At 73.3% G+C, this 115,343-nt stretch carries 102 protein-coding genes, 1 tRNA gene and 1 pseudogene (1 of these 104 running past the window's edge); 62 read left to right on the forward strand and 42 right to left on the reverse strand.

Translation table 11 applies throughout. The features are described from left to right. Positions 1–122: 122 nt before the first annotated feature. Both KBX06_RS15130 and KBX06_RS15135 read right to left on the reverse strand, forming a co-directional pair. Positions 123–1,847, reverse strand: coding sequence for a phospho-sugar mutase (locus KBX06_RS15130; protein ID WP_210835211.1), 1,725 nt, complete (start codon positions 1,845–1,847; stop codon positions 123–125). Between the two features lie 47 nt (positions 1,848–1,894). Beyond that, positions 1,895–4,108 carry a serine/threonine-protein kinase gene (locus KBX06_RS15135; RefSeq protein WP_210835213.1) on the reverse strand — a complete coding sequence of 738 codons (2,214 nt, stop codon included), beginning with the start codon at positions 4,106–4,108 and terminating at the stop codon, positions 1,895–1,897. A 213-nt stretch (positions 4,109–4,321) separates the two neighbouring features. On the opposite strand from KBX06_RS15135, the gene KBX06_RS15140 reads away from it, so the two are divergent. Together KBX06_RS15140 and KBX06_RS15145 are read left to right on the forward strand one after the other, a co-directional pair. After that, entirely contained in the window at positions 4,322–5,905 is a 1,584-nt protein-coding gene (locus tag KBX06_RS15140) for a methylmalonyl-CoA mutase (protein WP_210835215.1), read from the forward strand. Between the two features lie 722 nt (positions 5,906–6,627). Continuing rightward, positions 6,628–7,887, forward strand: coding sequence for an amidohydrolase (locus KBX06_RS15145; protein WP_210835217.1), 1,260 nt, complete (start codon positions 6,628–6,630; stop codon positions 7,885–7,887). Here KBX06_RS15145 and KBX06_RS15150 read toward each other — a convergent pair. Next, on the reverse strand, positions 7,844–8,833 hold the full coding sequence (locus KBX06_RS15150) for a DUF4349 domain-containing protein (protein ID WP_210835219.1): 990 nt from the start codon (positions 8,831–8,833) through the stop codon (positions 7,844–7,846). The genes KBX06_RS15145 and KBX06_RS15150 overlap by 44 nt on opposite strands. A gap of 116 nt (positions 8,834–8,949) precedes the next feature. Here KBX06_RS15150 and KBX06_RS15155 point away from each other — a divergent pair, with 116 nt between their 5' ends. The 4 genes from KBX06_RS15155 (at position 8,950) to KBX06_RS15170 (ending at position 12,360) form a co-directional block, all read left to right on the forward strand. Then, positions 8,950–9,579, forward strand: coding sequence for an MBL fold metallo-hydrolase (locus KBX06_RS15155; protein ID WP_210835222.1), 630 nt, complete (start codon positions 8,950–8,952; stop codon positions 9,577–9,579). A 5-nt stretch (positions 9,580–9,584) separates the two neighbouring features. Next, positions 9,585–10,535, forward strand: a complete 951-nt coding sequence (locus KBX06_RS15160) for a hypothetical protein (RefSeq protein WP_210835223.1) — start codon at positions 9,585–9,587, stop codon at positions 10,533–10,535. A gap of 37 nt (positions 10,536–10,572) precedes the next feature. After that, on the forward strand, positions 10,573–11,316 hold the full coding sequence (locus KBX06_RS15165; protein WP_210835225.1) for a hypothetical protein: 744 nt from the start codon (positions 10,573–10,575) through the stop codon (positions 11,314–11,316). A gap of 81 nt (positions 11,317–11,397) precedes the next feature. Further along, positions 11,398–12,360 (forward strand): GNAT family N-acetyltransferase, encoded by a 963-nt coding sequence (locus KBX06_RS15170; RefSeq protein ID WP_210835227.1) that lies wholly within the window; start codon positions 11,398–11,400, stop codon positions 12,358–12,360. A 91-nt stretch (positions 12,361–12,451) separates the two neighbouring features. Here the strand turns inward: KBX06_RS15170 and KBX06_RS15175 are convergent, their stop codons facing one another. Then, entirely contained in the window at positions 12,452–12,907 is a 456-nt protein-coding gene (locus tag KBX06_RS15175; protein WP_121396633.1) for a gamma-glutamylcyclotransferase, read from the reverse strand. Between the two features lie 164 nt (positions 12,908–13,071). Between KBX06_RS15175 and KBX06_RS15180 the strand changes: the two genes are divergently transcribed. Beyond that, positions 13,072–14,475 carry an NAD(P)H-quinone dehydrogenase gene (locus tag KBX06_RS15180; RefSeq protein WP_210835229.1) on the forward strand — a complete coding sequence of 468 codons (1,404 nt, stop codon included), beginning with the start codon at positions 13,072–13,074 and terminating at the stop codon, positions 14,473–14,475. A 48-nt stretch (positions 14,476–14,523) separates the two neighbouring features. On the opposite strand, the gene KBX06_RS15185 is transcribed toward KBX06_RS15180, so the two are convergent. Further along, complete coding sequence (locus KBX06_RS15185; protein ID WP_210835231.1) at positions 14,524–15,174, reverse strand: DedA family protein; 651 nt, start codon at positions 15,172–15,174, stop codon at positions 14,524–14,526. Positions 15,175–15,709: 535 nt separating this feature from the next. On the opposite strand from KBX06_RS15185, the gene thrS reads away from it, so the two are divergent. Further along, positions 15,710–16,927 carry a threonine--tRNA ligase gene (gene thrS / locus KBX06_RS15190; RefSeq protein WP_210835232.1) on the forward strand — a complete coding sequence of 406 codons (1,218 nt, stop codon included), beginning with the start codon at positions 15,710–15,712 and terminating at the stop codon, positions 16,925–16,927. Positions 16,928–16,971: 44 nt separating this feature from the next. Here the strand turns inward: thrS and KBX06_RS15195 are convergent, their stop codons facing one another. From KBX06_RS15195 to KBX06_RS15205, 3 genes are all read right to left on the reverse strand, one after another. Further along, a complete protein-coding gene (locus tag KBX06_RS15195; RefSeq protein ID WP_210835234.1) occupies positions 16,972–19,029 on the reverse strand; it encodes an ABC transporter ATP-binding protein in 2,058 nt (685 codons plus the stop codon). 67 nt (positions 19,030–19,096) lie between these two features. Next, entirely contained in the window at positions 19,097–20,830 is a 1,734-nt protein-coding gene (locus KBX06_RS15200; RefSeq protein WP_210835236.1) for an ABC transporter ATP-binding protein, read from the reverse strand. Beyond that, entirely contained in the window at positions 20,824–21,288 is a 465-nt protein-coding gene (locus KBX06_RS15205; protein ID WP_210835237.1) for a MarR family winged helix-turn-helix transcriptional regulator, read from the reverse strand. The genes KBX06_RS15200 and KBX06_RS15205 overlap by 7 nt, the downstream gene beginning before the upstream one ends. A gap of 257 nt (positions 21,289–21,545) precedes the next feature. On the opposite strand from KBX06_RS15205, the gene KBX06_RS15210 reads away from it, so the two are divergent. Next, complete coding sequence (locus KBX06_RS15210; RefSeq protein ID WP_210835238.1) at positions 21,546–22,115, forward strand: TetR/AcrR family transcriptional regulator; 570 nt, start codon at positions 21,546–21,548, stop codon at positions 22,113–22,115. Between the two features lie 212 nt (positions 22,116–22,327). On the opposite strand, the gene KBX06_RS15215 is transcribed toward KBX06_RS15210, so the two are convergent. Together KBX06_RS15215 and KBX06_RS15220 are read right to left on the reverse strand one after the other, a co-directional pair. Continuing rightward, positions 22,328–23,767, reverse strand: coding sequence for a GuaB1 family IMP dehydrogenase-related protein (locus KBX06_RS15215; RefSeq protein ID WP_210835240.1), 1,440 nt, complete (start codon positions 23,765–23,767; stop codon positions 22,328–22,330). An 83-nt stretch (positions 23,768–23,850) separates the two neighbouring features. Further along, positions 23,851–24,447: a LysE family transporter gene (locus KBX06_RS15220; RefSeq protein ID WP_210835612.1), complete on the reverse strand. Its 597-nt coding sequence runs from the start codon at positions 24,445–24,447 to the stop codon at positions 23,851–23,853. Between the two features lie 96 nt (positions 24,448–24,543). On the opposite strand from KBX06_RS15220, the gene KBX06_RS15225 reads away from it, so the two are divergent. Continuing rightward, positions 24,544–25,431 (forward strand): LysR family transcriptional regulator ArgP, encoded by an 888-nt coding sequence (locus tag KBX06_RS15225; protein WP_210835614.1) that lies wholly within the window; start codon positions 24,544–24,546, stop codon positions 25,429–25,431. Between the two features lie 101 nt (positions 25,432–25,532). Here the strand turns inward: KBX06_RS15225 and KBX06_RS15230 are convergent, their stop codons facing one another. Then, entirely contained in the window at positions 25,533–27,284 is a 1,752-nt protein-coding gene (locus KBX06_RS15230; RefSeq protein WP_210835242.1) for a biotin carboxylase N-terminal domain-containing protein, read from the reverse strand. Between the two features lie 236 nt (positions 27,285–27,520). Here KBX06_RS15230 and KBX06_RS15235 point away from each other — a divergent pair, with 236 nt between their 5' ends. The 3 genes from KBX06_RS15235 to KBX06_RS15245 all read left to right on the forward strand — a co-directional run bounded on the left by KBX06_RS15235 (position 27,521) and on the right by KBX06_RS15245 (position 30,764). Further along, positions 27,521–28,480, forward strand: coding sequence for an ATP-binding cassette domain-containing protein (locus KBX06_RS15235; protein WP_210835244.1), 960 nt, complete (start codon positions 27,521–27,523; stop codon positions 28,478–28,480). A 21-nt stretch (positions 28,481–28,501) separates the two neighbouring features. Then, entirely contained in the window at positions 28,502–29,257 is a 756-nt protein-coding gene (locus tag KBX06_RS15240) for an ABC transporter permease (RefSeq protein ID WP_210835246.1), read from the forward strand. A gap of 121 nt (positions 29,258–29,378) precedes the next feature. Further along, positions 29,379–30,764, forward strand: a complete 1,386-nt coding sequence (locus KBX06_RS15245) for a sugar MFS transporter (protein WP_210835248.1) — start codon at positions 29,379–29,381, stop codon at positions 30,762–30,764. A gap of 90 nt (positions 30,765–30,854) precedes the next feature. On the opposite strand, the gene KBX06_RS15250 is transcribed toward KBX06_RS15245, so the two are convergent. From KBX06_RS15250 to KBX06_RS15270, 5 genes are all read right to left on the reverse strand, one after another. Further along, on the reverse strand, positions 30,855–31,508 hold the full coding sequence (locus tag KBX06_RS15250; protein ID WP_210835250.1) for an O-methyltransferase: 654 nt from the start codon (positions 31,506–31,508) through the stop codon (positions 30,855–30,857). Between the two features lie 9 nt (positions 31,509–31,517). Then, the gene (locus tag KBX06_RS15255) at positions 31,518–32,174 is read right to left on the reverse strand and encodes a nucleoside triphosphate pyrophosphatase (protein ID WP_210835253.1); all 657 of its coding nucleotides are present in this window, start codon (positions 32,172–32,174) and stop codon (positions 31,518–31,520) included. Between the two features lie 110 nt (positions 32,175–32,284). Then, complete coding sequence (locus tag KBX06_RS15260) at positions 32,285–33,382, reverse strand: S8 family serine peptidase (protein WP_210835255.1); 1,098 nt, start codon at positions 33,380–33,382, stop codon at positions 32,285–32,287. Between the two features lie 1,450 nt (positions 33,383–34,832). Beyond that, on the reverse strand, positions 34,833–35,309 hold the full coding sequence (locus tag KBX06_RS15265) for a hypothetical protein (RefSeq protein WP_247685990.1): 477 nt from the start codon (positions 35,307–35,309) through the stop codon (positions 34,833–34,835). 148 nt (positions 35,310–35,457) lie between these two features. Further along, on the reverse strand, positions 35,458–35,667 hold the full coding sequence (locus KBX06_RS15270; RefSeq protein WP_210835259.1) for an acyl-CoA carboxylase subunit epsilon: 210 nt from the start codon (positions 35,665–35,667) through the stop codon (positions 35,458–35,460). A gap of 92 nt (positions 35,668–35,759) precedes the next feature. Between KBX06_RS15270 and KBX06_RS15275 the strand changes: the two genes are divergently transcribed. Together KBX06_RS15275 and KBX06_RS15280 are read left to right on the forward strand one after the other, a co-directional pair. Further along, positions 35,760–37,676: a serine/threonine-protein kinase gene (locus KBX06_RS15275; RefSeq protein ID WP_210835261.1), complete on the forward strand. Its 1,917-nt coding sequence runs from the start codon at positions 35,760–35,762 to the stop codon at positions 37,674–37,676. A 104-nt stretch (positions 37,677–37,780) separates the two neighbouring features. Beyond that, a complete protein-coding gene (locus KBX06_RS15280) occupies positions 37,781–38,011 on the forward strand; it encodes a hypothetical protein (protein ID WP_210835263.1) in 231 nt (76 codons plus the stop codon). A gap of 120 nt (positions 38,012–38,131) precedes the next feature. On the opposite strand, the gene KBX06_RS15285 is transcribed toward KBX06_RS15280, so the two are convergent. Together KBX06_RS15285 and KBX06_RS15290 are read right to left on the reverse strand one after the other, a co-directional pair. Further along, positions 38,132–38,884, reverse strand: coding sequence for a GH25 family lysozyme (locus tag KBX06_RS15285; protein ID WP_210835265.1), 753 nt, complete (start codon positions 38,882–38,884; stop codon positions 38,132–38,134). A 129-nt stretch (positions 38,885–39,013) separates the two neighbouring features. After that, positions 39,014–39,565: a Uma2 family endonuclease gene (locus KBX06_RS15290; RefSeq protein WP_307854641.1), complete on the reverse strand. Its 552-nt coding sequence runs from the start codon at positions 39,563–39,565 to the stop codon at positions 39,014–39,016. A gap of 101 nt (positions 39,566–39,666) precedes the next feature. Between KBX06_RS15290 and KBX06_RS15295 the strand changes: the two genes are divergently transcribed. From KBX06_RS15295 to KBX06_RS15305, 3 genes are all read left to right on the forward strand, one after another. Then, a complete protein-coding gene (locus tag KBX06_RS15295) occupies positions 39,667–40,410 on the forward strand; it encodes a M50 family metallopeptidase (RefSeq protein ID WP_210835267.1) in 744 nt (247 codons plus the stop codon). Positions 40,411–40,485: 75 nt separating this feature from the next. Further along, entirely contained in the window at positions 40,486–40,986 is a 501-nt protein-coding gene (locus KBX06_RS15300) for a SigE family RNA polymerase sigma factor (protein WP_210835270.1), read from the forward strand. Further along, entirely contained in the window at positions 40,979–41,878 is a 900-nt protein-coding gene (locus tag KBX06_RS15305) for a hypothetical protein (protein ID WP_210835271.1), read from the forward strand. The genes KBX06_RS15300 and KBX06_RS15305 overlap by 8 nt, the downstream gene beginning before the upstream one ends. A 16-nt stretch (positions 41,879–41,894) precedes the next feature. Here KBX06_RS15305 and KBX06_RS15310 read toward each other — a convergent pair whose 3' ends face one another. Beyond that, a complete protein-coding gene (locus KBX06_RS15310) occupies positions 41,895–43,478 on the reverse strand; it encodes an acyl-CoA carboxylase subunit beta (protein WP_210835274.1) in 1,584 nt (527 codons plus the stop codon). 93 nt (positions 43,479–43,571) lie between these two features. Here KBX06_RS15310 and KBX06_RS15315 point away from each other — a divergent pair, with 93 nt between their 5' ends. Together KBX06_RS15315 and KBX06_RS15320 are read left to right on the forward strand one after the other, a co-directional pair. Then, entirely contained in the window at positions 43,572–44,447 is an 876-nt protein-coding gene (locus tag KBX06_RS15315) for a biotin--[acetyl-CoA-carboxylase] ligase (protein WP_210835276.1), read from the forward strand. Positions 44,448–44,536: 89 nt separating this feature from the next. Continuing rightward, complete coding sequence (locus KBX06_RS15320) at positions 44,537–45,109, forward strand: PH domain-containing protein (protein ID WP_210835278.1); 573 nt, start codon at positions 44,537–44,539, stop codon at positions 45,107–45,109. A gap of 31 nt (positions 45,110–45,140) precedes the next feature. On the opposite strand, the gene KBX06_RS15325 is transcribed toward KBX06_RS15320, so the two are convergent. Next, on the reverse strand, positions 45,141–45,890 hold the full coding sequence (locus tag KBX06_RS15325) for a GtrA family protein (RefSeq protein WP_210835280.1): 750 nt from the start codon (positions 45,888–45,890) through the stop codon (positions 45,141–45,143). 65 nt (positions 45,891–45,955) lie between these two features. Continuing rightward, positions 45,956–46,501 (reverse strand): GtrA family protein, encoded by a 546-nt coding sequence (locus tag KBX06_RS15330; RefSeq protein ID WP_210835281.1) that lies wholly within the window; start codon positions 46,499–46,501, stop codon positions 45,956–45,958. Positions 46,502–46,886: 385 nt separating this feature from the next. Between KBX06_RS15330 and KBX06_RS15335 the strand changes: the two genes are divergently transcribed. From KBX06_RS15335 to KBX06_RS15350, 4 genes are all read left to right on the forward strand, one after another. Then, entirely contained in the window at positions 46,887–48,728 is a 1,842-nt protein-coding gene (locus tag KBX06_RS15335; protein WP_210835283.1) for a phosphoenolpyruvate carboxykinase (GTP), read from the forward strand. 43 nt (positions 48,729–48,771) lie between these two features. Then, the gene (locus KBX06_RS15340; protein WP_210835285.1) at positions 48,772–49,668 is read left to right on the forward strand and encodes a hypothetical protein; all 897 of its coding nucleotides are present in this window, start codon (positions 48,772–48,774) and stop codon (positions 49,666–49,668) included. A 679-nt stretch (positions 49,669–50,347) separates the two neighbouring features. Continuing rightward, a complete protein-coding gene (locus tag KBX06_RS15345; protein WP_210835287.1) occupies positions 50,348–51,532 on the forward strand; it encodes a geranylgeranyl reductase family protein in 1,185 nt (394 codons plus the stop codon). Between the two features lie 31 nt (positions 51,533–51,563). Then, positions 51,564–52,334, forward strand: coding sequence for an isoprenyl transferase (locus KBX06_RS15350; protein WP_210835289.1), 771 nt, complete (start codon positions 51,564–51,566; stop codon positions 52,332–52,334). 98 nt (positions 52,335–52,432) lie between these two features. Here KBX06_RS15350 and otsB read toward each other — a convergent pair whose 3' ends face one another. From otsB to KBX06_RS15365, 3 genes are all read right to left on the reverse strand, one after another. Continuing rightward, positions 52,433–53,257 carry a trehalose-phosphatase gene (otsB, locus tag KBX06_RS15355; RefSeq protein ID WP_210835293.1) on the reverse strand — a complete coding sequence of 275 codons (825 nt, stop codon included), beginning with the start codon at positions 53,255–53,257 and terminating at the stop codon, positions 52,433–52,435. Between the two features lie 103 nt (positions 53,258–53,360). After that, positions 53,361–53,714 carry a hypothetical protein gene (locus tag KBX06_RS15360; protein WP_210835294.1) on the reverse strand — a complete coding sequence of 118 codons (354 nt, stop codon included), beginning with the start codon at positions 53,712–53,714 and terminating at the stop codon, positions 53,361–53,363. Positions 53,715–53,876: 162 nt separating this feature from the next. Continuing rightward, positions 53,877–54,317: a helix-turn-helix transcriptional regulator gene (locus KBX06_RS15365; RefSeq protein ID WP_210835296.1), complete on the reverse strand. Its 441-nt coding sequence runs from the start codon at positions 54,315–54,317 to the stop codon at positions 53,877–53,879. 264 nt (positions 54,318–54,581) lie between these two features. On the opposite strand from KBX06_RS15365, the gene KBX06_RS15370 reads away from it, so the two are divergent. From KBX06_RS15370 to KBX06_RS15395, 6 genes are all read left to right on the forward strand, one after another. Continuing rightward, entirely contained in the window at positions 54,582–54,926 is a 345-nt protein-coding gene (locus KBX06_RS15370; protein WP_210835298.1) for a hypothetical protein, read from the forward strand. A 31-nt stretch (positions 54,927–54,957) separates the two neighbouring features. Then, positions 54,958–55,296, forward strand: coding sequence for a hypothetical protein (locus tag KBX06_RS15375; RefSeq protein ID WP_210835300.1), 339 nt, complete (start codon positions 54,958–54,960; stop codon positions 55,294–55,296). 380 nt (positions 55,297–55,676) lie between these two features. After that, a complete protein-coding gene (locus KBX06_RS15380; protein ID WP_210835301.1) occupies positions 55,677–57,092 on the forward strand; it encodes a PhoH family protein in 1,416 nt (471 codons plus the stop codon). Positions 57,093–57,368: 276 nt separating this feature from the next. Continuing rightward, positions 57,369–58,067 carry a lytic transglycosylase domain-containing protein gene (locus tag KBX06_RS15385; protein ID WP_210835304.1) on the forward strand — a complete coding sequence of 233 codons (699 nt, stop codon included), beginning with the start codon at positions 57,369–57,371 and terminating at the stop codon, positions 58,065–58,067. Between the two features lie 113 nt (positions 58,068–58,180). Next, complete coding sequence (locus tag KBX06_RS15390; protein ID WP_210835305.1) at positions 58,181–58,834, forward strand: rhomboid family intramembrane serine protease; 654 nt, start codon at positions 58,181–58,183, stop codon at positions 58,832–58,834. A 114-nt stretch (positions 58,835–58,948) separates the two neighbouring features. After that, on the forward strand, positions 58,949–59,917 hold the full coding sequence (locus tag KBX06_RS15395; RefSeq protein WP_210835306.1) for an NAD(P)/FAD-dependent oxidoreductase: 969 nt from the start codon (positions 58,949–58,951) through the stop codon (positions 59,915–59,917). A gap of 25 nt (positions 59,918–59,942) precedes the next feature. Here KBX06_RS15395 and KBX06_RS15400 read toward each other — a convergent pair whose 3' ends face one another. Continuing rightward, positions 59,943–60,923: a DMT family transporter gene (locus KBX06_RS15400; RefSeq protein WP_210835307.1), complete on the reverse strand. Its 981-nt coding sequence runs from the start codon at positions 60,921–60,923 to the stop codon at positions 59,943–59,945. Beyond that, entirely contained in the window at positions 60,920–61,951 is a 1,032-nt protein-coding gene (glpX, locus tag KBX06_RS15405; protein WP_210835308.1) for a class II fructose-bisphosphatase, read from the reverse strand. The genes KBX06_RS15400 and glpX overlap by 4 nt, the downstream gene beginning before the upstream one ends. Before the next feature lie 152 nt (positions 61,952–62,103). Between glpX and KBX06_RS15410 the strand changes: the two genes are divergently transcribed. From KBX06_RS15410 to KBX06_RS15420, 3 genes are all read left to right on the forward strand, one after another. Next, entirely contained in the window at positions 62,104–62,817 is a 714-nt protein-coding gene (locus KBX06_RS15410; RefSeq protein ID WP_210835309.1) for a DUF4245 family protein, read from the forward strand. Positions 62,818–62,931: 114 nt separating this feature from the next. Further along, entirely contained in the window at positions 62,932–63,738 is an 807-nt protein-coding gene (locus KBX06_RS15415; RefSeq protein WP_307854642.1) for a hypothetical protein, read from the forward strand. Between the two features lie 241 nt (positions 63,739–63,979). After that, a complete protein-coding gene (locus KBX06_RS15420; RefSeq protein ID WP_210835316.1) occupies positions 63,980–64,834 on the forward strand; it encodes a hypothetical protein in 855 nt (284 codons plus the stop codon). 103 nt (positions 64,835–64,937) lie between these two features. On the opposite strand, the gene KBX06_RS15425 is transcribed toward KBX06_RS15420, so the two are convergent. Continuing rightward, positions 64,938–65,150: an exodeoxyribonuclease VII small subunit gene (locus KBX06_RS15425; RefSeq protein ID WP_210835623.1), complete on the reverse strand. Its 213-nt coding sequence runs from the start codon at positions 65,148–65,150 to the stop codon at positions 64,938–64,940. 36 nt (positions 65,151–65,186) lie between these two features. Then, on the reverse strand, positions 65,187–66,353 hold the full coding sequence (gene xseA, locus KBX06_RS15430; protein WP_307854650.1) for an exodeoxyribonuclease VII large subunit: 1,167 nt from the start codon (positions 66,351–66,353) through the stop codon (positions 65,187–65,189). 377 nt (positions 66,354–66,730) lie between these two features. Between xseA and KBX06_RS15435 the strand changes: the two genes are divergently transcribed. Both KBX06_RS15435 and KBX06_RS15440 read left to right on the forward strand, forming a co-directional pair. After that, positions 66,731–67,720: a 4-hydroxy-3-methylbut-2-enyl diphosphate reductase gene (locus KBX06_RS15435; protein WP_210835320.1), complete on the forward strand. Its 990-nt coding sequence runs from the start codon at positions 66,731–66,733 to the stop codon at positions 67,718–67,720. Between the two features lie 42 nt (positions 67,721–67,762). Continuing rightward, on the forward strand, positions 67,763–68,215 hold the full coding sequence (locus KBX06_RS15440) for a hypothetical protein (RefSeq protein ID WP_210835322.1): 453 nt from the start codon (positions 67,763–67,765) through the stop codon (positions 68,213–68,215). Positions 68,216–68,430: 215 nt separating this feature from the next. Here the strand turns inward: KBX06_RS15440 and KBX06_RS15445 are convergent, their stop codons facing one another. Both KBX06_RS15445 and KBX06_RS15450 read right to left on the reverse strand, forming a co-directional pair. After that, complete coding sequence (locus KBX06_RS15445; RefSeq protein WP_210835324.1) at positions 68,431–71,694, reverse strand: S8 family serine peptidase; 3,264 nt, start codon at positions 71,692–71,694, stop codon at positions 68,431–68,433. 160 nt (positions 71,695–71,854) lie between these two features. Beyond that, a complete protein-coding gene (locus KBX06_RS15450; RefSeq protein ID WP_210835326.1) occupies positions 71,855–73,033 on the reverse strand; it encodes a DNA recombination protein RmuC in 1,179 nt (392 codons plus the stop codon). 228 nt (positions 73,034–73,261) lie between these two features. Between KBX06_RS15450 and KBX06_RS15455 the strand changes: the two genes are divergently transcribed. Beyond that, positions 73,262–74,002: a hypothetical protein gene (locus tag KBX06_RS15455; RefSeq protein WP_210835328.1), complete on the forward strand. Its 741-nt coding sequence runs from the start codon at positions 73,262–73,264 to the stop codon at positions 74,000–74,002. Positions 74,003–74,083: 81 nt separating this feature from the next. On the opposite strand, the gene ppc is transcribed toward KBX06_RS15455, so the two are convergent. Both ppc and KBX06_RS15465 read right to left on the reverse strand, forming a co-directional pair. Continuing rightward, a complete protein-coding gene (gene ppc, locus KBX06_RS15460) occupies positions 74,084–76,870 on the reverse strand; it encodes a phosphoenolpyruvate carboxylase (protein WP_210835330.1) in 2,787 nt (928 codons plus the stop codon). A gap of 478 nt (positions 76,871–77,348) precedes the next feature. Then, positions 77,349–78,008: a hypothetical protein gene (locus KBX06_RS15465; RefSeq protein WP_210835332.1), complete on the reverse strand. Its 660-nt coding sequence runs from the start codon at positions 78,006–78,008 to the stop codon at positions 77,349–77,351. A 116-nt stretch (positions 78,009–78,124) separates the two neighbouring features. Between KBX06_RS15465 and KBX06_RS15470 the strand changes: the two genes are divergently transcribed. Then, positions 78,125–79,165, forward strand: coding sequence for a S66 peptidase family protein (locus KBX06_RS15470; protein WP_210835334.1), 1,041 nt, complete (start codon positions 78,125–78,127; stop codon positions 79,163–79,165). A gap of 104 nt (positions 79,166–79,269) precedes the next feature. Here the strand turns inward: KBX06_RS15470 and KBX06_RS15475 are convergent, their stop codons facing one another. Together KBX06_RS15475 and KBX06_RS15480 are read right to left on the reverse strand one after the other, a co-directional pair. Beyond that, positions 79,270–80,190 carry an endonuclease domain-containing protein gene (locus tag KBX06_RS15475; protein WP_210835336.1) on the reverse strand — a complete coding sequence of 307 codons (921 nt, stop codon included), beginning with the start codon at positions 80,188–80,190 and terminating at the stop codon, positions 79,270–79,272. Positions 80,191–80,329: 139 nt separating this feature from the next. Then, positions 80,330–81,256 (reverse strand): cyclase family protein, encoded by a 927-nt coding sequence (locus KBX06_RS15480; protein WP_210835337.1) that lies wholly within the window; start codon positions 81,254–81,256, stop codon positions 80,330–80,332. Positions 81,257–81,550: 294 nt separating this feature from the next. Here KBX06_RS15480 and mfd point away from each other — a divergent pair, with 294 nt between their 5' ends. The 4 genes from mfd to KBX06_RS15500 all read left to right on the forward strand — a co-directional run bounded on the left by mfd (position 81,551) and on the right by KBX06_RS15500 (position 88,754). Further along, entirely contained in the window at positions 81,551–85,201 is a 3,651-nt protein-coding gene (mfd, locus tag KBX06_RS15485) for a transcription-repair coupling factor (protein ID WP_210835338.1), read from the forward strand. A gap of 176 nt (positions 85,202–85,377) precedes the next feature. Then, entirely contained in the window at positions 85,378–86,151 is a 774-nt protein-coding gene (locus tag KBX06_RS15490; protein WP_210835341.1) for a hypothetical protein, read from the forward strand. A 2-nt stretch (positions 86,152–86,153) separates the two neighbouring features. Then, positions 86,154–87,125 carry a nucleoside triphosphate pyrophosphohydrolase gene (locus KBX06_RS15495; RefSeq protein ID WP_210835343.1) on the forward strand — a complete coding sequence of 324 codons (972 nt, stop codon included), beginning with the start codon at positions 86,154–86,156 and terminating at the stop codon, positions 87,123–87,125. A 9-nt stretch (positions 87,126–87,134) separates the two neighbouring features. After that, positions 87,135–88,754 (forward strand): DUF885 domain-containing protein, encoded by a 1,620-nt coding sequence (locus KBX06_RS15500; protein WP_210835345.1) that lies wholly within the window; start codon positions 87,135–87,137, stop codon positions 88,752–88,754. A 46-nt stretch (positions 88,755–88,800) separates the two neighbouring features. Here the strand turns inward: KBX06_RS15500 and KBX06_RS15505 are convergent, their stop codons facing one another. After that, positions 88,801–89,496: a hypothetical protein gene (locus KBX06_RS15505; RefSeq protein ID WP_210835347.1), complete on the reverse strand. Its 696-nt coding sequence runs from the start codon at positions 89,494–89,496 to the stop codon at positions 88,801–88,803. 233 nt (positions 89,497–89,729) lie between these two features. Between KBX06_RS15505 and eno the strand changes: the two genes are divergently transcribed. The 16 genes from eno (at position 89,730) to KBX06_RS15585 (ending at position 103,830) form a co-directional block, all read left to right on the forward strand. Further along, positions 89,730–91,013: a phosphopyruvate hydratase gene (gene eno / locus KBX06_RS15510; protein ID WP_210835349.1), complete on the forward strand. Its 1,284-nt coding sequence runs from the start codon at positions 89,730–89,732 to the stop codon at positions 91,011–91,013. Between the two features lie 32 nt (positions 91,014–91,045). Continuing rightward, on the forward strand, positions 91,046–91,681 hold the full coding sequence (locus KBX06_RS15515; protein WP_210835351.1) for a septum formation initiator family protein: 636 nt from the start codon (positions 91,046–91,048) through the stop codon (positions 91,679–91,681). Positions 91,682–91,715: 34 nt separating this feature from the next. Next, a complete protein-coding gene (locus KBX06_RS15520; protein ID WP_210835352.1) occupies positions 91,716–92,273 on the forward strand; it encodes a DUF501 domain-containing protein in 558 nt (185 codons plus the stop codon). A 2-nt stretch (positions 92,274–92,275) separates the two neighbouring features. After that, positions 92,276–92,812, forward strand: a complete 537-nt coding sequence (locus KBX06_RS15525) for an amino-acid N-acetyltransferase (protein WP_210835353.1) — start codon at positions 92,276–92,278, stop codon at positions 92,810–92,812. A 67-nt stretch (positions 92,813–92,879) separates the two neighbouring features. Beyond that, a complete protein-coding gene (locus tag KBX06_RS15530; protein WP_210835626.1) occupies positions 92,880–93,809 on the forward strand; it encodes a Ppx/GppA phosphatase family protein in 930 nt (309 codons plus the stop codon). Positions 93,810–94,310: 501 nt separating this feature from the next. Next, a complete protein-coding gene (locus KBX06_RS15535) occupies positions 94,311–94,643 on the forward strand; it encodes a PadR family transcriptional regulator (RefSeq protein ID WP_210835357.1) in 333 nt (110 codons plus the stop codon). Further along, complete coding sequence (locus tag KBX06_RS15540; protein WP_210835360.1) at positions 94,640–95,674, forward strand: hypothetical protein; 1,035 nt, start codon at positions 94,640–94,642, stop codon at positions 95,672–95,674. Before KBX06_RS15535 ends, KBX06_RS15540 begins: the two co-directional genes overlap by 4 nt. Positions 95,675–95,790: 116 nt before the next feature. Next, entirely contained in the window at positions 95,791–96,273 is a 483-nt protein-coding gene (locus tag KBX06_RS15545) for a hypothetical protein (protein WP_307854643.1), read from the forward strand. 201 nt (positions 96,274–96,474) lie between these two features. Next, positions 96,475–97,161 carry a dienelactone hydrolase family protein gene (locus KBX06_RS15550; protein ID WP_210835362.1) on the forward strand — a complete coding sequence of 229 codons (687 nt, stop codon included), beginning with the start codon at positions 96,475–96,477 and terminating at the stop codon, positions 97,159–97,161. Then, positions 97,154–97,894, forward strand: coding sequence for a uracil-DNA glycosylase (locus KBX06_RS15555; RefSeq protein WP_210835364.1), 741 nt, complete (start codon positions 97,154–97,156; stop codon positions 97,892–97,894). Before KBX06_RS15550 ends, KBX06_RS15555 begins: the two co-directional genes overlap by 8 nt. Positions 97,895–97,972: 78 nt before the next feature. After that, the gene (locus KBX06_RS15560) at positions 97,973–98,719 is read left to right on the forward strand and encodes a DUF4129 domain-containing protein (RefSeq protein ID WP_210835378.1); all 747 of its coding nucleotides are present in this window, start codon (positions 97,973–97,975) and stop codon (positions 98,717–98,719) included. 64 nt (positions 98,720–98,783) lie between these two features. Beyond that, entirely contained in the window at positions 98,784–99,368 is a 585-nt protein-coding gene (locus KBX06_RS15565; RefSeq protein ID WP_210835381.1) for a hypothetical protein, read from the forward strand. After that, positions 99,368–100,372, forward strand: coding sequence for a MoxR family ATPase (locus tag KBX06_RS15570; protein WP_210835383.1), 1,005 nt, complete (start codon positions 99,368–99,370; stop codon positions 100,370–100,372). Before KBX06_RS15565 ends, KBX06_RS15570 begins: the two co-directional genes overlap by 1 nt. Beyond that, positions 100,372–101,778 (forward strand): DUF58 domain-containing protein, encoded by a 1,407-nt coding sequence (locus KBX06_RS15575; protein WP_210835385.1) that lies wholly within the window; start codon positions 100,372–100,374, stop codon positions 101,776–101,778. Before KBX06_RS15570 ends, KBX06_RS15575 begins: the two co-directional genes overlap by 1 nt. A gap of 55 nt (positions 101,779–101,833) precedes the next feature. Next, complete coding sequence (locus KBX06_RS15580; RefSeq protein WP_210835387.1) at positions 101,834–102,394, forward strand: hypothetical protein; 561 nt, start codon at positions 101,834–101,836, stop codon at positions 102,392–102,394. Between the two features lie 104 nt (positions 102,395–102,498). Further along, the gene (locus KBX06_RS15585) at positions 102,499–103,830 is read left to right on the forward strand and encodes an NAD(P)/FAD-dependent oxidoreductase (protein ID WP_210835390.1); all 1,332 of its coding nucleotides are present in this window, start codon (positions 102,499–102,501) and stop codon (positions 103,828–103,830) included. A 180-nt stretch (positions 103,831–104,010) separates the two neighbouring features. Here the strand turns inward: KBX06_RS15585 and KBX06_RS15590 are convergent, their stop codons facing one another. After that, a complete protein-coding gene (locus KBX06_RS15590) occupies positions 104,011–105,840 on the reverse strand; it encodes a hypothetical protein (RefSeq protein ID WP_210835393.1) in 1,830 nt (609 codons plus the stop codon). 102 nt (positions 105,841–105,942) lie between these two features. Between KBX06_RS15590 and KBX06_RS15595 the strand changes: the two genes are divergently transcribed. The 3 genes from KBX06_RS15595 (at position 105,943) to KBX06_RS15605 (ending at position 107,545) form a co-directional block, all read left to right on the forward strand. Beyond that, positions 105,943–106,023: transfer RNA gene (locus tag KBX06_RS15595), tRNA-Leu, on the forward strand. 110 nt (positions 106,024–106,133) lie between these two features. Further along, positions 106,134–106,949, forward strand: a complete 816-nt coding sequence (locus KBX06_RS15600; protein ID WP_210835396.1) for a Bax inhibitor-1/YccA family protein — start codon at positions 106,134–106,136, stop codon at positions 106,947–106,949. Between the two features lie 275 nt (positions 106,950–107,224). Then, positions 107,225–107,545, forward strand: a complete 321-nt coding sequence (locus KBX06_RS15605; RefSeq protein ID WP_210835630.1) for a hypothetical protein — start codon at positions 107,225–107,227, stop codon at positions 107,543–107,545. A gap of 67 nt (positions 107,546–107,612) precedes the next feature. Here the strand turns inward: KBX06_RS15605 and KBX06_RS15610 are convergent, their stop codons facing one another. From KBX06_RS15610 to KBX06_RS15620, 3 genes and pseudogenes are all read right to left on the reverse strand, one after another. Then, positions 107,613–108,875 carry an acetyl-CoA C-acetyltransferase gene (locus KBX06_RS15610; RefSeq protein WP_210835398.1) on the reverse strand — a complete coding sequence of 421 codons (1,263 nt, stop codon included), beginning with the start codon at positions 108,873–108,875 and terminating at the stop codon, positions 107,613–107,615. Between the two features lie 194 nt (positions 108,876–109,069). Beyond that, complete coding sequence (locus KBX06_RS15615) at positions 109,070–109,873, reverse strand: SGNH/GDSL hydrolase family protein (RefSeq protein WP_210835400.1); 804 nt, start codon at positions 109,871–109,873, stop codon at positions 109,070–109,072. Then, a pseudogene (locus tag KBX06_RS15620) lies at positions 109,847–110,922 on the reverse strand (SGNH/GDSL hydrolase family protein); the annotation flags it as partial. The pseudogene KBX06_RS15620 and the gene KBX06_RS15615, both read right to left, overlap by 27 nt. Before the next feature lie 150 nt (positions 110,923–111,072). Between KBX06_RS15620 and KBX06_RS15625 the strand changes: the two are divergent. Next, positions 111,073–111,429, forward strand: a complete 357-nt coding sequence (locus KBX06_RS15625; protein WP_210835405.1) for a YkvA family protein — start codon at positions 111,073–111,075, stop codon at positions 111,427–111,429. 77 nt (positions 111,430–111,506) lie between these two features. Continuing rightward, positions 111,507–112,877, forward strand: coding sequence for a cystathionine beta-synthase (locus KBX06_RS15630; protein WP_210835406.1), 1,371 nt, complete (start codon positions 111,507–111,509; stop codon positions 112,875–112,877). Between the two features lie 34 nt (positions 112,878–112,911). On the opposite strand, the gene KBX06_RS15635 is transcribed toward KBX06_RS15630, so the two are convergent. From KBX06_RS15635 to KBX06_RS15645, 3 genes are all read right to left on the reverse strand, one after another. Further along, positions 112,912–113,439 carry a GNAT family N-acetyltransferase gene (locus tag KBX06_RS15635; protein ID WP_210835407.1) on the reverse strand — a complete coding sequence of 176 codons (528 nt, stop codon included), beginning with the start codon at positions 113,437–113,439 and terminating at the stop codon, positions 112,912–112,914. After that, positions 113,436–114,365, reverse strand: coding sequence for a ribonuclease Z (locus KBX06_RS15640; RefSeq protein ID WP_210835632.1), 930 nt, complete (start codon positions 114,363–114,365; stop codon positions 113,436–113,438). The genes KBX06_RS15635 and KBX06_RS15640 overlap by 4 nt, the downstream gene beginning before the upstream one ends. Positions 114,366–114,711: 346 nt before the next feature. Beyond that, positions 114,712–115,343 carry the 3' portion of an osmoprotectant NAGGN system M42 family peptidase gene (locus tag KBX06_RS15645; protein ID WP_210835408.1) on the reverse strand. The gene runs 562 nt beyond the window's last position, so 632 of the gene's 1,194 nt are visible here — the last part of the coding sequence; its start codon lies off the right edge, out of view; the stop codon is at positions 114,712–114,714.

A 115,343-nucleotide genomic window follows, 5' to 3' on the forward strand; every position in this document is an offset into this window, starting at 1 on the left:
ACCCACCCCACCCACCCCACCGCTCCGTTGATCATGAAGTTATTGGCGCCGGAAAGCGCTTCCCAGCTCAATAACTTCATGATCAACGCGGGGGTGAGGGTGGGAGGGGGCGGGGTTCAGGTTCAGAGGTTCAGGGTCTTGGTCATTTCCGTGCGGAGGGTGGCTACCGCGTCGCGGGCGCGGGCGCGGGCTCCGGCGACGTCGCCGGCCGCCACCGGCTCCACCACCTCCAGGTACGCCTTGAGCTTCGGCTCGGTGCCCGAAGGGCGGATCACCACCCGGGCGGCTCCGGTACGCAGGATCACCACGTCCGCCTCGGGGAGCAGGTCCTGTGCCTCGGTGACCGGCTGCCCGAGCAGCGCCGTGGGGGTGGCGGCCCGGATCCGGGCCATCGCGTCGGCGATCAGCCGCAGGTCGTCCACCCGCACCGAGAGCTGGTCGGTGTGGTGCACGCCGAACTCGGCGGCCAGCTCGTCCAGCCGGTCGGTCAGGGTGCGGCCCCGCGCCTTGAGCCCGGCGGCCAGCTCGGCCACGGTCAGCGCGGCGGTGATGCCGTCCTTGTCGCGTACGTGCTCCGGGGCGACGCAGTAGCCGAGCGCCTCCTCGTAGCCGAAGACCAGCGGCTCGGCCCCGCCGCCGGCCCGTACGATCCACTTGAACCCGGTCAGCGTCTCGTCGTACGGCAGGCCCCGGGCGGCGCACATCGCCCGCAGCAGGGACGACGACACGATCGTGGTGGCGTACAGGCCGGTCACGCCGCGCCGCATGAGGTGGTCGGCCAGCAGCACGCCCACCTCGTCGCCGCGCAGCATCCGCCAGCCGGGCGGGGCCGCGTCCGGTTGGGCCGGGCCGGCGACCCCGCCGCCCGCGCTCGCCGCCCGGGCGGTGTCCCGGACGGCCACCGCGCAGCGGTCCGCGTCGGGATCGTTGGCGATGGCGATGTCCGCGCCGGTCGCCTCGGCGAGCGCGACCAGCCGGTCCACCGCCCCCGGTTCCTCCGGGTTGGGGAAGGAGACGGTCGGGAAGGCCGGGTCGGGCTCGGCCTGCTCGGGCACCACCCCGGGCACGGGGAAGCCCGCCCGGGCGAACGCCGCGGTGAGCACCGCCGCGCCCACCCCGTGCAGCGGCGTGTAGGCCACCGCCAGGTCGCGCGACCCGGCCGGGTCGATGACGGCGGTGGCCCGCTCCACGTAGGAGGCCGCCAGGTCGTCGCCGAGCACCTGCCCGGCCGGCCCGAGGGGTACCTCGGCCAGCGACCCGACCGACCGGATCGCGGCCTCGATGCCGGCGTCCGCCGGCGGCACGATCTGCGCGCCCGCGCCGAGCGTCCCGCCCAGTTCCGCGCCGAGGTAGACCTTGTAGCCATTGTCCTGGGGCGGGTTGTGGCTGGCGGTGACCATCACCCCGGCGACCGCCCCGAGGTGGCGCACCGCGTAGGCGAGCACGGGGGTGGGCAGGGGGCGGGGCAGCAGCAGCGCCGGGCGTCCCGCGCCGGTGGCGACCTGGGCGGTTCGCTCGGCGAACTCGCGGGAACCGTGCCGGGCGTCGTACCCGATCACCAGCGGGCCGGTGCCGCCCTGGGCGGCGAGCCAGCCGACCAGCCCGGCGGCGGCCTGGGTGACCACCGCGAGGTTCATCCCGTTGGGGCCGGCGCGCAGCGGGCCGCGCAGCCCGGCGGTGCCGAAGGTCAGCGGGCCGGCGAACCGGTCGGCCAGCTCCGGGGCGCTCGCCGGCAGGCGGTCGAGCACCGCCCGCAGCTCCGCCCGGCTGGCCGGGTCGGGATCGTCGTCGAGCCAGCGTCGCGCTTGCTCGCGAATGTCGTCGATGTCAGTCGTTTCCGCCGGCATGTCTCTTGATAGCACGCCGGCGGATCACCACCGCGCGTCCCCCGGACTCAGCCGGCCTCGGTGAGCTGGAACGACTTCACCATCTCGTCGAAGATCGGCTTGCTCTCGGCGAACTTCGCGTCGGTCGAGGTCAGGTAGAACGAGTAGACCTTTCCCTCGTGGACCACGCCGCGCCACACGCCGTGCCGCTTGGCGTCGCCCTCGCCGCAGGTGTACTCGAACTCGGCCGCCGCCTTGCCGACCCACTGCACCTCGCCCATGGCGAGCTGGGCGTACGGCTTGGCGCAGGACTTGGAACGGTTCTTCAGGGTGTCCTCGGCGACCTCCGCCCAGCGCATGGAGGTGGTGCGGAAGTCCTCCACCAGGATCCGGACCTTGCGGCCCTCGTCCTCCGGGTCGACGTAGTCCACCCACACGCCGGCGCTCTTGACCTCCCAGCCCTGCGGCACCAGGACCCGTACGCCCTTGCCGGTGTGCTCCTTCATCTCGGGCACGCCGGCGGCCGGGGCCTGCGACGTCGGGGCGGCCTGCGGGACGGTGGGCGCCGGGTCGTCGCCGCCGCCGAACAGGACGACCGCCCCGATCAGCAGCAGCGTGGCCAGGCCGCCGGCGGCGGCGAGCTGCACCTTGCGCGGCCAGCCCCTGACCGTGCCGACGAGCTGGTTGCCGACGGTGCCGACCCGGCCGGCGAAGCCGCCGCCGGAGCCGCCCGCGGCCGGCGCGGTGGCGGGGGTCGCCCACGCCTGGCCGGTGCCGGGCACCGACCACTGGCCGCCGCCGTACGTCCCGCCGAGCTGCTGGGTCGCCTCGGGTGCGCCGAAGACGGGCGTTCCGGCGCTCACCCGTTGGGTGGTCTCCGGCGGAGGGCCGAAGACGGGCGTTCCAGCGCTCATCCGCTGGGTGGCCTCCGGCGGGGGCCCGAAGTCGGGCGTGCCCGCCTTCACCCGCTGGGTCGCCTCCGTCGGGCCGCTGAAGCCGACCAGGCCGGCGGCGTTGGTGCGTAGCTGTTGGGTCGCGTCCGAACCGCCGGACCCCATCCGCTGGGTCGCCTCGGCGCCGCCGTAGGTGCGGCCGGCCGGGGTGGACCCGCCCGGCGCCGGCATCGCGCCGGTGGGGGTGTGCAGCGGCCCGGCCAGGGCGTCGGCGCTGGTGTCGTCCATCGCGGCGGGGCTCGCGGCGAGGGCGGCCTGCGCGGGGCGCTCACCCCGGCGCAGCGCCGCCAGCCGGTCGGTGAGCGACTCGCCGGGGTCGAGCATCGCCCGGCCGCCGATCTGCCCACTCGGCTTCGGCTGCTCGGGCCGGGCGGCCGGCGGGGCCGGCACGGGCCGCTGCACCGGTACCACCGAGTAGGGGTCGGTCACCGAGTTCACCGCAGCGGCGTTGCTGGTCAGCGGGCCGGTGAGCAGCTCGCGCAGCATGGCCCGGGCGGTGTGCACGTCGAGGCGGCGGGCGGGGTCCTTCTCGAGCAGCCCCATCAGCACCCGGGCCAGCGGCCCGCTGCGCTGCGGCGGGGCGGGCGGGTCCTCGACCACGGCGTGCATGGTCTCGATCGGGTCGCCCTTGTCGAACGGCGGCCGCCCCTCCACCGCCGTGTAGAGCGTGACGCCCAGCGAGAAGAGGTCGCTCGGCGGGCCGAACTCCTGGCCCATCGCCCGCTCGGGGGAGATGAAGTGCGGCGAGCCGAGCACCATCCCGGGGGTGGTGAGCTGCACGTCGGTGGGCATCCGGGCCACGCCGAAGTCGGTCAGCACGCAGCGTCCGTCGGCGCAGATCAGCACGTTGGCCGGCTTGACGTCGCGGTGCAGCACGCCGATCGCGTGCGCCACCTCCAGCGCGCCGAGCAGCGCGATGCCGATCTTGGCGACCACGCGCTGCGCGACCGGCCCGTCCTCGATCACCATGTCGGCGAGGCTGCGGGCGTCGAGCAACTCCATCACGATCCACGGCCGGCCGCCCTCGGTGACCACGTCGTAGACCTGGACGACGGCCGGGTGCTGGATCGCCGCCGCGGCGCGGGCCTCGCGCAGGGTGCGCTCGTACATGGAGTCGCGGTCGCTGGGGGCCAGCCCCGGGGGCAGGACGACCTCCTTGACGGCCACGTCCCGCCGCAGGAGTGTGTCCGTGGCACGCCAGACTGTGCCCATGCCGCCGTTGCCCACCGCCGAACGCAGCGAGTAACGGTCACCGATGGTCGTGCCGGGCGTCGCGCGTCCGTTGGGGGGACTGACTGGTCCGCCGCTCCACGTCGGGATCTGAGTCACAGAAAAGCCACCGGGGGAATTCGAGGGGGGCTGGGACACAACCCCCCTATCTTGCTGGTTCCGACGCCCGATGCGAAACCCGACGCGGCGGACGTTTACCGAACTGGACAGTACGTACCCGAACGCTCACCTCTCGCGATGCCCGTCGACCCGGCGAGCGGGTGTGCGGTATCCCTCACGCGCCGACGCCGTCGCGCGTCCTACCATCCGCTAATGAGCGAACCGCGGTCAAGCGAGTCCGGTTTTCCGATCAAGGGCGTCTACACGGCGGCGGACCTTCCGGAGGAACTGGACTCCCGGCTCGGTGGCCCGGGCGAGTTCCCGTACGCGCGCGGGGTCTACCCCACCATGTACACCTCCCGGCCGTGGACCATGCGCCAGTACGCCGGCTTCGGCACCGCCACCGAGTCCAACGCGCGGTACCACCAGTTGTTGCGGGCCGGCACGATGGGTCTCTCCGTCGCCTTCGACCTGCCGACCCAGATGGGCTACGACTCCGACGACCCGATCGCGCACGGCGAGGTGGGCAAGGTCGGGGTGGCCATCGACTCGATCGACGACATGCGGCTGCTCTTCGACGGCATCCCGCTGGACAAGGTCTCCACGTCGATGACCATCAACGCGCCCGGGTCGGTCCTGCTCCTGCTCTACCAGCTCGTGGCGGAGGAGAACGGCGTCGCCGGCGCCGCCCTCAACGGCACGATCCAGAACGACATCCTCAAGGAGTACATCGCCCGGGGGACGTACATCTTCCCGCCGAAGCCCTCGCTGCGGCTGGTGGCCGACACCTTCGGCTACTGCCGCAAGGAGGTGCCGAAGTGGAACACCATCTCCATCTCCGGCTACCACATGGCCGAGGCCGGCGCGTCGCCCGCGCAGGAGATCGCGTTCACGCTGGCCAACGGCGTCGAGTACGTCCGGGCCGCGCTGGCGGCCGGCCTGGCCGTGGACGACTTCGCGCCCCGGCTGTCGTTCTTCTTCGTCGCCCGCACCACTTTGCTGGAGGAGGTGGCCAAGTTCCGGGCCGCCCGCCGGATCTGGGCCCGGCTGATGCGCGACGAGTTCGGCGCCAGGAACCCGAAGTCGATGATGCTGCGCTTCCACACCCAGACCGCGGGCGTGCAGCTCACCGCCCAGCAGCCCGAGGTCAACCTGGTCCGGGTGGCGGTGCAGGGCCTGGGCGCGGTGCTCGGCGGCACCCAGTCGCTGCACACCAACAGCTTCGACGAGGCGATCGCGCTGCCCACCGAGAAGGCGGCCCGGCTGGCGCTGCGTACCCAGCAGGTGCTGGCGTACGAGACGGACCTGACCGCCACCGTCGACCCGTTCGCCGGCTCGTACGTGGTGGAGGCGATGACCGCCGAGATCGAGGCGGCGACGAACGAGCTGATGGACCGCGTCTTCGACCACGGTTCGGCGGTCGACGCGATCGAGGCGGGCTTCCAGAAGCGTGAGATCGAGCAGTCGGCGTACCGGATCGCGCAGGAGATCGACTCCGGCGAGCGGGTGGTGGTGGGCCTCAACCGCTTCACGGTCGACGAGGAGGAGCCGTACGAGCCGCTGCGGGTCGATCCGACGATCGAGGCGGCACAGGCCGATCGGCTGGCCCGGCTGCGTGCCGAGCGCGACGCCGGGGCGGTCGAGCGGGGGCTGGCTGAGCTGCGGGCCGCCGCCGAGGGCACGGAGAACGTGCTCTACCCGATGAAGGAGGCGCTGCGGGCCCGCGCCACCGTGGGCGAGGTCTGCGGCACCCTGCGCCAGGTGTGGGGGCTCTACCGCCCGACCGACCGGTTCTGATCACCCGGCCGACGGCCGTCCGTGCTCCCGCGGCGCGGAGGGCGGGCGGCCGTCGGCGTCGGTGTGGCACCGCCTCGCCCCTGCGCCGTAACCGACCGGTCCACCTGCGGGTAACGACCCGCCCACGGCGCGTTCCTGCTGGTCGCGGGCCTGCGGGGAGGGGCGCTACAGTCGAGGGGACCCTGGCCGCCCATCGGCGGCGCGGGCGCGGGCGCGTGCCGCGGCAGTCGGCGACGCCGCCGGAGGGCTCGTGCGCGCGGTGCGGCGGTGCGGGGCGACGTGGCCCACCGGCTGCGGCGTGTGCCGGACGGGTTCGGGGGTAGTCCGACCGGGTGGGCGTGGACGCACACGGTGTGCGGTTGGTCGGTGACGGTATGTGTGACCGTCTCGGGTGCCCTCGCTCGGGCGATGGTCGGGTAATTGTCGGAGTGTCGGTCGACGCGATCGACTAATGCGACAATTCGGAAAAGCGGCCTCTGCGATCGGTATCGATTCCGAGCTGGCCGGGCCGATTACGCGTTGTAGGAGGTGTGGGGCAGATGACGGCGTTCGACCGCGATCTACCTGCTGTCCCGCAGATCTACGAGCGCTCCGAGCAGGGCATACGTGACGCTGTGCGTTCCGACGGCTACCGGAACGAGGTTGCGCAGCGTCACCGTCGGAGGTCTAGGCTGTCTGCTGTTCCTGATGATCCATCCATCTCTAGCGAACGAGAATTCGACGTGACGAGTGCGTTGACGCTGCCCACCGGCAACCAGCTGGCGTCGTCCTGGCCGGAAACGCCGCCCGGGTCCCAGCCCCTGCCGTTCGAGCTGGACCACCTGCTCGCCCTCCGGGTGCCCGGGCTGATCGCCACCCGTCGCCACATCCACTCGCACCCGGAGCTCTCCGGCGAGGAGTTCGAGACGGCCGCCCTGATCGCCCGGGAACTCACCCTGGCCGGGCTGCGACCGCGGCTGCTGCCGAAGGGCAACGGGGTCATCTGCGACATCGACGGGCGGCCCGACGGCCCGGTGGTCGCCCTGCGCGCCGACATCGACGCCCTGCCGCTGACCGACTCGAAGGACGTGCCGTACCGCTCCACCGTGGACGGCGTCTGCCACGCCTGCGGCCACGACGTGCACACCACCGTCATGCTCGGCGTCGGCATGCTGCTCGCCCAGCTCGCCGACCTGGGCGAGCTGCCCGGCCGGGTCCGGCTGATCTTCCAGCCCGCCGAGGAGATCCTGCCCTGCGGCTCGCTGGAGGTCATCGAGGCCGGCGGCCTGGACGACGTGGTGCAGATCTTCGCGCTGCACTGCGACCCCAACCTGCCGGTGGGGCAGATCGGCCTGCGGGTCGGCCCGATCACCGCCGCCGCCGACAACGTCACCGTCCGGCTCACCGGCCCCGGCGGACACACCGCCCGCCCGCACCTGACCGTCGACCTGGTCGACGCGCTGGGCCGCCTGATCACCGAGGTGCCGGCGCTGGTCAGCCGCCGGGTGCCGGCCAACAGCGGGCTGCTGCTGGTGTTCGGCCACGCTTCGGCCGGCACCCGTTACAACGTCATCCCCTCCGAGGCGTGCGCGTCCGGCACCCTGCGGGTCATGGACCGCGACACCTGGGAGCTGGCCCCCAAGATCGTGAGTCAGGTCGTCCGCGACGTCGTCGCCCCGACCGGGGCCACCGTCGATCTCGAATACCTGCGCGGCCGCCCGCCGGTGTGCAACGACTCCCGGGCCATCCAGGTCCTCACCGGCGCCACCGCCGCCACGCTCGGGCCGGAAGGGGTGGCCGAGACCCCGCAGAGCATGGGCGGCGAGGACTTCTCGTGGTACCTGGAGTACGTCCCCGGCGCGCTCGCCCGGCTGGGCGTCGGCCGTTCCGGCCCGAACGTGGACCTGCACCGGGCCTCGTTCGACGTGGACGAGCGGGCCATCCCGGTCGGCGTACGGCTCATGGTCCAGACCGCGCTGCGGGCACTGGCGGCGGCGCGCTAGCCGGCAGGGGCGCGGCCGGTCCGGCCGGCGTCATCGGCCGCGGGGCCGTGCGCCGCCGCCGGCGCAGCACCACCAGCACCACCGCCAGCGGTACGCCGAACGCCAGCAGCCACGGCAGCACCGCCCCGAGCACCGTCAGCAGGACGGTCATGGAGGTCAGGAAGACCTTCCAGCCACCCGCGAGCCCCACCATGAAGCCGACCTCGGCCTCCTCGTCGGCGGTGCTCGCGTCCGGGCCGACCAGCGACACGGTGATCGTCGACAGGCTGGCCAGGTCCGCCAGCCGCTCCTTCTTCGCCTGCAGGGAGGCGAGGTCGGCCTCCCGGCGGGACAGCTCGTTCTCCAGCGACACCAGGTCGCTGATCGAGGTGGCCCGGGCCAACAGCCGGCGGGCGCTCTCCACCCTGGCCCGCTGGCTGGTGATCCGCGCGTCCAGGTCGACCACCTGCTCGGTGACGTCCTCGGTGCGGATCTCGCGCCGCTGCTGCCGGCCCAGCTTCGCCAACTCGTCGACGACCCCGTGGAACTTCGCGGCCGGCACCCGCAGCTCCAGCTCGGCCCGCGCGTCCGCGTCGACGCTGCGCCGCTGGTCGCCGCCGATGAAACCGCCGGCCGCCGTGACCGCGGCGATCGCGCTGCGTGCCGCCGCGTCCACATCGTCCACCTGCACGCGCATGGTGCCGGTGTAGATGATGGAGCGCTGGTCGACCCGCAGGTCCGGTGCGCCGGCACCACTGCCCCGCTCGGCCTGGCCGCCACCCTGCTCGGCCTGGCCGCCCGCCTCGTCCGCGGCGCCGCCGGCCCGGTCCTGATCCGCCGGGGCCGCCGCCGGCGCCCCACCGGCGTCGTCGCTCGCGTCGCTGCCGCAGCCCGCCAGCGCGAGCAGCGCGACCAGCGCGGCAGCCGTCAGCCGTACGCCTCGACGTCGTCGATCCCGTCCGTCCATTCCGCCTCCATCGTCCTCGCCCCCGTGCGGGGCGATACCTCAGACGTGACGCGTCACCACGTCGGTTCCGGCAGACTGCGCTCAGGACGTCACGATTCGATATTCTTGGAGTCACGATGCAGCTCACCAAGTACGCCCACTCCTGCCTGCGGGTGGAGCACGACGGGGGAGTGCTGGTCATCGACCCGGGCGTGTTCAGCGAGGCGGCGGCGCTCGACGGGGCGGACGCGGTGCTGATCACCCACGAGCACCCCGACCACGTCGACGTCGAGGCGGTCACCCGGCAGCTCGACCGGCGTCGGTTCGTCATCCACGGCCCGGCGTCGCTGACCGGCGTCCTGGGCGACGCCGCCGAGGCGCTCGAGGTGGTCCGACCCGGACAGTCGTTCACGGCGGCGGGCGTGCCCGTCCGCGCCCACGGCGGCCGGCACGCCGTGATCCACCCCGACATCCCGGTGGTGGAGAACCTGGCGTACCTGCTGGACGACGTCGTCTACCACCCCGGGGACAGCCTGGTCGTCCCCGAGGACACGCAGGTCGACACGCTCTTCCTGCCGATCCACGCCCCGTGGACGAAGTTCTCCGAGTCGCTGGACTTCCTCCGGGCGGTCGCCCCGCGCCGGGCGTACGCGCTGCACGACGGGCTGCTCAACGACAACGGGCTCAACGTGCTCAACGGCAACTTCGCCCGGCTGTCCGAGGTGGACTACCGCCGGCTCGAACCGGGCACCCGGATCGACGCCTGACGGCGATGTCCGGCCCGTCCCGAGAGCTGGTGCACCGGCTCTACACCACCCCGCCGGACCGGTTCGTCGCGATCCGCGACGAGGCCGTCGCCGAGGCCCGCCGCACCGGCGACCCGAAGACCGCCCGGGAGATCGCCCGGCTGCGCCGACCCACCGTGGCCGCCTGGCTGGTCAACCTGCTCGCCATCCGCCGTCCCGAACTGGTCGCCGACCTGGCCCAGCTCGCCGAGGCGCTCCGCACCGCCCAACGCGAGCTGCGCGGGCCCCGGCTGCGGGAACTGGCCACCCAGCGGCGGGCCGTCCTCGGCGCGCTCGTCGCCGAGGTGCGCGAGCTGGCGGCCGCGTCCGAGGGGGCCCCGTCGGCCGGGAAGCTGCCGCTGGCCGAGGTGGAGGCCACCCTCAACGCGGCGCTCGCCGACACCGACGTCGCCGAACAGCTCCGCTCCGGCCGGCTGCTGAAGGCCGCCACGTACGCCGGCTTCGGCGAGGTGCCCCGCCCGCAGCTCCGGCTGGTGACCGGTGGGGAGGAGCCGGAACCGGCGCCCCGCCCGGAGCCGGCCGGGAAACAGCGGCGCGACGCCGACCGGACCGCGCTCCGCGCCGAGCAGGCGGAACGGGCCGCCCGGGCGGAGCGGACGCGCCGACGGCGGGCGCTGGAGAAGGAGCTGGCCAGGGCGCGTACCGATCAGGAGCGGGCCGAGGCGGAGCTGGCCGGCGCGACGACGGCCGAGCGGGACGGCATCGCGGCCCTGGACGCGGTAGAGGCGGAACTGGCCGAGTTGGAGCGGCGCCGGGCCGTCGCCGAGCAGGACCTGAGCCGGGCGAGGCTGGCGCGGCGCGGGGCGGAACGGACGGTGACGGCCGCACGCCGCCGCGCCGGGGAGGTCGAGGCGGCGGTGGAGGCGCTCGACGCCGAAGAGGGGGATGCCGAGTCGGACGCCGGCGCGGCACACTGACCCCTGTGGACGGACAGGTCGCCCGGGGAGCGGGCGGATGACACCGGAACAGGTGGCGGCGGGCAGCAAGCCGGTCGTGCTGGAACTCGGCGACCTCTTCACCCGCTGCCCGACCACCCTGCGCCGGGCACGGCTGCTCGGCATCTCCGGCTGGGCGTTCTACGTCACCGGGCGGGCCGGCGCGCTCGGGGACGTGCGCGCGGAGACGGTCGCCGCGGCCCTCGGCTTCCTGGCCCCCGAAGCGGTCGCCGACGGCTGGGACGCGGCCCGTCGGGTCGTCCCGCCGGTCGAGGTGGCCGCCGCCACCCTGGCCGAGTGCTGCCGGTGGGGCGAGGAGCGGCTCGACCCCCTTTCCGGGGTGAGCCGGCTCGCCGCCCTGCTCGGCCGCGCCGTCGATGCCGCGGACGCCAGCGGCATGCCGCTCTTCGCCGCCTGGCGGGCCATGCCGGTGCCGGTGCGGACGGCCGGCGCCCGGGCGGCCGTCGGCCTGCGCCTGCTGCGGGAGCACTTCGCCGGAGCGCACCTCATCGCGGCCCGGGCCAGCGGGATGACGCCGCTGGAGGCCGTGCTCGCCGGCCCGGAGGGGGAGGCGGGCGCGGTGGCGTGCGGCTGGCCGCCGCCGTACCCGCCGGTCGGGCCGCTGGTCCGGCGGCGGCTCTGGGCCGAGGCGGTGACCGACCGGCTGGCCGCACCGGCCTTCGCCACACTCGGCCCGGCGGACGGCGCCGAGCTGGTGGAACTGCTCACCGCGACCCGGATCCACCTGACCGACCCGGGCTGAGCCGCCGCGCCGGGCACCCGGCCGCCGGGGTGGCCGAAAAATCGGCGGCGGCCCGCCGGTCCGCCTGTCAGGATCGCCTCCGTGACTCTTCCCGCCGGCTGGCACGCCCGCCGCCCCACCCTGGACGACGTACCGGCGATCCTGACGGTGGTGCACGCCGCCGACACCTTCGCCATCGGCTACCCCGACTTCGCCGCCGACGACGTGCGCGACGCGCTGACCGCGCCGTACGTCGATCCGGAGCGGGACTCCTGGGTGGTGACCGATCCGGACGGCGTGCTGGTGGCCTGGGCGATCCTGCAGAACGAGACCGGAACGGGGCGGGAGTACGTCGACGTGTTCGTCGACCCGGACCGGGGCGCCGAGCTGCGGGCGCCGCTGCTGGCCCGGCAGCTGGAGCGGGTGGCCGAACGGGCCGCCGAGCGCGGCCTGCCGGCCCTGACCGTGCGCTCCCCCGCATGCCCGCCGGAGCGCCGATGGGCTGCCGAGTTGACCGACGCGGGGTTCAAGGTCGTCAAGCGGTACCAGCTCATGCGCCGGTCGCTGGCCGGGCTGCCCGGCGAGCCGCCGCCACCGCCGCCGGGGGTGACGGTCCGGCCGCTGCGTCCGGGCGACGAGTCGGAGCTGCGCGACTTCCACCGGGTCTACGACACCGCCTTCCGCGACACCCCCGACTACGAGCCGCTGTCCTACGACCGGTGGCGGGCCCGTATCGGGGCCGACCCGGCCTGGGACGAGTGGTTCGTCGCCGAGGTGGACGGCCGGCCGGCGGGCGTGCTCCGCTCGTCCGACCAGGCGCTCGACCGGAACGAGGGGTGGGTCAAGGGCCTCGCCGTGCTGCCCGGCCACCGGCGCCGGGGGGTGGGCGCGGCGCTGCTGAGCCACGCGTTCGCCCGGTATGTGGAGAAGGGCCGGGAATCCGTCGGCCTCGGGGTCGACCTGGCCAACCCCACCGCCCCGGTGACGCTCTACCGGTCGGTGGGGCTGCGCGAGGTGCGCTGGGCCGACATGTACGAGCGGGTCGTGCCCGCCGCCGGTGTGTGATTGACGACGCCGGGCGGGGCCGGCTGGAAGCTCCGCCCCGTGCCGGAGCAGACTGGGGGTCGTGGGATACGCGCTGGGCCGACGGTACGGGCTAGGCCGACGCGGTGCCGGTGGGGCGGGACCGCAGCTCGGTGACGTAGTCGTCCGGTGCGCCCGCCTTCTCGGCGGCGTTCGCGATCTCCGAGAGGTACCACGCCGTGGGCAGCCCGCCCTCGTACCCGTCGAAGACGTAGATCCACGCGGTCACGTCGCCGTCGAGGGTGGAGACGCGCACGTGCAGCTTGCGGTAGGTGCCGGCGGTCACCCCCTCGAGCTCGTCGAGCTGGGCGGCGTCGTAGGGGTGGATGTCGTAGATCGCCACGAACACCCGGTCGCCGGGGGACTCGACGACCGTGCTGACCGCGCCCTCCCAGCCGATCACGTTCTCGCCGGCGAAGGTGAGCCGCCAGCCTTCCAGCCAGCCGGTGCCCACCATCGGCGAATGCGGGCAGTAGGCGCGCATGCGGGCGGGGTCGAGGTTTGAGCCGTAGGCGGCGTGATGACGCACGGCGATGACGATAGCCCGCCCGCCGGGTGGGGGAGAATACGACAGTGCGTGTCGGACGCGTTCGGGAGAAGAAATTCCTGTGAGTACTGACGAAGGGCGAGCGCGGTGAGCGCGAGGAGTGCAGCGGAGCGGAGCCCCGCAGTCGCGAACGAAAGGACGACCCTGTGAGCCGGATCGTGATCATCGGCGGTGGACCGGCCGGCTACGAGGCGGCCCTGGTCGCCGCGCAGCTGGACGCTGATGTCACCGTCGTGGAGGCCGAGGGCGCCGGCGGGGCCTGCGTGCTGTCCGACTGCGTACCGTCGAAGACGTTCATCGCCAGCTCGGAGGTGGTCACCGGCTACCGGGACACCGAGGAGTTCGGGGTGCACTCCGACGGGCTGGAGGCGGTCACCGTCGACGCCAGCGCCGTGCACGAGCGGGTCAAGCGCCTCGCGCTCGCCCAGTCCGCCGACATCCACGCCAAGCTGGTCAAGGCCGGGGTGACGTTCGTCTCGGGCACCGCCCGCCTCGGCGAGGACACGCTCGGCCACACCCACCGGGTGCTCGTCACCCCGACCGACGGCGGCGAGGAGCAGTCGATCGCCGCGTCGACGGTGCTGGTCGCCACCGGCGCCACCCCGCGCCAGCTGCCCACCGCCGTCCCGGACGGCGAGCGCATCCTGACCTGGCGTCAGGTGTACGACCTGCCGAACCTGCCCGAGCACCTGATCGTCGTCGGCTCCGGCGTCACCGGCGCGGAGTTCGCCAGCGCCTACCTGGCGATGGGCGTGCAGGTGACCCTGGTCTCCAGCCGTGACCGGGTGATGCCGCACGAGGACGCCGACGCCGCCATGGCCATCGAGCGGGTCTTCCGCAACCGGGGCATGAGCATCCTGAACAACTCGCGCGCCGACGCCGTCCGGCGTACCGCCGACGGGGTGGAGGTCGAGCTCTCCGACGGGCGCAGGGTGGCCGGCTCCCACGCCCTGATCGCCGTCGGCTCCGTGCCCAACACCGCCGACCTGGGCCTGGCCGAGTACGGCGTCGCGCTGGCCCGGGGCGGCTACGTCACCGTCGACCGGGTCTCCCGGACGAACGTGCCCGGCATCTACGCCGCCGGCGACTGCACGGGAGTGCTGCCGCTGGCCAGCGTGGCCGCCATGCAGGGCCGGATCGCGATGTGGCACGCGCTCGGCGAGGCGGTCCGGCCGCTGCGGCTGCGTACGGTCGCGGCGAACGTGTTCACCGACCCGGAGCTGGCCACCGTGGGCGTCTCACAGGACGAGGTCGACGCGGGCAAGGTGCCGGCCCGGCAGGTGATGCTGCCGCTGGACGGCAACGCCCGCGCGAAGATGGACGACCTCGCCGACGGCTTCGTCAAGCTCTTCTGCCGTCCGGCCAGCGGCCAGGTGGTCGGCGGCGTGGTGGTGGCGCCGAAGGCGAGCGAGCTGATCCTGCCGATCACCATGGCGGTGGAGAACAACCTCACGGTCAACGAGCTGGCCCAGACGATCACGATCTACCCGAGCCTCTCCGGCTCCATCACCGAGGCCGCCCGTCAGCTCATGCTGCACGAGCTGGAGTGACCCACCGGTCGCGCCGGCCGGCGCCCGGGGCGGTGCCGGCGCCACCGGTCACTCCGCCCCCGGCGCGTCCGTCCTCGACGTGACGACGACCGGCCCCAGCGTGACCGACTCGGCCGCGCGCCGGGCGCCGACGGCGGTCATGGCCCAGCCCGCCGCCGCGAAGCCGGCCGCCGCGACCCCCGCGATCAGCGCCAGCCGCCACGCCGACTCGGTGAGCGCCGTCCCGCCGAGGTGCCCGACCAGCCCTCCGTAGGTGGCCCAGCCCAGCGCCGCCAGGCCCTCGTAGAGCACGAAGAGCCGGTACGGGTACCGGCTGCGGCCGGCCGAGAAGCAGGCCGCCATCCGGCCGCCCGGCACGAAGCGGCAGAGCAGGATCACGAGCGGTCCGGGGCGGCGCAGCCCCTGGGTGACGCGGCTGGCGACCCGTCGGGCCCGGCCCCGTCGCACGTCCCCCGGTGCCCGGCGGTCCGGCGCGCTCCGCCCGAGCAGGTAGCAGGCGAGGTCCCCGACGAAGACGCCGAGCGCGCCGACGGCGATGGTCACCGGCAGGTTCAGCCCCCCGTAGACGGTGAGGGCGCCGCCGGTGATCATGACGATCTGGGTGGGGATCACGGGGACGAAGGCGTCCGCGACCAGCAGCGCCAGCAGTACGACGTACGCCCAGGCCGGCGACGCGATCTCAGTGAGTAGTTCGGGCACGACTGCCACCTCGCCGGACGGGGCCGATTGCGGGTACCGAGCCTGACTGGTCGTCCGACGTCCCGGGGCGCGACCCTGGCTCCTGGTGACCACCGACACGGCAGGGCCACCGGAGACAACGAGCGGACACCACCCGAGGTGACGGATCCGCGTACCGTCGGGGGTCGGCGGATCGCAGCGGCCCGGCGTACCGTTGTCGGCGCGCGGCCCCACGACCGTCGGGTCCCCCGTTCCTGACGGTGCGGCCGCCGTGGGCCGCCGGCAGGTCCCGTGCCGGCGGCCCGCCCCTGTCCCGCCCGGCCTGCCGGCCCGCGCCGTCCGGGTGCCGGACCGCCCGGGAAAACCGGCTGCGACCGCCTCGGGCGGGGGCGTACCGTCGTCGCATGCGCAGCGCGGTATCCACCACGACGCCGGGAGACCCCGGCGCGCCGCACTGACCTGACCGTCGACGAGGCCCCGGGGCGATCCGCCCCGGGGCCTCGTGGCGTCCGGTGACCGGGTCGCCTCCGGGCCGTACCCGATCAAGGAGCGCGACATGATCGACCACCGCAGGCTCGGCCGGGAGCTGGAGCTGTTCGGTTCCGACCCGCTGGCCGGCGCCGGGCTGCCGCTCTGGCTGCCGGCCGGCGCCGCCGCCCGGCACGCCGTCGAGGAGTACGTCCGCGAGCTGGAACGCCGGGCCGGCTACCGGCACGTGCACACCCCGCCGCTGGGCCGGCGGGAACTCTTCGAGCTCTCCGGGCACCTCGGCCACTTCGCCGACGACATGTTCCCGCCGATGGCGCTGGGCGCCGACGACGAGTTCGTGCTGCGGCCCTCGCTCTGCCCGCACCACGCCCTGGTGTTCCGGGCCCGGGGCCGCTCCTACCGGGAGCTGCCGCTGCGGATCGCCGAGCTGGGCGGCATGTACCGGGCCGAGCGCTCGGGGGTGCTCGGCGGGCTGTCCCGGGTGCGGGCCATCTCCCTCAACGACGCGCACAACTTCTGCGCCCTGGAGCAGGTGGGCGAGGAGGTCGTCGAGATCCTGCGGCTGATCCGCGAGGCGCACGCCGCGCTCGGCGTACGACCGGCGGGGTTCCGGCTGTCGCTGCGCGGGCCGGGACAGCGGTACGTCGGCGACGACGCCGGGTGGGCGCGGGCCGAGGCGCTGCTCCGCGCCGCGCTCGACGGGGTGCAGTTCACCGAGGCCCCGGGGGAGGCCGCGTTCTACGGCCCGAAGATCGACATCCAGGTGCGCGACGCCGCCGGGCGGGAGTTCACCCTCTCCACCGTCCAGCTCGACTTCGACAAGCCGGAGCGGTTCGACCTGTCGTACACCGACGCGTCCGGGGCGCGGCGTCGACCGGTGATGGTGCACCGCAGCCTCGTCGGCAGCATGGAACGGCTCTTCGCGTACCTGATCGAGGTGCACGAGGGTGCCTTCCCCGCCTGGTACGCCCCGGTGCAGCTCGTGGTGCTGCCCGTCGGGGACGGCCAGGCCGAGGCGGCGGCCCGGCTCGCCCGCGACGCGTCGGCCGCGGGGCTGCGCGTCGAGATCGACGGGGCCGGTTCGCTCGGCTCCCGCATCCGCGACGCGGCCCGCGCCCGGGTTCCGTACGCCGCCGTCCTCGGCCCCCGCGAGGTGGCCGAGGGGGCGGTGTCGCTGCGGTTGCGCGGCGGCCGGGCCCTGGACCCGATGCCCGCCGCCGACGCCCTCGAACTGATCGGGGCGGTGGTGGCCGACCGTGGCCACGCCCTGCTGCCGCCCCGCTGAGCCCCCGCCCGGCCCCGACCCCGTCGCCACCGGCGGCCTGCCCGTCACCGGGTGGAGCCTTCGAGCGGCGCGGGCTCGGGGTCGGGCTCGAGGGCGTGGTCGGGCTGGGGCTCGGGGTCGGGCTGGACGGCGGCGGTGAACTGCGACCGGTACAGGCGGTGGTACGCGCCCCGCGCGGCGAGCAGATCGTCGTGCGTGCCCTGCTCGACGATCCGGCCGTCCTCCATCATCAGGATCAGGTCGGCGTCGCGGATGGTGGAGAGCCGGTGCGCGATGACGAAACTCGTCCGGTCCGACCGCAGCGCGGCCATGGCCCGCTGGAGCAGCACCTCGGTGCGGGTGTCCACCGAGCTGGTGGCCTCGTCCAGGATCAGCAGCGACGGCTCGGCGAGGAAGGCCCGGGCGATCGTGATGAGCTGCCTCTCGCCGGCGCTGACGTTGCTGCCCTCGGAGTCGATCACCGTGTCGTAGCCGTCGGGCAGGCTGCGGACGAACCGGTCCACGAACGTCGCCCGGGCCGCCGCCACGATGTCCTCCTCGGTCGCCCCGGGCCGCCCGTACGCGATGTTGTCGCGGATGGTGCCCCCGAAGAGCCACGTCTCCTGGAGGACCATGCCGATCCGGCCGCGCAGGTCGTCGCGGCGCATCGTGGTGACGTCCACCCCGTCGAGCGTGATCCGGCCGGCGTCCAGCTCGTAGAAGCGCATGACCAGGTTGACCAGCGTGGTCTTGCCGGCCCCGGTCGGCCCGACGATGGCCACGGTGTGGCCGGGCTCGGCGACCAGGGACAGGTCCTCGATCAACGGCTTGTCGGGGGTGTACCGGAAGGAGACGTTCGTGAACTCGACCCGGCCGCGCGGTTCGCGTACCCGGGCCGGCTCGGCCGGGTCGGGGCTCTGTTCCTCGGCGTCGAGCACGGCGAAGACCCGCTCGGCGGAGGCCACCCCGGACTGGAGCAGGTTCGCCATCGAGGCGACCTGGGTGAGCGGCTGGGTGAACTGCCGGGAGTACTGGACGAACGCCTGCATGTCGCCGAGGCTGATCGCCCCCGACGCCACCCGCAGGCCGCCCACCACGGCGAGCGCCACGTAGCTGAGGTTCCCGACGAACAGCATCGCCGGCATGATGATCCCGGAGACGAACTGGGCGCCGAAGCTCGCCCGGAACAGCTCCTCGTTCTTCGCGGTGAAGGCGGCCTCCACCTCGCGCTGCCGGCCGAAGACCTTGACCAGCTCGTGGCCGGTGTACGCCTCCTCGATCTGGCCGTTCAGCTCGCCGGTGTGCTTCCACTGGTCGATGAACTGCTGCTGCGACCGCTTGGCGATGCTGGTGGTGACGACCACCGAGACCGGGACCGCGACCAGGGCCACCAGGGCGAGCAGCGGCGAGATCCAGAACATCATGGCCAGCACGCCGACCACGGTGAGCAGCGCGGTGAGCAGTTGGCTGAGCGTCTGTTGGAGACTGGTGGAGATGTTGTCGATGTCGTTGGTGACCCGGCTGAGCAGCTCGCCCCGGGGCTGCCGGTCGAAGTAGGGCAGCGGCAGCCGGTTGAGCTTGTCCTCCACGTCGGCGCGCAACCGCAGCACGGTGCGCTGCACCACCCCGTTGAGCAGCCACCCCTGCCACCACATGAGCAGGCTGGCCGCCACGTAGAGCCCGAGCGCCAGCAGCAGCACCCGCGCCAGCGCGGCGAAGTCGATGCCCACGCCGGGCACCACGTCCATCCGGGCGAGCATGTCCGCGAAGTTGTCGTTGCCGGCGGCCCGCGCGGCGTCCACCGCCTGGTCGGCGGTGGTGCCGGCCGGCAGCTGCCGACCGATCACGCCCGTGAAGATCAGGTCGGTGGCCCAGCCGAGCACCTTCGGCCCGATCACGCTGAGCGCCACGCTGACCACCGCCAGGGCGATCACGGCGACGAGCTGCAGGCGCTGCGGGCGCAGCCGGCGCAGCAGCCGCCGGGCCGAGGGCCCGAAGTTCATCGACCGCTCGGCGGGCAACCCGGCCCCCGCCCACGGCGGGCCGCCGCGCTGACCGCCGGGGGGCAGCCGCTTCGGCGTCCGCGCCTCGGCGGCCGGCTTCTGCTGCGGTACGGCGCTCATGCCGTCACCTCGCTTCGCTCGGCGGTGGCGCGAGGCGCCACGCTGCTGTGCCTGATGGTTCGCTCGCTCACGCGGCCACCCCCGTCGTGTTCTGGGACGCCACGATCTCGGCGTACGTGGGACAGGTACGTAGCAGTTCGTCGTGCCGGCCGATCCCGACCACGCCCCCGCTCTCGATGACGATGATCTGGTCGGCGCCGACGATGGTGGAGACGCGCTGCGCCACGATCACCACGGCGGCGTCGGCGATGACGGGGCGCAGTGCCGCCCGCAACCGCGCGTCCGTGCCGAGGTCGAGCGCGGAGAACGAGTCGTCGAAGAGGTAGATCTCCGGCCGCCGGACCAGGGCCCGCGCGATCGCCAGCCGCTGCCGTTGCCCGCCGGAGAGGTTCGTACCGCCCTGCGCGATCGGCGCCTCCAGCCCCTCGGGCATCGCGGCGACGAAGTCCCGCGCCTGGGCGATCTCCAGCGCGTCCCAGAGTTCGGCGTCGGTCGCGTCCGGGTTGCCGTAGCGCAGGTTGCTCGCCACGGTCCCGGTGAACAGGTACGGCCGCTGCGGCACCAGCCCGATCCGGCGCCACAGCTCGTCCGGCGCCAGGTCCCGCACGTCGACGCCGTCGACCAGCACCGCGCCGGCGGTCGCGTCGACCAGTCGGGGCACGAGCGACAGCAGGGTGCTCTTGCCCGCTCCGGTGCTGCCGACGACCGCCGTCGTCGTCCCCGGCGTCACCCGGAACGAGACGTTGCGCAGCACCGGCTCGGCCGCACCCGGGTACCGGAAGCCGACGTCGCGCAGTTCCAGCTCGCCGTGGGTCGTCACCTCGGTCACCGGGTGGGCGGCGGGCACCACGGAGGAGTCGGTGTCGAGCACCTCGACGATCCGCTCGGCGCAGACCGCCGCGCGCGGCACCGACATGAGCATGAAGGTGGCCATCATGACGGCCATCAGGATCTGCATCAGGTACTGGAGGAAGGCGGCGAGGGAACCGACCTGGATCGCCCCGGCTTCCACCCGCTCGGCGCCGAACCAGAGCACGGCGACGCTGGAGACGTTGAGCACCAGCATCACCACGGGGAAGACCAACGCCATCAGGCGGCCGATGCGCAACGCGGTCGCGGTGAGGTCGGCGTTCGCCGTGGCGAACCGTTCCGTCTCGTACGGCTCCCGGACGAACGCCCGCACCACCCGGATGCCGGTGATCTGCTCGCGCAGCACGCGGTTGACGGTGTCGATGCGGGTCTGCATGAGCCGGAAGCCCGGCACCATCCGCCGGATGATCAGCCACAGGGCGACGGTCAGCACGGGCACGCTGACCAGCATCAGCCAGGAGAGCCCGACGTCCTCACGCAGCGCCATCACCACGCCGCCGACGCTCATGATGGGTGCGGCGACGAGCATCGTGCAGCTCATCAGCACGAGCATCTGCACCTGCTGCACGTCGTTGGTGTTGCGGGTGATCAGCGAGGGCGCGCCGAAGTGGGCGACCTCGCGGGCGGAGAAGCGGTTGACGTGCTCGAAGATCGTCGCGCGGACGTCCCGGCCGAAGGCCATCGCCGTCCGCGCGCCGAGGTAGACGGCCGCGATGGCGCAGACGATCTGGACCAGGCTGACCGCGAGCATCCAGGTGCCGGCACGCAGGATGAAGGCGGTGTCGCCCCGGGCCACGCCCAGGTCGATGATGTCGGCGTTGAGGCTGGGCAGGTAGAGCGACGCGATGGTCCCGACGAACTGGAGCAGCACCACCGCGGCCAGCGGCCGGTGGTACGGGCGAAGGTGCGTACGCAGCAGCCGGGTCAGCACGCCGGGCCCCCTTCCGGGGTCCCGTGGTCGCCGCTGCCGATGACCTCCAGGAGGAACTCGCGGATCACGGCCGCCTTCGTCGGGTCGGCGTCGACCGAGGTGAGCGGGGCGCCGGAGCGGATCACGGCGGTCACCGCCTCGACACGGGCCCGACCGGCCGTCGTGATCGTGATCTTCACGCTCCGCCGGTCGGTCGTGTCGCGCTGCCGTTCGACGAGGCCGTCGCGGACGAGGGTGTCGACGATGCCGGTCAGGGTGGCCGGCCGGACGAAACAGCGCTCGGCCACCGTGCGGTGCGGCAGTTCACCGTGCTCGGCGAGGATCATCAGGGTGCCCATTCCAGCCTGGGTGAGGCCGTGCGCCTCGGCGAGGTACCGGTTCCACCGTTGCCCGGTGACGTGCCCGGCGACCACGAGCAGCCGCGCGAGGGGCACGTCCCGCAGCTCTGTCAGATGCATGGAGAGCAGGTTAGCTACCTGAACGTCAGGCCCCAAAGCAGATTGCGGTGGCCACGCCGACGAAGAGGACCTGTCGCACCGCGCGTGGGCCGAGCGGGGGTCACGGGCCGGCCGGGCGAGCACGGTTCCGGCCACGAGCGCGACGAGCGGAGCCATCGGTACCCCCTCGGAACGACCTGGCGATGGCAAGACCGCCCCGGGGGTGTGAACTTGCCCCCGATGGCGTGAACTTGTCAATGGAAAGATATGATCGGGTCATGACCGGAACGCGTGGCTACCACCACGGGGACCTGCGTCGCGTCCTGCTCGCGGCGGCGGTGCGGGTGATCGAGGAATCCGGCCCCGCGGCACTGAGCCTGCGTGACCTGGCCCGCCGGGCGGGCGTCTCGCACGCCGCCCCCGCACACCACTTCGGCGACAAGTCCGGGCTGCTGACCGCCCTCGCCACCGAGGGCTACCGGCTGCTGGCCGAGGCGCTGCACGCCGCCGGCGGCGACCTGCTCGACAGGGGCGTCGCGTACGTCGGCTTCGCGGTCGACCACCGCGCGCACTTCGAGGTGATGTTCCGGCCGGACCTCTACCGCTGCGACGCGCACGAGCTGGTGGCGGCCCGCCAGCGAGCCGGCGACGCGCTGCACTCGGGCGTCGCCGCGCTGCCCGAGGGGCGTCCGACGGCGCAGGACCCGCAGGGCGACGCGCTGGCGGCCTGGTCCATCGTGCACGGTTTCGCCACGCTCTGGCTCTCGGGCGCACTGCCGCCCCGGGTCGGCGACGACCCCCGGGCGGCCGCCCGCGACGTGATCCACCGCCTCTTCCCGAGGCCCTGAACCAACCCGGGCGGCCCGCCCTCCGCCGGGGCCCGGTGCGCGCGGGTCCGCGGTGCGCGCGGGTCCGCGGTGCGCGTCGGGTTCGTGGTGCGCGTCGGGCCGGCGGTGCGCGCGGGTCCGCGGTGCGCGTCGGGTCCGCGGTGCACGTCGGGTCCGCGGTGCGTCGGGTCCGCGGTGCGCGTCGGGGGTGGGTCGGCCGGTCGGTGGTGCGGTCACCAGCTGGTGGGCAGCGGCATCCCCTCGGTGTAGCCGGCCGTGCTCTGCACGCCGACCAGGGCCCGCTCGTGGAACTCGGCGAGGTCCCGCGCGCCCGCGTAGGTGAAGGCGCTCCGCACCCCCGCGATGATCTCGTCGATCAGGTCCTCCACGCCCGGCCGGGCCGGGTCCAGGTACATCCGCGCCGAGGAGATGCCCTCCTCGAAGACCGCCTTGCGGGCCCGGTCGTACGTGCTGTCGTCGGCCGTCCGCGCGCTGACCGCCCGCGCCGAGGCCATGCCGAAGCTCTCCTTGTAGCGCCGGCCGTCGGCGTCGGTGTACAGGTCGCCCGGGGACTCGTACGTACCGGCGAACCAGGAGCCGATCATCACGTTCGAAGCCCCGGCGGCCAGCGCCAGCGCCACGTCGCGCGGATGGCGCACCCCGCCGTCGGCCCAGACGTGCCGGCCGAGCTGGTGGGCCGCCGCGGCACAGTCGAGCACGGCGGAGAACTGCGGTCGCCCCACCCCGGTCATCATCCGGGTGGTGCACATCGCACCCGGGCCGACGCCGACCTTGACGATGTCGGCTCCCGCCCGTACGAGGTCGCGTACGCCCTCGGCGGTCACCACGTTGCCGGCCGCGACCGGGACCGCCGGGTCCAACGCCCGGACCGCCCGCAGGGCGCTGATCATCCGCTCCTGGTGGCCGTGCGCGGTGTCCACGACCAGCGTGTCCACCCCCGCCTCCAGCAGCGCCGCCGCCTTGCCCGTCACGTCGCCGTTGATGCCCACGGCGGCGGCGATCCGCAGCCGGCCCCGGTCGTCCAGGGCCGGCCGGTAGAGGGTGGCCCGCAGCGCGCCCTGCCGGGTCAGCACCCCGACCAGGCGCCCCTCGGCGTCGACCACCGGGGCGAGCCGGCGCCGGCCCGCCGAGAGCCGGTCGAAGCCGGTACGCGGGTCCGCGTCGTCCGGCACGGTGTGCAGCTCGGTGGACATCACGTGCCGGAGCTGGGCGAAGCGGTCCACGCTGATCGTGTCGGCCTCGGTCACCACGCCCACCGGCCGGCTCTCGTCGTCGATCACCACCACCGCACCGTGCGACCGCTTCGGCAACAGGTGGATCGCGTCGCCGACGGTGTCCGTCGGCCCCAGCGTGATGGCCGTGTCGTGCACCAGGTGCCGCCGCTTGACCCAGGCGACCACGTTCGCCACCACCTCCATGGGGATGTCCTGCGGGATGACCGCGATCGCGCCGCGCCGGGCGACCGTCTCGGCCATCCGGCGGCCGGCCACCGCCGTCATGTTCGACACCACCAGCGGGATGGTGGTGCCCGTGCCGTCGGTGGTGGCCAGGTCGACGTCGAGTCGCGAGCCCACCTCGGAACGGGCGGGCGCCATGAAGACGTCGTTGTAGGTCAGGTCGTGCGCGGGGGCCGCGCCGTGAAGGAACCGCACGTCGCCATCATTCCCGCCCGCCCCCACCCGCGCCCCCGGTGGTAGCCGAAAACACCCCGACCGGTTCCCGGAAGACCGCACTGTCAGTCGAGCAGCAGGCTGGCCGCGACCGCGACCAGCACGAGGGCGACCGTGCCGTCGATGATCCGCCACGCCACCGGACGGGCCAGCACGGGCGCGAGCCGGTGGGCGGCGGCGCCGAGGACCGTGAACCAGACCACGCTGGCCAGCGCGGCGCCCGCGCCGAAGACCCAGTGGTGCGGGTGCTGGCGGGCCACTCCGCCGAGCAGCAGGACGGTGTCGAGGTAAACGTGCGGGTTGAGGTAGGTGAACGCGAGGCAGGCCAGCAGCGTCGCCCCGAGCGTGGCCGGCGGCCGGTCGGCGGGGGAGAGCGCGCCGGGGCGCAGCGCGCGGCGGGCGGCCAGCGCGGCGTACCCGAGCAGGAACGCGGCGCCGAGCCAGCGGACGGCGGTGAGGGCGGTGGGATGCTCCGCCGTCGCGCTGCCCATGCCGGCGATGCCGAGCGCGATGAGCAGCGCGTCGGACGCGGCGCAGACGGCGACGACCGGCAGGACGTGCTCGCGGCGCAGGCCCTGCCGCAGGACGAAGGCGTTCTGCGCGCCGATGGCGGCGATCAGCGCGATGGCGAGTGAGAAACCGGCGACGGCGGAGCCGACCACGGAGCTGCTGAGGATGTCGGGCACGCACCGAGGCTACGAGCCGCACGGGATGCAGCCCAGCTAAGGATCCTGATGCTGGGTAAGCTCAGCTTCATCATGCTGGACACCACGCAGCTCCGGACGTTCGCGGCGGTGGTCCGCGAGGGCAGCTTCGAGGCGGCGGCGCGGTCCCTGCACGTCACGCCCTCGGCCGTCAGCCAACGGATCAAGGCGCTGGAGCAGGCCGTCGGGCAGGTGCTCGTCCGGCGGACGAAGCCGTGCGGGGCCACGGACGCGGGTCGGCCGCTGCTGCGGCTGGCCGGGCAGGTCGCCCTGCTGGAACGCGAGGCGCTGGACGCCGCCCGGCCCGCCGTCGGCGGGCCCGTACCCACCCGGGTGACGGTCGTGGCGAACGGGGACTCGCTGGGCACCTGGTTCGTCGGCGCGCTGGCGCGACTGCCGACCGAGCTGGCGCTCCTGTTCGACGTCCGCCGCGACGACGAGCACCACACCGCGGAACTGGTCCGCGACGGCACGGCGATGGCCGCCGTGACCGCGCAGCGCGAGGCCGTGCAGGGCTGCCGGGTGGAGCGGCTGGGCGCCATGCGGTACGTCGCGCTGGCCGAGGCAGGGTTCGCCGCCCGGCACTTCCCCGACGGTCTCACCGAGGCCGCCCTCGCGTCGGCGCCGGCGATGGCGTTCGACCGTAAGGACCAGCTCCAGCAGCGCTTCGCCCGTACGGTCACCCGGCGCCGGCTCGACCCGCCGATCCACTACGTCCCGTCCTTCGACGGCTTCAACGAGGCGGTGCGGCTCGGGCTCGGCTGGGGGATGGTCCCGGAACGGATCGCCCGCGCCGACATCGCCGCCGGACGCTGCGTCGACCTCGGCGCCGGGCGCCACCTGGACCGCCCGTTGTACTGGCAGCACTGGCGGGTGGACTCGACCACGCTGGACGCGTTGACGGCCGCCGTCCGGGCGGTGGCCGGCGCCGAGTTGCGCTGACACCGCCGGGCTGGCGTAACGGCGGGGCTGGTCCGCGCTCGCGCGTTGGGAAGGGGCCCTTCCTCTACCGGAAACGTTAGGAAGGTGCCCTTCCTTGCACCTCAGGCGATGGTGCAGATCGCTGCGCCGGCGGTGATGACGGCGCCGACCTCGGCCGCGAGGCCGCTGACCGTGCCCGCCTTGTGGGCGTGCAGCGGCTGCTCCATCTTCATCGCCTCCAGCACCACGACCAGGTCACCCTCGGCGACGGTGTCGCCGTCGGCGACCGCGATCTTCACGATGGTGCCCTGCATCGGGGAGGTGAGCGCGTCGCCGCTGACCGCGACGCCGGCCTTGGCCCCGCCGCCCCGACGGGCCGGCTTGCGCGCGGCGGGCGCGGCGGCGGCCGTACCCCCGCCGAGGCCGGCGGGGAGGCTGACCTCCAGCCGCTTGCCGCCGACCTCGACCACGACGGTCTCGCGCTCGGCCGGCGCCTCGCTGGCACCGGCGGCGGCGGTGAACGGCGGGACGGTGTTGTCGAACTCGGTCTCGATCCAGCGGGTGTGCACGGTGAACGGCTCAGCGGTGAACGCCTCGTCCCGGACCACCAGCCGGTGGAACGGCAGCGCGGTGGCCATGCCCTCGACGACCATCTCGTCCAGGGCGCGGCGGGCCCGCTCCAGCGCCTCGGTACGCGTCTCGCCGGTGACGATCACCTTGGCCAGCAGCGAGTCGAAGTTGCCGCCGATCACGTCGCCGGCGGAGATGCCGGTGTCGACCCGGACGCCGGGGCCGGTGGGCAGCCGCAGCGCGGTGACCGTGCCGGGCGCGGGCAGGAAGCTGCGGCCCGGGTCCTCGCCGTTGATCCGGAACTCGATGGAGTGCCCGCGCGGGGTCGGGTCCTCGGTGCGGCGCAGCTTTTCGCCGTCGGCGATCCGGAACTGCTCGCGCACCAGGTCGATGCCGGCGGTCTCCTCGGTGACCGGGTGCTCGACCTGGAGGCGGGTGTTGACCTCAAGGAAGGAGATGGTGCCGTCGGCGCCGACCAGGTATTCGACCGTGCCGGCGCCGTGGTAGCCCGCCTCCCGGCAGATCGCCTTGGCGCTGTCGTGGATCTGGGTGCGCTGCGCGTCGGTGAGGAACGGCGCGGGGGCCTCCTCGACGAGCTTCTGGTGCCGCCGCTGGAGCGAGCAGTCGCGCGTGCCGACCACGATCACGTTGCCGTGCCGGTCGGCCAGCACCTGCGCCTCGACGTGGCGGGGCTTGTCGAGGTAGCGCTCGACGAAGCACTCGCCCCGGCCGAACGCCGCGACCGCCTCGCGGGTGGCCGACTCGAACAGGTGCGGGATCTCCTCCATGGTGCGGGCCACCTTGAGCCCGCGCCCGCCGCCACCGAAGGCGGCCTTGATGGCGACCGGCAGGCCGTGGTCGACGGCGAACGCCAGCACCTCGTCGGGGCCGCCGACGGGGTCGGGGGTGCCGGGCACCAGGGGTGCGCCGGCGCGCTGGGCGATGTGCCGGGCGGTGACCTTGTCACCGAGGTCCCGGATGGCCTGCGGGGTGGGGCCGATCCAGGTCAGCCCGGCGTCGATGACGGCCTGGGCGAAGTCGGCGTTCTCGGAGAGGAATCCGTAGCCGGGGTGGACGGCGTCGGCCCCGGCCTTCGCGGCGACCTCCAGCAGCTTGTCGATGCGTAGATACGTCTCGGTGGCGCTGTCTCCGCCGAGCGCGTACGCCTCGTCGGCCAGCGTGGCGTGCAGGGCGTCGCGGTCGGAGTCCGCGTAGACGGCGACGCTGCCGAGGCCGGCGTCGCGACAGGCGCGGATGACGCGGACGGCGATCTCGCCGCGGTTGGCGATGAGTACCTTGCGCACCTTGCTGGCTCCTCCCGGAGGGTCACTGACCGGGAGTGTATCGGCCACCCTGGCGACCCTAACGATCGCTCAGTGTGGGATGTCGCACTGCCGAGCCGCGCCTCGGTCAAACTTGCTTAATACGCTCATCCGGTGTCTGCCTCCCTCGGGTGCCCCGGAGGAGCATGCCGCCCGGCGTCGTCTCCGCGGGGCAGACAGGTGGCCGGCGGCACCGGCCCGGACGACCAGGAGCAGAGATGATCGAGACCAGCGGGTTGCGGAAGTCCTTCCGCTCCCGAGAGGGCCGCCGGACGAAGACCGTCGACGCGGTGCGCGGGGTCGACCTGAAGGTCGCCGAGGGGGAGATCTTCGGCTTCCTGGGTCCCAACGGCGCCGGCAAGACCACCACCCTGCGGATGCTGGCCACCCTCATCGAGCCGGACGGCGGCGAGGCCACCGTCGCCGGGGTCGACCTGCGCAAGGACCCGGCCGAGGTGCGCCGCCGCATCGGCTACGTCGCCCAGGGCGGCAGCACCTGGGACGAGTCCACCGCCCGGGAGGAACTCGTCCTGCACGCCCGGATGTACGGCATCAACAAGGCCGACGCGCACCGGCGGGCCGCCCGCGCCCTCGACGCCTTCCAGCTCACCGAGTACGCCGACCGCAGGTGCAAGACCTACTCCGGCGGTCAGCGCCGGCGGGTGGAGATCGCCCTCGGCATCATCCACGAGCCGAGGATCGTCTTCCTGGACGAGCCGACGACCGGCCTCGACCCGCAGAGCCGGGCGCACATGTGGGACGAGATCCGCCGGCTGCGGGCCGACGGCGTGACCGTCTTCATCACCACCCACTACCTGGAGGAGGCCGACGCGCTCTGCGACCGGATCGCGATCACGGATCACGGCGAGGTGGTCGCGGAGGGCACCCCGACGGAGCTGAAGCGCGAGATCTCCGGTGACGTCGTGCTGGTCGGGCTCGACGCCGCGGCCACCCCGCAGGCCGCGCAACTGCTCGACGGCGAGCCGTACGTCAACAAGCTGGAGACCGTCGACGAGGGCGGGCTGCGCCTCTACGTCGACGAGGGCGCGACCGCCATCCCGCAGATCCTGCGCCGCCTCGACACCGCCGACCTCGGGCTCCGGTCCATCGAGCTGCACCGGCCCAGCCTCGACGACGTCTTCCTCACCAAGACCGGCCGCTCGCTGCGCGAGTCCTGATCCGCAGACCGGAGACACCTCATGAAATTCGCCCGTGACACCTGGCTGATCTTCCAGCGCCAGCTGCACCTGCTGCTGCGCAACCCCATCTGGGTCTTCGTCGGGGTCTTCCAGCCGGTGATGTACCTGCTGCTCTTCGCCCCGCTGCTCAAGCCGGCGCTGAACGCGCCCACCCAGGCGGCGGCCTACAAGATCTTCGTACCGGGCCTGCTGGTGCTGCTGGCCATCTTCGGCGGTCTGTTCCAGGGCTTCGGCCTGATCGCCGAATTGCGGGCCGGGGTCATCGAACGATCCCGGGTCACCCCGGTCAGCCGGCTCGCCCTGCTGCTCGGCCGCTCGCTGCGCGACGTGGTGTCGCTCATCGTGCAGGCGGTCATCATCACCCTGCTCGCGCTCCTGTTCGACCTGCGAGTCGCCCTCGTCGACCTGCTGCTGGCGTACCTCATGCTCGCCCTGATCGCGCTGATGACCTCGGCCGTCTCCTACGGCATCGCGCTCAAGGTCAAGAGCGAGGACGCGCTGGCCCCGCTGATGAACACCGTGGCCCAGCCCGTGCTGCTGCTCTCCGGCATCCTGCTGCCGCTCACCTTCGCCCCCGGCTGGCTCCAGGGCGTCGCCGAGTGGAACCCGTTCTCCTGGGCGGTCGACGGCACCCGGGCCCTCTTCGCCGGCGACCTCGGCGACGACAGGGTCTGGCAGGGCCTGGGCATCATCGCGGTCCTCGCCGCCGCCGGCGTCGTCTGGGCCGCCCGGCAGTTCGCGCGCAGCGTCCGGTGAGGGGTAAGGAAGGGCACCTTGTTAACGCCTCATGTAGAGGAAGGGTCCCTTCCTATCGGCAGGGGAGAGCTGCCTCTCACCAGGGGCGGGGCGCAGTCACGACGCTTGTAGCGTGAGGCCGGTGCCCCGCCTCACCCGTGACCGGTTCACCTGGCTGACCTACGCCCAGCTCGGGCTGTGGGGCTTCTTCCTCTACGGCTTCGGGCCGGTCGTGCCGCTGCTCCGCGACGAACAGGGCACCTCGGCCGCCGTCGCCGGCCTGCACAGCACCGGCATCGCCGTCGGCGCGCTGGCCGGCGGGGCGCTCTTCGCACCCCTGGCCCGCCGGTTCGGCCGGGGGCGGGCGATCTGGACCGGCCTGACCGGCGTGGCGGCCGGCGTCGCCGCCCTGGGCGTCGTCCGCACCCTGCCCGTCACCATCACCGCCGTCGCGGTGATCGCCACCTTCGGCATGCTGGTGATCAGCGGCGTGTCCGTGGTGCTCACCGACCGGCACGGCACCGGCGCGCCCGCCGCGCTGACCGAGGCCAACGCCGCCTGTGCCGGCGCCGGCATCCTCGCCCCGCTGGTCATCGGCGCCAGCGTGGACGCAGGATGGGGCTGGCGACCGGCGATGGCCGTCGAGGTCGGCCTGATCGCGCTGGTCGCGCTCGCCGCCCTGACCTTCCGCGTACGCCTGCCGGGCCCCGCCCCCGCTGCCGCGGCTCCCGGTGCTCCGTCGGCCGGCGACCCAGCCGAAGCCGCCCTGACCGTCCCCGCCGGTGTCGACGTGGCCCCGGGTGCAGCCGTGGGCTCCACGGTTGCCGCTGGTGTCGATGCCGCCTCGGGTGTGGCCGTGGGCTCGACGGTTGCCGCTGGTGTCGACGCCGCCTCGAATCCGGGTGCCGGCACGGCGTCCGGCGCCCACCGGTGGGGTCGGCGGCTGCCGCCGGCGTACTGGATCGCCTGGGTGCTGATGGCGGTCACCGGCTCGATCGAGGTCTGCCTGTCGCTCTGGACCGCCGACGTGCTCCGCTCGCACGCCGGGATGGCGGCCGGCGGCGCCTCGGCCGCCGTCGCCGCGATCGTCTGCGGCATGTTCGTGGGCCGGCTCGTCGGGGGCCGCTTCGCCCTGCGGTACCGGCCCGTGCCGCTGCTGCTGGCCGCGCTGGGCGTGTCGCTGGCCGGCTTCGCGCTCTTCTGGATCGCACCGGTGGGCTGGCTCGCCGTCACCGGCCTGGTCGTCCTCGGCCTCGGCAACGCCCTGCACTACCCACTGGCCATCTCGATCGCGCTCGCTGTCGCCGGGCCGGCCGCGGACCGGGCGGCCGGTTGGGCGTCGTACTCGATGGGGGTCGGCTTCGGGATCGCGCCGGTCGCGCTCGGCTGGGTGGCCGACGGGGTCGGCCCGCACCTGGCTTTCCTGCTGCTGCCGGCCTTCATCGCGGCGGCCGCGCTGCTCGCCGCCCGACTGGGCCGCGCCCTGCGCCCGGCTGCCGCCGAGGTACGGACCCCGGCCCCTGCCTGACGCCCCTGCGGCGTCTCCGCCGGCTCTCGACGCCCTGCTCGGATCTCACGCCCCCGTGGATCTCGCTCAGGGCGGGGCCGGTTGGCCGCGTCAGTGCACCCGGGCCAGGGTGAGGCCGTCGGCGACCGGGAGCATCACGGCGTCGACGCGGACGTCGGCGAGCACCTCGTCGTTGAACGCGGCGATGGCCCGGTCGTCGGCGTTCTGTGGGGCGATCACCCGGCCACCCCGCAGCACGTTGTCGACCGCGATCACCCCGCCGGGGCGCATCCGGGGCACCAGCTCCGCCCAGTAGATCGGGTACCCGGTCTTGTCGGCGTCGATGAACGCGAAGTCCAGGTGACGCTCGTGGGGCAGCTCACGCAGCGTGTCGCCAGCCGGGCCGATGCGCAGCTCGATGCGGTCGTCGACGCCGGCGCGGGCCCAGTAGCGCCGCGCGATGCCGGTGAACTCCGCCGAGATGTCGAAGCAGGTCAGCCGCCCGCCCTCGGGCAGCCCCCGGGCGATCGCCAGCGAGGACAGGCCGGTGAACGTGCCCACCTCGACGGCCTGCCGCACCCCGAGCAGCCGGGTGAGGAACGTCAGGAAGGCGGCCTGCTCCGGCGCGACCTGCATCTGTGCGTCGTGCGGCAGGGCCGCGCGAGTCTCCTCAGCCAGGTCCCGCATGATCTCGTCCGGTGGCGCACCGTGCGAGACCAGGTACGCGTGCAGTTCCGACGTGAGCGGGATCGACTTGGTGGTCATGAACGGACGCTAGCCGAGCGGTTCGACCGTCTGGTTGCCGGGCGCGACCTTCGTCCACAGATCGGTGACCCGCAGGCCCAACTCGGCGAGGAGGCGGCGCAGCACCGGCAGACTGAGCCCGATGACCGTGCTCGGGTCGCCCTCGATGCGCTCCACGAACGGCCCACCCAGCCCGTCGATCGTGAAGGCACCCGCCACGGCCAGTGGCTCGCCCGTACCCACGTACGTGGCGATCTCGTCGTCGCTGACGTCGGCGAAGTGCACGACGGTGGAGGCGACCGCCTCGGCCCGCCGTCCCGCCTCGACGTCGACCAGGCAGTGCCCGCTGTGCAGCACACCGCTGCGCCCGCGCATCCGCTCCCAGCGCCGGGTGGCGTCCGCCGCGTCCGCCGGCTTGCCGAGGATCTCCCCGTCGAAGGCCAGCACCGAGTCGCACCCGATCACCAGCGTCCGCTGGTCGTCGGCTGGCCGCAGCCGGGTGAGCACGGCCTGCGCCTTCATCCGGGCCAGTTCGAGGCAGAGTTCCTCGGCCCGCTCGGTGACGACGAGGGACTCGTCGACGCCGCTGACCAGCACGTCCGGTTCGATCCCGGCGGCCTGGAGAATCTTGCGGCGGGCAGGGCTCGCCGAGGCGAGCACGAGGCGGAGCGGAATGGACTTCGGCACGTCGCCGACGTTACCGGCTGGCCGGGACGGCACCGCCTCCGGCGGGGCCGTGTCGGCCTGTTGCCCGTCCCGCCTCGCGGACTCCTTCGCCCGTCGATCGTCAGGGCGGCTCAGCGACTGATGCGGGGCGGCGGGTCGTCGCCACGGCGACGCCGACGGGCAATGAACGTCCACGCGCCGCCCGCTGCCACGATCACGCCGAGGGTGACCAGGCCACGGGTCGTCGCCCCGCCGTTCCCGTCGCCCGCCGGCTCCGCAACCGCCGTCGTGGTTCCCGCGGTGGGGGCCGGCGCGCTCGCCGTCGCCGAACCAAAACCCAGCGGCGGTACGTCAGCCGTCAACGCCGCCACCAGGTCAATGACCCCGTGCCCGTACTCGTCGTCCCGTCCCGGGGGGCCCTTGTCGATCGCGGTAGCCGTCAGCCGGTGCACCACCTCGGAGGCAGGCAGGTACGGGTACTTCGACCTGATCAACGCGACGGCCCCAGCGACGATCGCAGTTGCGTTCGATGTGCCGGTGCCTCTGCGATACTTGCCGTCGATGCTAGTGCTGAAGATGTCGACTGCTGGAGCGACCACGTCGATCTCCGGTCCGGTGACTGACACTGAGGCCCGCTGGCCGAGCCGATCAACTCCGCCGACTGCGATCACGCCTTCCTCGGACGCTGGGTAACCCACGCGATTATCCTCTGGCCTATTTCCGGCCGCTGCCACCACAACGATATTGGACGCCAGCGCCGTGCGTACCGCTTGGTTAAGGCGAGGGCTAGTACTGCCCACGTTGGAGATGCTAATTATGTCGGCGCCGTTATTTATCGCATACTCGATGCTCTGAGCTAGGGAGTCGGGGTGGCCGTCGCCTCCTGCTGGAGTGTCATAAAGGGGGAGGATTTTAGCCTTCGGTGCGATGCCGAGTGCGCCGGTTGCATTTCCCTGCCCGTGTGCAGCGATCAGGCCCGCCATGCCAGTGCCATGGCTATTGCGATCTCGTTGCCCGTTTCCGCTGCCGCCAGCGATGATGTCAATCCCTGTAAGAAGATTCATGTGGAGGTCGGGATGTGGATAAACGCCGGTGTCTGGAACGGCAACAGTAACGCTGTTCCCCTGAGTAAGCTGGTGCGCTGATTGGACGTTCAAGTAGCGCAGGTGCCACTGATCGCTGCGAACTCGATCGCCGCCGCTCGGCTGTAGTGCCAATGGAGGAGGCATCGACGCAATGGCTGACTGTGTGGCTGGTAGACCCACCCACACAACCGCCAACGCCAACAGGCCGCGAAGCGCTCGCAGTGTCACTTATTCAAGCCGATGGCTGGCCCTGGGTCGAGCGGGCCCTCCTCGTCGGGCGGACGAACAACCGGGGAAACGCCCTGGTCTGTCTCCCACGGGTGATCGGGGTCCCAACGACGGGTGTCTTCACTAGGTCGCTCTCGTCGCCCGAAGTTCGGGGAAAATCCGCTCGTGCCGGACCCTGCCCGACCTCCTAAGGGAGTGCCTCCGATGGGAGGAATGCTGTGCGACCCAATGCCGCGACCGCCACCGGGTCGAGAGCCAGCGCCGCCCGTTGGTGCGGTGCCTGCACCGCCGCCGATTACTCCTCCGATCGGATTTACGCGTCGTGGTTGGTTGCTCGTGCCAGATTGCCCTAGCCCCATTCCGGGGGTTCCTCCGATCAGCCCACCAGGTGGCATGGCTCGGGCGGGGGTAGGTGGTGTTGAGCGTGCTTGGTTGCCATTGCCGGCGCCCTCGGTAACGGGCCTAGGGGACGGCCCGTGGACACCAGACCGGGTTGGTCCTGTTGGCAGGGTCGGTATGCCCCCGTTGGCCGGAGGCGGATTAGGGGATGTCGGAGGCGCGGTGGATGGCAGCCCCGGACTGATAGGCGTTGGTGTCAACCCAGTACCAGCCCCGCCCAAGACGGGACCGGCGTTCGGCGCAGTAGGGGTATGGGCGGGTCGAACGGAACCCGACGGCCGACTAGGCAATGGCTGGCCAGTGGATGTCATTACAGGAACTGGCACGATTGGCGGAATTACCGGAACAGCAGCCGAGCCTCCATAGATATTCGGGTCTCCCGGGTCCCTAGATGGCCTGACGGGCGGTGGTTGGCGGAGCATTACCTGGGCTTGCTGGAGTTCGCCGCTGAGGCCGTACATGATGCCGCGCGCCTGGACGTTGAGCCGTTCCAGGTCGGCGTCCGTCACCGGGCGGTCGGGGACCCGGCTGCCCATGGCCGCCTTCGGGTCGGCGAGGGTCGCCTCGTACGTCTGCTTCTCCTGGACCTTGACGGCGTACGTCTCGTAGATCTTCCTGAGTTCCGCCCGGGTGGTGCTGATGGCCTGGGTGGCGGCGGAGAGCGCGGTGTAGTTGGCGCTGGCGGCGTCGTGCGTGCGCTGCACCTTGTCGATCAGTTCGTCCAGTTCGCGGATGTAGGCCTTGGCGGCCTCGTTGGTCTCCGGGGGCCATGCCTCCGCCAGCCCTTTGCGGTATTCCTGGAGCCGGCTCAGGTGGGTCCGGGCGAGGTCGCAGACCTTGCGCCAGCCGGCGACCTGCTTCCAGTGGTTGGTGGTGTCGTGGTCCTGGAGGCAGGCCCACATGGTGGTGACGTCCATCAGTCGCCAGTCGGTGAGGGCGGACGTACGGCCGCCGGTGCCCCGCTCGATCATGGCAGCACCACCGGACCTTGTCCCTGCCCCGGCGCGGGCTCCGGCCCGGTGGGATCGTGCAGCGCCGGCGGCGCACCGCGAGGCGCTGTGGCAGCCGGATTGGTGAGGGCCCGCTCGACGTCGGTCACGCGCGCGGAGGCGAAGGCGTCGGAGCCGGTGTAGCGGGTGGCGACGGTGCCGGCGGCGACGGCCAGGTGGCCGGTGGCGTCGCGGACGCCCCAGACCATGTCCGTAGTGGCCTGCTGGGTCTCGTGGTGTGCGCGCAGGAAGTTGACCAGCTCGATGAACGCGTCGGCCGGGTTGGGCACCGGCGCCGTCATGTCCGCCGCGATGTAGGACAGGTGCGGGGCGTAGTTGCGTTCCACCTCGGCCTGTAGCTTGTCGGCGAACTCGCGGAGCTGGCGGATGTCGGCCTCGATGCCGCCGTAGCCGCGGAGCCAGGACGCTGGACCGTCCTCCTCGGGGATCATCAGCCCTCCCTGTCCGTCACTGCGCCGTTTCCGTGAGTGAGGTTAATGGGTCTTCGGGCGTGTCGGCAGCCCCGCCCCGGCACGCACCGGCCACCCCGTAGACGTGCAGGGGCGCCGAGCTGCGGTGATTCGTGCGGAAAAGGCGGAAAAGTCAGCGGGGCAGGCCGGACGCCCACCACGCCCCGGGGCCGGCGACCGCCGCCGCGGCGGGTCGGCCGGAGCGCGCCCAGGCGGACGCGGCGACCGGAGGGTTCGCGGCGGCCGGGCGGGAGCGTACGACGATCGCGCCCACCAGCGCGGCCAGCTCCTCGGCCGTGGGGACCCCGCGGACGACCCGGAACAGCGGCTCTTCGGCAGACATGGCGCCAGCGTACGCGCCGCAGAGGTTGACCTGAACCGCACAGTGGCGTGCCGGCGGTGTGAGGGTCGTCGGCTGCGGGTACCGTCTGGGCGATGTCGAACGCGCTGCCCCAACTTGTCGCTGACCGATACCGGCTTCTCTCGCCGCTCGGTCAGGGTGGCATGGGTCGGGTGTGGAAGGCGCGCGACGAGGTGCTGCACCGGGACGTGGCGATCAAGGAACTCGTCCCGCCGCCCAGCCTCACCGACGAGGAGCGCCGCGAGATGCGGGAGCGCTCCCTGCGTGAGGCGCGGGCCATCGCCCGGCTCAACCACATGAACGTGGTCCGCATCTTCGACGTGCTGCGCACCGACGGCGACCCGTGGATCGTCATGGAGTACGTGGCGTCGAAGTCCTTGCAGGACACCCTCGCCGAGGACGGCCCGGTGACGCCGGCGCGTGCCGTGGAGATCGGCCTGGGCGTGCTGGCGGCGCTCAGGTCGGCGCACAAGGCCGGCGTGATGCACCGCGACGTCAAGCCCGGCAACGTGCTGCTCGGCGACGACGGCCGGGTGGTGCTGACCGATTTCGGTCTCGCCACGATCCCCGGCGACCCGAACGTGACCCGCACGGGAATGGTGCTCGGCTCGCCCGCGTACATCTCGCCGGAGCGGGCCCGCGAGGGCACCGCCGGGCCGGAGGCCGACCTCTGGTCGCTGGGCGCCACCCTCTACGCGGCGGTCGAGGGCAAGTCGCCGTACGCGCGGCCGTCGGCGATCGCCACCCTGGCGGCGCTCGCCACCGAGCCGATGCCGCCGCCGAAGAACGCCGGGCCGCTCAAGCCGGTGCTCAACGGCCTGCTGCGCAAGGACCCGAAGGAGCGGATCACCGCCGAGGTGGCGGAGAAGTTGTTGCGCCGCGCCGGCGGCAAGCGCACTCGGACCATCCCGCTGCTCGACGGCGTACGCCGGCCGGGGCCGAACGGCCCGCGTGAGCCGCGCCCGCCGCTGGTGCCGGCGCCGCGACCGGCCGAGGACGGGTCCGACAAGCCGGTCAGCCCGCCGGCCCCGCGTGCGCCGCTGGCGACGGCCGGTGCCGCCGCGGCGTCGACGGCCGGGGACGCGGCGTCGGACGTCGGGCCGACCGCCAAGGTCGGACCGTCGACCTCGGACTCGGCCCCGACCGCGAAGGTCGACCCGCCGAAGCCGGCGCTCGACGACACGAGGGCCGAGCCGGTGGAGCCGGCGTCCGCCAAGCCGGCGAATCCCACCTCGGTGATGCCCCCGCCGGTGGGTCCGCCGTCCGGCCGGGCGACGGTCGTGGCGTCCGACGGTACGAAGCCCGACAACACCCGCCGCAACGTGCTGATCGGCGTGGTGGTGGCGCTCCTGCTGCTCGGCCTCGTGGTGGTCGTGCCGATGCTGACCGGCGGCGACGGTGGGGACGGCGGCGGCGCACCGCAGGCCGACCCGACCGGCGCGGCGACCTCGCAGGGGCAGCCGCCGCAGTCCTCCGCACCGGCCCCGCCCACGAGCGCCGCACCGAGCCCGACGCCGTCGGCCACCCCCTCCCCGACGCCGGACGCACTGCCGGCGGGCTGGAAGCTGCACAAGGACCCGGCCGGCTTCGCGCTGCCGCTGCCGGCGGACTGGGTGCGCCGCAACGCCGGGTCGAACACCGTCGTCTTCGACGAGCCCGGCGGGGTGGGCGAGCTGCTGGTGCAGTGGACCTCGACGCCGAAGTCGGACGCGTACGCCGACTGGAAGCGCATCGAGCCCGGTCGCAGGAAGTTGGTCAACAACTACCAGTACCTGAGCATCAGGCGCTGCGACTACTTCAAGACCTGCGCGGACTGGGAGTGGTTGGAGACCCGCGACGGCACGCGGATCCACGTGCGCAACCGGGGCTTCGTGACGGCCAGCAACCGGGGCTACGCCCTGCGCTGGGAGGTCGCCGAGAAGGACTGGCAGGCCAACCTGGCCAACTTCGACCGGATCGCCAAGGGCTTCGTGCCCGACCGCAAGGACTGATCCGGGGACTGAACCCCGGGATTCACGCCCCGCTGCGGGATCGACTCGCATGACCCTCCGCCGTACGGGGTACCTGACCGTCACGAGGGAAGGGAGGGTACGACATGGGATACCGACTCAGGAACGCCCGGCCCCGAGTGGCACTGTGGATGCTCGTGGCCCTCGGCGACATCGTCCTGCTGCTCACCGCCGCCGGCCTGCCGCTGCTGTTCGCACTGCTCAGCGTCGTCACCGTCACCCTCGCCGGGGTGGGTGCCTGGCGCCTCGCCCGGCGGGGTGCGCTCGCCCGCGAGCACGCGGCGACCGTTGTCGTGCCGGCCCGACGGCGGGCCTGAGGCGGCGATCCGGCCGGCGACGGTACGCCGGCGACAGCGGCGTGGCGGCAGCCGGACCAGTCGTCGACCGTGTGGTCGCGACCGATCCCGCTGCCGCCAAGCCTCCCCCGGCGACTCAGGTCAGGTGTTGTTGGCCAGCGCGATCAGTCGGCTCCGGTCACCGTTCCAGTGGTTGCGGTCGACCCCGCCGCTGATGCCTGCGACGCTGCCCCGGTCGGTGTACTGCCAGAAGCTCCAGAACGGCGCCCCGGCCGGCAGCGCGCCGACCGTGCTCGACCAGCGGGCGACCCAGAGCGGGTGGTTCGCCCACGGTGCCGTCCAGTTGCCGGTGCACTGGTTCCAGAAGCTCGTGGTGGTGTAGATGACGGCGTAGCGGCCGGTGCGGGCGCGGTAGGTGTTGAGGAAGTCCTGGACCCAGTTCCGCATGCCGGTCGTGCTCAGGCCGTAGCAGTAGCCGCCGGCGTACGGGTTGGCTTCGAGGTCCAGCGCGGCCGGGAGGGTCCGGCTGTCCGCCGACCAGGCGCCGCCGTTGGAGGCCAGGTAGTTCGCCTGGACCGACCCGGAGGAGATGTTGGGCCGGGCGAAGTGGTACGCCCCCCGGATGACGCCGGCGTTGTAGGCGGCCACGTAGTTCGTGTTGAACCTCGGGTCCTTGTAGCTGGTGCCCTCGGTGGCCTTGATGTAGGCGAACTGGATGCCCGCGTTGCGGACGCTGGTCCAGTTGATGGCGCCCTGCCAGTGGGACACGTCGATGCCGGGCGTGGTGGCCGCGGCTGCCGGGGTGGCGGTCGCGACAAGCCCCGCCGCCGCGGTGGCGAGGGCCGCGAGGGCGGTGGCCAACAGCCGCCGCAGGGATGTTCCGGTACGGGTCATGGATGCCTCCAAGGACGCCGGAATTTATAGACGTTCATCTTTGGAGGTAAGTGCCCCGAATGGCAAGGGGGGCTAAGGAAATCTTCAGGATCGGTGGAAGTCGACCACCGCCCCGAGCGGGTCTCCGCCTCAGCGCAGCGAGGCCGGGTCGACGCGCCAGCGGATCGGCTCGGCCAGGTTGAGTTCCTCGCCCGGCTTCGCGACCTGCTCCTCGACGTAGTGCGTGCCGTCGAGCCGGTGCAGCCGCAGCGAGTGGCCGGCCCCGTCCTGCTCGACCAGCAGGTACCACGGGATCCCGGCGATCGCGTAGAGCTGCATCTTGACCAACCGGTCGGCGGCCGCGTTCCCCGGCGACACGATCTCGCAGACGAGGACGACCTCGCCCGCCTCGACCACAATGCCCTCGTCGTCGGTGTCGGCCACCACCACGTCGGGGATGACGATGCGGTCGACGCCGAGCCGGACGTTCACCGCCTCGAAGACCAGTAGACCCTGCGGCAGCGCGGCCAGCCGCAGGCTGTTCGTCAGGCTCCACGACACCAACTGGTGTCGCTTGCTCGGAGCAGGGCTCACGATCAGGCTCCCGTCGAGCAACTCGATCCGGTTCGGCGTCTCGCCCATGGCGAGGTACTCGGCCTCGGTCCACAGGCCGATGTGGGGTTCCAGGGGTGCCGCGCTCACCGGCGTCCACCTCCCGCTTCGATCGCCACCAGGTCAGCTTCACACGATACGGACCGACGAGGGCGCAGCGACACAGGTCGGGGCCGGTAGGCTCGCGCCCCATGGTGTCGATCGACTGGCTCGGCGGTCTCTGGGACAAGCTGTTCGCGGCGCAGCCGGACCCGCCGCCCCTGCTGGTGCTGCTGACCGCCGTCGTCGCGCTGGTGGTGGTCAGCACCCGCCTGCCCTGGCGGATCGCCCGCAACGCGATCACGATCGCCCACGAGGGCGGGCACGCGCTGGCCGCCCTGCTCACCGGCCGCCGCCTGCACGGCATCCGGCTGCACTCCGACACCTCGGGGCTCACCCTCTCCGCCGGCCGGCCCACCGGCCCGGGAATGATCCTCACCCTGCTCGCCGGCTACGTCGCCCCGCCGCTGGTCGGGCTGGCCGGCGCGTGGCTGCTCGCCGGCAACCGGATCACCCTGCTGCTCTGGGTCGCCGTGGCGCTGCTGCTGGCCATGCTGGTCATGATCCGCAACGTCTTCGGCGTGGTGTCGCTGCTGGTCACCGGCGGGTTGGTGCTCGCCGTCTCCTGGTACGCCTCACCGCAGGTGCAGGCGGCCTTCGCGTACGCAGGGGTGTGGTTCCTGCTGCTCGGCGGAGTGCGGCCGGTGGTCGAGCTGCAACGGCTGCGCTCCCGAGGGCGGATGCCCGCCTCCGACGCCGACCAGCTCGCCGGCCTCACCCCGCTGCCCGCGTTCTTCTGGGTCACCGTCTTCGCCCTGGTCAACCTGGTCGCCCTCGGCGCCGGCGCGCTGCTGCTCGCCGGCCCGATCCTCACCGACGCCGGCCTCACCCTCTGAAAATGATCGGCTGACCAGGCAACCCGCGGCACCGTCGGACGCGTGTCCCCTGCGACCGTCACGGGGAGGTAGCAGGTGCCGGACGTCGACGGGTTCGACGAGTTCTACCGGAGCAGCCGGCAACGGATGCTCGGCTTCGTCTACGCGCTCACCGGCGACCTTGCCGAGGCACAGGACGCCGTGCAGGAGGCGTACATCCGGGCCTGGCAGCGCTGGTCGACGGTGAGCGGATACGACGAGCCGGAGGCGTGGGTGCGGGTGGTGGCGAGCCGGATCGCGGTCAGCCGGTGGCGCAGCCTGCGCAGCCGGGCCCGCGCCTACCTGCGGCACGGCGCCAACGAGAGCGTGCCCGGCCCGGACACCGCCACCGTCGAGGTGGTCACCGCCCTGCGCCGGCTTCCCGAGGAGCAGCGCACCGCCATCGCGCTCTACTACCTGGTCGGCATGCCGGTCGCCGAGGTGGCCCGACAGACGGCCGCCCCGGTGGGCACCGTCAAGGCTCGACTCTCCCGGGGGCGGGCCGCGCTCGCCGGGCTGCTCGCCGTCTCTGAACTGGAGGAGGCCGCCGATGCGTGACGAGATGACGTTCGTCGAACAGGTGCACCGGGAGCTGCGCGACGTCCGCTGGCCGGAGCCGGCGGAGATCCGCGCCCGGGCCCGCAGGCGCAGCAGGCGTACGTCGATGCTGGCGGCCGTCGCGGTGCTCGTCGTGGCGTCGGGCTCCGCGTACGCGGTGAACGGGCGCTCGGTGCCGCCGGCTCCCCCGGCCGCCGTCACCGCCGGGTCGCCGGCCGCCGTCACGCCGGCGGAGATCCCGCAGGAGGCTCTGCTCAGGCCGGTGGACGTGCCGCTGAAGACCGGCGTGCTGCTCGGCGGGTCGGGACTGGCGGAACCGGTGCGGATCGACCCAGTGCTGGAGGCCTGCGGCCGGGAACGGGACGTGCCGTCAGCGGCGCCCACCTCCCGCTACTCGCGCTCCCAGACCCTGCTCTGGCTCGAGGAGGACGCGACGGCGCGCGGCCCGGCGCTCACCCAGGACGTCTACCGGCTCGACCCGGGCCAGGGACGGTTGGTCTTCGGCATGGTCGGGCTGCTGCTCAACCCCTGCGCCGAGTGGCAGCTCGCCGGGTCCGCGTACCTGGGCGGCCGGCAGGTGGCCACCGTCGCCACGCACCGGTGGGAGACAGCGGTCGGCGGCTTCGCCGGAGACCAGTCCGTGATGTTGCGCCACGTGTCGCTGGCCCCTCGTGACCGGGACAGCGGCAAGGTGCTGGCCGCCGCCACGTCGGTCGAGGTCACCCTGCTGGTGCGGGTCGGCGACCTGGTGACCGTGATCGCCCTGCAGGACGACGCCCTGCAGGACACGGTCGACGGCGCCCGGCAGCGGGGCCTGAGTTACGCCGACCTCACGACGCTGGGCAGGACGGCGGCACGCCGGCTGTGCCCGTGGGCGAACCCGGGCTGCTGAGCCGGCGCGGCCGGGGTCAGAGCGGGATGTTGCCGTGCTTCTTCGGCGGCAGGGTCTCGCGCTTGGTACGCAGCATCCGCAGCGCGCGGACGACCTGGGTGCGCGTCTCGTGCGGCGGGATGACGCTGTCCACGTAGCCGCGCTCCGCCGCGATGTACGGGTTGGCGAGGGTGTCCTCGTACTCGGCGATCTTCTCGGCCCGCACGGCTGCCGGGTCCTCGGCGGCGGCCAGCTCGGAGCGGTAGAGGATGTTCACCGCGCCCTGCGCGCCCATCACCGCGATCTGCGCGGTCGGCCACGCGAAGTTCAGGTCCGCGCCGAGGTGCTTGGAGCCCATCACGTCGTACGCCCCGCCGTACGCCTTGCGGGTGATCACGGTGACCTTCGGAACGGTGGCCTCGGCGTACGCGTAGATGAGCTTCGCGCCCCGGCGGATGATGCCGTCCCACTCCTGGCCGGTGCCGGGCAGGAAGCCGGGGACGTCCACGAAGGTCAGCACCGGGATGTTGAACGCGTCGCAGGTGCGTACGAACCGGGCGGCCTTCTCCGAGGCGGCGATGTCCAGGGTGCCGGCGAAGTGCATCGGCTGGTTGGCGACCACGCCGACCGGCCGGCCCTCGACCCGGCCGTAGCCGACGACGATGTTCTGCGCGTAGAGCGGCTGGACCTCCAGGAACTCGCCGTCGTCGAGGACGTGCTCGAGCACGCGGTGCATGTCGTACGGCTGGTTCGCCGAGTCGGGGATCAGCGTGTCCAGCTCCCGGTCCTCCTCGCTGACGTCGAGGTCGGCGGGCGCGTCGAAGACCACCGGCTCGTCCAGGTTGTTCGACGGCAGGTACGACAGCAGCGCCTTGACGTAGTCGACCGCGTCCTGCTCGTCGCCGGCGAGGTAGTGCGCGTTGCCGCTGCGCGAGTTGTGCGTACGGGCGCCGCCCAGTTCCTCCATGCCCACGTCCTCGCCGGTGACCGTCTTGATGACGTCCGGGCCGGTGATGAACATGTGCGAGGTCTGGTCGACCATCACGGTGAAGTCGGTGACCGCCGGGGAGTAGACGGCGCCGCCGGCGCACGGACCCATGATCAGCGAGATCTGCGGGATGACACCGCTGGCCCGTACGTTGCGGAAGAAGATCTCGCCGTAGAGGCCGAGCGAGGCGACGCCCTCCTGGATGCGCGCGCCCCCGGAGTCGTTGATGCCGACGACCGGGCAGCCGATCTTCATGGCCAGATCCATCACCTTGACGATCTTCTCGCCGAAGACCTCGCCGAGGGAGCCGCCGAAGACGGTGAAGTCCTGTGCGAAGACGCAAACCTGCCGGCCGTCGATGGTGCCGTAGCCGGTGATGACGCCGTCGCCGTACGGGCGGGTCTTCGCCAGGCCGAAGTTGGTGGACCGGTGCCGGGCCAGCTCGTCCAGCTCGACGAAGGAGCCCTCGTCGAGGAGCATCTCGATGCGCTCGCGGGCGGTCTTCTTGCCCCTCGCGTGCTGCTTCTCGACCGCGCGCGCCGACCCGGCGTGCACCGCCTCGTCGACCCGCCGATCCAGGTCGGCCAGCTTGCCCGCGGTGCTGTGGATGTTGATCCCGGTCTCGGTAGTCACCCTGGGAATATAACGATGGTTCAGGCCGCCGCCGCTGTGCAGTTCGCCTCAGCCGGCCCGGTCGGCCCGGCAGGCTGGCCGTAGGCTGACGGGATGCCGGGCTCGCCGTACACCGATCTGGACCGCCCGCCGCTGTCGGCGGCGCGGTTGCGGCGGGCGCTGGTCGTCCCGCACGGGCCCTGGACCCGGCTGGAGCTGCGCGTCGAGACCGGCTCGACCAACGCGGACGTCGCCGAGGCGGCGCGGGCGGGCGAACCGGAGGGCCTGGTGGTGGTCGCGGAGCGGCAGGCCGCCGGGCGCGGCCGGCGCGGCCGGACCTGGCAGTCGCCGGCGCGGGCCGGCATCGCCACCAGCGTGCTGCTCCGCCCGGGGGAGGCCGTCGCCGAGCGCGGCTGGCCGCCGGCACCCCAGACGGGGTACGGCTGGCTGCCGCTGCTCGCCGGCGTCGCCCTGGTCGAGACGGTGACCCGGCTGGCCGAGCTGGACGCGGGCCTGAAGTGGCCGAACGACCTGCTCGTCGGCGACGCGAAGTGCGCCGGCATCCTCGCCGAGGCGGTGCCGGGACCCGCACCGGCCCGGCCGCCCGCGATCGTGCTCGGTGTCGGCCTCAACGTCACGCTGCGCGCCGACGAGTTGCCGGAGAACCCGACCGGGCTGCCGGCGACCTCCCTGCAACTGGCCGGCGCGGCGGCCACCGACCGGGATCCGCTGCTGCGGGCGCTGCTGCGCGGGATCGCCGACTGGTACGCCGAGTGGCGCGCGGCCGGCGGCGACGCGGTCGCCAGCGGCCTGCGCGACGCCTACCTGGCGGCCTGCGCGACGATCGACCGGCAGGTACGCGTGCTGTTGCCCGGCGGCGAGGAGGTGACCGGCACGGCGACCGGCGTGGACGCCGACGGTCAGCTCCTGGTCGCCACCCCCACCGGCACCCGAGCCCTCGCGGCCGGCGACGTCCTGCATCTCCGCTGACTCCCGGGGGGACGGCCGCCGCGCGGCTGATCCCCCGCGGGCAGGCGAGCGGTTACGGTCAGCGCGTCCGTTTCTGCGAGGAGGTTCCCGTGGCGTTCCCCGATGACGTGCTCACCGAGGACGAGCACGTCGTGCTGCACCTGCACCCGCACTGGAAGGCGCTGGTCCGGCCGGTCGCGGTGCTCGTGCTCGCCGTCGCGGCGGTGGTGGCCGGTGTGGTCCTGCTGCCGTCCGGCGGGGGTGGCTCGATCGCGCTCGCCGTCATCGGCGGCCTGGCCCTGCTGGCGGTGCTGTGGCTGGCGCTGTGGCCGTTCCTGGTCTGGCGGAGCACCCACTACCTCTTCACCGACGAGCGGGTGCTGCTCCAGCAGGGGGTGCTCTCCCGCGACCGGCGGGACATCCCGCTGACCCGGATCAACGACCACGCGATGAACCAGCGGTTCGTGGAGCGACTGCTCGGTTGCGGGACGCTGACCATCGAGTCCGCCGGCGAACGCGGCCAGTCCGTCCTGCCCGACGTGCCGAAGGTCGGTCGGGTCCAGACCAGGCTCTACGAGCTGGTGGAGGCCCACCACGACAAGCACTCCCTCGGCGACACCGAGATGCGCGACATCCTGGCGGACCTGCACGACGGCAAACCCCTGCGCGACCCGACCGCCTGAGACCGGCGGCGGCCCGGGTCGGCGGCGCGGGTCAGCGGCGCGGCGGGCGGCGGGTGCTCGCCTGGAGCTCGGCGGCCAGTTCCGCTTCCAGTTCCCGGTCCAGCGAGCCGCCGAGGTCGGCGTCGAACGGGGCGGGGCGCCCCTGCCGGACCGGGGCCCCCGGGCCCGCGGCCGGCGCGGGGCTCGGGCCGGGCGCGACGCGGGGGACGTGCCGTCCGGCGCCCGGCGGCGGCTCGGACTCCTCCAGCTCGGAGATCGACTCGGCCATCTCGGCCACCGGGTCCATCTCGGCCATCGTGTCCCACTCGTCGCGCGGAATGCTGTGCCACGTCTCGGCCGCGTGGGCGGGCGCCGGCTGGAAGACGAACGTCCGGTAGGACCAGAAGCGGAACAGCGTCGCCAGCAGCACGCCGCCGGTCTTGGCCACGTTGAGGGCCAGCAGGCTGGTCAGACCCAACCCGTACTTGGCGGCGGCCAGGACGCCCAGCTCGATGAGCAGGCCGGCCCCGTTGAAAAGGAAGAAGAGGACGTACTCGCGTCGTATGGCTGATTTAGGACGATCGCGGTACGTCCAGTGACGATTCATCAGATACGACGTGATCGTCGCCACCACGGTCGCGATGACCGTCGCCTTCAGTTGCCCGTCGACGAAAACGGTCAGTGCGAGCGCGTTGAACACGGCGTAATTGATTACGGTGTTGACGCCGCCGACGACACCGAACTTGAGCGCCTCGCGGATGAACTTCTGCCAGCGCTCAGGCAGCAGACGGACAAGACGCATGCGGAACACCTTAGGGCAGTGGGCGGGGCCGGCAGGCTCCGGCCGGGACGAGGTGGGCGGCAGGGTCACGCCCCGTGGTCTCGGTCGTGCTTCTCTTCCGGAACCTGCGGAGTTCCCGCTTCGACGAAGACGAACCGTCGGTAGGACCAGAAGCGGAACAGCGTGCCGAGCCCCGTCCCGACGACGAAGCTGGCGATGTTGTCCGCCAGCGGGGTCTGGAACACCGCCGGCCAGATGCTGCCCAGGCCGTAGCGGCTGACCGCCAGGCAGGCCACGGCGATCCCCAGGCCGACGCCGTTGAAGAAGAAGAACAGCGCGTACTCGCGGGCCGGGTGGGAGCGCTTGCGGTGCCGCCACGTCCAGAACCGGTTGCCGACGAACGCGACGGACGCCGCGATCACCGTCGAGATCGTCTTCGCGGTGACCTGTTCGACGCCCTGGAACCTCGTCAGGTAGTTGAAGAGCGCGAAGTCGATCAGGAAGGCGACCCCGCCCACGGTGGCGAACTTGCTCAGCTCGCGGACGAGGTGGCCGAAACGCTCCACCAGCGAGTGGACCAGACCTGGGCGGGTCTGCCGGGAGCCGGGCTCCCCGGTCGTCGTCGCGGCCACGACGCGAGCCTACCGGCTGGGGGCACCCCGCACGGGTAGCAACGGCGGACCGCCTGTCCGGGTGTGTGCCTGTGGACAGAGCGTAACGAGTTCGAGGGTGCGGTAGGGCGGGTTCGGTGGGGTTCGGTCGACGGGTCGCGCCGGCCGGGCGGGTGAGGTTTCACCTGAGCATTTGCGTGAAACTGCGCGTGAAAGCGGGTATTAGCTCGTGATGCCGCAGCGTGACCGCACCTTGTGCAGTTCTTCACAACCAGTCCCACTGACTGGTGACCTCGCCCGGTTTACGCTGAGGCCAATCCCAGGTTTCCACGAAGGCGACGCATCGCGCCGTCACGACTCGTGCATCCCATAGATCGGTCAGCGTCGACCACCAAGGAGATGTGTCATGGTTGCTCCGGCTACCGTTCGGGGTATCGATCAGGCCCCGACGTCCCACCCCAAACTGCTCGCCTGGGTCCGTGAGGTCGCTGAACTGACCACCCCCGACCGTGTCGTCTGGGTGGACGGGTCCGACGAGGAGTGGCGTCGCCTCACCGACGAGCTGGTCGAGGCCGGCACCCTGATCCGACTCAACCCCGAGAAGAAGCCCAACTCGTTCTATGCCCGCACCGACCCGACGGACGTCGCCCGGGTCGAGGAGCGCACCTTCATCTGCTCCGTCGACGAGGCGGACGCCGGCCCCACCAACAACTGGATGGCGCCGGCCGAGATGAAGCGGACGATGACGGAGCTGTACCGCGGTTGCATGCGTGGGCGCACCATGTACGTCATCCCGTTCTGCATGGGCCCGGTGGAGGCGGAGAGCCCCATGTTCGGCGTCGAGATCACCGACAGCCCCTACGTGGTCGCCTCCATGCGCATCATGACCCGGATGGGCGCAAAGGTCCTGGAGGCCATGGGCGACGACGCGGACTTCGTCCACGCGCTGCACTCCATCGGCGCCCCGCTCGCCCCTGGCCAGCAGGACGTGGCGTGGCCGTGCAACGAGACGAAGTACATCTCGCACTTCCCGGAGACCCGGGAGATCTGGTCCTTCGGCTCCGGTTACGGCGGCAACTCGCTGCTCGGGAAGAAGTGCTACTCGTTGCGGATCGCCAGCGTGATGGGCCGCGACGAGGGCTGGCTCGCCGAGCACATGCTCATCCTCAAGATCACCTCGCCCGAGGGGAAGGTCTACCACGTCGCCGGGGCCTTCCCGTCGGCCTGCGGCAAGACCAACCTGGCGATGTTGGAGCCGACCATCCCGGGCTGGAAGGTCGAGACCATCGGCGACGACATCGCCTGGATGCGCTTCGGCCCGGACGGCCGCCTCTACGCGGTCAACCCCGAGTACGGCCTCTTCGGCGTCGCCCCCGGCACCGACTGGAAGACCAACGCCAACGCCATGCGGACGCTGGACCGCGGCAACTCCATCTTCACCAACGTGGCCCTGACCGACGACGGGGACATCTGGTGGGAGGGCATGGGCGAGCCGCCGGCGCACCTGGTCGACTGGAAGGGCGGCGACTGGACGCCGGAGAGCGAAGGCCTCTCCTCGCACGCGAACAGCCGGTTCTGCACCCCGATCACCCAGTGCCCGATCCTCGCTGAGGACTACTTCGACCCGAACGGCGTGCCGATCGACGCGATCCTCTTCGGCGGTCGCCGCCGGGACACCATCCCGCTGGTGACCGAGGCCCGCGACTGGGTGCACGGCGTCTACATGGGCGCGACGCTCTCCTCGGAGACCACCGCCGCCGCCTCCGGCGCGGTCGGCGTCGTGCGGCGCGACCCGATGGCGATGCTGCCGTTCATCGGCTACCACGCCGGGGACTACTTCCGGCACTGGATCGAGATGGGCAAGGGCACCGACGGCGACGAGTCCAAGCTGCCGAGGATCTACTACGTCAACTGGTTCCGGAAGGACCAGGAGGGCAACTTCCTCTGGCCCGGCTTCGGCGAGAACTCTCGGGTGCTCAAGTGGGTCATCGAGCGGATCGAGGGGCGTGCCGAGGCGGTGGAGACCCCGATCGGCATGGTCCCGGCCCAGGACGCGCTCGACGTCGAGGGCCTGGACATGACCCCGGAGGACGTCCGGATCGCGCTGAAGGTCGACCCGGAGGAGTGGCGCGACGAGCTTCCACTGGTCACCGAGTGGTTCGAGAAGTTCGGCGACAAGCTGCCGGGCGTGCTCTGGGCCGAGCTGGACGCGCTGCGTGCCCGGCTCGACGCGGCGCCGCAGCGCTGAGGACAGGTGTGACCGAGGCCCGGAACGGGCATCATCGGATCCCATGAGGACGGCCGCCGCGACCGAGGTCCGGCGGCCGTCCGCCGTCCGGGCACTGACCACGCTGCTCGCACTGACCGCGGCGGCCACCGTCGTGGTCGAGCTGCTCAACTGGTGGTACGCCCCGGAGCAGGGCTTCGGGCTGGCGGTGCGGACGTGCTGGGCGATGCTCCGGTCGCTCGGCTTCCTGCTGCTGATCGGGCACGTCCGTCGGGGCCGGACGGTGGCCCGGCCGTTCGGGCTGATCCTGGCGGTGACCACGGTCTTCGCGGTCGGCCGGCTGATCGTGCCCCGGCAGGGCGTGCCGCCGCTGCCGGGGCTGCTCGGGTTCGCCCTGCTCACCGTTCTCTGTGCCGCCGTGGTCTGGCTGCTCTACCGCTCGCCAGCGGTGTCCGGGCACCTGGTCCGTCACCGGCCCCGCCTGGTCATCGACCGCGAGGGCATCTCGTGGCGGGAGACCCCGCCCCGCCGGCCGGAGGTCAGTGGTTGGCTGCTCACCAGCCGGGTCGCGGCGTTCACGTACAGCCCGCTCATGCTGGTCCCGGCCCTGGTCGCCGGCGGCGCCGTGCTGGACGACCGGCTGACCGCCGTGCCCGCTGTGCTGTTCTGGTTCGCCGCCGGGATCGTGACCAGCTACGCGGTGCTCTTCTGCACCGCCTTCCTCATGCGCGGCAAGGGCTGGGCGCGCACGCTGCTGGTGGCCGTCACCGCGATCGTGCTCGCCGTCGACCTGCCGCTGTGCTGGTGGCTGCTCGGCCCGGACGGGCTGGTCCGTGACGGCGGCCCGCTGGTGGCCGCCGCCGCGCTGACGTTCTACGGCCTCTGGCGTGCCACCCGCGCCGAACGGGCCGTTCGGCCGGCCCAGGGGGTCGCCGGTCACCCTCGAAGCAGCGCGGGGTGACCGGCCGCCGCAGGGCCGGCGTGCGGCTGGGTCACCATCTCGGTGCCCCAGCCAGGAGGCCCGGAGGTCGTCTCCACCAGCCCGGAGATGGTCCTCCCCGGGGCGCTGTCGAGCTGCCCCGTCCATGGGACCGCCAGCGAACCACCGACCCCGCTCCCGCTCCTGCTCCGCGCCGCTGCTGCTCCGCCCGGGCCGGTCTCGCTGCCTGCCGGTCTCGCTGCCTGCCGTTCCTGTTGCCTGCCGTTCCTGCTTGGTGCCGCTCCTGCTCCGCGTGGGTCCCTCCCCGTTTCCGCCCCGCCCCGTCCGTGCGGGCAGCTCGACAGCGTCCACGCACCTGGGCGTCCGCGTCGCCGCGACGGCAAGAGCGGCTCCTGCCGGATGAGCGGACGCGGCGCCGAAGGGTTCCGCGCGGCTGATGCGCCTCCCGCTGGCTGATGCGCCTCCGGCGGCTGACGCGGGTCCGGGCCGCGGATGCGCAGGCGTACCGCCGATGCGCAGGCGTGCCGCCGGTGCGCAGGCGTGCCGCCGGTGCGGAGGGCGTGTCGCCGGTGCGCAGGGCGTGCCGCCGGTGGGGGCCTGCCGCGTCGGCGGGGTCCGCAGCACTGGGGCGGGTGGTACCTGGACGGCAGCGCCGACGTGCCGGGCGGGTTTCGGCGCTGCGCGGTTCCGCGCCGGCAGGATGACCGTAGAAGCCGGACCGGCGGTGGGAGGGGACGCGGTGGGCGACGACGAGTTCGACGTTGTGGTGGTCGGGGCCGGTCCGGCGGGGTCGGCCGCCGCGCTGGCGGCCCGGCGGGCGGGGGCGAGCGTGCTGCTGCTGGACCGGTCCGACTTTCCCCGGGACAAGGCGTGCGGGGACGGCATCGCCGCGCACGCGCTGGACGTACTGGCCGAGCTGGGGGTGCCCGACGCGGTGGCCGGGCACGCGCCGCTGCCGGCGCTGCGGCTGGTCGCGCCGGGCGGCGGCATGGTGGCGCGGGCGCTGCCCCGGCCGGCGTACACCGTGCCCCGCAGGGTCTTCGACGCGCGGCTGGTGGCGGCGGCGGTCGCGGCCGGCGCGCGGCTGCGCCGGCACACGGTGCGGCACGTCGAGGTCCGGGCCGACCGGGTGGTGCTCGACGGCGTGCTGGCGGCGCGGGTGGTGGTCGGGGCGGACGGCGCCGGGTCCGTCCTCCGGCGGGCGCTGGGGCACCGGCCGAATCCCGACCGGCACCTGGCGCTCGCCATCCGGGGGTACGCCCCGGCGCTGCCCGGCCCGCCCGAACAGCTCATCGTCACCTCGGCGCCGCGCTGGCCGGCGTACGCCTGGTCGTTCCCGATCGGGGACGGTCGGGCGAACGTCGGGTACGGGGAGGTGCTGCGGGGCGAGCCGCTGACCCGGGCGCACCTGGTCGACCGGCTCGGCGAGCTGCTGCCCGGCACCCACCCGGCCACGGTCACCGACCTGCGGGCCCACCACCTGCCGTTGTCGACGCACCGGCCCGCCCCCGGGCACGGCCGGCTGCTGCTCGCCGGCGACGCGCTCTCCCTGATCAACCCGTTCACCGGGGAGGGCATCTTCTACGCGCTGCTCTCCGGCGCGCTCGCCGGCGCGGCGGCGGCCGGCGCACCCGAGCAGGCCGCCCGGCGGTACGCGGCGACGCTGCGCCGTCGCCTGGGCACCCACCTACGGCACAGCTCGCTCGCGGCGTGGCTGGCCCGACACCGGCAGGTGGTCGACGCGGCGGTCCGCGCGGCCCGCCGGGACGACCGGGTGTACCGGACGGTGGTCGAGTTGGGGCTGGGCGACGGTCGGCTGGACGCCCGCACACTGGGCATGATCGGCATGGCTCTGTCGGCGTGGGAGCGGACTCCGAGGCGGTGATCCGGCCCGCCGGTCGCTACGCTGCAAGGTGATGACTCTGCGGGACCTGATCTACTCGGTGTACGAGCGTCGCCTCACGGCGAAGCTCGCGGGCAAGCCGGTGCCCCGGCACGTCGGCGTGATGTGCGACGGTAACCGCAGGTGGGCCCGGGAGATGGGCTACGTCGATCCGAACGACGGGCACCGGGTCGGCGCTGCCAAGATCAAACATGTGCTGGGCTGGTGCGACCAGGCCGGCGTCGGGCACGTCACGCTCTACCTGCTCGCGACCGACAACCTGCGACGGCCGGCCAAGGAACTCGACCCGCTGCTCCAGATCATCGAGGACCTGGTCGTCGAGCTGGCCGAGGAGGGCAATCCCTGGCGGCTGCGGATGGTCGGCGCGCTCGACCTGCTCCCGGCCTCGACCGCCGCCGCGCTGAAGGCCGCCGAGGAACGCACCCGGGACCGCAGCGGCGGGGCCGAGGTCAACATCGCGGTCGGCTACGGCGGCCGGCGGGAGATCACCGACGCGGTGCGCTCGCTGCTGCTGGAGCATGCCGCCTCCGGCGGCACCCTCGAGGAGTTGGCCGAGGTGCTGGACGTCGAGCATATCGCCGAGCATCTCTACACCCGGGGCCAGCCAGACCCCGACCTGGTCATCCGGACCAGCGGCGAGCAGCGCCTCTCCGGCTTCATGCTGTGGCAGTCGGCGCACTCGGAGTTCTACTTCTGCGAACTCAACTGGCCGGATTTCCGGCACATCGACTTCCTGCGCGCCCTGCGTTCCTACGCCAACCGCCAACGCCGCTACGGCGCCTGACCGAACCGCTGCACGTCCCCCGTGCCGGCCGGCACGGGGGACACGTCCCCGTGCGCTCCGGAGGTCGCCGTGGTCGTCCACGGCCGGCCGGTACCACGTCAGGTGAGGTGTCGGGTGGCCTCGGTGAGGAAGTCGCCGAGCGCGGCGGGGGAGTCCAGGGTCAGGTCGGCGGCCTCCGCGACCTCGCGACCCGTCTCCGGGTTTGCGACGGCGACGCAGACACCGAAGAAGTGGGGATCGGCGGCGGCCCGGGCCCGCAGCGCGGCGAACGCCTTGATGTCGGAGACGTCGTCGCCGAAGTACCAGGCGCCCTCGGCGTCCCGGACGATCTCGTCGATCACCATGCCCTTGTCGCGGTCGACCGGGGGCTTGAGCTCCAGCACCATCCGCCCGGCCTGGACCTTGAGCCCGAGCCGCTCGGCCTGGGCCCGGCCCCACCGCTCCACGTCCGCGCCGAGCTGCGGCGCGGTGCGCCAGTGCAGCGCCACGGAGAGCCGCTTGTACTCCACCAGCGCGCCCTCGGGCAGCTCGGCCCGGGCCAGCTCGGTCACCTCGGCCATGGTGGGCACCCAGGGCAGGGCCGCCGGCTCCGTCACGGTCTCGCCGCCGGAGTGGCTGTGCTCCAAGCCGTAGAGGCCGTACAGGTCGACGCCGGTCAGGCCGCCGAGGTGGTTGCGGAGGAAGTCGACCGGCCGCGCGGAGACGATCGCGACGCGCCGGACGACCGGGGCGAGCGCCTCGATCGCGGCCAGCACCTTCGGAGCGGGACGGACGGCGGTGGGATCGTCGTCGACCGGCGCCAGGGTGCCGTCGAAGTCGAAGAAGAGGACGGTTCCGGCCGACCTCCCGGCGGTCGTCCGCCAGGCCTGGTCGGCGTCCAACGGGATCCTCGGCTGCTGGTTGCCCAGATTCAACGGCGGCACGCGCGACAGCGTACCCCGGGCGGGGCGACTCAATCCCCGGCCGAGTGGTGACCACCGACCGGCGCGCCGGAGGCGGTGCGGTCGGTGCGCGGCGGGCCGACGGTCAGCGTTCGGCCGCCCCCCGTCCCCGCCGGCCGAACGGCACGACGGCGGCCTCCTGGCCGTGGCTGAGCAGGTAGCCCTCGACGAAGCCGCTGTTGCGGTCGCCGGTGCGCTCCTCGATCTCCTTCAGCCGCCCGACGAGGAAGTCGGTCAGGGCGCTGACCCGGTTGTCGAGCCGGTCGTGCAGCTCGGCGACCACGGCCAGGACGACCGCGGTACCGGCGGAGGTGAGCGCGAGGAGGTTGACGAGCAGGGGAAGCTGCCCACCGTTGACCGCCAGGGTCACCACGTTTCCGGTCACGCCCAGTGTCAGCGACACGGTCGCGACAACGACTGCCATCCACTTCAGGGTCATGGACAGACCCCTCCTTCTGTCCCGCAGGGCTGGGTTCGGCCTTGTCCCGTCCCCCCGCCGACGACGAGCCCAAGCAGTACGAATACGGACGCTAGCGCGCCCGTTCCGGCCCCGGAGCGAAACGAATGAGTCTGACCTGCCGTTCTTTCGCCATCTGAGGAACTAGCCGGCCTGTTTCCCTCGTTTTCGGACATCGACCGGCAGGGTGGGGCGGTACGCGAGGTATCTGATGGTTTCCCGGATGTGGAACTTCTCCGCGTCGGAGACGTCGGGGTCCACGAGCCGACGCAGCAGCGCCTCCACGTCCGGGTCCATCGGCGGCGGGATCGGGGCGCTGCGCGGGCCGGTCGTCCGCTCCCAGCCCAGCGCGGCGAAGGCGGTGGCGGGGCTGAGCCCGAGGCCCTCGCAGAACGCGACCACGCGCTCGGCCTCCGGGTCGCTCGCCCAGTCGCCGCGGACCCAGCGGTTGATGGTCTGCCGGGAGACGCCGGTGCGACGGGACACCTCGGTGCCGCTCCACGCCCGGGTGGCCCGGGCCTCGTCGAGCGCCCGCCGGACGAAGGTGGCGAAGGCGATCTTCCGTGCGTTGGCCGTCTCGGTCACCCGGTGACGGTACGACCATCCGGCCACCGGTGCGTGTCCTGGCGCGCTGTTGTCACGCGGACGTGACGCAGTCGTCGAGGTGCCGGTAACCGACCAGGCACCGCTTCTGAGGGGCGCCACCTGGGCAGAATAGCTGCCCGTAGAGGTCGTCGGAACCGGACGAAAAGCTGATACTGTCACGTCCATGGGACAATCTACGGTGTGTCACGTGCATGAGACGATCAGTGCTCACATGCGTCACGCCCCCGGCGCGAGGGGGGTGTGGTGACCGAGCTAGCCACCCGTGCCCAGGCCTTCGGCCTGGTCGCGGAGGGGGTGGCCACGGGCCTGAGCGCGCCATGGCGGCTCTACCTCGCCCGAGGCTGCCGTTACCTGTCGATCAGCGTCGGCGACCGCACCGAGTGGGACGCCTGGCGGACCCACCTCGGCTGCCCCGAGGTCAGCGTCCGGGTGTACGACGCCGGCGGGGAGATCCGCCGCTCCTCGGTGGCCGAGGTCGTCCTGGACGGCTGCCGGATCAGCGTCGAGCTGGTCGAGGAGGTCAGCACCGACGACCTGGACCGCCTCCTCGTCGCCGAGCCCACGCCGACCGAGCCGGAGGAGCGATGACCCGGGACCCGTGGCGCACCGGAGCCGCCGGATGAGCCCCTTCCTCGCCGTCTTCCTCGTCCTCGTCCTCGGCGCCACGAGCTACGCGGCCGGGCGGCTGCACGGGCAGCTCAGCTACCGGATCGGCTACCGGTTCGGCTACCGGCAGGGCTACTTCGACGGCGACCGGGGGGCCTGGAACCGGCGTCGCCGCGACGCCCAGGCCGCCATCGCCTCCGCCCTGGCCGGCCCGTCGCCCGTCACCGCCGCCCGGGTCACCGGCACGGTGGCCCGGCCCGGCACCACGTACACCGGCTCGTCGTTCGCGACGCCGGTCGCCCCGGTCGTCGGGCGGCACCCGACCGGCACCCTGGTCCGGCGGACAGGTTGAGTCCCGGTCGACGGGGAGCCCGAGGCCTCGTCGACCGGAATCCGGACACGGTGCGTCGTCCGCGGCGGACACGCACCGTCGGGACCACGTCAGACCGGTGACGGTGGTCCCACCGGCCGGGATGCGCGCAGGGGGCATGCATCCCGGCCGGTTCCGCCGCCGGCTGAGTTCACCCGCCGGTCCCCGGAGATCCACCGTCGCCCTCTAGCCCACGGGGTCCGACGCCGCTAGCGTCTAGGCATGGCGCGGGGTTCTCCCGGGCCAGCCGGTCCGCCCGGATCTGCGACCTCGCGCACGGGGTTCCGCATCCGACCCCGTGTCCCCGGGCACCGGAGGAGGCGGAACGCGGGTGGCGGATGCCCATCCGTCGGAGCAGGCCTGTGACGACTCGCCGTACGCCCGCCGGGACCGACCAGACCCCGGCCGCGACTGCCACGACCCGCCGCGCCACCCGGAGCCGCCGCAGCGCGTCCGCCGCTCCGGTCGGCAACGAGGAGCCCCGACCAGCGGGCCAGGCATTCGTCCTGGACACCTCGGTGCTCCTGTCCGACCCCGCGGCCTTCCACCGCTTCGCCGAGCACGAGGTGGTCCTGCCCCTCGTGGTCATCTCCGAGCTGGAGGGCAAGCGACACCACCCGGAGCTGGGCTGGTTCGCCCGGCAGTCCCTGCGCATGCTGGACGAGCTGCGGGTCCGGTACGGGCGGCTGGACCGGCCGGTGCCCGCCAACGACTCCGGCGGCACGCTGCGGGTGGAGCTCAACCACTCCGACGACGGCGTCCTGCCGCCGGGGTTCCGCACCGACTCCAACGACACCAGGATCCTCTCCGTCGCGCTGAACCTCGCCGCCGAGGGGCGGGAGGTGACCCTGGTCAGCAAGGACATGCCGCTGCGGGTCAAGGCCGCCTCGGTGGGCCTGCGGGCGGACGAGTACCGGCACGGCCAGGCCAGCGACCCCACCTGGACCGGGATGGCCGAACTGGAACTCGCCGAGGAGCAGATCGGGCGGCTCTACGCCGGCGAGGCGCTCGACCTGGACGCCGCCGCCGGGCTGCCGTGCCACACCGGCCTGGTGCTGCACTCGGCCCGGGGGTCGGCCCTCGGCCGGGTGCTGCCGGACAAGACCGTACGGCTGGTCCGCGGCGACCGGGAGGCGTTCGGGCTGCACGGCCGCTCGGCCGAGCAGCGCATCGCGCTCGACCTGCTGCTGGACGAGTCGGTCGGCATCGTGTCGCTGGGCGGGCGGGCCGGCACCGGCAAGTCGGCGTTGGCCCTCTGCGCCGGGTTGGAGGCGGTGATGGAGCGCCGCCGGCACAAGAAGGTGGTCGTCTTCCGCCCGCTCTACGCCGTCGGTGGCCAGGAGCTGGGCTATCTGCCCGGCTCGGAGTCGGAGAAGATGTCGCCCTGGGCGCAGGCGGTCTTCGACACCCTGGGCGCGGTGGTGCACGAGAACGTGTTGGAGGAGGTCACCTCGCGGGGTCTGCTGGAGGTGCTGCCGCTGACGCACATCCGGGGCCGCAGCCTGCACGACGCCTTCGTGATCGTGGACGAGGCGCAGTCGCTGGAGCGGGGCGTGCTGCTCACGGTGCTCTCCCGGATCGGCCAGGGCTCCCGGGTGGTGCTCACCCACGACGTCGCCCAGCGGGACAATCTCCGCGTCGGGCGGCACGACGGCGTGACCGCGGTGATCGAGGCGCTCAAGGGCCATCCGCTCTTCGCCCACGTCACCCTCAGCCGTTCGGAGCGTTCGCCGATCGCCGCGATGGTGACGGATCTGCTGGAGGACATCCCGCAATGACGGTGGATATGTAGGGGTTTGTCCGCATTCTTCTTGTGACGCAGATCACAATCAAGGCTCTTGGTTTCCCATGCGTCCCACCGTGCGCGATGGTGTCCCACGAGCGCCCACGTACCGAGAAGATCGTTGGTGATCGTTCGTCACAGGACGCGCCAGCATCCACCGGGTACGTCGGCTGCGACCGGCACCGGGTCGGGGCGCTCGCGACGCGGACGCATCCCACCCCGGGGTGCCGCCGCCGCGCCGCGTCCTTGCACCCGACGAAGGGACCACTTCGTGAGTCGGCTGTGGAGCCGGTTCGCCGCCCGTACGGCCGCTGTCGCGTTGCTCTCCGTGGGCGTCGCTGGCGGCGTCTACCTGGGTGACGACCGACAGAGTCAGCAGCAGGGCCTGACCACGCAGGTCGGCGTCGCCGCCGAGCAGGCCGAGTTCGAGCACCAGCACGAGCGGCAGGCCAGCCACCAGGTGCAGTCCGCGAAGCAGCGCGCCGCCGAGTACCAGGCGAAGCTGCGCGCCGCCGCCGCGGCCAAGGAAGCCGCCAAGCGCGCCCGCGAGGCCGAGGCCGCCGCCGCGTCGCGCAAGAAGGCGCGCGAGGCAGCCGCCAAGGCCGCAGCCGAGAAGGCCGCCGAGAGCAAGCCGTACGACGGGCCGATTCCGGCGTCCTGCGCCGAGTTCAGCGGCAACCGCGAGGTCGGCTGCGCGCTGATGGTCAGGGCGGGCTTCGGGATGGACCAGTTCCCCTGCCTGAACAAGCTCTGGGACAAGGAGAGCGGCTGGAACCACAAGGCCCGCAACCCCTCGTCCGGGGCGTACGGCATCCCGCAGGCGCTGCCCGGCAGCAAGATGGGCTCCGTCGCCGGCGACTGGCAGACCAATCCGACGACCCAGATCAAGTGGGGCCTCGGCTACATCGAGGGCCGCTACGGTTCGCCCTGCAAGGCCTGGGCGCACTCCCAGGACGTGGGCTGGTACTGACCGACGCCCGGAGGGCGGGATGTGTGGGCGTCCACACATCCCGCCCTCTTCGTTGCGGGTACGGATCGCCGCAGAAGTGGCGGCTTCGCCCGACACCTGATAGCTCTTGACGGGTGACCCTGCACCCGTCGAGCGGCGACCCGCACCGGTTCGGCACCGAGGCGTTCTACGCCGCGCTCGGCCGGGCCTTCGTCGCCATGTGCGCGGTGGTGCCGTTCCTGTTCCTCATCGAGGCCCTCGACCAGGGGCTCGCGGCCGGCCTCGACGCCACCGCCGGCATCATCCCCAAGCGCATCGACGGGCTCGACGGGGTCTTCTTCTCGCCGTTCCTGCACCACGGCTTCGACCACCTCTACAGCAACAGCATCCCGCTGATCCTGCTCGGCACCTTCGTGCTCGCCGCCGGCGCCCGCCGCTTCCTCTGGTCGACGCTCGTCATCATCCTGGTCAGCGGGCTGGGAGTGTGGTTCACCGGCTCGTCCACCTCCGTGGTGGTCGGCGCGAGCGGGGTCATCTTCGGCTACCTCGGCATCCTGCTGACCCGGGGCATCGTCGAACGCAGCTGGTGGAACTTCGCCGTCTTCCTGCTGGTCGGCCTGCTCTACGGCTGGCAGCTGGTCGGCATCCTCCCCACGGACGAGCGGATCTCCTGGCAGGGCCACCTGTTCGGGCTGCTCGGCGGGGTGGTGGCCGCGATCATCTTCCGGCGCCGCCGGGGCGACCTGGGCGGTCCCCACCGCTCGGAGTCCACGCTCACCATGCCCTGAACGCCGACGCGCCGGCGTCGGCCACCCGTGGGACGTGCTTGCCCGGGCGCACCGTCGGCCCTACCGTCGGGATCAGCACGCGTTGATCCGTGAGCGGAAAGCGACGGTACGCCCATGCGCGAGGTCGATGTCGCGGTGATCGGGGCCGGCCCCAGCGGGCTGTTCGCGGCGTACTACGCCGGGTTCCGTGGGCTGTCCGTCGCGGTCGTCGACGCGCTGCCCGAGCCGGGCGGCCAGATCACCGCCATGTACCCGGAGAAGCTGATCCACGACGTGGCCGGCCTCCCGGCGGTCAAGGGGCGGGACCTGGTGGCCAACCTCGTCGCCCAGGCCGCTCCCTTCGACCCGTGCTACCTGCTCGGCATCCGCGCCGAGAAGCTCTCGTACGCCGAGGGGCAGCCGGTGCTCGGCCTCGCCGGGGGCGGGCAGCTGCGGTGCGGGGCGGTGATCGTCACCGGCGGGCTGGGCAGCTTCACGCCCCGCCCGCTGCCGGCGGCCGAGCACTTCGCCGGCACCGGGATCGTCTACTTCGTGCCCCGGCCGACGGAGCTTGCCGATCGGGACGTGCTGATCGTCGGCGGCGGCGACTCCGCGTTCGACTGGGCCTCGACGCTCCAGCCGCTGGCCCGCTCGGTGACCGTGGTGCACCGGCGGGAGAAGTTCCGGGCGCACGCGGCCACCGTCGCCAGGGTGCTGGGCCTGCCGGTGCGCGTGATCGTCAACGCCGAGGTGACCAGGCTGCACGGCGACGGCGCGGTAACCGGCGCCGAGATCACCGTACGCGGCGGCGCGGCGGAGCTGCTGCCCGTGGACACGGTGGTGGCCGCCCTCGGCTTCACCGCCGACCTCGGCCCGCTGACCGAGTGGGGGCTGCGGCTGGACCGCCGGCACATCGTCGTCGACAGCGCGATGGCGACGAACCTGCCCCGGGTCTTCGCGGCGGGCGACATCACCGAGTACCCGGGCAAGGTGCGGCTGATCGCGACCGGCTTCGGCGAGGCCGCCACGGCGGTCAACAACGCGGCGGTGGCCATCGACCCGAGCGCGCACCTGTTCCCCGGGCACTCGTCCGACGGCACCTGACGCACCGGTCCCGGTTGCCGGGGTGTCAGCGGCCGGGGCGGGGCGCGGTCGGCGCGAGGGCGGCGACTCCGACCGCGGCCAGGGTCAGCGCCGCGCCGAGCAGGGTGACGGGGCCCGGGCGGGAGGCCGCCGTGGGCAGCAGCAGGTCCAGCAGTACGGCGCCGACGATCTGCCCGGCGATGGTGGCCAGGCCGAGCAGCAGCACGCCGGTGAACCGGACGATCGCCGCGGCGACCGCGATGAACACGATCCCGATCGGCCCGCCCAGGTAGAGCCACGGTTCGGCCGGTGCGCCGCCCGCCGGCCAGCCGCGCACGGCGAGGTCCACGGCGAAGGCGACCAGCAGGGCCGCCGTGCCGACGGTGAAGTTGACCAGCGTGGCGGTCAGCACGCTACCGGAGGCCATCCGTACCCGGCCGTTGACGGCCTGCTGCCAGGCGATGCCCACCCCGGCGAGCAGCGGCAGCAGGGCCAGCCCGAGGGTGCCGGGGTCGCCGAGCCGGTCGCCGACGGCCAGCAGGACCGCGACCACGGTCAGCGCCGCACCGGCCAGCCGCCGGCCGGTGACCGGCTGAGGGCCGCTCGGGCCGACCCCGGCCCGGTCGACGGCCAGGCTGCTGCCGGACTGGCCGGCCACCACCGCGACCGTGAAGACCGCCACACCGAGGGTGCCGATGGTCAGCCCCTGGGCGGCGACCAGGAACGCCCCGCACACCCCGCCGAGGCACTGCCACGGCCGCAACGTGCCGTCGGTGAGCGCGCCGCGCAGGGCGACCAGCCCCCGCCGCCCACGCGGGGTGGCGGGGACCAGCACCACCAGCACCAGCAGGCCGAGGCCGAACGAGACGACCGCGGCGGCGATGCCGTCGGCCAGGCGTACGCCCAACTCGCCGTTGATCCGGGACTGCACGGCCACGGCCAGCCCGGAGGCGACCGCGAGGCCCACGCCGGTGATCCGGCGGGCCGCCGGCAGAGCCGGCGGGGCCAGCGTCCCGGCGACGCTCACTCCTGCTCGGCCAGCGGGCGGCCGTCGAAGTCGACCGCCGAGTAGAGCGCGAGCTTCTCCAGCCGGTGGTACGAGTCGATGACCCGGATCGTGCCGCTCTTCGAGCGCATGACGATCGACTGCGTGTACGCGCCGCCGGCCCGGTAGCGGACGCCGCGCAGCAGGTCGCCGGAGGTGACGCCGGTGGCCACGAAGAAGCAGTTGTCGCCGGTGACGAGGTCGTCGGTGCTGAGCACCCGGTCCAGGTCGTGCCCGGCGGCGAGCGCCTTCTCCCGCTCCTCGGCGTCGCGCGGCCAGAGCTTGGCCTGCATCGCCCCGCCCATGCACTTCAGCGCGCACGCGGAGATGATGCCCTCGGGGGTGCCGCCGATGCCCATCAGCACGTCGACGTCGGACTCGCCCCGGGCTGCCGCGATGGAGCCGGCGATGTCGCCGTCGGAGATGAACCGGATGCCCGCCCCGGCCCGCCGGATCTGCGTGACCAGGTCGTCGTGGCGGCTGCGGTCCAGCACGCAGACCGTCACCTCGGAGACGTCGGTGCCCTTGACCTTGGCGATGCGGCGCAGGTTCTCGGCCACCCCGGCGTTGATGTCCACCACGTCGGCGTACGCCGGTCCGACGGCGAGCTTCTCCATGTAGAAGACCGCGCTCGGGTCGAACATCGCACCCCGCTCGGAGACGGCGAGCACCGCCACCGCGTTCGGCATGCCCTTGCTCATCAGCGTGGTGCCGTCGACCGGGTCGACCGCGACGTCCACCTCCGGGCCGGTGCCGTCGCCGACCTCCTCGCCGTTGAAGAGCATCGGCGCGTTGTCCTTCTCACCCTCACCGATCACCACGACGCCCCGCATGGGGATCGAGTTGATCAGCTTGCGCATCGCGTCGACGGCGGCTCCGTCGCCGCCCTCCTTGTCGCCCCGGCCGACCCAGCGCCCGGCGGCCATCGCGGCGGCCTCGGTGACCCGGACCAGGTCGAGGGCGAGGTTGCGGTCGAGATCCTGCGGGATCCGGGTCCTGGTGTTCGTCATGACGGCTCCTCCTCGCGACGTTGCGGGGCGGCAGGGTGCGGCGTCGCCGCTGCCGGCTTTGTCGCTGATCCTCACACGATGGCCCACCCGGTGCGGGGGCGGGGCGGTGATGGCCCGGATACGGCCGGTCGGGCGGCTGCGAAGATGGCAGGGTGGAAGCCGCACAGCCTGCCGACCGTGTACCCGCCGACGCGACCCCGCCGGACGGCCAGCCGCCGGTCGTCCCGACCCGGGCCGCCGCCGTACCCGAGGGGGAGCCGGCGCTGGTCGAGCCCGCCGGCGCGGCGGGGGCGTCCCCGCCCGACGGCGTGGCGGAGACCGGCGAGCGGCCCGCGCCGCCGCCGGCGGTCGACACCCGCAAGTCGGAACGCTCGCCGAAGGACATGGCGATCTCCCTGCTCGTGCTGCTGGTCCCGATCGCCCTGCTGGTCGCCTTCTACCGGGGGTTCCTCGGCGGCGAGCAGCCGACGACCGTCGACCCGGCACCCGCCATCGAGTCGGCGCGGGCCGCCGACGCCTTTCCGGTCAGCGAACCGGCGGAGCTGGGCGACGGGTGGAGCACGGTCAGTGCGAACTTCCAGACCGTCGAGGGCGGGTCGAGCCTCCGGCTGGGCTATCTCACGCCGGAGGGGCGGGGCGCCCAGCTGGTGCAGAGCAGCGTGCCGCCGGAGCGGCTGCTGCCGGCCGAGCTGACCGCCGAGGGGCAACCGCAGGGCCAGACCGATCTGGGCGGGCGCACCTGGCAGCGGTACACCGCCCGGGGCAACGAGCAGGCGTTGGTCCTGCTCGAACCGGACCGGACCGTGATCGTGGTCGGCGACGCCCGGGACAACGAGCTGCGGCACCTGGCCACCGCGATCCGGTAGCCGCCCCGGAAACCGCACCCCCCAGGTGTCGGTCGGATCGGCTACGCTGCCCCGGCTCACTGCCCGGCGGCTGAAGCCTGCCGGGCGCTTTCCGTTCTCCGAAGAGAGACAACTGTGAACATTCGACGGTGGAGCGTCGGCGTGCTCGCCGCCACCCTGCTCGTGCCCGGCCTGGCTGCCTGCAAGTCGGACGAATCCGCGCCGGCCGGCGCGGGCGCTGCGGCGTCGGCCGTGCCGGCCGACCCGAAGGAGGCGCTGATCGCCTCCACGAAGGAGATCGAGAAGGGCAACTTCACCTTCACGCTGGCCGGTGCCGGGTTGAGCGGCAGGGGCCTGGTACACAAGCCCAGCAACAGCGCCCAGTTCAGCATGAAGTTCGACGACGGCTCCGGCACGTCGATGGGCATGGAGCTGATCTACATCGAGCCGGACAGCTGGGTGCTGCTCGACCTGGGCGAGCTGGGCGCCATGATCCCGGGCGCGGCGAAGTGGAAGGGCAAGTACCAGCACCTCGACCAGTCCAAGGTCAAGGGCGCCGGCGAGCTCAGCCGCTACATGGAGGAAGTCGACCCGGCCGGCAGCGCGAAGCTGACCAAGGGCATCACCGAGGTGCAGAAGACCGCCGAGGGCAGCTACACCGGCAAGCTCGACGTGTCCGCCGCGGGCGACGCCGCCACCCTGGACGCCGACCTGGTCAAGGCCCTCGGTGCGCAGGCCAAGGCGCTGCCCTTCACCGCCAAGCTGGACGCGGAGGGCCGCCTCACCGAGCTGGTCATCTCCGTGCCGGGCGCCGGCGAGACCGAGGCGCACGACATCAAGATCACGTACGCGGACTACGGCAACGCCACCGCCGCGCAGAAGCCGTCGGCCGACAAGGTGGTCGAGGCGTCCCCCGAGACGTACGAGATGTTCAAGGAGTAACAGCGACACACGAGACGGGGCGGCTTCGGCCGCCCCGTCTCCGCTTCCGGGTCACCCGACCGGGGCAACCGGACGACCCGGTGATTGTGCGACGTGGCGACAGGGAACAGGAGTGGGGCGAACCCGGACCGGTCGCCCCGGCAACCGGCCCGACGGGGTTCGCGCGGCGCAGCCGACGTGGTGCGTCGCCCGGTTTCCGGCCGCCGACAGGTGCGTCGGGTGACCCACGTGGGAGACACGTATGACTGTTCGACGCCTGAGCGCCGGCCTGGTGGCCGCCGCCCTCTTCACTCCCGGTCTGGCCGCCTGCAACTCCTCCGGGACCCCGACGGCGGACCCGTCCGCCTCCCCGTCCGTCCCGGCGTCCGGTACGCCCGCGACCTCCGGCAGCGCCGCACCGGCGTCCGGCGACGCCAAGCAGACGCTGCTGGCCTCCACCCGCGAGATCAGCAACGGCAACTTCCGGTTCTCCATGTCCGGCGTCGGCTCGACCGCCGAGGGGCGGGTGCACGAGCCGACCCAGAGCGCCGAGATGCGGGTGACGATCGGCAAGCCCACCGACGACCTGTTCATGAAGCTGGACGTCGTCCACTACAAGCCGGACAGCTGGGTGAAGGTGGAGCTCGGCGGCACGACCGCCAGCAGCGTGCCGGGCGTGCAGAAGCTGAACCTGGGCAAGTACCAGCACCTGGACCAGACCCGGATCAAGGGCAACCGGAACCTCGGCTTCGACTTCGACAAGGTCGACCCCGCCGGCAGCGAGGTGCTGACGCAGGGCATCACGGAGGTGCGTCAGACGGGCGAGGGCGCGTACGCCGGCACCATCGACGTGTCGAAGGCGGCGGAGGCGGGCTCGGTGGACCCGACGGTGATCACGGCCCTGGGGGCGCAGGCGAAGGCGGTGCCGTTCACCGCGAAGCTCGACCCGCAGGGCCGGCTCAGCGAGATGGTCATCCAGATCCCGGCCGCCGGCCAGACGAAGGCGCAGGACATCCGGATCACGTACTCGGACTACGGCAACGCCACCGCCGCCCAGAAGCCCCCGGCGGACCAGGTGGTCGAGGCCCCCACCGAGCTCTACAACCTCTTCAACTGACCCAACCCCACCCGCCCCCGCCCCCGCCTCGCGGGGGCACGGGGTGCGGTGCGGAGCGCCCGTTGCGGGGGAGCGGGTGGGGTGTTCGGGGCGCGGGGGTTGGTCAGGGGGTGGGGTCCTGGCGGGCGGCGTCGATGCGGGCACGGGCGCCGTCGAGCCAGCGCTGGCAGGTGTCGGCGAGCTTCTCGCCGCGTTCCCAGAGCGCCAGTGACTCCTCCAGCGTGGTGCCGCCGGTCTCCAGCCGCTCGACCACGGACGCCAGCTCGGCGCGGGCCTGCTCGTAGCTGAGCCGTTCGTCCTTCTTCTCGTCAGTCATCGCTGCCATCCCACCACATCGTGATCCCGTTCCCGGTCAGCCGTCGACCGTCGCGGCCAGCTCGCCGTCGGCGAGGCGGACCCGGAGCGGATCGCCCTTGCCGACCTCGGACGCGGCGCGTACGACGTGACCGTCGGCGCGCTGGACGATCGCGTAGCCCCGGTCGAGGGTGGCGGCGGGGGAGAGGGCACGCAGCCGGGCCAGGGTGTGCCGCAGGTCGTCGTCGCCGGCGGCGAGCCGGTGGTCCAGGCAGCGGCCGGCTCGCTGGCGCAGCCCGGCCAGGTCGGCGACCCGCTGGTCGACCATCACCTGTGGGCGGGCCAGCACCGGCCGGGAGCGCAGCCCGTCGAGCCGGTGCGACTCGCGGTCCACCAGGTTGCGCACCGCGCGTTCGAGGCGGTGGCGGGCCTGCCGGATGACGCGTACCTCCTCGGTGAGGTCGGGAACCACGCGCTTGGCCGCGTCGGTCGGCGTCGAGGCCCGTACGTCGGCGACGTAGTCGACCAGCGGCGCGTCGGTCTCGTGGCCGATCGCGCTCACCACCGGCGTGCGGCACGCGAAGACGGCCCGGCAGAGCGCCTCGTCGGAGAAGGGGAGCAGGTCCTCGATGCCGCCCCCGCCCCGGGCGATGACGATAACGTCGACGGTCGGGTCGGCGTCCAGCACCTTGAGCGCGTCGAGGATCTGCGGGACCGCGCCCGGCCCCTGCACCGCCACGTTGACCGTGCGGAACTCCACCGCCGGCCAGCGTCGCCGGGCGTTGGTCAGCACGTCCCGCTCGGCGGCCGAGGCGCGGCCCGTGATCAGGCCGACCCGGTTGGGCAGGAACGGGGGACGGCGCTTGCGCGCCCGGTCGAACAGCCCTTCGGCCGCGAGCAGCTTCTTGAGCTTCTCCAGCCGGGCCAGCAGCTCGCCGAGGCCGACCTGCCGGATCTCGTCGGCGCGCAGGCTCAGCGTGCCCCGGGCGGCGTAGAACTCCGGCTTGGCGTGCAGCACCACCCGGGCGCCCTCGCGCAGCTCCGGCGCGCCGACGTCCAGGACGTCCCGGTTGGTGGTGACCGTCAGGCTCAGGTCGGCCGACGGGTCCCGCAGGGTGAGGAAGACGGTGCCGGCGCCCGGCCGGCGGCTGATCTGCGCCACCTGCCCGTCCACCCACACCCAGCCGAGCCGGGCGATCCAGGCGCCGACCTTCTGGCTGACCACCCGGACCGGCCACGGCTCCTCGGACGTGCTCCGCCCCACCTCGCCTGTGCTCACCCGCCCACCCTACGGTCCGCCCCGGACAGCCCCGCGCGAGCGACTCGGCGTGGCCGATCCGGCGGGCGCGGCTCGGCGGGGCGGGCGGCGCGCGGTCAGCATCGGCGCGGTGGCGCCGGGCGGTCGGGCCGGCGCGCCGGGTCCGCGCGATGGCATGGTGGGATCAGGATCACCACGGGCGCGGCCGTGCCGGAAAGGGCCTTCCCGAGGGTGGCCGCTGGCCGCGCGCGCCGCCGGTGCGCCCGTTCCGGCAGGCCACGGCCGGCGCCGTGGTGGCGGTCGCGTCCCGTGTCGCCCTCGGGAGCGGCACGTACGATGGGCGGGTGACTCAGGCTGAAGCGACGTCCCGGACCGGCAAGCGCGTGATCCTGGCCAAGCCCCGCGGCTACTGCGCGGGCGTGGACCGCGCGGTGCAGACCGTCGAGGAGGCACTCAGGCTCTACGGCGCCCCGATCTACGTACGCAAGCAGATCGTGCACAACAAGCACGTCGTGCAGACCCTGGAGGCCCAGGGCGCGATCTTCGTGGAGGAGAACGAGGAGGTGCCGGAGGGCGCCACCGTGATCTTCTCCGCGCACGGGGTGGCCCCCGAGGTCTACGAGCAGGCCCGGAGCCGCTCGCTGCGGGCCATCGACGCGACCTGTCCGCTGGTCACGAAGGTGCACCAGGAGGCGAAGCGGTTCGCCGCGGAGGACTACGACATCCTGCTGATCGGCCACGAGGGGCACGAGGAGGTCATCGGCACCTCCGGCGAGGCCCCCGAGCACATCCAGCTCGTGGACGGTCCGGAGGACGCCGACCGGGTCACCGTCCGCGATCCGAACAAGGTCGTCTGGCTCTCCCAGACCACCCTCTCGGTCGACGAGACGCTGGAGACGGTGGCCCGGCTCAAGAAGCGGCTGCCGCTGCTCCAGTCGCCGCCCAGCGACGACATCTGCTACGCGACCTCCAACCGGCAGCACGTGGTCAAGGAGATCGCGCCCGAGTGCGACGTGGTGATCGTCGTCGGGTCGACCAACTCCTCCAACTCCGTACGTCTCGTCGAGGTCGCCCTGGACGCCGGCGCGCGCGCCGGTCACCTCGTCGACTTCGCGCACGAGATCGACGACGCGTGGCTGGAGGGGGCGCGTACGGTCGGCCTGACCTCCGGCGCCAGCGTCCCCGACGAGCTGGTCCAGGAGGTGCTCGCCCACCTCGCGGCGCGCGGCTTCACCGACGTCGACGAGGTGGTGACCGCCAACGAGCGGCTGACCTTCTCGCTGCCGCAGGAGCTCAAGCGGGACATGAAGGCCGCTGCCGCGGCCCGCGGCTGACCGGGCGGGAACGGCCCGGCGCCCCGCTGCGTCAGACAGGGTATGAGGACTCTTCGGCTCGCCGTCTCCGCGTTGGCCGTCTGCGTGGCGCTGAGCGCCTGCGGCGGCCAGGACGGGACCGGCGACAACCCCACCCCGACCCCGACGGGAGCGCAGCCGGTGACCAGCCCGCCCAGCCCGGATCCGAGCACTCCCGGAGTTTCCCCGACCCCCGGCGATCCGGTGGACCCGACGGGGCCCGTCCTGCCTCCGCCCCCGAGGCCCAGCAACGGGCCGACGAAGCCGCCGGCCGGCGGCACCACGCTGACCGGGACCGTCACCTCCGGCGTGGAGCCCAACTGCCTGCTGCTCGACAGCTACCTGCTGGTCGGCGGCCCGCGTGACCTGCTGAAGCCGGGCACGAAGGTCACGGTCACCGGGAAGGTCCAGCGCGACCTGCTCACGACCTGCCAGCAGGGCACGCCCTTCCTGGTCGAGACCGCCCGCCCCGGCTGACCGGCGGGCCCGGTCCGGCCGCTGTCGGCCGCGTCGGGGCGTCCCGTGGTCGCGTCGGGGCGTCCCGAGCCGTGCGTCGCGACAGAGACGCGAAGCCGTACCGGGCCGAGCGACCGAGGGCCCCCGGGCCGGGACGATCAGAAGGTACGGGCACCGGAACGGGCAGAGCCCGCCCCCGGGTGGGGGCGGGCTCCGGTGTTCCGGTGCGGGACGAGTCAGTTCACGGCGCCGATGGAGACCGCGCCGCGCCCGACGATCGCGCCCTCCGTGGTCACCACGGCCAGCTCGCCGTACAGCTCCCGGCCGGCGGCCGGGGTGGACAGGGCGGTCACCGTACCGGTCAGGGTCGCGGTGGCGCCGTGGGGCAGGGTGAGCGGGGTGCTCGGGGCCGCCAGGGTGCCCAGCGCAGCCGCCGAGAACGAGTCCCGGTAGTCGTACGCCGTGCTGCCGCCGGCACCGTCCACCGCGTACGCGTCCACCACGACCCGGTAGGTGCCGGCGACCGGGTTGGTGACGGTCACCGCCTCCTCCGAGTCACCGTCGGCCTGCTGCCCGACCAGGGTGGTGCCCCGGTAGACGAACAGGTCCAGGTCGGCGCTCGCGTTGGACGGGTTGCCGATGCGGGCGGTGAAGCGGGCCGCCCCCGCAGGCACCTCGACGGTGAACTCCTGCTGCGCCAGCTCGACGATGGTCGGCCGCTCCGAGTTGACGCTGGACAGCGGACCGCCCTGGCCGGTCACGGAGACCGGACCGAAGGTGTTGGTCAGGTTCCAGGTGACCGGGGTCGCCGCACCGGCGTCGACCGCCGGCAGCTCGACCACGGCCGGCTCGACCGCGACGCCCTGCACCCGCGCCGTGAGCTGGTACGGGTTGTTCAGCGACGGCGAGGTGCGACGCGACTCGACCTCGATCTCCCAGACACCCGGGATCGGGTTCTGGTAGTCCCGCTCCTGCGCGTTGCAGACGACCGTGCTGGCGAAGTTGGTGAAGCACGCCAGGCTGGACGTGCTCTCCACCGGGACGCCGTACGGGTTGAAGGCGATGAACCGGGTCTGCGACCCGGTGGCGATGCCGGCGAGGTTCACCTGCAGCGCACCGGTGCCCGGGGGCACCGTCACGAAGTGCGACGTGGTGCTGTTGCGGTCCACCGAGCCCCGGGCCGAGTAGGCGAAGGTCGGCTCCTTGACGTCGTTCGAGGCGACCACGACGGCGGACACCTCGAAGTCGATCATCCCGGTCTTCGGGTCGTCGATCGTCACGATCGTGCTGTGCGCACCCGCCGTCCTGGGCTTGGCGGTGACGTTGATCGTGACGGTCCGGTTCAGCGGCAGCGCGACCGACTTCGGCGCGCGGAACGTGCCGTCGTTGCCCCGCAGACCGACGTTGTGCCGGATGGTGCCGTCCGGCCCGCTGGTGCGGGTCAGCTTGACCGCGTAGGTCTTCGCCTGGTTCACCTGGTGGCCGCCGTCAGCGGCGCCGCAGCGGTTGTAGACGCCGGTGCCCCGGTTCGGGGTGGCGAGCTGCTCCGACAGGACGGTGCAGACCGGGGCTTCGGAGACGTACGACCGCGTGGTCAGGTCCTTGCGCAGCAGCTTCCAGGCGCCCGGCACGTTGAACATGCCGTAGCCCTGGCCGTACGTCGGAACGTCCTTGATCGGCTTGGCCGAGGAGTAGATCGCCCGGCGCAGCGCGGCCGGCGTGATGCCCCGGTCGGTCGCCTTGGCGGCCGACAGCAGCAGCGCGGCGCCGCCGGCGGCCTGCGGGGAGGCCATCGACGTGCCGTTGAACATGGCGTAACCCGGGGGAAGGGCGTAGCCGGCCTCGGCGACCGGGCTGCCGGCCTGCCAGGTCGGGGTGGTGGAGATGGCCGATCCCGGCGCGGCGATGTTCGGCTTGGCGCCGCCGTCCTCGCGCGGGCCGCGCGAGGAGAAGTTGAACAGCGCGTTCTTCTTCTTCACGACGGAGCCGTAGTTGGCCAGCCAGGTGTCCTTGCTGATGCTCGCCGCGACGCTGACCACGTTGGCAGACGCCGACGGGTCACCGATGGTGTTCACACCCGGACCGGAGTTACCGGCCGAGATGAACATCTGCACGCCGTAGGTGGTGATGAGGTTGTTGTACAGATCGGCGCGGGCGTTGTTGCCGTCGTTCAGCGCCGGGAGGCCACCGATCGACATGTTGATGACGCTCACGCCCCGGTTGATCACCAGGTCGGCCATGCCGGTGGTGAGGGCGGCGTAGGTGCAGCCACCTCCCCAGGAGCAGGCGCGGGAGGAGACCAGCTTCGCGCCCGGCGCGGCGCCGTCGAAGGCGCCGTTGCCCAGCATGTCGTTGGCGGCGGTGATGCCGGCGACGTGCGTGCCGTGCGCGCTCTCCACTATGCCGATGTTGACGTAGTCGACCGGGCCGGGGCCGCCGACCGGAGTCGTGTCGACACCCTTGCGGTACTCCACCACGAACGACATCCGCTCGGCGATCCCGGTCGCCGGGTTGTCGGTGCCGAAGAAGCCGATGTCGAACTTCTCCTTGTACGGCCGCATCACGGCCTCGTCGGTGAAGTCCTTGTCCTGGTCGGTGTCCACCCAGATGTTGTTGGTGGCCGGGTCGAACAGGATGCCCCAGGTGTCGGTCTTGTCGCCGTCGCGGTTGACGTCGCCCTCGGGGTCGCTCTCGTTGGTGATCGACTCACTGAACCGGTTGAACCGGTAGGTCCCCGCCGGAGCGGTCCACGTCGCGCCGGCCGCGGTGAAGGACGGACCGGTCACCTCGGTGATCATCGGCCGCCAGCTGGAGTCCTCGAGCGGATCCGTGGCGGTGACCCAGTCGACGATCTTGCGCTCGCCGGTGGTGGTCTGCTGGAGCGCCGGGTGCATCAGGTCCACACCGGAGTCCATGATGCCGATGGTGACGCCCCGACCGTCCCACTCCGGGTGCTGCTCGACGAAGCGGACGGCGCCGATCTCGTTGGTCGGCATGTAGGGGTTGGCGGCCTGGGTCGAGTCGCCCGGCCCCGGCAGGGTGGCCCCCTGCTTCGCGGCCTTGCGCCCGTTGGGCGCGGCTTCCGGCCTGGGTTCGGGCAGCTGGATCTTCTCGTCCAGGTCGACCGCGGAGACGCCGGGCAGCGTGGCCGCCTTGACCACCTTGTCGGTGGGCACCTTGGCCAGCACGTAGCCGATGGTGTCGTAGCGCTCGCTGACCGCGGCGCCGAGACCCTTGAGGTCGTCGGCGACGTCCTTCGCCTGACCCTTGTCAGTCGAGACGATCATGGTGACGGTGGGGGCCTTCTTGGCCTCCGCCTCGGCGAGCAGCTTGGCGTCGTGCGATCCCAGCGCCTCGATGGGGCTGGCCGGTGCGTTGGTGGGCCCGGGTGCGGCGCTCGCGGTTGTGGCACCACCCGCGACGGTCACGGCGCTGGCCGCCACGACCGACGCGAAGAGCGCGGCGGAGGTCCGCCGGCTCAGGTTTCGGGGTTTGCTCACGTTCTCTTTCCTCCAGAGAACAGGGCCCTCAGATGCAGGGCGCGCGTGACGAATACTTCGCGGTGCCGCTGGTCACTGTCACTACCGCCGAGTTCGTTGTGACCACTTCGTGACATGCGGGGATGTCCATTGTCACATCGGCGGTGATAGGAATCAGCCGTCAGTCCAAAGTCGACCGACCGCTCGGCGCCTCGGCCTCGGCGGTTCCGAGCAGCTCCGGGGCCTGCGGCTGACGGGGTGCCAGCTCGACCTGGGCCGGCGCGGCCAGCTCCTGGTCGGAGACCCCCATCTCGGCGAGCTTGCGGGCGCTGACCAGCACGCGCGCCTCCAGCGACCCGACGGCCCGGTTGTACGCGGTCACCGCGCCGCCCAGCGACGAGCCGAGCCTGCCGACGTGCTCACCCAGGGTCGACAGTCGCCCGTAGAGCTCCCGGGCCAGCGAGTGCACCGCCACCGCGTTGCGCGCCAGCGCCTCCTGCCGCCACGAGTAGGCGACCGTACGCAGCAGCGCGACCAGGGTGGCCGGGGTCGCCAGCACCACGTCGCGGGCGAACGCGTGCTCCAGCAGCGTCGGGTCGCGCTGCAACGCGACGTCGAGGAACGGGTCGGCCGGCACGAAGAGCACCACGAACTCCGGCGTGCTGTCGAACGCCGCCCAGTAGCTCTTGGCGGCCAGCGCGTCCACGTGCGCGCGCAGGTGCTTCGCGTGCGCGTCGAGGTGGGTGTCGCGACCCCGCTCGTCACGGGCCTCCATCGCCGTGAGGTACGCGTCGAACGGCGCCTTGGCGTCCACCACCACGCAACGGCCGCCGTGCAGGCGGACCACCAGGTCGGGGCGGACGCCCTGGCGGTCGGTGACGGCGGTGACCTGTTCGGAGAAGTCGCAGTGCTCCAGCATGCCGGCCGCCTCGACGATCCGGCGCAGCTGGTGCTCACCCCAACGGCCCCGCACCTGGGGCGCCCGCAACGCCGCCACCAGCTGCTTCGTCTCGGTCCGCAGCTCGCCCGAGACCGTGCCCATCGCGCGGACCTGCTCGCGCAGTTCGGCGTACGCGTCGACCCGGTCGTGCTCCAACTCGGCCACGCGCTGCTCGTAGCGGCGCAGCGTGTCGTGCAGCGGGGCGACGGCGCGGGCCACCGCCTCCTGGGACTGTGCGGTGGCCTCGTAGCTCAGCGCCCGCATCGACTGCTCCAGTCGCCCCTCGCCCTCCCGGGTGGCCCGCAGCGTGGCGTCCAACCGGGCGATCTCGGTCGCCGAGCGGGTCCGGGCGGCGTACCAGCCCGCCGCACCCCCGGCGGCGAGGCAGACGATCACCACGGCCAGCGTCGAGAAGTCCACCCCCGGAGCTTGCCAGACCGGCACGCCACGCGCCGCCGCGCCGCTTGCGTGGCGGCCGGGCGGCTTGCGTGGCGGCCGGGCGGCTTGCGTGGCGGCCGGGCTGCCACGTGAGCGGCCTGGCCTGGGCCGGCGGCGCTGGCCCGGCCCGCCCGGACCCGCCCCGATCGGCCCACCCAACCGCGCTGATCGGAGGCGTGGCGCTGGCCCGGCCTGGGTAACGTCGCAGACATGAGATATCTGCCGCTGCTCCTCCTCGTGGTGCTGCTGGTGGCCGCGTTCCTGTGGTGGCGGCAGGAGAGCGCCACCCGGGAGGCCCGGCGCCTCGCCGACGTGCGGGCCGACGCCCAGCGCTGGTACGAGCGGCTCGGCGGCCAGGTGATGAACCTGCACGGCGACCACCCGGCCGTACGCCAGGCGCTGGTCGACGCCGGGGAGCGCTACAACGCCGCCGGCAGCCAGTTGGAGCAGGCCCGCAGTGTCGAGCAGTTCCGCCTGGCCCGCGAGACCGCGCTGGAGGGGCTGACGTACGCACGGGCGGCCCGGGTGGCGCTCGGTATCGATCCCGGCCCCGAACTGCCCCCGCTGGCCGCCGCGCAGGGCGCGGGGCGACTCACCCGGGAGCGTCGGGTGGACGTGCAGGGGCAGACCTTCAAGGCCGGTCCGCAGCCCGGCCGGGACACCCCCTACTACTACCCGGGCGGGCGCTACCAGGGCCGGCCGGTGCCGGCGGGCTGGTATTCCACCCCGTGGTGGAAGACCGCGCTGGGCGCCGGCGCGGGCGTCCTCGGCGGCATCCTGATCGCCGACGCGCTCTTCTCGCCCGGCTTCGCCGACCCCGGGTACGGCTTCGAGGCCGGCCACCAGGAGGGCTTCGGCGACGCCACCGGCTTCGGCGAGCAGGGCGGCGACTTCGGCGGTGACTTCGGCGGTGGCGACTTCGGCGGCGACTTCGGCGGCGGCGACTTCTGAGCCCCGGTTCGCGGCTCGCCGGATGTTAGGAAGGGCACCTTCCTATGCAAAATCCGTTAGGAAGGTGCCCTTCCTTACATCTCAGCCCGTGTTGCGCATGCCGGCGGCGATGCCGTTGACCGTGGTCAGCAGCGCGCGCTCCAGCGCCGTACCGTCGCTCGGCGCCCGTCGGCCGCCCGGCGCGGTGGCCACCGCCCGGCCCGCCGCCCCGGACTCCCGGTACTGGCGCAGCAGGGCCACCTGGAGGTGGTGCAGCGGCTCCAGGTAGGTGTCGCGGACGGCCAGGGTGCGCTGGAGCACCGGGGAGTTCTCCAGCAGGGCCGGCGAGGAGGTCACCGCCAGCAGTTCCTGCCTGGTCAGCTCGTACTCCTGCTCGATCTTGTCGAAGATCGGGTGCAGCTTCTTCGGCACGAGCGTCTCGACGTAACGGCGGGCGATGCTCAGGTCGGTCTTGGTGAGCATCATCTCGACGTTCGACAGGAACGTGCGGAAGAAGTGCCAGTTGCGGTGCATCTCGGCCAGCACGTCCTCCAGGCCGGCCTCCCGCGCCGCGGCCAGGCCCGAGCCGACCCCGAACCAGCCGGGCACGATCTGCCGGGTCTGGGTCCAGCCGAACACCCACGGGATGGCGCGCAGCCCGGCGAGCCCCGCCCCCGTGTTCGGCCGCTTCGCCGGGCGGGAGCCGATGTTCAGCGCGCCGAGCAGCTCCGTGGGCGTCGACGCCCAGAAGTACGCCGGCAGGTCCGGATCCTCGACCAGCGACCGGTACGACCGGAAGGCCGAGTCGGAGACCAGCTCCATCGTGGCGTCCCAGCGCTCCAGCATCTCGGCGGGCTGCCGGGGCGCGGTGTGCAGCAGGGTGGCCTGGAGCACCGCGGCCAGGGTCAGCTCGAGGTTCTCCCGCGCCAGCGACGGCAACGAGTACTTGTCGGAGATGACCTCGCCCTGCTCGGTGACCTTGATCGCCCCGTCCAGGGTGCCGTACGGCTGGGCCAGGATCGCCTCGTGCGTCGGCCCGCCGCCGCGACCCACGGTGCCGCCACGGCCGTGGAAGAGCCGCAGGTGTACGCCGTGCCGGGCGGCCACGTCGCGCAGCGCGCGCTGGGCCCGGTGGATCGACCACTGGCTGGTGGTGATGCCGGCCTCCTTGTTGGAGTCGGAGTAGCCCAGCATCACCTCCTGCACGTCGCCCCGCGCCGCCACCAGTGCCCGGTAGGCCGGCAGCGAGAGCAGCTCGTCGAGCAGTTCACCGCCCGCGTTCAGCTCGGCGGGGGTCTCCAGCAGCGGTACGAAGCCGATGCGGGCCCGGCCGCTGTGCACGTCGACCAGGCCCGCCTCGCGGGCCAGCACCACGGCGGCGAGCACGTCGTCCACGCCGAGCGTCATCGAGACGATGTACGACTCGATGACCTCGTTGCCGAACCGGTCCTGCGCCTCGCGGATGGTGCCGAACACGTCGAACGTCTTGCGGGTCGCCTCGGTCAGCGGGGTGTCCACAGTGGAGAGCGGTCGGCGGCCGGTCAGCTCGTCGGCGAGCAGCTTCGTGCGTTCCTGCCGGCTCAGCGACGGGTAGTTGGAGACCTCGCCGACGGCCGCGTAGAGCTGGGCGAGCACCGCGTGGTGCGCCTCGGCGTGCTCCCGGACGTCCATGGTCGCCAGGTGCAGCCCGAACGCGGCGACCGTACGGATGGTGGAGGCGAGCCGGCCCACGGCCGTGAGCTGACCCGCGTTGCGGGCCAGCGAGGCGCGCAGCAGGTCCAGGTCGGCGACCAGCTCGGCGGAGCCGCGGTAGTCCCGCCCGGGTACGTGCGCGGTGCCCTGGCGCAGCCGCTGCCGGGTGTTGGCCAGCTTCGCCTTCACGCAGCGGGCCTTGAGCCGGTAGGGCTCCTCGGCGTTCACCCGGCGGAACCGGGCCGCCACCTCGGGCAGCGCGTCCAGGTCGGCGGCGAGGCTGGCGGAGAGGTCGAGCGACACCCCGCGCAGCCGCCGGGACACCGACACCTCGTCGATCAGGTGGTCCATCGCCTGCTCGGTGGCCGCGATGCCGTGCTCGTGCTGGATGGTCAGCACCTCGCGGGTCACCGCCGGGGTGACGAACGGGTTGCCGTCGCGGTCGCCGCCGATCCAGGTGCCGAAGGAGAGCGGCCGGGCCGTGGGGGAGGTCTCCACGCCGAGGGTGCGCAGCGTGTCGGCGAGGTCGTCGAGGACCTGCGGGGCGGCCTCGGCGTACAGGTCGCGCAGGTAGTAGATGGCGTTGCGGGCCTCGTCGGTCGGGTCCGGCCGGTCCAGCCGCAGCTCGTCGGTCTGCCACATCAGGTCGAGCAGTTCGGCGAGGCGGCGGTTGGCCGGGCCCTCGTCGCTGGCGCCGTAGAGGATCGCGTTGGCGGTCTCGGTGTCCAGCTCGTCGGCGATGGCGCGCAGCTTGGACAGGATGGACCGGCGGGCCGCCTCGGTCGGGTGGGCGGTGAAGACGGGGCGTACCGCCAGCCGCCGCGCCGCTGCGGCGATCTCCTCGGCGGGCACCCCGCGCTCGGCGATCATCTTGGCCGCCTGGTCCAGCCAGCCGCCCTGGACCGCCCGGCGGCGCCGCAGCTCCCGGGCCCGGTGCACCTGCTCGGTGATGTTGGCCAGGTGGAAGTAGGTGGAGAAGGCGCGGGCCAGCTTGGTGCCGGTGGTCACGTCCAGGCCGGCGAGGCGCTGCGCGGCGGCGGGGGCGTCGGAGCGCACCTGGGCGCGGATCTCCTCGACGAGGTCGAGCAGCGGCCGGCCCTCCTGGCGGGCGAGGGTCTGCCCGAGCAGGGTGCCGAGGCGGCGGATGTCGGCCCGCAGGGCGGCGTCGGGGCCGTCGTGGTCGTGCTGGTCGGTCACGATGCGCTCCTTACGCGAGTACGAAGGACAGCGCTGTCCGACTCCCTGGATCGTATCCGCGTGTCCCGCCGGGGAGGAGGGGACCCTTGCAATCGCCCGCGGTGCGGGAGGCGCACCTCCCTCGCGTCACAGTCGACGCCGGGAACGTCTTCCCTGGTGGGAGCGGGTGCGGTGCGCCGGTCGGCGCGGCGACGGCCGGGCGCCGGGTGGCGCTGAGCACACCCGCCACGCCCAGCGCCGTCCAGATGGTGGGCCCGGCGAGCGGTCGACCGGCGGTCGAGTGGACGACGTCGGTCGCTGCTGGCGTGGCGGTGCTGGCGGCGGTCCGCCCCGGGCGGTGCTGGCGGCGGTCCGCCCCGGGCGGTGCTGGCGGCGGTCCGCCCCGGGCGGTGCTGGCGGCGGCCCGCCCCCGGCGGTGCTGCGGGTGTGCCGTACACCTCGCGGGTGCGCAGGCCGTCGGCCCGCCCACGCCCGCCGATCAGCTCAGCTGGCAGCGGCCCGCGCTGTAGTGGGCGACCGCCGCCATGATCTCCGCCTCGGGCCGGTCGGCGAAGTTGAGCGTGGCGACCAGTCCGGAGCCGTAGAAGGCGTTCAGCGCCGCGCCGTCCAGCGCCGTGAACGCCCCGAGGTTCTGGAGCACCCGTGCGTCGCGCGGCGTGACCACCAGCATCTTCTCCAGGCTCCACCGCCGGCGGGAGATCTGCGCGACGCCCTCCCAGGGCAGCCAGACCGCCTGCCCCCGGGTCGGCCGGGTGCGGATCCAGAGCCCGGCCGGGCCGAGCGCCAGCACCGGGCCGCCGGAGCCGATCAGCCAGAGCTGGACCCCCAGCGGCAGGGCGACCAGGAGCAGCAGGCAGCCCACCAGGCCGAGGATGCCGAGGACGGACTCGGCGCGCATCTGCGGATCGGCCGAATTCACGATGCCGAGGCCGGCGCAGCAGGCGATCGTCGGGAGGATGAGGGCCAGCGCCACCCCCGTCATCAGCAGGCCGCGCTTCGCGATGTTGGGCCGTACCACGAACGGCTGGTCCTCCGGGATGCGCCGGGTCACCGGCGCCGGGACGGGGCCTGCCCACCCTCCGCCGGGCGGCGGGCCGCCGTGGAAGGGCTGCGACGGGTGTCCGGCGGGGGTGGTCACGAGGGCTCCAGGTTCTCGATCAACTTCCGGGACCCTCAGCCTAGGGGCCTTCGGCCACCGTGTCGGCGGGCCCCGCGACCGGAAAAACCGGTTCCACCGGTCGGTAGCGTCCGGTCATGACGTCGCCGAACTATCCCCCCAAGCCCCGACCGGGAGACCGGGTAGCGGTCGTTTCGCCCTCCGCCGGCCTGCCGGCCCTCTTCCCCCAGGTGTACGAGCTGGGGCTGCGCCGGCTGCGCGAGGAGTTCGACCTGGAGCCGGTGGAGTACCCCACCACCCGGGTGCTCGGCGCCGACCCCCGCGACCGGGCCCGGGACCTGACCGCCGCCTTCGCCGACCCGACGATCACCGCGGTGCTCGCCACGGTGGGCGGGGACGACCTGATCACGGTCACCCCGCACCTGGACGACGCCGTGCTGCGGGCCAACCCGAAGCCGTACTTCGGCTACTCCGACAACACCAACGTCCTCAACCACCTGTACCGGCTGGGCATCGTCGCCTACCACGGCGGCTCGGTGCTGGTGCATCTCGGCCGGCCGGGCAGCCCGCACCCGCTGACCTTCGACTCGCTGCGCGCGGCCCTGTTCACCTCCGGCTGGTACGCCCTGACCCCCGCCCCGACGTGGGGCGACCGTCCCAACGACTGGCAGGACCCGGCGACGCTGGCCGACGAGCCGGAGATGCTCCCGGGCGAGGGCTGGCGCTGGCAGGGGCCGTCGGCGGTGGTCGAGGGGCGCACCTGGGGCGGCAACCTGGAGATCCTGCACTGGCTGCTGGCCGCCGACCGGGTTCCCCCGGCCGAGGACCTGACCGGGGCGGTGCTGATGATCGAGACCTCCGAGGAACTCCCCTCCGCCACCGAGGTCTTCCGGATGCTGCGCAACATGGGGGAGCGGGGCCTGCTCGCCGGCTTCCCGGCGGTCCTCGTCGGCCGGCCGAAGGCGTGGGACTTCGACCGGCAGCACACCCCCGACGAGCGGCGCGACTGGGCGGGCGCGCAGCGGGAGGCGGTCATCCGGGCGCTCGCCGCCTACCGCCCGGACGCGGTGGTGGTCTTCGACGTCGACCTCGGCCACACCGACCCGCAGTTGATCGTCCCGTACGGCGGCGAGATCCGGGTCGACGCCGTAACCCGACACATCTCGGTCCGCTACTGAGCCGCCCCCTCCCCCAGGCGAGCGCCCCCTCTTCCCCCGCGCGGGCCCGGTGATCAGGACGTCATGGACGTGACCTGGTCGTTTTAGGGTCCATGGCGTCCTGATCACCGGGCGCTGGCCTGACGTTCGCGGATCGCGTCGGTGACGAGGCGGACAATTCGCGCGGGGTGCCGCAGTACGTCGTCTGCCGTGAAGCGCAGCACCAACCAGCCCGCTGCGCGTAGTGCGTTGAGTCGAGCCACGTCGCGCTGGAAGTGGGCTCGCTCCCGGTGGTGGTCACCCTCGTACTCGATGGCGATTCGCCAGCGGGGGTAGGCGAGGTCGACACGGCCGAGGAAGATGCGTCCGCGCTGCGCACGGGTGCCATGCACGTCATGCTGCGCGGTCGGGGACGGTAGACCGGCGTCGTGCAGGACGAGCCGGAGCCGGGTCTCCATCGGGGACTCGCTCAGCGGCTCGGCCAGCATGAGCACCTCACGCAGTTGGGCGGTGCCGGGCCAGCCGTTGTGCGTGGCCAGGTGGCTGGTCAACGCGGAGAGCCTGACCAGCCGCCGGTGCAGCAGCGCGTCCACCGCGACCAGCGCGTCTGCCCGGGGCAACTGTCGCCCGAGGTCGAAGGCAGTGCGGACGCCGGTGGTGACCGGCAAGCCGGCGAACCGGGTGATCTCCGGGGCGGAGAGCGACCGCTGGTCGACCACCACCCGTGCAGTGGTGCGTCGGCGGGCCGCCCCCGGGAGCGTGACGAAGACCGGGCTCGCACGTGGGAGGAGATCCACGCCCCACAGGAACGCCGCGCTGAGACCGCTGATGGCGGCCCCCGTTGGCAGGGTCAGGGCAACGGCGTCGCACCACATCCGGTGGTCGTCCGCACGGTGACCGTCGACGTGGACGTAGATGTCGGGTAGCAGCCGGCACCAGGACGGTCCACGGAGCATCCGCCACGTGACCAGGCCGGCGGCGACGGCCCGACTGCCGGAGAACGGGAGGAACGCCAACTCTCTGGGGATGCGCGGTGCCCGTGGCATGCCGGCAGCCTGCGGTCACGGCCCGTTCGCGCGCTGGCCCGAAGGCTGATCCCGGGGTGTGGTGGCAGGGCGCTACCACTCAAGACCGCCACCCGAGCCCCGGCCGCAGGTTGCCCGGAGGCAGCCGTTCTGCGGCAGGTCAGGTGGGGTCGAGGACGGCGAACGCCCGTACCGGGAAGGTGCCCATACCGGCCACCATCGGCGGGGCGGCCGTGAACCGGAAGCCGGCCGGGGGCAGCGCGTCGAGACCGGTCAGGTGCTCCACGACCGGTACGCCGGCGGCCAGCAGGGCGCTGTGCGCCGGGCGCTCGCCGGCCGCCGCCGGGCTCATGTCGTCGATGTTGATCGAGTCGATGCCGACCAGGGCGGCGCCCGCGTCGACCAGGGCCCGGGCACCGTCCCCCGTGAGGTGCGGCGCCTCCGTTGCGCCGTACCGGTCGGTGCCGAAGTGCGCCGACCAGCCGGTGTGCAGCAGCACCGCGTGGCCGGCGACGTCGTACGGCGCGAGCAGCAGCCGGTCCACCGCGCGGGTGCCGGCCGGCACCCGGACCACGACGCCGGGCAGGTCGGCGAGGCGGTCCAGCGGAGTGGTGGCGAGGTCGGCGCCCTCGGCGAAGCGGTGGGCGGGCGTGTCCACGTACGTGCCGGTGTTGGCGATCATGTCGATGCGCCCCACCTGGAACTCGGTGCCGGGGGCGTAGCTGGCCCGGGACGCCTCCCGGGTCAGCCACTCGGTGATCCGGGGCGCCGGCCAGCCCGGCAGGGTGGTCATGCCGTCGGTGAGCACGTGGCTCAGCTCGACCAGCCGTCGCCGGGAGGTGTCGTCGCGGCCGGTGGGGGCCGCGACGCCCCGGCCGCCCTTGTGCGGCTCCTCGACGATCGTCCGGCCGGTGATCCGCACCTCGGCCACCATCAGCAGCCCGAGGTGCCGGACGAACAGCGCCGCCAGCTCGTCGTCGGCGATGTCGGGGCCGGGGACGTCCAGCCGGAACCCGTCCGTCCGCAGCCCGCCGCCGTTGGCGAAGGTGACCTCCGCGTCGAACTGTGCCCGCCACTGGTTGCCCATGGGCGCAGCCGATCACGGCCAATCGCCTCCGTCAAGATCCTTGCTGGTGGTCGGCTCGGAGAAGGTCACCATGTCCCAGCACCCGCCACCGGCCGGGCGTGGTCTTCCGGCACGGACCGCTGCCGATTCCCTCCGGCATCCGTACCCCCCTGGGTGGCCCTGCGCGGATTGTCGGACGTTCCAACCTACGCGGGGGTGGTTCGTCCGACCGGAGAGATAGTGTCGACCGGTGGACCCCCCGCCCGCCCGGGCGAGGGGTGATCGTCGTGTCGTCATCCCGCTGGAAGTGATCACATGCTCACCGGTCTGTTCTCCGCCGCCCTGGCCGACCCGGGGCTGGCCCGGGCACGTGACCTGGCGCGCTCCGGTGCCGCCCAGGTCGACGGCCTGGACATCACCGCGCCGGCCGCGCTGCGCCCGTTCGCGGTCGCCGCGGTCGCGGCCGACCAGGTGGGCGACGGCGGGCCGGGCGGCGGCGCGGGCCGGCCGGTGCTCGCCGTGACCGCCACCACCCGCGAGGCCGACGACCTGGCCGCCGCGCTGGGCAGCCTGCTCCCGCCCGAGCAGGTGACGGTCTTCCCGTCCTGGGAGACGCTGCCGCACGAGCGCCTGTCGCCCCGCTCCGACACGGTCGGCCGGCGGCTGGCCGTGCTGCGCCGCCTGGCGCACCCCGGGTCGGCCGACGCGCACGGCCGCACCGGCCCGCTGCGGGTGGTCGTGGCGCCCGTCCGGTCGTTGCTGCAACCGCAGCTCAAAGGGCTCGGCGACCTGGAGCCGGTGCAGCTCGCCGCCGGGGCGGAGGCCGACCTGGAGGAGGTCGCCCGCCGCCTGACCGACATGGCGTACGCGCGGGTCGACCTGGTCACCAAGCGGGGCGAGTTCGCCGTGCGCGGCGGCATCCTCGACATCTTCCCGCCCACCGACGAGCACCCGTCGCGGGTCGAGTTCTGGGGCGACGAGGTGGAGGAGATCCGCACCTTCGCCGTCGCCGACCAACGCACCATCGAGCAGGTGCCGCAGCTGTGGGCGCCGCCGTGCCGGGAACTGCTGCTCACCCCGTCGGTGCGCGAGCGGGCCGCCGCCCTCGCCGAGGAGCACCCGGAGTTGGCCGAGATCCTCGACAAGCTGGCCGAGGGCATCCCGGTGGAGGGCATGGAGTCCCTCGCCCCGGCGCTCATCGGCGCCGACTCGATGGAGCTGCTGCTGGACGCCATGCCGGCCGGCACCCACGTGCTGCTCTGCGACCCGGAGCGCATCCGCACGCGGGCGCACGACCTGGTGCGTACCTCCGACGAGTTCCTCCAGGCGAGCTGGGCCGCGGCGGCCGTCGGCGGCCAGGCCCCGGTCGACCTCGGCGCCGCCGCCTTCCGGACCCTCGCCGACGTACGCGCCGTCGCGGCGAAGCTGCGCCAGCCCTGGTGGACGCTGTCGCCGTTCGGCCTGGTGGAGGCCGAGGCGGCCCCGGCGCGGCAGCCCTGGGAGGACGACCCGGAGGCCGCAGCCGTCACCCCCGACGACGCGATCGCGGTGACCCTGGCCGCGCAGCCGGCGCCGCTCTACCACGGCGAGACCACCCGGGTGGTCGACGACCTCAAGCGCTGGGCCGGCGAGGGCTGGTCGGTGGCGCTGGTCTTCGAGGGGCACGGCCCCGCCCAGCGGGCCGTCGAGGTGCTCCGCGACGCCGGCCTGGGCGCGCGGCTGACCGAGGAGATCCCGACCGCGCCCGCCCCCGGCGAGGTGCTGGTCGCCTGCGGCAGCCTGACCGGCGGCTTCGTCGACGAGGCGTCCCGGTTCGTGCTGCTCACCGGCAACGACGTCACCGGCGGGCGGGGCACCTCCACCCGCGACATGCGCAAGATGCCGAGCCGGCGGCGCAACACCATCGACCCGCTGGAGCTCAAGGCCGGCGACCACGTCGTGCACGAGCAGCACGGCATCGGCCGCTACGTCGAGCTGGTGCAGCGCACCGTCAACGGCGCCTCCCGGGAATACCTGGTCATCGAGTACGCCCCGAGCAAGCGCGGCCAGCCCGGCGACCGCCTCTTCGTCCCCACCGACCAGCTCGACCAGCTCTCCCGCTACGTCGGCGGCGAGCAGCCCACCCTGCACAAGATGGGCGGCTCGGACTGGCAGAAGTCCAAGGCCCGGGCCCGCAAGGCGGTCAAGGAGATCGCCGCCCAGCTCATCCAGCTCTACGCGGCCCGCAAGGCGTCGAAGGGGCACAACTTCGGCCCCGACACGCCGTGGCAGCGGGAGCTGGAGGACGCCTTCCCGTGGCAGGAGACGCCGGACCAGCTCGCCGCCATCGAGGAGGTCAAGCGGGACATGGAGCAGACCGTCCCGATGGACCGGCTGATCTGCGGCGACGTCGGCTACGGCAAGACGGAGATCGCGGTCCGGGCGGCGTTCAAGGCGGTGCAGGACGGCAAGCAGGTGGCGGTGCTGGTGCCGACCACGCTGCTGGTGCAGCAGCACTACAACACGTTCGCCGAGCGGATGAGCCAGTTCCCGGTGACCATCAAGCAGCTTTCGCGCTTCCAGACGCCGAAGGAGGCCGAACGGACCCTGGAGCTGGCCGCCGCGGGCACCGCCGACATCGTCATCGGCACCCACCGGCTGCTCCAGGCGGCCACCCGGTTCAAGTCGCTGGGCCTGGTCATCGTCGACGAGGAGCAGCGTTTCGGCGTCGAGCACAAGGAGCACCTGAAGACGATGCGCGCCTCGGTCGACGTGCTGAGCATGTCGGCCACCCCGATCCCGCGCACCCTGGAGATGGCGATCACCGGCATCCGGGAGATGTCCACCATCGCCACCCCGCCGGAGGAGCGCCACCCGGTACTCACCTTCGTCGGGGCGCACGACGAGCGGCAGGTGGCCGCCTCCATCCACCGCGAGCTGCTCCGCGACGGGCAGGTCTTCTACCTGCACAACCGGGTCGAGTCGATCGACCGGACGGCGCGCAGGCTGCGCGAGCTGGTGCCCGAGGCGCGGGTCGCGGTGGCGCACGGCCAGATGGGCGAGGAGGCCCTGGAGAAGGTCATGGTCGGCTTCTGGGAGAAGGAGTTCGACGTGCTGGTCTGCACCACGATCGTCGAGTCCGGCATCGACATCCCGAACGCCAACACCCTGATCGTGGAGCGGGCCGACCTGCTCGGACTGGCCCAGCTGCACCAGATCCGCGGCCGGGTCGGCCGGGGCCGGGAGCGGGCGTACGCATACTTCCTCTATCCGCCGGAGAAGCCGCTCACCGAGCACGCCCACGAGCGGCTGGCAACCATCGCCCAGCACACCGAGCTGGGCGCCGGCATGTACGTGGCGATGAAGGACCTGGAGATCCGGGGCGCCGGCAACCTGCTCGGCGGCGAGCAGTCCGGGCACATCGAGGGCGTCGGCTTCGACCTCTACGTGCGGATGGTCGGCGAGGCGGTCTCCGCGTTCAAGGGCGAGCGCCCGGAGGAGGAGACCGAGGTCAAGGTCGACCTGCCGGTCGACGCGCACCTGCCGCACGACTACGTCGGCGTGGAACGGCTGCGCCTGGAGATGTACCGCAAGCTGGCCGAGGCGCGCGACGCGGAGCGGCTGCGCGAGGTGGTCGCCGAGATGACGGACCGCTACGGCGAGCCGCCCGCCCCGGTGCAGAACCTGGTCGCGGTGGCCCGGTTCCGGCTGCTGGCCCGCCGCTACGGCCTGACCGACGTCACCATGCAGGGCAGGCACATCCGGTTCGGCCCGTTGCCGCTGCCCGACTCGAAGCAGCTGCGGCTGAAGCGCTACCACCCGGACTCGGTCTACAAGTCCGCGCTCGACCAGGTCAGCGTGCCCCGGCCGAGCACCCGGCGGGTGGGCGGCGAGCCGCTGCGCGACCAGGCTCTGCTGGAGTGGTGCGCCCAGCTTCTCTCCGACGTCCTGGGCGAGCCGGCGACGGCGGGAGCCTCCGCCCGGTGAGCGACGGGACGCCGGTGGGAGCCCGGTGCCCGGTGCGCGGTGGGAGGCAGGCGGGCCGGGCGACCGATGGGCGGGACGCATGGGCGGGCGGGACGCATGGGCGGGGGGACGGGTGCGCGGGCAGAGTCGGTGGGCGGCGTCACGCCGGCGCCGGGCGGCATGAGAGAGTGACCGTCATGCGTGCTCGCCGTCTTGTCGCCGTCGCCAGTGTGGCGCTCGGCCTCGTCGCCCTCTCCGGTTGCCGTACCGAGCCCGGTGTCGCCGCCTACGTCGGTGACCTGCGGATCACCGAGGACGCCGTCACCGAGGTCGTCGACGACCTGCGGGCCAAGAACCCGAGGCCGACCGGCCAGCCCGAGGCGTCCGAGGGCCGGCCCCCGGCACAGGTGCCGCCGCTGCCCGACCGCGGTGAGGTCGTCAGCGTGCTCGTGCTGGCCGAGGTCTGCGAGCGGGTCTCCGCCGACAAGAACTACCAGCCGGGCGGGCAGGTGGCACCGGAGCAGGTCGCCCAGCAGCGCGGGCTGTCGCCCGCCACCGGCTTCGTGCGCCAGCTCGCCGACCTCTACAACTGTATGACGGGGGTGCCGCCGACCGGGGCGGCGACCCAGCCGAGCGCGCAGGAACTGGCGGACGTGGTGGCGGCGGGCCGCAGGGCGGGTGTCATCCCGGCCGACATGAGCGACGAGGAGGCCGCCAGCCGGCTCGACGGCAATGAGCTGCGCGCCGCGCTGGCCACCCGCAAGTCGCTGGCCGAGGTGGTCGCCGCGTACGACGTGACGGTCAACCCCCGCTACCGCCCGCTGGAGTTCCCCCTGCTGGCCTTCTCCGGCAACGCGCCGGCGGTGAGCGTGCCGCTGGGCGAGACCGGCTCTGACGGGGTCACCGACGTCTCCACCCCGGATCCGCTGCCCAACCCCGGGCCCCAGGCGGCCGGCGGGACCGACAGCTGAGCATGCCCGCCCGGATCGTCCTGCTCGTCACCTCGCCCCGACTGCCGGCCGGGCTGCTGACCGCGGCAGCCTGGGACGTCGTACGCCGGCATCCGGTGCTGGCGGGGGCGCAGAGCGAGCTGACGACGGCGGTCCGCGCGGCGGGCGCCGAGGTCACGGTGGTCGACGGCCGGGCCACGCAGGCGCTGCTCGACGCGGCGGCGGCACACGGTGTCGCCGTGTGGCTGGCCGGCCCGGCCGGCGACGAGTCGCTGGCCCGCGAGCTGGGCCTGCGGCTGGCACGTGAGCCCGGCCTGGCCGAGCTGGAGCTGATGTACGGCTCGTGGGACCCGCCGGGCGCCCGGCTGCTCGACGCGGTGGCGGTGATGGACCGGCTGGCCTCCCCGGGCGGCGACCCGTGGAAGCGGGCGCAGACCCACCGCAGCCTCGCCGGCTTCCTGCTGGAGGAGTGCTACGAGGCGTACGACGCGATCGGCGCGGGCGACACCGACGCGCTGCGCGAGGAGCTGGGCGACGTGCTGCTCCAGGTGGTGCTGCACGCCCGGCTCGCCGAGGAGCTGCCCGAGGGGGAGCGGTGGAGCGTCGACGACGTGGCCGGCGGGCTGGTCGACAAGATGGTCCGGCGCAACCCGCACGTCTTCGCCGACGCCGAGGCGGGCACGCTGGAGGAGATCGAGGCGAGCTGGGAGCGGATCAAGCGGGCCGAGAAGGCACGTGACTCGGTGCTGGACGGCATCGCGCTGAGCCAGCCCGCCCTCGCCCTGGCCGCCAAGATCCTGGAACGCGCCGGCCGGGTCGGGCTCGCCGTGCCGCCGCCCCTCGCGGAGTCCCAGGTGGACCCGGAGGCGAGGCTCGGCGCGAGCCTGCTCGCCACGGTCGCGGCGGCCCGCGAGGCGGGCCTGGACCCGGAGGCGGCCCTGCGCCGCGCCGCTCTCGCCTACGCTGACGCCGTGCGGACCGCCGAACGCCGGTAGGGTCGGCGGGTGGAATCGTTTGTGCCGCTCGCGGAGCGGATCGTCGACGCGTTGCTGGAGAGTCGGCCCGGGCTGGCGACCGCCACCGGGGACCACCGGCACGACGACCGGCTGCCGGATCTCTCCGCCGAGGCGGTCGCGGCCGACCAGGCCATGCTGAAGGAGGCCGCGGACGCGCTCGCCGAGCTCGACCCGGACGCCCTGGATGCCGAGGAACGCGTCGACCACGCGCTGCTCACCTCGTTCGTGGACCGGGAGCTGTTCGAGTCCGGCGACATCCGCGCCCACGAGTGGGACCCGCTGCGGCACAACCCCGGGCCGCTGCTGCACGCGCTGCTCGCCCGCCCGTACGCCCCGGTCGAGGTCCGGCTGACCAGCCTGGCCGGCCGGCTCGCCGCCGTACCGGACGCGCTGGCGACCGCGCGCGCGACGCTGCGCGACATGCCGCGGATCCACGCCGAGACGGCGGTCGGGCAGTTCACCGGCACGGCGGCGCTGGTCCGCGACGAGGTGCCGGCGCTGCTCGCGCAGGCCCCCGCCCGGTACGACCGGGTGGAGCCGGCCGCCACGGCGGCGATCGCGGCACTGGAGGAGTTCGTCGCGTGGCTGCGCCAGGGTCTGGCCGCCGACGCCGGCCCCGGGCGGGACCCGCGGCTGGGCCGCCGCCGCTGGGAGGCGCGGCTCTGGCACACCCTCGACACGGAGCTGGGCGCCGCCGAGATCCAGCGCCGGGCCTGGGCCAACCTGGACCGGGTCGGCGAGGAGATCCGCGCGGCGGCCGTCGAGCTGGTCGGCGGCCCGGCCGACGACGAGACGGTACGCCGCGCGCTGGACCTGCTGGCCGCCGAGCACCCGGACGACCACACGATCGTGGACCTGGCCTCGGTCGCCCTGGACGAGGCGACCGACTTCGTCCGCCTCCACGACCTGGTCACCCTGGTCGACGACCCGTGCGTGATCCAGGAGATGCCCCGGTTCGCCCGGGGCGTGGCGGTCGCCTACTGCGACTCGCCCGGCCCCCTGGAGACGGCGGACGTGCCGACCTTCTACTGCATCGCCCCCACCCCGGCGGACTGGCCCGCACACCGGGTCGAGTCGTTCTACCGGGAGTACAACGACCACATGATCCGCAACCTGACGGTGCACGAGGCGATGCCGGGGCACTTCCTCCAACTCGCCCACGCCCGCCGGCACGTTGGCCCCACCCGGGTGCGGGCGCTGACCGAGTCGGGGCCCTTCATCGAGGGCTGGGCGGTCTACACCGAGGAGCTGATGGCCGGCCTCGGCTTCGGCGGCCTGCCGGTGCGGTTGCAGCAGCTCAAGATGCAGCTGCGGATGACCATCAACGCGCTGCTGGACCAGCTCGTGCACTGCGAGGAACTGCCGGAGGCCGAGGCGATGGCGCTGATGACCGGGCGCGGCTTCCAGGAGGAGGGCGAGGCGGGCGGCAAGTGGCGTCGCGCGCTGCTCACCTCGACGCAGCTCTCCACGTACTTCGTCGGCTACAGCGAGGTGGCCGGGATCGCCGCCGCCCGCCCGGCCGGCGTGTCGGTACGCGAGTGGCACGACGCGATGCTCGCCCACGACTGCCCGCCCCCGCGCCACCTGCGTACCCTGCTCGGCGTGTGACGGAGGGCCCTCGCCGACGGCGCGGCCCGGCGGCCGGCGGGTTCGGTCACGAACTGGCGGGACGGCGGCGGTCCACGACGCCGGCGTCGGGCGGGAGGTCGAACACGGAGCCGTCGACCGTCTCGCGGTAGCGGCTCAGCGCCAGCTCGACCTCGCGGCCGTCGACCTGGCCGGTGAAGCTGCCCAGCACCCCGTCGGTGGTCACGCAGGCGGTGAAGTCGCCGGCGGACTGCTCCACGTCGACGCAGGTGGCGTGGTGGCCGGCGAGGGTGGTGTCGCTCTGGTCGATCACCGCCTCCGGGTCGAGCGCGGCGGTGGTGAGCATTCCCACGACGATCGGCGGCGTCACCAGGCCGCGCTGCTTGGCCTCGGCGAACATGGTCACCGTGGGCTTCGCGTTGGGCGCGGGCGGGGCCTCCAGGGTGCAGGTCGCGCGGCCGGCGGCGGTCTGGCAGCGGGTCGTCGCCTCCGGGGTGACGGTGAGCTTGCCGCCGGGCCAGGTGTACGCGGAGCGGGCCGGGTCCTGGGCCTGGGCCATGGTGGCGGTCTGCCCGCCGGGAAGCTGGTAGTCGGCGGAGTAGGTCAGCTCCAGCGCCCGGTCGAGCCGGGCGGCCAGGTCGTTCACCAGGTCGGACCGCCCGATCGCCCGACCGGCGTCGTCGAGGGTCTGACAACCGGTCACCGTGAGCGACGCGATGACCGACACGGCGAGCAAGCGGAGGGTGGTCGAGGCGGCGGGCATGGCCACCAGCCTCGCCGATCGGGCCAACCGCGCGCAAACCCGTTGCCGGTTGAGGCACGAGAATCCGGGAATGTCCGTCCAAAGCCTTGCCCGGCGGCAGGTTCCGGGTGGGGCCGGCGAGCGCCCGGACCGCCCGCGTTCGAGCGTTGCCCGATACGCTGCGTTCAACAACTGCCTCAGCCGCACCGTCGCGGCCCATACCGGACCGGAACACACAAACGAGGAGCGACTCAGTGGCAACCATCGAGGGAATCGTCGCGCGGGAGATTCTGGACTCGCGGGGCAACCCGACCGTCGAGGTCGAGGTCGGGCTCGACGACGGCACGATCGCCCGGGCGGCGGTGCCCTCCGGCGCCTCCACGGGCGCCTTCGAGGCGATCGAGCTGCGCGACGGTGACGCCGACCGCTACCAGGGCAAGGGCGTCGAGGAGGCGGTCTCGAACATCGAGGACAAGATCGTCGACGAGCTGATCGGCTACGAGGCCAGCGAGCAGCGGCTGATCGACCAGAAGATGCTCGACGTCGACGGCACCGACAGCAAGTCCGAGCTGGGCGCGAACGCCATCCTCGGCGTCTCCCTCGCGGTGGCCAAGGCGGCGGCCGGCAGCGCCGAGCTCAGCCTCTTCCGCTACCTGGGCGGCCCGAACGCGCACCTGCTGCCGGTGCCGATGATGAACATCCTCAACGGCGGCGCGCACGCGGACTCGAACGTCGACATCCAGGAGTTCATGATCGCGCCGATCGGCGCGCCCAGCTTCCGCGAGGCGCTGCGCTCCGGCGCGGAGGTCTACCACGCGCTGAAGTCGGTGCTGAAGAAGAAGGAGCTCTCCACCGGTCTCGGCGACGAGGGCGGTTTCGCGCCGAACCTGCCCACCAACGCCGCCGCCCTGGACCTGATCGCCGAGGCGGTGGAGAAGGCCGGCTACCGGCTCGGCACCGACATCGTCCTCGCGCTCGACGTGGCCGCCACGGAGTTCTTCGACAACGGCACCTACACCTTCGAGGGCGCCGCGAAGACCGCCGAGGAGATGAGCAACTACTACACCAAGCTCGCCGGCGACTACCCGATCGTGTCGATCGAGGACCCGCTGGCCGAGGACGACTGGACCGGCTGGCAGACGCTGACCGCCTCGCTCGGCGACCGCGTCCAGATCGTCGGCGACGACCTGTTCGTCACCAACCCGCAGCGCATCGCCCGCGGCATCGCCGAGAAGGCCGCCAACGCGGTCCTCGTCAAGGTCAACCAGATCGGTTCGCTGACCGAGACCCTCGACGCGGTGGACCTGGCCCACCGGGCCGGCTTCAAGTGCATGATGAGCCACCGCTCCGGCGAGACCGAGGACACCACCATCGCGGACCTGGCGGTGGCCACCGGCTGCGGTCAGATCAAGACCGGCGCCCCGGCCCGCTCGGACCGGGTCGCGAAGTACAACCAGCTCCTGCGGATCGAGGAGGAGCTGGCCGACGCGGCGCGGTACGCCGGGGCGGGCGCGTTCCCGCGCTACCGTTCCGCCTGAGACGCGCGAGGCCTCGGGGGAGGGGTGTGACGATGCAGCAGCGCCGCACACCGGGCGGTCAGCGCCCCGCCCGCCGGCCGGGTCACACCGGCCGGCCGGGCGGGGCCCGGGGCGCCCGGACGTCGGTCCGCGAGGGCGGCGTCCGCGCCGATTCGCGGGCGACGGCCGGTCGCGCGCCGGGGGCGTCCCGGGGCGCGGAGGGCGTACGCTCCGCGAGCCGGCCCGCCGCGGCCCGTCGGACGGCCGCCGGCACCGTCAAGCGGCTCTCCGCACCCCGCTCCCGGGGCTTCACCGGGCGGGCCACCGTGCTCTTCGCGGTGCTGATCGCGCTCGCCCTGGCCTACACCTATCCGGTGCGCGTCTACCTCGACCAGCAGGCCGACATCGAGCGGATGGAGGCCTCCCAGGCCGCCCAGCGGGAGGCCATCGAGGAACTCGCCGAGCGGGCGGCCAAGTGGCAGGACCCGGAATACATCAAGATCCAGGCCAGGGAGCGGTTCTTCATGGGGCCCCCGGGCGAGACGCTGCTGGTGGTGCTCTCCGACCCGGAGGGCGCCGCCCGGGACGCCGGTTCGTCGGCCCCGTCGGCGCCCGTCACCCCCGCCTCCTGGTACGACACCCTCTGGTCGAGCGTGCAGGCCGCCAACGGCGAGCAGCCCGACAAGTGAGCGGCACCCGAGCATCGAACGAGGAACCAGCATCGTGACTGTCGTACCACCGCAGGAGCCAGCGGCGGACTCCGTACCACCGCCGAAGCGCGAGCCGGCCACCGAGGCCGACCTGGCCGCGGTGGCCGCGCAGCTCGGACGCCCGCCCCGCGGCACCCGGGCGGTGGCCCACCGCTGCCCCTGCGGCCTGCCGGACGTGGTGGAGACGACCCCCCGACTGGCCGACGGCACCCCCTTCCCGACCCTGTTCTATCTGACCTGCCCCCGGGCGACGGCGGCGTGCAGCCGGCTGGAGTCGGCGGGGCTGATGAAGGAGATGGCGGACCGGATGGCCGCCGACCCGGAGCTGGCCGCGCGCTACCGCGCCGCGCACGAGGACTACCTGGCCCGCCGGGACGCGATCGGCGAGGTGTCGGAGATCGCCGGCATCTCGGCCGGCGGGATGCCCGGGCGGGTCAAGTGCCTGCACGTGCACCTCGGGCACGCGCTCGGCGCCGGGCCGGGGGTGAACCCGTTCGGCGACGAGACGCTTGAGCTGGTGGAGAAGTGGTGGGCGGCCGGGCCCTGCGTGGCCGTGCCGGCGGCGGACTGAGCATGGCGGGCACCGACGGGGGCGCGGCGGGGGCCGACGAGATCGTGGTGCGGCGTGCCCGCACCTCGGACGTGCGCGGCATCCGGCGGCTCGTCGACACCTACACCGACGACCGGAGGCTGCTCAGCAAGGCCACCGTGACCCTCTACGAGGACGTGCAGGAGTTCCGGGTCGCGGTCCGCGCGGGCGACGGCGCGGTGGTGGGCTGCGGCGCGTTGCACGTCATGTGGGAGGACCTGGCCGAGATCCGGACGGTGGCGGTCGACCCGTCCTGCCGGGGGCGCAAGCTCGGCCACCGGATCGTCGCGGAGCTGATCGACGGCGCCCGCGAGCTGGGGGTGGCCCGGATCTTCGTGCTCACCTTCGAGACCCGGTTCTTCGGCTCGTTCGGGTTCACCGAGATCGACGGCGCGCCCGTGCCGCATCCGGTCTACGAGCAGTTGCTGCGCTCCTACGACGAGGGCGTCGCCGAGTTCCTCGACCTGGAGCGGGTGAAGCCGAACACCCTCGGCAACACCCGCATGCTGCTGCGGCTCTGAGTCGGCTCCGGCCGGGAACACACCCCCGCGGCGGACCTACCGTAGGGTTGCTGCCGTGACGACGCGTGTGGCCGCCATCGACTGCGGGACCAACTCGATCCGACTGCTGGTCGCCGACCTGCCCGACGCCTCGGCGGGGCCGGAGGCGCCGCTGGTCGACCTGAGCCGGCGGATGGAGATCGTCCGCCTCGGCCAGGGTGTCGACAGGACGGGCCGGCTGGCGCCGGAGGCGATCGAGCGCACCCGGGTCGCGCTGGCCTCGTACGCCGCCGAGATCGAGAAGCTGGGCGCGCAGCGGGTCCGGATGTGCGCCACGTCGGCGTCCCGGGACGCCTCCAACGCCGCCGAGTTCCGCGAGATGGTCGAGCGGACCCTGGGGGTCGCGCCAGAGGTGGTGACCGGCGACGAGGAGGCGCGGCTCTCCTTCACGGGGGCGGTGCGCGGGCTGCCCGCCGACGCGCGCGAGCCGTACCTGGTCGTCGACATCGGCGGCGGTTCGACCGAGTTCGTCGTCGGCACCCGCGCGGGCGGCGTCGAGGCGGCCATCTCGATGGACATCGGCTGCGTCCGGATGACCGAGCGGCACCTGCACGGCGATCCGCCGGGGCTGGACGAGGTCGCCGCCGCGCAGGCCGACGTCGCGGTCGCGGTGGACCGGGCGCTGGAGGCCGTGCCGGGCCGGCAGGCCGCCACGCTGGTCGGGCTCGCCGGGTCGGTCACCACCGTGGTCGCGATCGCCCAGGGCCTCGAAGAGTACGACCCGACCCGCATCCACCACGCGCGGGTGTCGTACGACGCGGTGGCCGACGTGACCGCCGACCTGCTCGGCAGGAGCCGGGAGCGGCGGCTGGCGATCCCGGTGATGCACCCGGGCCGGGCGGACGTGATCGGGGCGGGCGCCCTGGTGCTCCGGGTGATCATGGAGCGGGCGGGGATGGACTCGGTGGTCGCCTCCGAGCACGACATCCTCGACGGCATCGCCTGGTCGTTGGCCTGACCGGCAGTCGTACCGGGGTCGCAGCCTCACCAGCGAGGTGGCCGATCGCGAAGGGGAGCTGATGGGTTGCGCCGATGAGTCGGCGACCGGCAAACGTCCGGCTGGCTCGTCGTCAGCACGGGAGCGTGGTCGGCCCTGGCGGCGCTCGCCCTGACTCCGTACGGCACGGAGCTGCACCTCTGGTTGCTCGACTGAGCCAGCCGCCATCGCATCCCGAGCTAACGCACAGTAATGAACCCGCGATGTGACATACCGTGACGTCGCGTGTGGGCTGCGGCGGTAGCCGTTCGCGCCCTTTGCTCTGCAGCCACGGAGGCACCAGGCTGCTGATCAGCAGTTTTATGAATCGTGTTGGTTGGCGGGTGGTGGCGGAAGGTTACGTGCGGTCACTGGTGCGTCCATGGCTGCAGAGCAAAGCGGCTGGGGTGGGGATGGCCCCGGGCGGAGGATGCTACTGAACGTGATGGTTGCGAATAGAGGGTGCCGCGCCGCGTGCAATGCGTGGACACCACGCAACTGTTGAAGGGCGTACTGGATCTCGCGGTCCTCGCCGTGCTCCGCGAGGAGGACGGCTACGGCTACGACATCCTGCGCCGCCTGCGCGACGCCGGGTTGCAGGAGGTCGGCGACGCCTCGGTCTACGGCACGCTGCGCCGGCTCTACGCCGCCGGCCTGCTGACCACCTACGTCGTGCCGAGCGAGTCCGGCCCGCACCGCAAGTACTACTCGCTCAACGCCGCCGGCCGGGACCAGCTCATCCGCTCCGGCAAGCTCTGGCGCTCGTTCGCCACCACCATGGACGCACTGCTCGACGATCGGGGGATGGCGGCATGACCGTCACGGAGCAGGAGATCGCGGACTACGCCGCACGGGTCCGGGCCGCGCTGGCCGACCTGCCGCCGGCACACCGCGACGAGTTGACCGAGGACCTGCCGGAGCATCTGGCCGAGGTCGCCGCCGAGGCCGACGGCTCGCTCGTCGACCGGCTCGGCCAGCCCGAGGCGTACGCGGCCGAGCTGCGCGCCGCCGCCGGGGTCGGCGCCGCCGGCACCGGCGGGCGCCGCCTGGACCGTCGCCTCGGCGCCAGCGTGGACCGGCTCCGCGCGCGGGCGCACCGCTGGGACGTCCAACTCGGACCACCGCTCGGGTACGCCTCGGCCAGCGAGTTCCTCCGGCTGCTCCGGCCGGCGTGGTGGGTGCTGCGCGGCTACCTGGCCGCCATGCTCGTCACGGTGGTCACTACCGGCGACACGTTCGGCGTGCTGCCCGAGCTCAACGGCAGCCTGCTGGCCGGTCTGGTGCTGCTCGCCGGCAGCGTGCTCGCGTCGATCTGGCTCGGCCACCACACGCCGGGCCTGACCCGACCCAAGCGGCGGCTGCTGCACGCCGGCACGGCGGTGCTGGTGGTCTTCGGGCTGGTGGGCCTGGCGGACATGAACGACCGCGTCGGCAACGGCGACGTCAGCTACGAGCAGATCTCGATCGACGGCCGGTACGACCACATCCGGGACGTCTTCGTCTACGACCGCGAGGGCCGGCTGGTGGAGAACGCCCGGCTCTTCGACCAGAACGGCGATCCGATCCGGCTCGGCCACCCGACCTGTCTGGCTGACCTCTACGTGAACGGGACCGGCAACCCCCTGCTGTTCACGTATCCGTACTGTCCGCAGCAGGCGCCCTTCGCGCCCCGCGTGCCGGCCGGTTCCGAGGCCTGGACGGGCGTGCCACCGTTGCCGGCACCGGCAACGCCGGGCACGCCGGCCGAACCCGCGCCCGCCCCGAGCGGCACCCCGAGCCCGGGATCCACGCCGACGGATGCGCCGACGACTGCGCCGACCGCCACGCCGGCCCCGAGCCGGACGTGAAGCGGATCACCCGTGAACCTGGGAAATAGCTGAACGGATGAGTCCAGCGGGGCAACGCCTGTCGGCCCCGGTCGCTACGGTGTCGTCTGCTCACTCACCCCCCGGAAGGACATCGCGTGTCAGAGCAGGTCGCACCGCCCCCCGCGTCGGACGCCGCCCAGCCCCCGTCGGCCGTCCAGGCGCCACCCCCGGCGGAGCCCCAGGCCGAGAAGTCCGGCTCCAAGAAGCTGCTCGGCATCCTGGGCGCGATCGTCGTGTTCCTGGTCGTCCTGGCCCTCAAGTTCGGCATCGGCACGGCGATCGGCAACTTCTTCAACAAGGACGAGACCGCCGAGGCCAAGGCCGGCGACTGCATCGGCGAGCTGCCCGAGGTGACCGGCACCAAGGAGGAGAAGGTCGACGGCGCGAAGGTCGTCGAGTGCACCTCCACCGACGCCGTCTACAACGTCGTCGGCCGCGTCGACGGGCAGACCCAGGCGCAGGCCCGCTCGGGCGAGGCGTGCGGGCAGTACATCAAGGAGGGCCAGGAGGGCTACCTCTACTACAGCATCGAGCCGGGCAAGACCGGCTACCTGCTGTGCCTGACGAAGAAGGCCTGATCCTCCGGCACGACAGGACCGCCGACGGCGGCGCGGACATGGTCCGCGCCGCCGTCGGCGTCCGTGGGTACGGGCGGCGTACAGGAGGTGAATGCCACTGTTCCGGCGTCTTCCCCGGGGCGCTCACGGCGTGGCAGGCTACCGACACGTAGCAACACTGTGCGACCAGCCAACGATGACTGACCGCTAGGAGGACGGCCGATGGGCGAAATGGTGAGCTACCGCGGCAACGGAGGGACGAGCGAGGGGTATCTCGCGATACCCTCCGGCGGTGCTACCAGCCCTGCGGTCATCGTCATCCAGGACTGGTGGGGCCTGGTGCCGCACGTCCGGGCGGTCGTCGACCGCTTCGCCGAGGCCGGGTTCGTCGCCCTCGCCCCGGACTTCCGCCACGGCGGCCCGGCCAGCAAGCCCGACGAACCCCGGCAGATGTTGAACAGCCCGCAGATGGACGAGGCGGCGGCGGACATCGCCTTCGCGGCCGACTACCTCGCGGGACGGCCCGAGGTCGCCGGCAAGGTGGGCTGCGCGGGCTTCTGCGCCGGAGCGAGCCTGGCTCTCTGGGCGGCGACCCGCTCCGAGCGGATCGTCGCCACCACCGCCTTCTACCCCCGGTTGCCGTGGGACGGGATGCGCGCGGAGTGGGCCGACTACGCGGGCAAGGCGGCGCTCATCCACTGCTCCGAAGAGGACGGCACCTCCGCCGCCGACGGCGTGCGGACCGTCCGCCGAGCCATCGAGACCGCCGGCGGCACCTGCCAGACCTACGACTACCCCGGCACCTCGCACGCCTTCTTCAACGAGGACCGGCCGGAGAACTTCGACCAGCGCGCCGCCGCCACCGCCTGGGCCCGCACCCTCGAACTCTTCCGGGCCAAGCTTGGCTGAGCCCCGTACGCCCGCCGAGGTCCTCGCCCGCGCCGCGCGGGCGACCGGCCTGGCCGACCTCGACGCCGCCGTCGGCGACTGCTTCGCCTGCCCCCGGCTGGTGCGGTGGCGGGAGGAGGTGGCCCGCGTCCGCCGGGCGGCCTTCCGCGACCAGGAGTACTGGGGCCGGCCGGTGCCCGGTCTCGGCGTCGCCGGAGCGCGCATCGCCATCCTCGGCCTGGCGCCCGCCGCGCACGGCGGCAACCGCACGGGCCGGATCTTCACCGGCGACCGCTCCGGCGACGTGCTGTTCGCCGCGCTGCACCGGGCCGGGCTGGCCAACCAGCCGACCAGCGTCGCCGCCGACGACGGGCTGACCCTGCGCGACCTGCGGATCTTCTCCGCCGTGCGGTGTGCGCCGCCGGACAACAAGCCCACCCCCGACGAGCGGGACACGTGCGCGCCGTGGCTGCACCGCGAGGTGACGCTGATCCGGCCCACCCTGCGCGTCGTGGTCGCGCTGGGCGCGTTCGCCTGGGCCTCGTGGTGGCCGGTGCTACGCCAGGTGTACGGCCTGCGCCCGCCCAGCCCGCGACCGGCGTTCGGCCATGGGGCACACTGGTCCGGCACGGGCGCACCGGAGCTGCTCGGCTGCTACCACGTCAGCCAGCAGAACACCTTCACGGGGCGGCTGACACCAGGGATGCTGGACGATGTGTTCGCCCGGGCGAAGCAGCTGGCCGGGGTGGACTGAGGCGCGGGGGCGGTGGCGATGACGGACGGAACGCGTCGGCCCGTGCGACCCGCCCCGGTGACCCGGAGGTAGCCCTCGATGGAACTCAGCATCCTGCGCAGGTGGTGGCCGGTCGCGGCGGTGGTGCTCCTGCTGGCCGTCGCCGCGCTGTCGTCCGCCCACTCGTCGATCGGCGCCAGCCGGATCCCGCCCGCCACCGACAACATCCCCTACGTCCCGGAATATCCGACCGCCGAGCCGTCGCCCTCGATCCCCGTCGAGCCGCGCGACACCGCCGAGGCCACCGGGGCGCGGATCCCGGGGTGGCTCGTCACCGCCGTCGTCGTGCTGGTCGGGCTGGCGCTGCTCGGTGCGTTCGGCTACCTCGCCTGGACGCTGGTCCGGGGCGCGATGCGGCGTACCACCCGGGCGTTGCCGGCCCGGCGGCCCCGGCGTACACCCGAGGGCACCGCCCGCGAGGTGGCCGCCGCCCTCGACGCCGGCCTGGAGGAACTGGACGACCGGGACACCGATCCCCGCACGGCGGTCATCGCCTGCTGGGTTCGCCTGGAGGAGGCCGCCGCCGGGGCCGGCGTGCCCCGGCTGACCGGCGACACCCCCACCGACCTGGTCACCCGCCTGCTGGTCGGCGACCCGTCGGCGGGGATCCCGGCGATCGCCAGCGCCGACGTGCTGGCCGAGTTCGCGCGCGTCTACCGCGAGGCCCGGTACGCCACCCGGGAGGTCGACGAGGGCACCCGCGACCAGGCCCGGGCCGCGCTGCGCCGGCTACGTGGCGAGTTGACCGCCGTGGTCGCCGACGACGACGCCGAGGTGCCCGCGTGACCGGCACGGGTGCCCGCGTGGCCGGGGTGCGGCCGGTGTCCGCCCGGCGTGGCGAGGTGACGCGGTGAGCAGCACCAGCATCGACGACCTGCTCAGCTTCGAGGAGGAGCGGCCGGCGCCCGCCGAGCGGTCCCGGGGCGGGCGGGCCGGTCGGGTGTTCCGCACCCTGGCCGGCGTGGCGGCGGTCGTGGTCGTGCTCGTCGCCGGCCTGCGCGTGGTGGGCCTCCGGGTCTCCCTGCCGGTCCTCGTGGCCGGGGTGGTCGCGCTGTTCCTGGTGCGCCGGATCGTCGCCGCGCTGGCGCCCCCGCCCCGGCCCCGCTCCGGCGGCCGGGTTCCGGCCGCCGACGACGACGGCACCTGGAACTGGGGCGCCCGGGACGCGCTGCGCGCCGCGATCAACGGCTGGGAACGGCCGCTCGACTGGGCCGGGAAGGACCGGGAGCGGTTCGCCGAGCGGATCCTGCCCCGGATCGGCGAGCTGGCCGACGAGCGGCTGCGCCAGCGCCACGGCCTGACCCGCGAATCCGACCCGGAGCGGGCCCGTGCCCTGCTCGGCGACCGGCTCTGGACCTTCCTCGGCACCCCCTCCCGCCGCCCCCCGTCGCCGCGCGACCTCGCGGCGATCGTCGCCGAACTGGAGAAACTGTGATGAACGACGTGGACCGCAGCATGCCCGCCGCCGAGGTCGGCCATCTCGCCCGGTCGGTGCTGGAGGCGGTCGGTCAGGTCGTGGTCGGCAAGCGGGACGCGCTGGAACTGGTCCTCGCCGGGATCCTGGCCGGCGGGCACGTGCTGCTGGAGGACCTGCCGGGTCTCGGCAAGACGCTGACCGCGCGGTCCTTCGCGCAGGCGCTCGGGCTTGACTTCCGCCGGCTCCAGTTCACCCCCGACCTGCTGCCGGCCGACGTGACCGGCTCGTTCCTGTACGACCAGCGCAGCGGCGAGTTCGCGTTCCGTGCCGGGCCGGTCTTCACCAACCTGCTCCTCGCCGACGAGATCAACCGGACCCCGCCGAAGACGCAGTCGGCCCTGCTGGAGGCGATGCAGGAGAAGCAGGTCTCGGTGGAGGGCGTGACGTACAAGCTGGACGAGCCGTTCCACGTGCTGGCCACCGCCAACCCCATCGAGTACGAGGGCACCTACCCGCTGCCCGAGGCACAGCTCGACCGGTTCCTGCTCCGGGTCTCCTTCGGCTATCCCGAGGCCGACGAGGAGTGGGAGGTGCTGCGCCGGCGGATGGCCCGCCGCCGCGAGGAGGCGGAGATCAAGCCGGTGGTCGACGCCGAGACCCTGCGCGCCATGCAGGCCGCGCTGGAGGACGTGGTGGTGGAGGACTCCGTCGGCCGCTACATCGTCGCCCTGACCGCCGCCACCCGCGAGCACCCGTCGGTGCTGGTCGGCGCCTCACCGCGCGGGTCGCTGGCGCTGCTGCTGCTGTCCCGGGTACGGGCCGTCATGGCCGGCCGCGACTACGTGGTGCCGGAGGACGTCAAGGAGGTCGCGGCCCCCGCCCTGGCACACCGGATCACGCTGCGCCCCGAGATGTGGCTGCGTCGCGTCGACCCGTCCTTCGTGGTCGGCGAGGTCCTGGAGGCGACCCCGGCACCCGCCAGCGGCGCGCTGCCCAGCTACGCCGCCGGCCACGGGCGCTGATGGTCGCGCCCGCCGTGCCGCCCCGGGTCGAGTCGTCGGGGCCGCCGCCCGCGACCGGCTGGGTGCCCACCGGGGCGCTCGGCCGGGCGGTGCTGCTCACCGGCCTGCTGCTGATCGCGGGGGTGCTGCTCGGCCGGGTGGACCTGGTCGTGCTGGCCGCCCCGTTCGCACTCGGCACCGCGTACGCGCTGCGCCGCCGGCCGACCGCCCCGCCGCAGGTCTGGATCTCGGCCGACGAGGGCCACCTGGTCGAGGGCGGCGGCCTGACCGCCACGGTCACCGTCGGCAACCCCGATCTGCTCGACTACGACGTGGCGGTGGTGCGCAGCCGGGTCTCACCGTGGCTGCGCGTCGAGCGGGCGACGATCGCCGGGACGGCCTCGGCGTCCCACCCCCGTTCGGCAGCCGCCCCGTCCGTCGCGGAGCGGCCCTTCGTGACCGCCGTCCCGAGCGCCGCGGCGGTGGACCTGGAGCTGACCGGCACGGCGCTGCGCTGGGGTCGGCACCCCGTCGGCCCGGCGGGCGCCCGGGTCGCCGTCGCGCAGGGCCTGCTGGTCTCCCGCGCCGTGATCGCCGAGCCGTCCCGGCTGCGGGTCTACCCGAAGACCGAGCCGTTCGAAGCCGTCGAGGCGATGCCCCGGGCCGCCGGCCTGGTCGGCGCGCACCACTCGCGCCGGCCCGGCGAGGGCGGCGAGCTGGCCGGCGTACGGGTCTTCGCCCCGGGGGACCGGCTGCGCCGGATCGACTGGCGGGTGTCGCTGCGCACCCGGCAGCTGCACGTGGCGGCCACCCTCTCCGACCGCGACGCCGAGGTGGTGGTGCTGCTCGACCTGCTCGCCGAGGCGGGGCGCTCCGGGGGCGTCTCCGGTGCCGCCTCCGTGCTGGACACCACCGTCCGGGCCGCCGCCGCGATCGCCGAGCACTACCTGCACCGCGGCGACCGGGTGTCGATGCTCGAGTACGGCCCCGCCGCGCGCCGGCTGCGCCCGGCCACCGGCCGCCGGCAGTACCTCACGGTCCTGGAGTGGCTGCTGGAGGTGCGGGCGGAGGCCTCCCCGCACGAGCCGTACGACCAGGTCTTCGGCCCGCAGGTGCTGTCGGCCGACGCGCTGGTGGTGGTCCTCACCCCGCTGCTCGACGAGCGGTCGGCACAGATGCTGGCCCGGCTGGCCCGCTCCGGGCGGTTCGTGGTCGCGGTGGACACGCTGCCGGCGGATCTCGCCCCGCCGAAGGACCGGGGCTGGGCCGAGGTGGCGTACCGGCTGTGGCGGCTGGACCGGGACACGATGATCGGCCAGTTGCGGGAGCACGGCGTGCCGGTCGTTCGCTGGGCCGGCGCGGGCAGCCTCGACGAGGTGCTGCGGGACGTGGCCCGCCTGGCGACCGCCCCGAGGGTGGGCCGGTGAGCGCGAGGAACGCAGCGCAGCGGAGTCCCGCAGTCGCGAACGAAGGGCGGCACCGGTGACCAACCTCACCGAACGGGTCCGGGCGCTGCGGTACGCCGCCGTCCGGATCAGCCTGACGCCGCTGCTGGTGCGGGCCGGCATCTTCCTCACCGTGCTGGTGGGCCTCGTGCTGGCGTACCCGTCCGAGGTGATCCTCGGCCAGCCGCTGCTCGCCCTCGTGGCGGTGGCGGTGCTGCCGGCGGTCGGGCCGCGCCGGGTCTGGCCGACCTTCGCGGCGCTGGTCACGGTCGGCGGCTGGCTGGTCGCCACCGACGGGTACGCCCGGCCGATCACCCTCTGGCGGCTGCTCGCCGTGGCGGCGGTGCTCTACCTCACCCACACCCTCTGCGCGCTGGCCGCCGTGCTGCCGTACGACGCGGTGGTCGACCCGGACCTGATCGTGCGGTGGCTGGCCCGGGCCGGCGCGGTGCTGCTGGCCACCTTCGTCCTCGGGGTGCTGTTGGTCGGGATCGGCGCGGTCGGCGGTGATGCCGGACACCAGGCGGCGACGATGGTCGGTCTGCTCGTGGCGGTGGCGGTGGCAGCGTTGCTGGGGTGGCTGCTGCGCCGCAGGTGACGGCCCCTGTCGGCGGAAGTCGTGCAGCTCACAGGGGTTGTGCTCCGTCACAGAGAAGGGGCGCGAACGGGATTAGCCGTGGTGCGCGGGGAAAGATAGCTGACGTGAACCCGAAGCGGATCCTTGTGGTGGGTGCCGGGCACGTCGGTCTCTACGCGGCCCTGCGCCTGTCGAAGAAGCTCAGCTCCCGTGAGGCCGAGGTCGTCGTGGTGGACCCTCAGCCGCACATGACCTACCAGCCGTTCCTGCCCGAGGCGGCGGCCGGCAACATCTCGCCCCGGCACTCCGTGGTGCCGCTGCGGCGGGAGTTGCGCAGGTGCAAGGTGGTGGCGGGCGCGGTGACGCGGATCGACCACGACCGCAGGACCGCCCTGGTGCAGCCCATCAGCGGCCCCACCCGGGAGATCGCGTACGACCACGTCGTCGTCGCCCCGGGCTCGGTGTCCCGGACGCTGCCGATCCCCGGCCTGCACGAGCACGGCATCGGTTTCAAGACCATCGGTGAGGCCATCTACCTGCGTAACCACGTGCTGGACCGGCTCGACGTCGCCGCCGCGACGCCGGACCCGGCCGTCCGCCGCTCCGCGCTGACCTTCACCTTCGTCGGCGGGGGGTACGCCGGCATCGAGGCGCTCGCCGAGATGGAGGACATGGCCCGGGACGCCCTGAAGTACTACCCGGAGCTCAAGCCGGAGGACATGCGCTGGGTGCTGGTCGAGGCGACCCAGCGGGTGCTGCCCGAGGTCGACCGGGACATGGGCGCCTACACGGTGCAGCAGTTGCTCAAGCGGAACATGGACATCAGGCTGGACACCCGCCTGGAGTCCTGCGTCGACGGGGTCGTGAAGCTCTCCGACGGCGACAGCTTCCGCTCCGACACGATCGTGTGGACGGCCGGCGTGAAGCCGTCGCCGATGCTGGACGCGACGGACTTCCCCCGCGACGAGCGGCGGAGGGTCACGTGCCTGCCGACCCTCCAGGTGGTCGACGGCGACCGGGTGGTCGAGGGCGCCTGGAGCGCGGGTGACTGCGCGGCCGTGCCGGACCTGACCAAGGAGCCCGGCAACTACTGCTCGCCGAGCGCCCAGCACGCGGTCCGTCAGGCCGCCCGGATGGCCGACAACATCGTCAACGTCGTGCGCGGCCGGGAGCCGGTGGAGTACAAGCACAAGCACGCCGGCAGCGTCGCCAGCCTCGGCCTGCACAAGGGCGTGGCCCAGGTGTACGGGATCAAGATGACCGGCTGGCCGGCGTGGTTCATGCACCGGACGTACCACATGAGCCGGATCCCGTCGTTGAACCGCAAGGTACGCGTCGTGGTCGACTGGACGCTGGCGTTCTTCCTCAGGCGTGAGGTGGTCGCCCTGGGGCAGCTGCACGATCCGCGCGAGGAGTTCGCCGAGGCGTCCCAACCGGTCGGCGCCGGCCGCGTCTGACCCGGCCACCCGAAAGCCCTCTCCGCCCCGCGCGGAGAGGGCTTCGCGTATGTCCGGCCGGCGCTTCAATACCGGATCTTGGTGGGACGGCCCCTGGAGGGGCCGAAAGCGCCCAAGCTCTCAAGCGGAAAGGCCGCGTGTCGGGGCGGTCGACGGGCGCGGGCGCGGCCCGGCGTGCGGTCAGACGCGCCAGGTCCAGGCGTCGGCGAGCCGGGTCGCGGGCCCGTAGAGCTGCTCCAGCGTGCCGCGCAGGCTGTCGGCGTGCGGGGTGTCGACGGCCAGGGCCACGCAGGAGGCGCCCCAGAAGTCGGCGTCCTCGGCGGCCTGCCGGCGCTGCCGGTCGTCGACGACCGGCAGCCCGCCGCGCCTGGCGACCTCGGCCAGCAGGGCCGAGGTGGGCCGCGGGTAGGTGCCCATCGCCGCCGTGCCGCCCCGGCCGTACGGACCGATGAAGAAGCCCTCCGGCATGCCGAACGCCGCGTCGGCGGCGGTCGCCCAGCGCATCGGCCACGGTTGTTTGGGTGTGGCGAGCGGCACCGGCACCAGCACGCCGCCCGGCTCGACGCACTGGCGCCAGTGCCCGCCGGTGACGAACTCGGGCAGCGGCGGACGCTCGGCGGTGGGCAGTGGCGTCGGCAGCAGCGGCAGCAGTGCCACGCCGACCGCCGCCGGCACCAGGCGGCGGGCCAGGCCGGCGCCGCGCAGCGCCCGGTCGACCGCCAGCACCAGCAGCGTGGCGATCAGCGGGAGCACCGCGAGGGCGAACCGCATCGGCAGCGCGCCGTCCACCACGGGCAGTCCCGAGAGCAGGGCGTACGGGCCCGGCACGGCGCTGCGTGCACCGTCGACGACCACCCGGGGACCGAGCGACAGCGCCCCCGTCACCAGCGTGCCGACCACGCACGCGACGGCCAGGGGGCGACGGCCGAGCCAGAGCGCGCAGGCGGCGGCGACCAGCAGCAGGGGCAGCCCGAGGAAGGTGTTGTACTCGGCCGGCCCGGTGGTCAGCCGGGCGGACCCGTCGTCGCCCGCGACCGACAGCGGCGAGAACGTCCACCAGCTGCGCAGGTCCGCGGAGAAGTAGTGCGGGCTGAACATGCCGTCCGCGACGCCCTGCGGGCCGGCGAACTGGAACCAGAGCGGCCACGCCAGTACGAGCAGGGCCAGCCCGCTGGCGAGCGCCATCCCGCCGGCGAAGCGGGGCAGGGCGCGGCGGGCCAGGTTCCGGTCCGCCACCGCGTAGGCGACCGCCATCACCAGCAGCGTGACCGCGCAGAGGAAGAGCACCTCCTCGCCGACGAAGACCTGCGCCGTGACGGCCGCCGCCAGGCCGACGGCCGAGCTGACCACCCGTCGGCGGTCCGGCCCGCCGGCGGTGCCCGGGTCGGCGGCCCGCAGCAGGCGGACCACGAGCCAGACGATCACCGGAACCAGCCACTGCGCCGTCATGTGCAGGTGGCTGTTGGTCTGCGAGACCATCCCCGGGCCGAAGCCGCAGAGCGCCGCCCCGAGCGCGGCGGCGACCGGGCGGGCGCGCAGGACCCGGGTGAAGAGCAGGTACCAGGCGATCGCGGTGCCGGCCAGGTTCGCCAGGGCCAGCAGGGCGAAGGTGACCGGCGCGCCGAGCAGCAGGGTCACCGGGGCGAGGAGCACGCCGAGCGCGATGACCGTGGTGTTGGTCATGAGGTTGACCCCGTCGGGCGCGTTGAGCCGCCCGGTGAGCAGGTCGAAGTCGCCGAGCAGCGCCCGCGAGTCGACGGCGAGGAACCACTCGTAGAGGGCCTGGTCCTCCGGGTTGAGCGCCAGGACCCGGGCCGCCGGGTCGGGCCAGAGCCCGTGGGTGAGCCAACCGGCCAGCGCCACGAAGATCAGGGCGACGGCGATGTCCGTCCGGTGCCGGCGGACGGCGGTCAGCAGGCGCGCCGGCCGGAGCCGGCGGGCGGACCGGTCGACGACGAGGACAGCCTGGTCAGGGACGGCGTCGGGGGCCGTGGGGGCTGCGCTGCTCACGGTCTCGACCCTAGTGCGACCCGGACGCCGGGGTACGCCGGGTCGTCGCCGAACCGCTACCGTGACACTGCACCACGCGTGTCGACCCGCGCGGTGTCGCCCGCCCGGGTGGTGGAACGGCAGACACGGCCGCCTTAAAAGCGGCTGCCGCAAGGCGTGCGGGTTCGACCCCCGCCCCGGGCACGCCCACTCTCAGCTTCCGCTCAGCTTGGCGATCTCCACTGGACTGCCCTGGGCGTTTACTCTTGTGGGTGCACGTTCACGTGCAACGACCCCCTGAGGGAGGCCTGACAGTGAAGACTTCGAACCCGGTGCTCGCCCGGCTCGGCCAGGCGGCCGAGCGGGAGCGCTCCGCCGGGTACGCCCCGACCGGGCCGTACGGACAGCCCGGTTATCCCCAGCAGTACCCGACGGAGGCCGGCTACCCGGCGGCCCCGCCGACCGTCGACACCATGTCGATCGACGACGTGGTGGTCAAGACCGTCACGCTCCTCGGCATCCTCGGCGTCTCCGCCGCGGCCGCCTGGGTGCTGGTGCCCGACGCCCTGCTCGGCGCGGCTTGGATCGGCGCGGCGGTGGTCGGCCTGGTCCTCGGCCTGATCATCTCGTTCTCCCGGATGGCGAACCCGGCGCTGGTCGTCGCGTACGCCGTCGTCGAGGGCGTCTTCGTCGGCATGGTCAGCAAGTTCTTCAACTCGCTCTACGACGGCATCGTGGTCCAGGCGGTGACCGCCACCTTCGGTGTCTTCTTCGTGATGGCCATGCTCTACAAGGCGAAGGTCATCCGGGCGACCCCGAAGTTCGTCAAGGGCATGATCGCCGTGATGGCGGGTCTCTTCGCCGTCATGCTGATCAACCTCGTGTTCGCGCTCTTCGGCGTCAACACCGGGCTGCGTGACGGCAGCCCGCTGGCGATCGGCTTCAGCCTGGTCTGCATCGTCGTCGCCTCGCTGAGCTTCGTGCTCAGCTTCAAGGAGGTCGAGGACGGTGTCCGGATGGGCCTGCCCCAGCGCTACTCCTGGGTTGCCGCCTTCGGCATCCTGGTCAGCCTGGTCTGGCTCTACATCGAGATCCTGCGCCTGCTGAGCTACTTCCAGGGCGACGACTGACCGTCACCCGCGAACGACCGGCGCCCGCCCCCGCACCCGCGAGGGCGGGCGCCGGTCGTCCAAGCCCGGTCCCGCCGGCCTCTCCGGGGCGTTGATCATGAGGTTCGCGGCGGAGTTGATCGCGATCCCGCTGCCGACCTCATGATCGCCGGCCGGGGGCCGGGGGCCGGGGGCCGGGGGCTTGGGCTTGGCCGGGGCTTGGGCCAGGGCTGGGGGCTGGGGCCTAGCCGGGTGGGACGGCTGGGGTGGACTGGGTGGTCCGTAGACTCGGCGGGGTGAGCGTGGGGGAGTTGGGGCGGGCGGTGGAGCTGCTGGTGCGTCAGGTCGGGCACTGGCAGCAGCCCCGCTGGGCGGCCACGGCCGCCGGTGGCAACGTGTCCCGCGCCGATCTCGTGCACCGGCTGGTGCAGGAGATCGCCAACCGGGCCGCCGACGCGGAGGGCGGGCCCCGGCGGACGGTGCCCCGGCTCGACAACGACCTGGCGCTGCCCGACCAGCTCCGGGTGGTGGCCGCCGACCTGGTCGCCGCCGCCCCGCCGCCGGAGGTGCTGGCGCGGGCCGCCGCCGAGGTGACGGCGACCCGCGAGATCCTCTAGCTGCACGATCGGCGCGCGACCGGCCGAAGCTCCGGCCCGGCGGCGAGGCACGCTCGGAGCAGGCCGCTCAGCTCAGGCGCTCGACGACCATGGCCATGCCCTGGCCGCCGCCCACGCACATGGTCTCCAGGCCGATCGTCTTGTCGTGCCAGTCCAGGGCGTTGAGCAGGGTGCCGGTGATCCGGGCACCGGTCATGCCGAACGGGTGCCCGACGGCGATCGCGCCACCCATGACGTTCAGCTTCTCCAGCGGGATGTCGAGCTGGCGGTAGGAGGGGATCACCTGCGCGGCGAACGCCTCGTTGATCTCCACCAGGTCGACGTCGTCGATGGTCATCCCGGCCCGCTTGAGCGCCTGCCGGGTGGCGTCGACCGGGCCGAGGCCCATGATCTCCGGTGAGAGGGCGGTGACGCCGGTGGAGACGATCCGGGCCAGCGGCGTGATCCCGAGGTCCCGGGCCCGCTGGGCGCTCATGATCACGACAGCGGCGGCGCCGTCGTTGAGCGGGCAGCAGTTGCCGGCGGTGACGCGGCCGTCGGGGCGGAACACCGGCTTCAGCCCGGCGACGCCCTCCAGGGTGACCCCGGCGCGCGGGCCGTCGTCGGTGCCGACCGACGTGCCGTCCGGCGTGGTGACCGGGGTGATCTCCCGGGCCCAGAAGCCTTCGGCGATCGCCTTCTCGGCGAGGTTCTGGCTGCGTACGCCGAACTCGTCCATGTCGGCGCGGCTCACGTCGTACACCTGGGCCAGGTTCTCGGCCGTCTGCCCCATGCTCAGGTAGATGTCCGGCAGCTCGCCGGCCTCGCGCGGGTCGGTCCAGACGGGGGCCCCGCCCTGGGCGCGGGCCTGGGAACGCTCGGCGGCGGCGGCGAAACGCGGGTTCTCCCAGCCGCCGCCGACCAGCGCCTGCGCCTCCTTCGGCAGCCCGTCGGAGTTGCCGCGGGCGTACCGGGAGACGACCTCCACGCCGGCGGAGACGAACACGTCGCCCTCGCCGGCCCGGATCGCGTGCATCGCCATCCGGGTGGTCTGCAAGGAGGACGCGCAGTAGCGGGTGAGCGTGGCGCCGGGCAACGTGTCCAGGCCCATCAGGGTGGCGACGACCCGGGCCATGTTGAAGCCCTGCTCGCCGCCGGGCAGGCCGCACCCCAGGTAGAGGTCGTCGATCTCGGCCGGGTCGAGCTGCGGAACCTTGTCCAGGGCGGCCCGCACGATGGTCGCGGCGAGGTCGTCCGGGCGGACGTCGCGCAGGGACCCCTTGTGCGCCCGGCCGATGGGAGAGCGGGCGGTGGCGACGATGACGGCGTCGCGGGACGACTCAGTCGGCATGAGCCAACGTTAACCCGTCGGTAACTTCGGGTGGAAGCTGCCGGCCGGCCGGGAAATGTCACGCCCGCGCCGTCGCGAGCGAAACCGTCGGCCCGTCGGCATCGGCGAGAGCGTCGCGTTCCGGGGCCGGCGGTCGGCTGGTCTTGCTGAGCGTCGGCGGTCGGCTGGTCCGGGCCGGGGCGATGGTCGGCTGGTCAGTGCCGGGAGGCGACCGCCGCGGCGGCGGCGACGGCCGGCAGCAGGGCGTGCGCCCAGACCCGGTAGCCGTCGGCGGAGGGGTGGTAGCCGTCGTGGCACAGCGTGCCGGCGTCGGCCCGGAACACCGCCCCGGTCTCGCTGGCGAGGTCGACCACCGTGCCGCCGGCGTCGAGCACCGCCGCCGTCTGGGCGCGGGCCACCCGCCGCCCAGACCAGCCGACCACGTTGCGCAGCGGCGGCGCGATCGCGCGTACGGCGCCCAGGTCGGGGCAGGTGCCGACGACGACCTCCACCCCGGCCTCGCGGAGCCGGTGCACGGCCGCGCCGAGGTAGGCGGCGGCCTCCACCGGGCGACGCAGGGTGGTGGCGTCGTTGGCCCCGATCAGGATCACCGCCACGTCGGGACGCTCGCCGAGCAGCGCCCGGGCCACCTGGGTGGCCAGGTCGGTCGAGCGCGAGCCGGAGACACCGACGCTGGACAGGTGCACCCGGCGGCCGTTCGGGCCCTCGGCCAGCAGGTTGGCCAGCTGCCCGCCGATGGTCTCGTCGAGACGGCCGACCCCGACGCCGAGGGCGGACGAGTCGCCGAGCAGCACCAGCCGCAGCGGCGGCGCGTCGGCACGCCCGACGGTGGCGCGCAGGGCGAGCGCCAGCTCCGGCTGGGCGTACCGGCGGTGCCGGGCGACGAAGGCCTGACCGGCGAGGACGGCGGCGCCGCCGACCGTGCCGGCGATGATGCTGAACGTCGCCGCCCGGCCCAGTCGGTTGGCGAGCCCCGAGGGGGTGAAGTGCTCGCTCATGCCAGTTCCTCCAGTGTGGACGAGTCGGCGGCGGGGCCACGTTGCGGCACCGCGCCGACACCGAAGAAGGCCCGTCGGCGCAACTGCGCCCACCGGCCGGCGGGACCGCGCTCGCGGCCCCGGACCCGGGTGCCGCTGACCTCGGTACCCGCGTGTCGGGCCGCCTCCTGGGCGGCCTGCGGCAGCGACCGTACGCCCTCGCCCCGCAGGAGGGTCGGACGCCGTTCCTGCCCCGCGCCGAGCGCGGAGAGCACGGTCGGCAGCAGCGCGGCGGCGGCCACCGCGTAGCCCTCCGCCGAGGGGTGGAACCGGTCCCAGGTGAACATCCGGGTCGGCTCGGCCGCGAACCGGGGCCCGAGCAGGTCGCCGAGGGAGACCGTCCAGCCGCCGGCCTCGACCACGGCCACCGTCTGCGCGGCGGCGAGCTGCCGACCCCAGCGGCGGGCCAGCCAGCGCAGCGGCGGCCGGATCGGCTGGATCGTGCCCAGGTCGGGACAGGTGCCGACGACCACCTCGCAGCCGGCGGTGCGCAGCGTGCGGACCGCATCGACCAGGTAGCGCACCGCCAGGCCGAACGGGGTGCGGTTGGTCACGTCGTTGCCGCCGATCAGGATCACCGCGACGTCGGGCCGGCACTCCAGCGCCGCCTCCACCTGGTGGCGCAGCACGGCCGAGATGGCGCCGACCACGGCGAAGCGGTGCAGCCGGACGGGACGTTGCAGGCGGCGGGACAGGCCGGTGGCGAGCAGCGCGCCGGGTGTCTCCCGCCGGCGGTGCACGCCGTAGCCGGCGGCCGACGAGTCGCCCAGCACGACGACCGTCACCGGTGGGCCGGGCAGCTTCGCGCCGTAGACGCCGTCGCAGCGTGGTGGCGGAGCCTCCGCCATCGGGATCGTGCGGCGGGCCTGCCGGGCCTGCCCGAGGAGCACACCGCCGGTCGCGACCGCCGCCGCGGCGGTGGCGCCTGTGCCGATCGCCGCGAGGCGGGCGACCTGCCGGGCGCGTTGCCAGCGCGGACCGGCCGGGACGGCGGAACCAGCGACCCCCATACAGCGACATTATCGCGCCGGCACGACACGCCGCTGTCGTCGTGTCGGCTCGTCGGTGGCTGGAAGTGGGCGGTCCTGGGTACCTGTACGGCTGACCCGGCAGACGGGTTGCGCCGACGCGTCATCCTGGCACGTGGAGAGGGGCCGAACATGGGGAAGACACTGAAGCGGACGGCGGCGTTCAGCGCGCTGGCCCGGGCGCTCGCGGCAGGGGCGCGGGGCGGGCCGTCGCTCGGGGCGCGGCTGGGCGCGTTGCCAAGGATGATCCGGGCGACCACCCGGGGGGAGTACGACGGCGGCCTGCGGCTGGCCCTGATGACCGCGGCGACGGCGTACATCGTCTCGCCGATCGACCTGATCCCGGAGATCCCGCTGGCGATCTTCGGGTTGGCCGACGACGCGGTGATGGTGACCTGGCTGGCCGGCAGCGTGCTGGCCGAGACCGAGCGGTTCCTGGAGTGGGAGGCCCGGCGCAGCTCGGTGATCCCCGGACACGTGGCGTCCTGAACCCACGTACCCTGGGGCGTCGAGAAGACGTCTGCCCGGCCGTCGCCGGCGGCGCCGGAGGAGAAGGGCACAACGAGGTGCGGTACTACGACAACGTCGTCGAGCTGATCGGCAACACCCCGCTGGTACGGCTGCGCAACGTCACGGCCGGGATCCAGGCCACCGTCCTGGCGAAGGTGGAGTACCTCAACCCGGGCGGCTCGGTGAAGGACCGGATCGCCCTGCGGATGGTGGAGGACGCGGAGAAGGCGGGCCTCCTCCAGCCGGGTGGCACGATCGTCGAGCCGACCAGCGGCAACACCGGCGTCGGCCTGGCGCTGGTGGCGCAGCTGCGGGGCTACAGGTGCGTCTTCGTCTGCCCCGACAAGGTCAGCCAGGACAAGCAGGACGTGCTGCGCGCGTACGGCGCCGAGGTGGTGGTCTGCCCGACCGCCGTGGCCCCGGAGGATCCGCGTTCCTACTACAACGTCTCGGACCGGCTGGCCCGGGAGATCCCCGGCGCCTGGAAGCCCAACCAGTACAGCAACCCGGCCAACCCGCGCTCGCACTACGAGACCACGGGCCCCGAGCTGTGGGAGCAGACCGGGGGCGAGCTCACCCACTTCGTGGCGGGCGTCGGCACCGGCGGCACCATCTCCGGCATCGGGCGCTACCTGAAGGAGGCCTCGGAGGGCCGGGTGCAGGTCGTCGGCGCCGACCCGGAGGGCTCCGTCTACTCCGGCGGCACCGGCCGGCCCTACCTGGTCGAGGGCGTCGGCGAGGACTTCTGGCCGGAGACGTACGACCGGGGTGTCGCCGACGAGATCATCGAGGTCTCCGACAAGGCGTCCTTCGAGATGACCCGGCGGTTGGCGCGCGAGGAGGGGCTGCTCGTCGGCGGCTCCTGCGGGATGGCCGTGGTGGCCGCCCTGGAGGTGGCCCGCAAGGCCGGCCCGGACGACGTGGTCGTGGTGCTGCTGCCGGACAGCGGCAAGGGCTACCTGTCCAAGATCTTCAACGACGGCTGGATGGCCCGGTACGGCTTCCTCGACAACTCCGGCACGGAGCCGACGGTCGCCGACGCGCTCGCCGGCAAGCCGGGCGGCCTGCCCGAGCTGGTGCACGTGCACCCGACCGAGACGGTCCGCGACGCGATCGACTACATGCGCGAGTACGGCGTCTCGCAGCTGCCGGTGCTCAAGGCCGAGCCTCCGGTGGTCACCGGCGAGGTGGCCGGGTCCATCGCCGAGAAGGACCTGCTCGACGCGCTCTTCACCGGCCAGGCGCACCTGCACGACACCATCGAGCGGCACATGGCCGAGCCGCTGCCGATGATCGGCGGCGGGCAGCCGGTGAGCGAGGCGGTCGGCCTGCTGGAGAAGTCCGACGCCGCCCTGGTGCTGGTCGACGGCAAGCCCAAGGGCGTCCTCACCCGCCAGGACCTGTTGGCGCACCTCGGCGCGCGCTGACGTGTTAGGAAGGGCCCCTTGTTAACGCATAGCGTTAACAAGGGGCTCTTCCTAACACCTGGCGGGCGTAGCGGAGCTGGGGCACGGCCACCGGGCCGACGTGCTCGTCCCGAGCGGTGCCGGTGGTGGTCCAGCCGCCGCGCTCGTAGAAACGGCGGGCGTGCGCGTTGTCCCGCAGCACCCAGAGCACCGCGCGGGACCAGCCGCGTGCGCGCATGGCGTCCAGCGCGTCGACCATCAGCTCACGGCCGGTGCCCAGGCCGCGCTCGGCGGGTTCGAGGTGGATGGCGTTGAGCAGGCCGGTCGCCGGGTCGCCCTCGTCGTCCGGGCCGAGGTAGCTGAACCCGACCAGCCGGCCGTCGCGCTCGACCACGGTCATCCGGTGCTCGTCGCGCTCCCACGTCCACCGCTCGGTCCAGTAGGCGCCCATCGCCTCGGCCGTCGGGTCGGCCAGCGCCTCCGCCGGCAGGAAGGCCGAGTAGGCGGCGACCCGGGAACGCTGGTGCAGCGCCCCCACCGCCAGCAGGTCGTCGACGGTGGCGGGGCGCAGGGTGAGCGTCACCCGGCCGAGGCTACCCGCCGGGGCGGGACCTGCACGGTCGTCAGGTCCTCGGCGATGACCAGGTCGCCGTCGAAGTGCGCGCGGGCCTCGTCGGCGAAACGGGCCGGGTCGGCGTACCGCTGGGAGAAGTGGGTGAGCACGAGCCGGCGTACCCCCGACTCGGCCGCCACCCGCGCGGCCTGGCCCGCCGTGAGGTGACCGACCTCGGCGGCGAGCGCGGCCTCCGACTCGAGGAACGTCGACTCGATGACCAGCAGGTCGGCGTGCTCGGCGAGGGCGTACACCCCGTCGCAGAGGCCGGTGTCCATGACGAAGGCGAAGCGCTGCCCGGGTCGGGGCACGCTCACCTCCTCGCGGGTGACGCGGCGCCCGCCGACATCGAGGTGGCCGACGCGGATCAGCTCGCCGACCGCCGGCCCGGCGATGCCGTACGCGGCCAGCCGCTCCGGCAGCATCCGGCAGCCGTCGGGCTCGACGAGCCGGTAGCCGTACGTCTCGACGGGGTGCCGCAGCCGCCGGGCCTCCAGCGTGCCGACGCCCAGCGCGATGCGCTGCCCGTCGGCGTCGACGGGCTCGACGCGCAGCTCGGCGGTCTCGTGGAAGCTGGAGGCGTGCCGCAGGCGCGCGAAGTATTCCGCGCCGCCGGCCGGGAAGTGCACCGCCACCGGGTGCGGCACCCGGTCGAGGGAGAGCCGCTGGATGGTGCCGGGCAGGCCGAGGCAGTGGTCGCCGTGGAAGTGGGTGACGCAGATCCGGGTCAGGTCGGTGGCGGTGACGGTGGTGTGCAGGAGCTGCCGCTGGCTGCCCTCGCCCGGGTCGAAGAGGATCACCTCGTCGTCCCAGCGCAGCACGTACCCGTTGTGGTTGCGCTGCCGGGTCGGGGCCTGGCTGGCCGTCCCGAGCACCACCAGCTCGCGCATCGACACGGTGACCTCCGGCTGCGTCGCCACCCGACCCGTGGAAAGGGTCGACCCCCGGGGCTTCCGCGCTGATGCGCGGGCCGGCTGGACTGGGCCGGCACCCCGGGGGTCGGGTGGCTGTCGTGGTTTCGCCGCACCGCTGCCACACGGTCTCGACGATCGTGCATGCCCGCCTCGCGGCGGACGTGGTTTTCACTGTCGAGGACAGCGGCTAGCGGACAGCCACCTCACGAGTCCGATTGCTATACAAGTCTGGACCACCTCCTTTCCCGTGTACCGCCACGCTATCCACCCTCCGCGCCCCGGGCAACGGATTTCGATCACACGAGGTCGGGGAATGGCGGGCCGGCGCTCAGGCGTTCTCGGCGATGCCGATCGGCCCCTCGCGCGGGCCCTCCTCGCTGGCCGGCTGCACGGCCAGCGACGGGAAGTCGGCCAGGTCGCCCTCCGGCTCGGCGTCCCACTCGGGGAAGACCAGGTCGCTCTGGAGGTAGAGGCAGAGCAACTGGGTGAGCTGACGCAGGCCCTCCAGGTGGGTGCGCTCGTGCCCGTGGGTGGCGTCCACGCCGAAGCCGAGCAGCGCCACCCGGGCGTGCGCCCCGGCCTCCACGGCCGCCGCCACGTCGGAGCGGTAGTACTCGAAGACGTCGCGGACCAGGCCCACCCCGTGCTCGGCGGCGATCGAGGCGAGGTTGCGGGTCAGGTGGTAGTCGAACGGCCCGACCCCGTCGCCCATCGCCAGGGTGGCCGCGTCCTCACGGGACTGCTGGCCGGGCGCCACCACCGCCGCGTCCACCGACACGATCTCCGCCACGTCCGGGTCGAGCCCGTGCGACGCCCCGTGCCCGATCTCCTCGGTGACGGTGACCAGCAGGTGCGCGGTGACCGCCGGGCGTACGCCGGCGTCGACCATCGCCTTGAGCGCGGTGAGGACGGCGGCCACGCCGGCCTTGTCGTCCAGGTGCCGGGACTTGACGTACCCGC

It is taken from the genome of Micromonospora sp. C31 (assembly GCF_018070575.1).
In the GTDB taxonomy this organism is placed as follows: Bacteria; Actinomycetota; Actinomycetes; order Mycobacteriales; family Micromonosporaceae; genus Micromonospora.

What these genes read in the sequence shown, in the direction of transcription:
- KBX06_RS15165 (WP_210835225.1), top strand. Translation starts at nt 10,573, where the DNA reads ATGACACCGGAACAGGTGGCGGCGGGCAGCAAGCCGGTCGTGCTGGAA.
- KBX06_RS15480 (WP_210835337.1), bottom strand. Translation starts at nt 81,256, where the DNA reads ATGGGCAACCAGTGGCGGGCACAGTTCGACGCGGAGGTCACCTTCGCC.
- glpX (WP_210835308.1), bottom strand. Translation starts at nt 61,951, where the DNA reads ATGACGAACACCAGGACCCGGATCCCGCAGGATCTCGACCGCAACCTC.
- KBX06_RS15235 (WP_210835244.1), top strand. Translation starts at nt 27,521, where the DNA reads ATGATCGAGACCAGCGGGTTGCGGAAGTCCTTCCGCTCCCGAGAGGGC.
- KBX06_RS15490 (WP_210835341.1), top strand. Translation starts at nt 85,378, where the DNA reads ATGCGTGCTCGCCGTCTTGTCGCCGTCGCCAGTGTGGCGCTCGGCCTC.
- KBX06_RS15285 (WP_210835265.1), bottom strand. Translation starts at nt 38,884, where the DNA reads ATGACCCGTACCGGAACATCCCTGCGGCGGCTGTTGGCCACCGCCCTC.
- KBX06_RS15560 (WP_210835378.1), top strand. Translation starts at nt 97,973, where the DNA reads ATGGAACTCAGCATCCTGCGCAGGTGGTGGCCGGTCGCGGCGGTGGTG.
- KBX06_RS15155 (WP_210835222.1), top strand. Translation starts at nt 8,950, where the DNA reads ATGCAGCTCACCAAGTACGCCCACTCCTGCCTGCGGGTGGAGCACGAC.
- KBX06_RS15315 (WP_210835276.1), top strand. Translation starts at nt 43,572, where the DNA reads ATGCCGGGCTCGCCGTACACCGATCTGGACCGCCCGCCGCTGTCGGCG.
- KBX06_RS15280 (WP_210835263.1), top strand. Translation starts at nt 37,781, where the DNA reads ATGGGATACCGACTCAGGAACGCCCGGCCCCGAGTGGCACTGTGGATG.
- KBX06_RS15470 (WP_210835334.1), top strand. Translation starts at nt 78,125, where the DNA reads ATGACGTCGCCGAACTATCCCCCCAAGCCCCGACCGGGAGACCGGGTA.
- KBX06_RS15210 (WP_210835238.1), top strand. Translation starts at nt 21,546, where the DNA reads ATGACCGGAACGCGTGGCTACCACCACGGGGACCTGCGTCGCGTCCTG.
- KBX06_RS15140 (WP_210835215.1), top strand. Translation starts at nt 4,322, where the DNA reads ATGAGCGAACCGCGGTCAAGCGAGTCCGGTTTTCCGATCAAGGGCGTC.
- KBX06_RS15515 (WP_210835351.1), top strand. Translation starts at nt 91,046, where the DNA reads ATGCAGCAGCGCCGCACACCGGGCGGTCAGCGCCCCGCCCGCCGGCCG.
- KBX06_RS15420 (WP_210835316.1), top strand. Translation starts at nt 63,980, where the DNA reads ATGACTGTTCGACGCCTGAGCGCCGGCCTGGTGGCCGCCGCCCTCTTC.
- KBX06_RS15345 (WP_210835287.1), top strand. Translation starts at nt 50,348, where the DNA reads ATGACCGTAGAAGCCGGACCGGCGGTGGGAGGGGACGCGGTGGGCGAC.
- KBX06_RS15225 (WP_210835614.1), top strand. Translation starts at nt 24,544, where the DNA reads ATGCTGGACACCACGCAGCTCCGGACGTTCGCGGCGGTGGTCCGCGAG.
- KBX06_RS15205 (WP_210835237.1), bottom strand. Translation starts at nt 21,288, where the DNA reads ATGCATCTGACAGAGCTGCGGGACGTGCCCCTCGCGCGGCTGCTCGTG.
- KBX06_RS15260 (WP_210835255.1), bottom strand. Translation starts at nt 33,382, where the DNA reads ATGCCTCCTCCATTGGCACTACAGCCGAGCGGCGGCGATCGAGTTCGC.
- KBX06_RS15270 (WP_210835259.1), bottom strand. Translation starts at nt 35,667, where the DNA reads ATGTCTGCCGAAGAGCCGCTGTTCCGGGTCGTCCGCGGGGTCCCCACG.
- KBX06_RS15160 (WP_210835223.1), top strand. Translation starts at nt 9,585, where the DNA reads ATGTCCGGCCCGTCCCGAGAGCTGGTGCACCGGCTCTACACCACCCCG.
- KBX06_RS15570 (WP_210835383.1), top strand. Translation starts at nt 99,368, where the DNA reads ATGAACGACGTGGACCGCAGCATGCCCGCCGCCGAGGTCGGCCATCTC.
- KBX06_RS15540 (WP_210835360.1), top strand. Translation starts at nt 94,640, where the DNA reads ATGACCGTCACGGAGCAGGAGATCGCGGACTACGCCGCACGGGTCCGG.
- KBX06_RS15375 (WP_210835300.1), top strand. Translation starts at nt 54,958, where the DNA reads ATGAGCCCCTTCCTCGCCGTCTTCCTCGTCCTCGTCCTCGGCGCCACG.
- KBX06_RS15305 (WP_210835271.1), top strand. Translation starts at nt 40,979, where the DNA reads ATGCGTGACGAGATGACGTTCGTCGAACAGGTGCACCGGGAGCTGCGC.
- KBX06_RS15525 (WP_210835353.1), top strand. Translation starts at nt 92,276, where the DNA reads ATGGCGGGCACCGACGGGGGCGCGGCGGGGGCCGACGAGATCGTGGTG.
- KBX06_RS15615 (WP_210835400.1), bottom strand. Translation starts at nt 109,873, where the DNA reads ATGAGCGAGCACTTCACCCCCTCGGGGCTCGCCAACCGACTGGGCCGG.
- KBX06_RS15360 (WP_210835294.1), bottom strand. Translation starts at nt 53,714, where the DNA reads ATGACCCTGAAGTGGATGGCAGTCGTTGTCGCGACCGTGTCGCTGACA.
- KBX06_RS15295 (WP_210835267.1), top strand. Translation starts at nt 39,667, where the DNA reads ATGGTGTCGATCGACTGGCTCGGCGGTCTCTGGGACAAGCTGTTCGCG.
- KBX06_RS15455 (WP_210835328.1), top strand. Translation starts at nt 73,262, where the DNA reads ATGAGATATCTGCCGCTGCTCCTCCTCGTGGTGCTGCTGGTGGCCGCG.
- KBX06_RS15625 (WP_210835405.1), top strand. Translation starts at nt 111,073, where the DNA reads ATGGGGAAGACACTGAAGCGGACGGCGGCGTTCAGCGCGCTGGCCCGG.
- KBX06_RS15610 (WP_210835398.1), bottom strand. Translation starts at nt 108,875, where the DNA reads ATGCCGACTGAGTCGTCCCGCGACGCCGTCATCGTCGCCACCGCCCGC.
- thrS (WP_210835232.1), top strand. Translation starts at nt 15,710, where the DNA reads ATGATCGACCACCGCAGGCTCGGCCGGGAGCTGGAGCTGTTCGGTTCC.
- KBX06_RS15240 (WP_210835246.1), top strand. Translation starts at nt 28,502, where the DNA reads ATGAAATTCGCCCGTGACACCTGGCTGATCTTCCAGCGCCAGCTGCAC.
- KBX06_RS15440 (WP_210835322.1), top strand. Translation starts at nt 67,763, where the DNA reads ATGAGGACTCTTCGGCTCGCCGTCTCCGCGTTGGCCGTCTGCGTGGCG.
- KBX06_RS15550 (WP_210835362.1), top strand. Translation starts at nt 96,475, where the DNA reads ATGGGCGAAATGGTGAGCTACCGCGGCAACGGAGGGACGAGCGAGGGG.
- KBX06_RS15575 (WP_210835385.1), top strand. Translation starts at nt 100,372, where the DNA reads ATGGTCGCGCCCGCCGTGCCGCCCCGGGTCGAGTCGTCGGGGCCGCCG.
- KBX06_RS15505 (WP_210835347.1), bottom strand. Translation starts at nt 89,496, where the DNA reads ATGCCCGCCGCCTCGACCACCCTCCGCTTGCTCGCCGTGTCGGTCATC.
- KBX06_RS15150 (WP_210835219.1), bottom strand. Translation starts at nt 8,833, where the DNA reads ATGGACGGACGGGATCGACGACGTCGAGGCGTACGGCTGACGGCTGCC.
- KBX06_RS15335 (WP_210835283.1), top strand. Translation starts at nt 46,887, where the DNA reads ATGGTTGCTCCGGCTACCGTTCGGGGTATCGATCAGGCCCCGACGTCC.
- KBX06_RS15275 (WP_210835261.1), top strand. Translation starts at nt 35,760, where the DNA reads ATGTCGAACGCGCTGCCCCAACTTGTCGCTGACCGATACCGGCTTCTC.
- KBX06_RS15475 (WP_210835336.1), bottom strand. Translation starts at nt 80,190, where the DNA reads ATGCCACGGGCACCGCGCATCCCCAGAGAGTTGGCGTTCCTCCCGTTC.
- KBX06_RS15340 (WP_210835285.1), top strand. Translation starts at nt 48,772, where the DNA reads ATGAGGACGGCCGCCGCGACCGAGGTCCGGCGGCCGTCCGCCGTCCGG.
- mfd (WP_210835338.1), top strand. Translation starts at nt 81,551, where the DNA reads ATGCTCACCGGTCTGTTCTCCGCCGCCCTGGCCGACCCGGGGCTGGCC.
- KBX06_RS15195 (WP_210835234.1), bottom strand. Translation starts at nt 19,029, where the DNA reads ATGAGCGCCGTACCGCAGCAGAAGCCGGCCGCCGAGGCGCGGACGCCG.
- KBX06_RS15325 (WP_210835280.1), bottom strand. Translation starts at nt 45,890, where the DNA reads ATGCGTCTTGTCCGTCTGCTGCCTGAGCGCTGGCAGAAGTTCATCCGC.
- KBX06_RS15350 (WP_210835289.1), top strand. Translation starts at nt 51,564, where the DNA reads ATGACTCTGCGGGACCTGATCTACTCGGTGTACGAGCGTCGCCTCACG.
- KBX06_RS15495 (WP_210835343.1), top strand. Translation starts at nt 86,154, where the DNA reads ATGCCCGCCCGGATCGTCCTGCTCGTCACCTCGCCCCGACTGCCGGCC.
- KBX06_RS15250 (WP_210835250.1), bottom strand. Translation starts at nt 31,508, where the DNA reads ATGACCACCAAGTCGATCCCGCTCACGTCGGAACTGCACGCGTACCTG.
- KBX06_RS15425 (WP_210835623.1), bottom strand. Translation starts at nt 65,150, where the DNA reads ATGACTGACGAGAAGAAGGACGAACGGCTCAGCTACGAGCAGGCCCGC.
- KBX06_RS15395 (WP_210835306.1), top strand. Translation starts at nt 58,949, where the DNA reads ATGCGCGAGGTCGATGTCGCGGTGATCGGGGCCGGCCCCAGCGGGCTG.
- KBX06_RS15130 (WP_210835211.1), bottom strand. Translation starts at nt 1,847, where the DNA reads ATGCCGGCGGAAACGACTGACATCGACGACATTCGCGAGCAAGCGCGA.